The sequence below is a fragment of the Leptolyngbya sp. Heron Island J genome, assembly GCF_000482245.1.
Classification (GTDB): Bacteria; Cyanobacteriota; Cyanobacteriia; order Phormidesmidales; family Phormidesmidaceae; genus Leptothoe.
The window spans coordinates 115,344-230,686 of record NZ_AWNH01000014.1 but is presented as its reverse complement, the minus strand read 5'-3'; the positions used below and the strand labels follow the sequence as shown (position 1 = coordinate 230,686).

Annotated in this window: 96 protein-coding genes and 1 pseudogene; 46 read left to right on the top strand and 51 right to left on the bottom strand. The window is 48.7% G+C overall.

Going from position 1 to position 115,343, the window contains the following annotated elements; all coding sequences use genetic code 11:
• Positions 1–641: 641 nt before the first annotated feature.
• From N836_RS44585 to N836_RS44565, 5 genes are all read right to left on the bottom strand, one after another.
• Positions 642–992, bottom strand: a complete 351-nt coding sequence (locus N836_RS44585) for a phenylpyruvate tautomerase MIF-related protein (protein ID WP_031291732.1) — start codon at positions 990–992, stop codon at positions 642–644.
• Positions 993–1,088: 96 nt separating this feature from the next.
• The gene (locus N836_RS44580; protein ID WP_023071106.1) at positions 1,089–1,571 is read right to left on the bottom strand and encodes a flavin reductase family protein; all 483 of its coding nucleotides are present in this window, start codon (positions 1,569–1,571) and stop codon (positions 1,089–1,091) included.
• 93 nt (positions 1,572–1,664) lie between these two features.
• Complete coding sequence (locus N836_RS44575; protein ID WP_031291730.1) at positions 1,665–3,941, bottom strand: transglycosylase domain-containing protein; 2,277 nt, start codon at positions 3,939–3,941, stop codon at positions 1,665–1,667.
• A gap of 224 nt (positions 3,942–4,165) precedes the next feature.
• The gene (gene lspA, locus N836_RS44570) at positions 4,166–4,666 is read right to left on the bottom strand and encodes a signal peptidase II (protein WP_023071104.1); all 501 of its coding nucleotides are present in this window, start codon (positions 4,664–4,666) and stop codon (positions 4,166–4,168) included.
• A 15-nt stretch (positions 4,667–4,681) separates the two neighbouring features.
• Positions 4,682–5,278, bottom strand: a complete 597-nt coding sequence (locus N836_RS44565) for a biotin transporter BioY (RefSeq protein ID WP_023071103.1) — start codon at positions 5,276–5,278, stop codon at positions 4,682–4,684.
• Positions 5,279–5,419: 141 nt separating this feature from the next.
• On the opposite strand from N836_RS44565, the gene hemB reads away from it, so the two are divergent.
• The 5 genes from hemB (at position 5,420) to N836_RS44540 (ending at position 10,833) form a co-directional block, all read left to right on the top strand.
• On the top strand, positions 5,420–6,406 hold the full coding sequence (gene hemB / locus N836_RS44560) for a porphobilinogen synthase (protein ID WP_023071102.1): 987 nt from the start codon (positions 5,420–5,422) through the stop codon (positions 6,404–6,406).
• Between the two features lie 131 nt (positions 6,407–6,537).
• Positions 6,538–6,870, top strand: coding sequence for a metal-sensing transcriptional repressor (locus tag N836_RS44555; RefSeq protein WP_235071034.1), 333 nt, complete (start codon positions 6,538–6,540; stop codon positions 6,868–6,870).
• A 415-nt stretch (positions 6,871–7,285) separates the two neighbouring features.
• Complete coding sequence (locus N836_RS44550) at positions 7,286–8,002, top strand: biliverdin-producing heme oxygenase (protein ID WP_023071100.1); 717 nt, start codon at positions 7,286–7,288, stop codon at positions 8,000–8,002.
• A gap of 472 nt (positions 8,003–8,474) precedes the next feature.
• Positions 8,475–9,038 carry a hypothetical protein gene (locus tag N836_RS72860; RefSeq protein WP_023071099.1) on the top strand — a complete coding sequence of 188 codons (564 nt, stop codon included), beginning with the start codon at positions 8,475–8,477 and terminating at the stop codon, positions 9,036–9,038.
• A gap of 52 nt (positions 9,039–9,090) precedes the next feature.
• A complete protein-coding gene (locus N836_RS44540; protein ID WP_023071098.1) occupies positions 9,091–10,833 on the top strand; it encodes a peptidoglycan D,D-transpeptidase FtsI family protein in 1,743 nt (580 codons plus the stop codon).
• On the opposite strand, the gene gmk is transcribed toward N836_RS44540, so the two are convergent.
• Both gmk and N836_RS44530 read right to left on the bottom strand, forming a co-directional pair.
• Positions 10,763–11,425 (bottom strand): guanylate kinase, encoded by a 663-nt coding sequence (gene gmk / locus N836_RS44535; RefSeq protein ID WP_023071097.1) that lies wholly within the window; start codon positions 11,423–11,425, stop codon positions 10,763–10,765. The genes N836_RS44540 and gmk overlap by 71 nt on opposite strands.
• Positions 11,426–11,472: 47 nt before the next feature.
• A complete protein-coding gene (locus tag N836_RS44530) occupies positions 11,473–12,207 on the bottom strand; it encodes a phycocyanobilin:ferredoxin oxidoreductase (protein ID WP_023071096.1) in 735 nt (244 codons plus the stop codon).
• A gap of 331 nt (positions 12,208–12,538) precedes the next feature.
• Between N836_RS44530 and N836_RS44525 the strand changes: the two genes are divergently transcribed.
• On the top strand, positions 12,539–14,455 hold the full coding sequence (locus N836_RS44525; protein ID WP_023071095.1) for a tetratricopeptide repeat protein: 1,917 nt from the start codon (positions 12,539–12,541) through the stop codon (positions 14,453–14,455).
• Between the two features lie 101 nt (positions 14,456–14,556).
• Here the strand turns inward: N836_RS44525 and N836_RS44520 are convergent, their stop codons facing one another.
• Entirely contained in the window at positions 14,557–14,940 is a 384-nt protein-coding gene (locus tag N836_RS44520) for a hypothetical protein (protein ID WP_023071094.1), read from the bottom strand.
• 191 nt (positions 14,941–15,131) lie between these two features.
• On the opposite strand from N836_RS44520, the gene N836_RS72855 reads away from it, so the two are divergent.
• The 6 genes from N836_RS72855 (at position 15,132) to N836_RS44495 (ending at position 22,521) form a co-directional block, all read left to right on the top strand.
• Positions 15,132–15,986, top strand: a complete 855-nt coding sequence (locus N836_RS72855) for a LapA family protein (protein WP_023071093.1) — start codon at positions 15,132–15,134, stop codon at positions 15,984–15,986.
• Positions 15,987–16,274: 288 nt separating this feature from the next.
• On the top strand, positions 16,275–17,228 hold the full coding sequence (locus tag N836_RS44515) for a phosphoribulokinase (RefSeq protein ID WP_023071092.1): 954 nt from the start codon (positions 16,275–16,277) through the stop codon (positions 17,226–17,228).
• A gap of 243 nt (positions 17,229–17,471) precedes the next feature.
• Complete coding sequence (locus N836_RS44510; RefSeq protein ID WP_023071091.1) at positions 17,472–18,785, top strand: adenylate/guanylate cyclase domain-containing protein; 1,314 nt, start codon at positions 17,472–17,474, stop codon at positions 18,783–18,785.
• Positions 18,786–18,884: 99 nt separating this feature from the next.
• Positions 18,885–20,570, top strand: a complete 1,686-nt coding sequence (gene ilvD, locus N836_RS44505) for a dihydroxy-acid dehydratase (protein WP_023071090.1) — start codon at positions 18,885–18,887, stop codon at positions 20,568–20,570.
• 443 nt (positions 20,571–21,013) lie between these two features.
• Complete coding sequence (locus N836_RS44500) at positions 21,014–21,289, top strand: DUF7219 family protein (protein ID WP_023071089.1); 276 nt, start codon at positions 21,014–21,016, stop codon at positions 21,287–21,289.
• A gap of 314 nt (positions 21,290–21,603) precedes the next feature.
• Positions 21,604–22,521, top strand: coding sequence for a hypothetical protein (locus N836_RS44495; RefSeq protein ID WP_023071087.1), 918 nt, complete (start codon positions 21,604–21,606; stop codon positions 22,519–22,521).
• Between the two features lie 125 nt (positions 22,522–22,646).
• Here the strand turns inward: N836_RS44495 and N836_RS44490 are convergent, their stop codons facing one another.
• The 19 genes from N836_RS44490 to N836_RS44415 all read right to left on the bottom strand — a co-directional run bounded on the left by N836_RS44490 (position 22,647) and on the right by N836_RS44415 (position 46,093).
• Positions 22,647–25,466, bottom strand: coding sequence for a vWA domain-containing protein (locus tag N836_RS44490; RefSeq protein WP_023071086.1), 2,820 nt, complete (start codon positions 25,464–25,466; stop codon positions 22,647–22,649).
• A 36-nt stretch (positions 25,467–25,502) separates the two neighbouring features.
• Entirely contained in the window at positions 25,503–27,308 is a 1,806-nt protein-coding gene (locus N836_RS44485) for a hypothetical protein (protein ID WP_152532061.1), read from the bottom strand.
• Positions 27,309–27,317: 9 nt separating this feature from the next.
• The gene (locus N836_RS44480) at positions 27,318–27,863 is read right to left on the bottom strand and encodes a hypothetical protein (RefSeq protein ID WP_023071084.1); all 546 of its coding nucleotides are present in this window, start codon (positions 27,861–27,863) and stop codon (positions 27,318–27,320) included.
• A gap of 12 nt (positions 27,864–27,875) precedes the next feature.
• Positions 27,876–31,103, bottom strand: coding sequence for a phage tail protein (locus tag N836_RS44475; RefSeq protein WP_023071083.1), 3,228 nt, complete (start codon positions 31,101–31,103; stop codon positions 27,876–27,878).
• A complete protein-coding gene (locus tag N836_RS44470; RefSeq protein ID WP_152532060.1) occupies positions 31,100–32,659 on the bottom strand; it encodes a putative baseplate assembly protein in 1,560 nt (519 codons plus the stop codon). The genes N836_RS44475 and N836_RS44470 overlap by 4 nt, the downstream gene beginning before the upstream one ends.
• A 32-nt stretch (positions 32,660–32,691) precedes the next feature.
• Positions 32,692–33,060 (bottom strand): GPW/gp25 family protein, encoded by a 369-nt coding sequence (locus tag N836_RS44465; protein WP_031291717.1) that lies wholly within the window; start codon positions 33,058–33,060, stop codon positions 32,692–32,694.
• On the bottom strand, positions 33,057–33,455 hold the full coding sequence (locus N836_RS44460; RefSeq protein ID WP_023071080.1) for a hypothetical protein: 399 nt from the start codon (positions 33,453–33,455) through the stop codon (positions 33,057–33,059). Before N836_RS44460 ends, N836_RS44465 begins: the two co-directional genes overlap by 4 nt.
• Before the next feature lie 102 nt (positions 33,456–33,557).
• Entirely contained in the window at positions 33,558–34,265 is a 708-nt protein-coding gene (locus N836_RS44455) for a hypothetical protein (RefSeq protein ID WP_023071079.1), read from the bottom strand.
• 61 nt (positions 34,266–34,326) lie between these two features.
• Positions 34,327–34,851 carry a phage baseplate assembly protein V gene (locus N836_RS0137140; protein WP_152532059.1) on the bottom strand — a complete coding sequence of 175 codons (525 nt, stop codon included), beginning with the start codon at positions 34,849–34,851 and terminating at the stop codon, positions 34,327–34,329.
• On the bottom strand, positions 34,814–35,929 hold the full coding sequence (locus N836_RS44450) for a phage late control D family protein (protein WP_023071077.1): 1,116 nt from the start codon (positions 35,927–35,929) through the stop codon (positions 34,814–34,816). Before N836_RS44450 ends, N836_RS0137140 begins: the two co-directional genes overlap by 38 nt.
• Before the next feature lies 1 nt (position 35,930).
• Complete coding sequence (locus N836_RS44445) at positions 35,931–36,245, bottom strand: LysM peptidoglycan-binding domain-containing protein (protein WP_023071076.1); 315 nt, start codon at positions 36,243–36,245, stop codon at positions 35,931–35,933.
• The gene (locus N836_RS72850) at positions 36,229–36,804 is read right to left on the bottom strand and encodes a CIS tube protein (RefSeq protein ID WP_023071075.1); all 576 of its coding nucleotides are present in this window, start codon (positions 36,802–36,804) and stop codon (positions 36,229–36,231) included. Before N836_RS72850 ends, N836_RS44445 begins: the two co-directional genes overlap by 17 nt.
• A gap of 63 nt (positions 36,805–36,867) precedes the next feature.
• Complete coding sequence (locus N836_RS44440) at positions 36,868–39,129, bottom strand: hypothetical protein (RefSeq protein ID WP_023071074.1); 2,262 nt, start codon at positions 39,127–39,129, stop codon at positions 36,868–36,870.
• Positions 39,130–39,186: 57 nt separating this feature from the next.
• Positions 39,187–39,417, bottom strand: coding sequence for a hypothetical protein (locus tag N836_RS76925; protein ID WP_071789021.1), 231 nt, complete (start codon positions 39,415–39,417; stop codon positions 39,187–39,189).
• On the bottom strand, positions 39,351–40,130 hold the full coding sequence (locus tag N836_RS44435) for a T4 family baseplate hub assembly chaperone (RefSeq protein ID WP_023071072.1): 780 nt from the start codon (positions 40,128–40,130) through the stop codon (positions 39,351–39,353). The genes N836_RS76925 and N836_RS44435 overlap by 67 nt, the downstream gene beginning before the upstream one ends.
• A 61-nt stretch (positions 40,131–40,191) precedes the next feature.
• Positions 40,192–40,659 carry a phage tail protein gene (locus N836_RS44430; protein ID WP_161634927.1) on the bottom strand — a complete coding sequence of 156 codons (468 nt, stop codon included), beginning with the start codon at positions 40,657–40,659 and terminating at the stop codon, positions 40,192–40,194.
• Positions 40,660–40,752: 93 nt separating this feature from the next.
• Entirely contained in the window at positions 40,753–43,149 is a 2,397-nt protein-coding gene (locus N836_RS44425; RefSeq protein ID WP_023071070.1) for a phage tail sheath C-terminal domain-containing protein, read from the bottom strand.
• Between the two features lie 26 nt (positions 43,150–43,175).
• Positions 43,176–44,759: a phage tail sheath subtilisin-like domain-containing protein gene (locus tag N836_RS44420; protein ID WP_023071069.1), complete on the bottom strand. Its 1,584-nt coding sequence runs from the start codon at positions 44,757–44,759 to the stop codon at positions 43,176–43,178.
• Positions 44,760–44,812: 53 nt separating this feature from the next.
• Positions 44,813–46,093 (bottom strand): hypothetical protein, encoded by a 1,281-nt coding sequence (locus tag N836_RS44415; RefSeq protein ID WP_152532057.1) that lies wholly within the window; start codon positions 46,091–46,093, stop codon positions 44,813–44,815.
• A gap of 340 nt (positions 46,094–46,433) precedes the next feature.
• On the opposite strand from N836_RS44415, the gene N836_RS44410 reads away from it, so the two are divergent.
• The 5 genes from N836_RS44410 to N836_RS44395 all read left to right on the top strand — a co-directional run bounded on the left by N836_RS44410 (position 46,434) and on the right by N836_RS44395 (position 51,233).
• On the top strand, positions 46,434–47,267 hold the full coding sequence (locus tag N836_RS44410; protein WP_023071067.1) for a hypothetical protein: 834 nt from the start codon (positions 46,434–46,436) through the stop codon (positions 47,265–47,267).
• Positions 47,268–47,740: 473 nt separating this feature from the next.
• Positions 47,741–48,238 (top strand): response regulator transcription factor, encoded by a 498-nt coding sequence (locus N836_RS77395; protein WP_023071066.1) that lies wholly within the window; start codon positions 47,741–47,743, stop codon positions 48,236–48,238.
• A gap of 201 nt (positions 48,239–48,439) precedes the next feature.
• Positions 48,440–48,823, top strand: a complete 384-nt coding sequence (locus N836_RS44405; RefSeq protein WP_152532056.1) for a hypothetical protein — start codon at positions 48,440–48,442, stop codon at positions 48,821–48,823.
• Between the two features lie 125 nt (positions 48,824–48,948).
• Complete coding sequence (locus tag N836_RS44400; protein ID WP_023071064.1) at positions 48,949–49,449, top strand: YHS domain-containing (seleno)protein; 501 nt, start codon at positions 48,949–48,951, stop codon at positions 49,447–49,449.
• Positions 49,450–49,610: 161 nt separating this feature from the next.
• On the top strand, positions 49,611–51,233 hold the full coding sequence (locus N836_RS44395) for a hypothetical protein (protein WP_152532055.1): 1,623 nt from the start codon (positions 49,611–49,613) through the stop codon (positions 51,231–51,233).
• Between the two features lie 9 nt (positions 51,234–51,242).
• Here N836_RS44395 and N836_RS44390 read toward each other — a convergent pair whose 3' ends face one another.
• From N836_RS44390 to N836_RS44375, 4 genes are all read right to left on the bottom strand, one after another.
• A complete protein-coding gene (locus N836_RS44390; protein WP_023071062.1) occupies positions 51,243–52,073 on the bottom strand; it encodes a P44/Msp2 family outer membrane protein in 831 nt (276 codons plus the stop codon).
• Between the two features lie 368 nt (positions 52,074–52,441).
• A complete protein-coding gene (locus tag N836_RS44385) occupies positions 52,442–54,646 on the bottom strand; it encodes a transketolase (protein WP_023071061.1) in 2,205 nt (734 codons plus the stop codon).
• Between the two features lie 196 nt (positions 54,647–54,842).
• Complete coding sequence (locus N836_RS44380; RefSeq protein WP_023071060.1) at positions 54,843–56,033, bottom strand: NAD(P)/FAD-dependent oxidoreductase; 1,191 nt, start codon at positions 56,031–56,033, stop codon at positions 54,843–54,845.
• A 213-nt stretch (positions 56,034–56,246) separates the two neighbouring features.
• The gene (locus tag N836_RS44375; RefSeq protein ID WP_023071059.1) at positions 56,247–56,462 is read right to left on the bottom strand and encodes a DUF2811 domain-containing protein; all 216 of its coding nucleotides are present in this window, start codon (positions 56,460–56,462) and stop codon (positions 56,247–56,249) included.
• Between the two features lie 152 nt (positions 56,463–56,614).
• Between N836_RS44375 and N836_RS44370 the strand changes: the two genes are divergently transcribed.
• Positions 56,615–56,983, top strand: a complete 369-nt coding sequence (locus N836_RS44370; protein ID WP_023071058.1) for a hypothetical protein — start codon at positions 56,615–56,617, stop codon at positions 56,981–56,983.
• Between the two features lie 65 nt (positions 56,984–57,048).
• Here the strand turns inward: N836_RS44370 and N836_RS44365 are convergent, their stop codons facing one another.
• The 5 genes and pseudogenes from N836_RS44365 to N836_RS44345 form a co-directional block, all read right to left on the bottom strand.
• Positions 57,049–57,693, bottom strand: coding sequence for an HAS-barrel domain-containing protein (locus N836_RS44365; protein WP_023071057.1), 645 nt, complete (start codon positions 57,691–57,693; stop codon positions 57,049–57,051).
• A gap of 110 nt (positions 57,694–57,803) precedes the next feature.
• A pseudogene (locus tag N836_RS44360) lies at positions 57,804–58,001 on the bottom strand (NAD(P)H dehydrogenase subunit NdhS); the annotation flags it as partial.
• 226 nt (positions 58,002–58,227) lie between these two features.
• The gene (gene rodA, locus N836_RS44355; RefSeq protein WP_023071055.1) at positions 58,228–59,484 is read right to left on the bottom strand and encodes a rod shape-determining protein RodA; all 1,257 of its coding nucleotides are present in this window, start codon (positions 59,482–59,484) and stop codon (positions 58,228–58,230) included.
• Positions 59,485–59,572: 88 nt separating this feature from the next.
• The gene (locus N836_RS44350) at positions 59,573–60,643 is read right to left on the bottom strand and encodes an Mrp/NBP35 family ATP-binding protein (protein ID WP_023071054.1); all 1,071 of its coding nucleotides are present in this window, start codon (positions 60,641–60,643) and stop codon (positions 59,573–59,575) included.
• A 132-nt stretch (positions 60,644–60,775) separates the two neighbouring features.
• Positions 60,776–61,375, bottom strand: a complete 600-nt coding sequence (locus N836_RS44345) for an SRPBCC family protein (RefSeq protein WP_023071053.1) — start codon at positions 61,373–61,375, stop codon at positions 60,776–60,778.
• A 352-nt stretch (positions 61,376–61,727) separates the two neighbouring features.
• Here N836_RS44345 and hemF point away from each other — a divergent pair, with 352 nt between their 5' ends.
• From hemF to psb29, 3 genes are all read left to right on the top strand, one after another.
• Positions 61,728–62,765: an oxygen-dependent coproporphyrinogen oxidase gene (gene hemF, locus N836_RS44340; RefSeq protein WP_023071052.1), complete on the top strand. Its 1,038-nt coding sequence runs from the start codon at positions 61,728–61,730 to the stop codon at positions 62,763–62,765.
• Positions 62,766–63,107: 342 nt separating this feature from the next.
• Complete coding sequence (locus N836_RS44335) at positions 63,108–63,470, top strand: STAS domain-containing protein (RefSeq protein WP_023071051.1); 363 nt, start codon at positions 63,108–63,110, stop codon at positions 63,468–63,470.
• Positions 63,471–63,599: 129 nt separating this feature from the next.
• Positions 63,600–64,364: a photosystem II biogenesis protein Psp29 gene (gene psb29 / locus N836_RS44330; RefSeq protein WP_268744299.1), complete on the top strand. Its 765-nt coding sequence runs from the start codon at positions 63,600–63,602 to the stop codon at positions 64,362–64,364.
• Positions 64,365–64,366: 2 nt separating this feature from the next.
• On the opposite strand, the gene N836_RS44325 is transcribed toward psb29, so the two are convergent.
• The 3 genes from N836_RS44325 to N836_RS0137120 all read right to left on the bottom strand — a co-directional run bounded on the left by N836_RS44325 (position 64,367) and on the right by N836_RS0137120 (position 69,315).
• Complete coding sequence (locus N836_RS44325) at positions 64,367–65,878, bottom strand: hypothetical protein (RefSeq protein WP_023071049.1); 1,512 nt, start codon at positions 65,876–65,878, stop codon at positions 64,367–64,369.
• A 24-nt stretch (positions 65,879–65,902) separates the two neighbouring features.
• Positions 65,903–67,267 carry a hypothetical protein gene (locus tag N836_RS44320; RefSeq protein ID WP_152532054.1) on the bottom strand — a complete coding sequence of 455 codons (1,365 nt, stop codon included), beginning with the start codon at positions 67,265–67,267 and terminating at the stop codon, positions 65,903–65,905.
• A gap of 380 nt (positions 67,268–67,647) precedes the next feature.
• Positions 67,648–69,315 carry an ArnT family glycosyltransferase gene (locus N836_RS0137120; RefSeq protein WP_023071047.1) on the bottom strand — a complete coding sequence of 556 codons (1,668 nt, stop codon included), beginning with the start codon at positions 69,313–69,315 and terminating at the stop codon, positions 67,648–67,650.
• Between the two features lie 56 nt (positions 69,316–69,371).
• Between N836_RS0137120 and N836_RS44315 the strand changes: the two genes are divergently transcribed.
• Positions 69,372–71,003, top strand: a complete 1,632-nt coding sequence (locus N836_RS44315) for an ArnT family glycosyltransferase (protein ID WP_200867383.1) — start codon at positions 69,372–69,374, stop codon at positions 71,001–71,003.
• Positions 71,004–71,158: 155 nt separating this feature from the next.
• Positions 71,159–71,425, top strand: a complete 267-nt coding sequence (locus N836_RS44310) for a DUF7219 family protein (protein ID WP_031291692.1) — start codon at positions 71,159–71,161, stop codon at positions 71,423–71,425.
• 21 nt (positions 71,426–71,446) lie between these two features.
• Here N836_RS44310 and wecB read toward each other — a convergent pair whose 3' ends face one another.
• A complete protein-coding gene (gene wecB / locus N836_RS44305; RefSeq protein ID WP_023071044.1) occupies positions 71,447–72,565 on the bottom strand; it encodes a non-hydrolyzing UDP-N-acetylglucosamine 2-epimerase in 1,119 nt (372 codons plus the stop codon).
• 206 nt (positions 72,566–72,771) lie between these two features.
• Here wecB and N836_RS0137115 point away from each other — a divergent pair, with 206 nt between their 5' ends.
• The 11 genes from N836_RS0137115 to N836_RS44255 all read left to right on the top strand — a co-directional run bounded on the left by N836_RS0137115 (position 72,772) and on the right by N836_RS44255 (position 83,894).
• Positions 72,772–73,233, top strand: coding sequence for a CRR6 family NdhI maturation factor (locus tag N836_RS0137115; protein ID WP_031291690.1), 462 nt, complete (start codon positions 72,772–72,774; stop codon positions 73,231–73,233).
• A gap of 175 nt (positions 73,234–73,408) precedes the next feature.
• Positions 73,409–74,581 carry a gamma-glutamyl ligase gene (locus N836_RS44300; RefSeq protein WP_023071042.1) on the top strand — a complete coding sequence of 391 codons (1,173 nt, stop codon included), beginning with the start codon at positions 73,409–73,411 and terminating at the stop codon, positions 74,579–74,581.
• Between the two features lie 22 nt (positions 74,582–74,603).
• Positions 74,604–75,779 (top strand): hypothetical protein, encoded by a 1,176-nt coding sequence (locus N836_RS44295; RefSeq protein WP_023071041.1) that lies wholly within the window; start codon positions 74,604–74,606, stop codon positions 75,777–75,779.
• 8 nt (positions 75,780–75,787) lie between these two features.
• Positions 75,788–76,231, top strand: coding sequence for a Holliday junction resolvase RuvX (gene ruvX, locus N836_RS44290; protein WP_023071040.1), 444 nt, complete (start codon positions 75,788–75,790; stop codon positions 76,229–76,231).
• Between the two features lie 73 nt (positions 76,232–76,304).
• Positions 76,305–76,886 (top strand): DUF3727 domain-containing protein, encoded by a 582-nt coding sequence (locus N836_RS44285; RefSeq protein WP_023071039.1) that lies wholly within the window; start codon positions 76,305–76,307, stop codon positions 76,884–76,886.
• Between the two features lie 62 nt (positions 76,887–76,948).
• Positions 76,949–78,007 carry an endolytic transglycosylase MltG gene (mltG, locus tag N836_RS44280; RefSeq protein WP_023071038.1) on the top strand — a complete coding sequence of 353 codons (1,059 nt, stop codon included), beginning with the start codon at positions 76,949–76,951 and terminating at the stop codon, positions 78,005–78,007.
• A 56-nt stretch (positions 78,008–78,063) separates the two neighbouring features.
• The gene (locus tag N836_RS44275; RefSeq protein WP_023071037.1) at positions 78,064–78,606 is read left to right on the top strand and encodes a YqeG family HAD IIIA-type phosphatase; all 543 of its coding nucleotides are present in this window, start codon (positions 78,064–78,066) and stop codon (positions 78,604–78,606) included.
• Positions 78,607–78,806: 200 nt separating this feature from the next.
• The gene (gene proB, locus N836_RS44270) at positions 78,807–79,976 is read left to right on the top strand and encodes a glutamate 5-kinase (RefSeq protein WP_031291686.1); all 1,170 of its coding nucleotides are present in this window, start codon (positions 78,807–78,809) and stop codon (positions 79,974–79,976) included.
• Between the two features lie 119 nt (positions 79,977–80,095).
• Positions 80,096–81,103: a UDP-glucose 4-epimerase GalE gene (gene galE / locus N836_RS44265; RefSeq protein WP_023071035.1), complete on the top strand. Its 1,008-nt coding sequence runs from the start codon at positions 80,096–80,098 to the stop codon at positions 81,101–81,103.
• A 291-nt stretch (positions 81,104–81,394) separates the two neighbouring features.
• The gene (locus N836_RS44260) at positions 81,395–82,519 is read left to right on the top strand and encodes a HetZ-related protein 2 (protein WP_023071034.1); all 1,125 of its coding nucleotides are present in this window, start codon (positions 81,395–81,397) and stop codon (positions 82,517–82,519) included.
• Between the two features lie 127 nt (positions 82,520–82,646).
• Positions 82,647–83,894 (top strand): ATPase, T2SS/T4P/T4SS family, encoded by a 1,248-nt coding sequence (locus N836_RS44255; RefSeq protein ID WP_023071033.1) that lies wholly within the window; start codon positions 82,647–82,649, stop codon positions 83,892–83,894.
• Between the two features lie 43 nt (positions 83,895–83,937).
• Here the strand turns inward: N836_RS44255 and N836_RS0137110 are convergent, their stop codons facing one another.
• The gene (locus N836_RS0137110) at positions 83,938–84,432 is read right to left on the bottom strand and encodes a PAM68 family protein (RefSeq protein ID WP_031291683.1); all 495 of its coding nucleotides are present in this window, start codon (positions 84,430–84,432) and stop codon (positions 83,938–83,940) included.
• Between the two features lie 56 nt (positions 84,433–84,488).
• Positions 84,489–84,758: a 30S ribosomal protein S15 gene (gene rpsO / locus N836_RS44250; protein WP_023071030.1), complete on the bottom strand. Its 270-nt coding sequence runs from the start codon at positions 84,756–84,758 to the stop codon at positions 84,489–84,491.
• Positions 84,759–85,201: 443 nt separating this feature from the next.
• On the opposite strand from rpsO, the gene N836_RS44245 reads away from it, so the two are divergent.
• The 9 genes from N836_RS44245 (at position 85,202) to N836_RS44205 (ending at position 97,547) form a co-directional block, all read left to right on the top strand.
• Positions 85,202–87,271 (top strand): glycoside hydrolase family 10 protein, encoded by a 2,070-nt coding sequence (locus tag N836_RS44245; RefSeq protein WP_023071029.1) that lies wholly within the window; start codon positions 85,202–85,204, stop codon positions 87,269–87,271.
• A 159-nt stretch (positions 87,272–87,430) separates the two neighbouring features.
• Positions 87,431–88,741 carry a flippase gene (locus N836_RS44240; RefSeq protein ID WP_023071028.1) on the top strand — a complete coding sequence of 437 codons (1,311 nt, stop codon included), beginning with the start codon at positions 87,431–87,433 and terminating at the stop codon, positions 88,739–88,741.
• Between the two features lie 3 nt (positions 88,742–88,744).
• The gene (locus tag N836_RS44235) at positions 88,745–89,560 is read left to right on the top strand and encodes an FkbM family methyltransferase (protein ID WP_023071027.1); all 816 of its coding nucleotides are present in this window, start codon (positions 88,745–88,747) and stop codon (positions 89,558–89,560) included.
• Between the two features lie 55 nt (positions 89,561–89,615).
• Positions 89,616–90,515 carry a hypothetical protein gene (locus tag N836_RS44230; protein ID WP_023071026.1) on the top strand — a complete coding sequence of 300 codons (900 nt, stop codon included), beginning with the start codon at positions 89,616–89,618 and terminating at the stop codon, positions 90,513–90,515.
• A gap of 139 nt (positions 90,516–90,654) precedes the next feature.
• Positions 90,655–91,392, top strand: a complete 738-nt coding sequence (locus N836_RS44225; protein ID WP_235071033.1) for a class I SAM-dependent methyltransferase — start codon at positions 90,655–90,657, stop codon at positions 91,390–91,392.
• Positions 91,393–91,411: 19 nt separating this feature from the next.
• The gene (locus tag N836_RS44220) at positions 91,412–92,617 is read left to right on the top strand and encodes a glycosyltransferase family 4 protein (RefSeq protein WP_023071024.1); all 1,206 of its coding nucleotides are present in this window, start codon (positions 91,412–91,414) and stop codon (positions 92,615–92,617) included.
• A 46-nt stretch (positions 92,618–92,663) separates the two neighbouring features.
• Positions 92,664–93,440: a WecB/TagA/CpsF family glycosyltransferase gene (locus N836_RS44215; protein ID WP_023071023.1), complete on the top strand. Its 777-nt coding sequence runs from the start codon at positions 92,664–92,666 to the stop codon at positions 93,438–93,440.
• A gap of 38 nt (positions 93,441–93,478) precedes the next feature.
• Positions 93,479–94,939, top strand: coding sequence for a sugar transferase (locus N836_RS44210; RefSeq protein WP_023071022.1), 1,461 nt, complete (start codon positions 93,479–93,481; stop codon positions 94,937–94,939).
• A 34-nt stretch (positions 94,940–94,973) separates the two neighbouring features.
• The gene (locus N836_RS44205; RefSeq protein ID WP_023071021.1) at positions 94,974–97,547 is read left to right on the top strand and encodes an O-antigen ligase family protein; all 2,574 of its coding nucleotides are present in this window, start codon (positions 94,974–94,976) and stop codon (positions 97,545–97,547) included.
• Between the two features lie 25 nt (positions 97,548–97,572).
• Here N836_RS44205 and N836_RS44200 read toward each other — a convergent pair whose 3' ends face one another.
• From N836_RS44200 to N836_RS44165, 8 genes are all read right to left on the bottom strand, one after another.
• Positions 97,573–98,346 carry a hypothetical protein gene (locus N836_RS44200; protein WP_023071020.1) on the bottom strand — a complete coding sequence of 258 codons (774 nt, stop codon included), beginning with the start codon at positions 98,344–98,346 and terminating at the stop codon, positions 97,573–97,575.
• A 103-nt stretch (positions 98,347–98,449) separates the two neighbouring features.
• Entirely contained in the window at positions 98,450–99,097 is a 648-nt protein-coding gene (locus N836_RS44195) for a type IV pilin-like G/H family protein (protein ID WP_023071019.1), read from the bottom strand.
• Between the two features lie 337 nt (positions 99,098–99,434).
• Positions 99,435–100,919, bottom strand: a complete 1,485-nt coding sequence (glcD, locus tag N836_RS44190; protein ID WP_023071018.1) for a glycolate oxidase subunit GlcD — start codon at positions 100,917–100,919, stop codon at positions 99,435–99,437.
• 113 nt (positions 100,920–101,032) lie between these two features.
• Complete coding sequence (locus N836_RS44185; RefSeq protein ID WP_023071017.1) at positions 101,033–106,201, bottom strand: hybrid sensor histidine kinase/response regulator; 5,169 nt, start codon at positions 106,199–106,201, stop codon at positions 101,033–101,035.
• A 61-nt stretch (positions 106,202–106,262) separates the two neighbouring features.
• Entirely contained in the window at positions 106,263–109,169 is a 2,907-nt protein-coding gene (locus N836_RS44180) for a methyl-accepting chemotaxis protein (RefSeq protein WP_023071016.1), read from the bottom strand.
• A gap of 50 nt (positions 109,170–109,219) precedes the next feature.
• The gene (locus N836_RS44175) at positions 109,220–109,750 is read right to left on the bottom strand and encodes a CheW domain-containing protein (RefSeq protein ID WP_023071015.1); all 531 of its coding nucleotides are present in this window, start codon (positions 109,748–109,750) and stop codon (positions 109,220–109,222) included.
• Positions 109,751–109,782: 32 nt separating this feature from the next.
• Positions 109,783–110,148, bottom strand: coding sequence for a response regulator transcription factor (locus N836_RS44170; RefSeq protein WP_023071014.1), 366 nt, complete (start codon positions 110,146–110,148; stop codon positions 109,783–109,785).
• A gap of 307 nt (positions 110,149–110,455) precedes the next feature.
• On the bottom strand, positions 110,456–111,655 hold the full coding sequence (locus tag N836_RS44165; RefSeq protein WP_023071013.1) for a response regulator: 1,200 nt from the start codon (positions 111,653–111,655) through the stop codon (positions 110,456–110,458).
• 528 nt (positions 111,656–112,183) lie between these two features.
• On the opposite strand from N836_RS44165, the gene hmpF reads away from it, so the two are divergent.
• Genes hmpF through N836_RS44150 form a run of 3 tightly spaced genes read left to right on the top strand, consistent with a single transcriptional unit; the run spans position 112,184 to position 114,416 of the window.
• The gene (hmpF, locus tag N836_RS44160; RefSeq protein WP_031291676.1) at positions 112,184–113,935 is read left to right on the top strand and encodes a pilus motility taxis protein HmpF; all 1,752 of its coding nucleotides are present in this window, start codon (positions 112,184–112,186) and stop codon (positions 113,933–113,935) included.
• A gap of 38 nt (positions 113,936–113,973) precedes the next feature.
• Entirely contained in the window at positions 113,974–114,177 is a 204-nt protein-coding gene (locus N836_RS44155; RefSeq protein WP_023071011.1) for a hypothetical protein, read from the top strand.
• 35 nt (positions 114,178–114,212) lie between these two features.
• On the top strand, positions 114,213–114,416 hold the full coding sequence (locus N836_RS44150; RefSeq protein WP_023071010.1) for an RNA-binding S4 domain-containing protein: 204 nt from the start codon (positions 114,213–114,215) through the stop codon (positions 114,414–114,416).
• A gap of 132 nt (positions 114,417–114,548) precedes the next feature.
• Here N836_RS44150 and hpf read toward each other — a convergent pair whose 3' ends face one another.
• Entirely contained in the window at positions 114,549–115,256 is a 708-nt protein-coding gene (hpf, locus tag N836_RS44145) for a ribosome hibernation-promoting factor, HPF/YfiA family (RefSeq protein ID WP_023071009.1), read from the bottom strand.
• Positions 115,257–115,343 lie beyond the last annotated feature (87 nt).

Sequence of the window (115,343 nt, the reverse complement as noted above, 5' to 3'; positions counted from 1 at the left end):
CTAATTGTGCGTCTAGATTTGCAGACGTTAAAAAAATGACTGCTTATTTAAAGCTCTGTTGGATAGTGCTGTTAAGTCAATTAAAGGTCTGTATCCAATAAATAACCCCGACATTGCTGCCGGGGTTAGTTTACACATAGTGGGTTTCATATAAGGTGTGCCTCAAGCACATATTCAATGTAATTAATTTTCGTCTCTGGCACCGTAAATACCCTGCAAATTTGCTTGAAGACTGGTTAAAGTTACTGATCTATTTGCAGTTAAGATGTCTGTACCCCTCTCATTAAAGGGCTTTAGGTGTATTTTTTGAACATGTCTGAAATTTATTTCTTATTAGCTGATTTTTGAAGTCAAATTCAGAAAAAGTGACCTAGATCACCTATCTAAACGATTTCAATTAATGTGATTTTGCCTGATATACGCATTGAGATATCAGTGTAATTCCATACTTTAAACCTAATAAATAACCCCGGCATTTCTGCCGGGGCGGGTTACACATAGGGTGTTTATATAGATTGTGTTGCAAGAACAAATCCAATGTAACCAATTCTTAAGCACATCACCGTAAAACCACCGTAAAATCTCTTAAAGAGAGCCTAAAGTCTGTTGTGCTACGGGTGGGGTGACTGGCAACTGTGAGATTAGCCAAAGGTTCTGCTATTCCAGCCCCACATAGCACCGTCGGAATCAGCAAATTCAATATAGGTGCGGTTGGGAGGAATACCTAACGCTGCTTGTACCTGAGCACAAAATTCCTGGCTCATGGTTTTGGTTTTGCTGCCCATGGTGCCAACGCTTTTGATTTCGATATAGCAGGTGGGCTCAGTACTGCCAGCAAAGGTCATGGGAGTGCTGGGTTGAAAGGCGGTCATGACGTAAGATTCGGGCTTGCCCAGATGTTTGGCCAGGCTAGCCGAAAGTTGCTTGAGCATGTCTTCCACAGCGCCTTTAGAGGGGGCTTCGACCGAGGTTTGAACTTTGATCAGAGGCATAAGTGATTTGGGGTAAATGAGATGTTGGTTGAGGCAGGCTAATAGGCAGGATAGGGGCATGCCCTTGTGGATGCCCTAGGTAGCTATGGGTTTGCACTAACCGCCATAGTTCCAGCCAGTTGTCGATAGCAACAGCGCATCGCCTTCCCGATGAATGCCTGCACCGATAACTTCGCCAACAAAGACAGTATGGTCGCCATGTTCAACGGCGCTGATGACGTTGCACTCGACGTAGCCCAGGGTGTCTTTGATGATGGGACAGCCAGTTTCCGGTCCAGGGTAAAACTCGATGTCTTCAAATTTATTGCCGACGCGACGCAGAGGCTTAAAAAAGTTTTGAGCCAGGTCTTTTTGGCCATCTTCTAAAACGCTAAGGGCAAACACCCCGCTGGCTTTGATCATGGCGTGAGAAGTTGAATCGGCTTTGACGCAGTTGACGACCAGCGGTGGGGCAAAGGATGCCTGCATGACCCAGCTAGCGGTAAAGCCATTGACTTCTTCGCCATCTTTGACACCACAGATATACAGCGCATGGGGAATTTTGCGCAGCATCGTTTTTTTTGCCTGTTCGTCGAGCATGGGTACTCACCCTTTATGTTGCTTACAACGCTTCAGTTTAAACGAATTGAGAGAGGTGAGTGTGTTGCGCGGGCGAGTGATTTTTGGGCTGTTTTACTGAGCGACTTGGTCCATGTAGTTGCCCCAGAGCTGGGCGGCTTGAGAACTGCTGCCGTTGGTGGGGGTGTTATCGTCATTGCCAAGCCAGATGCCGGTGACCAGGTTGGCATTGGGGACAAAGCCGACAAACCAGAGGTCAACGCCGTCGTTGGTGGTGCCGGTTTTGCCAGCCTCACCTAGCCCCAGATAGGCACTGCGACCGGTGCCGCTGTTGATGGTGCCTCGCATAAAGGAGGTAATGGTGCGGGCGGTGCTGGGGGTGATGACATTGATATCGCGACCGGCACTGTTGTCGGTTGTAAAGTCAAAGATGACGCGGCAGGTGCTAGGGTCGCTGTCATCGCTGCAGGCGCTACTGTCCAAGATTCGTTGAATGCCATGGGGTCGATTCCAAACGCCATCATTTGCGATCGCGCCTACCGCTCCCGTCATTTCTAGGGGGGTCACTCCGCTCTGACCGAGCACTAATCCAGGCACCGGGTCTAATGTCGATTCAATACCCATAGTTCGGGCCAGGTTCACAATGTTGTCTAACCCAGCTTCACGGGCAATCCGGAGGGCGACCACATTTTCCGATAGGGCAAAACCGTCATACATATCGAGGGTTCCGCCCCCAGAGCGACATCCCTGATAAAATTGACCACCCCAGTTCATATCGCTACAGCTAAAGCCAGTCCCTGCAGAAATGCCTTGTTCTAGAGCACTGGCATAGGCAAAAATTTTGAACGTGGAACCAGGCTGTCTGACAGCTTGCGAGGCCCGATTAAACTGGCTCTGGCTGTAATCTGTGCCGCCCACCAGGGCCTTGATCTCACCTGTAGAAGATTGCAGGGTAACCAAGGCTCCCTGGGAAAACCCATACCGGTCACCTATATTGACAATGCCGGAGCGCATGGAGGTTTCTGCCTGACTTTGCAGCTCTAAATCCAGGCTGGTTTCCACATAGAAATTGCCTTCTCGGGCTAAGCTGGCTCCTAGAAGCTGATCCAATTCGTCAAAAATATAGCTGTAAAAGTAGGGAGCCCGAATGCTCTGGAGCTGTTCTCGCGCTTTGGGACTAATGTCAATCCGCGATCTTCGAGCGCTACGACCTTCTTCCTGGTTAATCATACCCAGGGCCACCATCCGCTCAATTACGCGGTTGCGATAATCCAGGGCATCGTCGTAGCTCTGCACCGGATTAAAGGCATTGGGGGCCGGTAAAATGCCGACTAAAGTAGCGGCTTCTTGAATGTTGAGGTCTTTAGCAGACTTATCAAAGTAAAACTGGGAAGCGTCTTCAAATCCGTAGAGATTATTGCCCAGATACACTCGATTGAGATACAGCAACATGATGGTGTTCTTGCTGTAAAACGTTTCTAGCTTGAGGGCGACAATCATTTCGCGAATTTTGCGCATGGCGCTGTCGTCGCTGCCCACATATTCCCGATAGATATTACGGGCCATCTGCTGGGTCAAGGTGCTAGCGCCTTCGCGGATGGTGCCACTTCTAATGTTGGTTTTGGCGGCTCGGGCAATACCCCAGGGATCAACGCCCAGGTGCCAGTGATAACGAGAATCTTCTGAGGCAATCACGGCCTGGGGTAAATATTTGGAATATTCCCGCAGTTTTGTTTTCTCGATGTGAGCCTGGTTGGTAATCGGATTTAGCAAGACGCGATCGCCATTTTCATTGCCATACACTGAAACTGGCCCTTGCACTGATTCGGGAATGGGGCGAATGGGGATTTTGGGCCATTCAATGACTACGACCCAAAAGGCAGTGAGGGCAATACTGCCGGTAATGCCATAAAGACCATAGCGGATCGTTTTGAGATACCACGGTGCTGGGTTTTGGAACCGGACAGTAACGGCATCATTGAGTTCTTTCGGTCCCAGGCTCAGGACGTCGCCATCTTGGAGCTTAAAGGTTTTAAGCCGTTTTTTGCCGCAGTAGGTGCCGTTGGTGGATTTTTGATCTTTGAGGACAAAGGGGTTGCCAGGTTGGTTGCGATCGCGAGTCAGCGTTAAATGCGTCTGACTGACCAGCGGACTGCGCACCACAATGTCACAGTTCTTGGAGCTACGCCCCAACACATAGTGATCGCCCACCAGATCATATTCTTGCCGCTGGCTGTCATAGTCCACTACCAGCTTTGGCACTCGGGCACCGGGCTTCAACGCCAATTTATTGAAATCTACCCGAGCCACATTTTGAATCACCTGGGTCATCGTTCCCAAGATGGTTCGTGGGGGTGTCGTCGATGAATTACGGTGAGGTGGCTGAGTCATCCTTAGACGTAGAGTGTTTGAAAATACGGATGTTTGATGTATGGGTTCACTATAACCCCTCAATCATTGACCCCTGATCCAGCTATTACAACTACAGTCAACACAACCAGGATTGCGAATATGAATATGGCTTATTCTAAGTCCCTAAATAGAGTTAGATAGGGTCAATATAATATCCCCCACATTTCTAAAGACGTTTAAGCATAGGTCTCAGCAAATATCCTTTAAGACTTCTTCTTTTGTTCACGTTTTTCTGCCACAAAAATAGCGATCAATAGACAGACAATACCCACGTTGATCCAGATATCCGCCAGATTAAACACCGGAAATCGGGTAATAGGAAATGCTTGAATAAAATCCACCACTTCACCGGCTTTGACCCGATCGACGCCATTCCCCATGGCCCCGGCCAATATAAATCCCCAGCCAGCACGCTCCCAGCGATCTTCAATCCGCATCACCAGACCATAGCCTGCGATCGCGAGGCTGACAATGACCGATAGCCAGGGCAGTATCCAACGACAATTATCGCCGCTGCAAATACTCCACGCAGCCCCTCGATTCAGCACATAGGTAAAATTGAGCACCCCTGGAATAATCGTTACCGGTTCGCCCAAATTAAAGTTTTGGACGACCCAGTGCTTGGTGATTTGATCTAGAAGCAGCCCGATAAAAGCCGCCACCCAGAACAGACGATTGATTTGTTTTCTCCTTAACCTACCCATGCTGTTATGACGGTGCTAATAGAACATGATCTGGCGCATACCGTAGGCCAGCACCGAAACCGCACAGACCAAGACCAGCTGCCCTGGAATGGGCGCAATTGAGAATGTGAAAATAGCCTCTGCCAAAGATGGCGCATTTTCACCAGTCCACTGTAATACATAGGCCAGGGGCAAATACACTAATCCCACTACATGAATAGTAAGCAGGCCGCCTAAACAACTCAGCGCTAATGTTTCTAGCTTCAGCGTTTCCCAAAATGCCAGATAGCCGCAGACCCATGCCGCTGGAATAAATCCAAGTAAATAGCCAAAGCTCGGTTCTCTGACATAGCTCAACCCACCCCCTTGGGTAAAGACTTGAAAATCAAATGCCTGGAATAGAAAAAGCCCCAGACTGAGATAAGCGACCTGTGACAGAGCCGCTGCATTTTGCCCCCCCAAACAGCCGATTAATAAAACAGCTCCGACTTGAAAGCTGACCCCAAGCGAAAGAACGTCTATACCATTAGCCCAATTCCAAGGTCCAGTGGTAATAAAGACCTCTAACCATGTGCCCCCGATGGTCAAAATCAAGCCAATTAATGCCCACAGCAACTCTGCCGTTGCAAACACCTAAATACTCCTCTTGGTGACGGTGGCTTATTTTATCGTTTGCCGCGAACGTTACTTTTTTTAATCTGACTGAAAGTATAGGTCCAGGCAGGTTTTAGACTGTTTACTTAATCCTTTTACAGGCTTTCTTTAAGAACTGACATGTTTCCCACTCATCGCCCCCGCCGGTTGCGCAGCCACCCACAATTGCGTCGTATGGTTCGTGAAAACGTTGTTACCACCAGTGACTTCATCTATCCGCTGTTTGCGGTTCCTGGTGAGGGCGTTGCTAATGAAGTAAAGTCGATGCCCGGTGTTTACCAGCTATCGGTAGACAAGATTGTAGAGGAAGCTAAAGAAGTTTACGATCTCGGTATTCCCTCAATTATTTTGTTTGGGATTCCAGAGGGTAAGGATGACGACGCTACAGGGGCATGGCATGACTGCGGCATTGTGCAAAAGGCAACAGAGGCGGTCAAAAAGGCTGTTCCTGACCTAATTGTGACAGTCGATACCTGTCTCTGTGAATATACTCCCCACGGTCACTGTGGTTACTTGGAAGTAGGGGACCTGACTGGTCGAGTGCTGAATGACCCTACCCTAGATCTACTCAAGAAAACCGCTGTGTCTCAAGCCAATGCCGGAGCAGATATTATTGCACCGTCTGGCATGATGGATGGCTTTGTTGGGGCTATTCGGTCCGGTCTGGATGCAGCCGGGTTTGAGAATATTCCAATTTTGTCCTATGCCGCTAAGTATGCGTCGTCCTACTATGGCCCGTTTCGGGATGTTGCAGAGTCTGCACCCCAGTTTGGTGATCGTCGCACCTATCAAATGGACCCGGCCAATGGTCAGGAAGCTCTCAAGGAAATCGAATTAGACATTACTGAAGGAGCTGACATGCTGATGGTGAAGCCAGCTCTGGCCTACATGGACATCATTTGGCGAGTGAAAGAAGCCAGCAATCTGCCTGTAGCGGCGTATAACGTATCGGGCGAATATTCTATGGTTAAAGCAGCAGCTCTCAATGGCTGGGTGGATGAACAAAAGCTGGTGATGGAGACTATGATGAGTTTTAAGCGATCAGGGGCTGATTTGATTCTGTCCTATCACGCCAAAGACGTGGCTCGATGGTTAAAAGGCCAGTAAAACGGACCTGATTCATAAAACCTGTTTGACGTGACAAAAAAACGTAGAAACGTAACAATATGTAACGAATGCCTCAGTCGAGGTGTTCGTTATTTTTTTTACACTTCATTCAACCTCTACTGATCATAGCCTTGAGCATCTCTTCAGACGCCATTTCCCATTCCCATTCCCATGATGCGAATGGCCATGGCCACACCCACAGTGAAGAATCCTTAAAACGGATTGTCAATCGCTTATCCCGCATCGAGGGCCATGTCCGTGGTATCAAGACCATGGTGCATGAAGGCAGGCCTTGTCCAGATGTCCTTGTACAGGTTGCTGCTGTTCGAGGAGCCCTGGATCGTGTCGCTCGATTGATATTAGATGAGCATCTGAGCGAGTGTATTAGTCGAGCTGTAACCGAAGGCAATATTGAAGCCGAGCTGACCGAGTTAAAAGCTGCCCTTGATCGTTTTTTTGACTAGTGTGACCTCGTGTTTGGTGAGGTACCTCACGACGCAGTAACGAGTTGTCTTGTAGCCAGGCCGCAATCAATTTTTTTAGAATTGCCCGCTAAAAATTTCAAAAAGTTTCGAAATGCTACGAAAAAGATACGTTGCTATATCTGATGAACCAAATGCGGTGATAGCCTTGTGGCTTTCTAAGGAGGATTTTGGTAGGAATTTTCTTTTCTCCCGCGTAAAAAAATGTAATGTAATGGCTCATCGAAACGGTCTACGGTAGCAATTGTGGCGATGTCCCTATTTCTTAAGCGGCCTTGGACCACATGCATTTTAGAGCTGACAAAGACTCTAGAGCATGGCTAATGCCGTTTAACTCTTCGTCGTCCTACGCGTACGGCGGACGATATTAAATTCATTTAACGTCGAGATATTTAGTATGAGCAGCAATTTAGCCGAGAAGCTCAAGAAAGGTACGCAGAAAGCGCACACAATGGCCGAGAACGTAGGCTTTGTTCGTTGTTTTTTACGTGGCGTTGTTGAGAAGAAGTCCTACCGTAAGCTGGTGGCTAACTTCTACTATGTGTACGCTGCTATGGAAGAAGAATTAGAGCGTCACAAGGACCATCCTGTGGTTTCGTCGGTTTACTATCCTGAGTTATATCGTAAGGAAACTCTGGAGACTGACCTAGCCTACTACTACGGCCCAAATTGGAAAGAGCAAATTTCGATTTCTCCAGAGGGTCAAGCTTACGTTGAGCGAATTCGTGAGATTTCTAATGAGTCGCCTGAATTGCTCGTAGGTCATTCTTACACCCGCTATTTGGGTGATTTGTCCGGTGGTCAGATTCTGAAGAACATTGCCCAGCGTGCGATGAATTTAGCGGATGATGAGGGAGTTGCTTTTTATGAGTTCCCCACTATCCCTGATGAGGGTGCGTTTAAGGATAATTATCGCAGCACGATTAATGCAGCACCTGTTGATGAGGCCATGGCCGATCGCATCGTAGAGGAAGCTAACGATGCCTTTGGGATCAACATGCGGCTGTTCCAAGAGCTTGAAGGTAACCTGGTTAAGGCTATTGGTCAGATGCTGTTTAATAGCCTTACCCGTGGGCGTCGGCGTGGCAGTACTGAGCTGGTTGCGGCTGAATAGCGTTTGCCAGGCGACCGGTTGACTCGGTCGCTATCAAAAGCTTTAAAGATGGGCAGCATTCCTTAGGGAGCTGCCTATTTTCTTTTTGGTTAAAGTATGTCTGTTCCAAGGGTTGCTGATTGCTGGTGGCGCGGCGAATCTATTTGAAGCTTGCCCTTTAGAAAAGACTCCTGTAGCATAGTGCTCAATTTCTAAGTAACAATTACGCTATTCCTGATAAGACCGGGTTTCTACTGAAATAGTTAGATTAGCTATTTATAGTTTTACATTGGGTGCCAAAAAATACTTGATAAGTTCACCTTTTCTGCTATTTTCTTGGTGAAGCATGGAATGTTAAGTCTATTTCAGAGTTAGGGCTGTCGGTTTTAATAGTGAAAACTGCAGCTTTTACTCAGATTGGGTTTAATGTTGGTGCGTTTGAGCGGATATAGTTCTAACGCATGGGGCAACGCTAAAAGTAAGGAGTAAACGAGTGGGTTTTGCCGTTAGAGCTGATCAAGGTAAGAGTGATAGCGTTAAAAGCTCTAGGAAGCAAAATCTAGTGTTATTGCGTTCTAAGGGTCAGCAAGATGTGTCTCCTGAGGCACTGTTTGAAGCGCCTGTTCGTTCTGTTCCTTCTAGAGCTAAGACGCTTCAGGCCGTACCCGCTGAGGTAAAGCAGCTACCTAGAACGCCTCGGTTACCGCTGGGTCTGAAGCTTTTGGTGGGTGTGCAGCAGAGTTCTACTGTGCTGACAGGTGGATTGGTGGCGACAGCCTTAATTATCTACAGCTGGACAGTTTACTTGGATAAGGCTGTGGCTCGCTCGTTTAACCGTCTAGATACATTAAAGGCTGCAATTCAACAGGTGACGACTGCAAACGCGACGTTGAAAAATACCATGGCCGAGCAAGCGGAATCACCCACAGCCGGATTTAAGCCCTTTGAGCCTAAGCGTGCTATCTTCTTGTCACCTGCTCCGGCGCGTCCGTCAGTTGAGCCTGGGCTGGAGCCTGATGCTCCAGAGCCTATGCCCCATCATCCTCTGGGGTATTGAAAGGTCACTGCTTTTTTGATGTGAGCGCCTCTGTTTTGCTTGCTTAAAATTTATGGTTACACAGCCATCTAATTCAGAGCGTCGTCGGTTTAGTCGTCGGCCTCGTCATGTGTCTTCGCCTCGGTTTCGTCTGGTGACGGTTTGGGCGTTGATGGTGATGTCTATGGTGGGCTTGAGTGCTCGCATGGCTCGTTTGCAGCTGGTTTTGGGAGATAATCTCAAAGCTCAGGCTCAGCAGCAACGGCAGAATTTGCCCCAGGTGCCCCGGACTTCACGGCGACCGATGATTGATCGCCAGGGGAATGTGTTGGCGGTGGATCGAGTCGTTTACACCATTTATGCCCATCCGATGTTGTTTAGTCGCTCCCGTGAGGAGATGGCTAATACGTTGGGGAATGTTTTGGGTAAATCCCAGGATTCGCTATTACAACGGTTTCAACAGCAGGAAACCGGACTTAAGGTGGCGGTAGATGTGTCAGAGGAGCTGGCAAAACGGATTCGTGATCTGAGGATGGATGGTTTGGATCTGTTGCCAAGCCAGCAACGTTTTTATCCACAGCAGTCATTGATGTCTCAGCTGGTGGGATATGTGAATCTGGAAGGAGTTCCCCAGGCGGGTCTGGAGTATGCGCTGCAGGAACGCTTGCTGTATGAGCTGGATGATGTGCCTCTGCCCTACACGCCGCAGCAGTTGCCTAACCGCGATGGACTCAGGCTGCAGTTAACTGTAGACAGCCGTTTACAGCGAATTGCCCAGCGCAATTTAGAGGCTACTGTTCGTCAACATGGGGCTAAGCAGGGGGCCTTGGTGGTGATGGATAGTCGCGATGGGGCTATTTTGTCTTTGGCCGTTGCGCCCACCTATGATCCCAACCGCTATTACGAAGCAGAGGTTGAGCAGTTTAAGAACTGGGTTGTCAGCGATCTTTATGAGCCGGGATCAACGTTTAAGCCGATTAACGTTGCGATCGCCGTTGAAGAAGGGTTGCTTGCCCCGGACGAATACATTTTTGATGAAGGGCGTCTACAGTACGATCAATGGACCATTCAAAATGTCGACTATAACGAAGTGGGCGGTCGTGGTTCCATAACAGTCACTGATATTCTGCGCTATTCCAGCAATGTGGGCATGGTTCACATTATGGAGCGGCTAAAGCGATCTGAATACTATCAATGGCTTGAACGCTTAGGTTTAGGCGAACCTGTTGGGATTGAACTGCCTGCTGAGGCGACGGCCCAGCTCAAAAGCCGGTCTCAATTTGTCAATAGCGCTGTTGAAGCGGCCACAACATCCTTTGGGCAAGGCTTTTCGCTGAATCCGCTCCAGCTGGTCCAGCTCCATAGCGCTTTGGCCAATGGTGGCAAGCTTGTTACCCCCCACGTGGTGAGGGGACTGGTGGATCAAGAGGGGAATTTGACCTGGCAGCCGGAACGCCCAGAGCCCAAGACGGTTTTTTCTCGGGAAACCACTCAGACTGTGGTGGAAATGATGGAGGATGTGGTGGAGTCTGGATCTGGGCAAACGGCCCGGATCGCCAACTACCGCATGGGAGGTAAGACGGGCACAGCGCAAAAGGCCAATGCCTATGGGGAATATGGCGATGGTCGCTTAGTTAGTTTCGTTGGTATTTTGCCAGTAGAGAATCCTCGCTATGTGGTGCTGGCGGTGATTGATGAACCCTTGGGGGACGATGCCTATGGTTCAACGGTGGCAGCCCCCCTAGTTAAGTCGGTTGTTGAATCTCTTGTGGTGATGGCGGGTGTTCCTCCCTCGTCGTCGGGGTCAGCTGACTGAAGACGGCTTTCTCTAGGTCGGTGAGAGCCCGCTCTAGATCATCGTTAATGATCTGTATGTCAAACTCACTGGCGGCAGCGATTTCAACTTCGGCCCGTGTCAGGCGCTTTGCGATCGCAGCGTCCGAATCCTGTCCTCGCTGACGAATACGGGCTTCCAACTCTTGCAAGCTGGGCGGCAACACAAAAATTTGCGGTGCTTTTGGTAACGTTTGACGTACCTGGCGGGCTCCTTCCAGCTCGATTTCTAAAATCACCACATGACCACGGTCGATCATCGCTTCTAGCGGCTGACGCGGTGTGCCATAGTAATTGCCTGCAAATTCAGCCCATTCCAAAAGCTGCTCCTGGGCCACCATGACATCAAATTCAGCACGAGACACAAAGTAATAATGTTTGCCGTGCTCTTCACCGGGTCGAGGCTGACGAGTAGTCGCTGAAATCGATAGCTGAATGTCTGGATGACGCTTCAGTAACTGACGTAATAATGTACCCTTGCCAACGCCGCTGGGGCCTGTAAAGACGATCAATTGCCCTGAGGCTGATGACGTAGCAACTGTTTGGGAACTGACGGGCAATGAAATTGAAGGCATCGGTAACACAGGAAACTACGGAAATTCTACTGTCCCATTTTTTTAGCCTATTCTTTGGGTAAATCAAATAGCACAGTGGTCATGTAGCGTTCTGCCCAAGCTGAATCAAAGGCTTTTTCTAAAATGCGACGGGTTTTGTCGTTTTGCTGCTGATGGGTGCAATAGTTACGTTGCCCGGCTAAAATTTCAGCTCGCTGGCGAGGGGTAGGGGATGTAGTTGTGGCTTGTTGGCAATGCAAGGTCAGATAGTGGCGTACCTGGTTTAGAAACCGCTCATTTTCCTGGGGGCCAATGGGTCTGATAAAGCAACAGTAGTCTGAAAAAATATGACCCCAGCTAGGTAGCTCCCGTGGATTGCTGTAGCCGTTAGTGCCCATCCCTGCTAAAGCACGGGTGTAGGCGACGGGTAAACCATTAGAACTGGTAGGCGAGAGATCAACAACGGCAGCACTGATTTGCCCGCGACCGCTAACAATGTCGCAACCAAACATCGGCAGTGCATAGTCGGGGTTGGGGAACATGACGCAGTGCAAGATGTCTAGATTTGGACCCACCTGGGCAAGTTCTAGATGCAGCTTCCGAAATTCTGGAGTCTGATAGCAGACATTTTCAATGACTAAGCGCTCACCTTCTAAACGACTTTCTACATAGCCAAGATCGCTAGGGAGATGATAAGGCGAGACGTCAAGGTGATGCTGCCAGGTTTCTTCAATAATATCGGCCAGCTCACAGATGACAGAGTTCTGATGCTGACGGATGGATGACTTTACCGTAATCGACATGTATGAGCGTTCTGTTCACCTTATAAACGGATCGGACTGCACCATTAGCAAAACGGTATCGTCACGGATAATGGACTATATCAAGTTTACAGTAGCGCTTCAGTCTCAGGCAGAATCAACTAGCTATGATCCAATTTGTCACCTTAATTCGCGTGAATTCATTACCTTATTCCTGATGTGAATTGTTTTTTAGGGAAAAGATGGGTACTTGACTGTTGTGCCTATTAGGGCATAGCGCAGGCTATACCAGTATTCCACTGTTGGATGCTAGTTGGCCTCAGCCTCCACTTTTGTTGCCCCGTTCCCTTGTTTCACACACTTTTTTGACGCTATGGTGGCTACACAACTCAAATCTCGCAAAGTTTTGGGGCTCAATCAACGGCAGTACGAAGAACTGAAAACTGTACTCCAGCTCAATCTTAGACGCCAGCTTTTGATTGCGGTCTGTGACAGCGATACGCTACAAGCACAGCTTGTAGCCAGACTGCAGTCAGATTTGGCTACTGCGGATAGTACTTTAGACGATGGTGGTGCAGTTGGTCTGGCTCAACTGAATTTTGACCCCAGGCAGCCTGATTTGATGCTGCAGCTGGTGCAGTGGCTCAAACAAGCACCGACGCCGACGCCACATCTGCAGGTTGTCGGGCTGGATGCGATGACCCATGCGTCGCTCCGATCGCAAAATCATTTGTTACGCTCCCTTGAAAGTATGCAGTCACTGCTGCCTCATCTGGACAGCAGCTTGGTGATCTGGCTATCGTGGCCCTGGTATCGCAAATTGGAGCAGTCTGCGCCTGAGTTTTGGCAGTGGCGTAGCGGTGTCTTTCGGTTTGTGGGTGAGCCTGTGCCGATTGTACCGGAGACGGCGGCTGTGCCTGCGGTCGAGGATGGTCTTTATGGTGATGTCGAAACTGCTCAGAGTCCTGATATTTGGCAAATTTTGAGCGCGGATCTGGCCCAACTTGACCAAACTTCTGACGTTGCGGCGGCGGCTCCATTAAACCCACCGCCACTCCCCAAGTCTGTGACCCTGGATGTGACAGCGTTGGAGAATCCGCTGGAAACCTTGGCCCAGCTAGAAGCGAAAGGGGCTACTCCGGTCGAGATTATGCAGGCTTATCGGGCTTTGGGGAATCACTATCGCGATCGCATTGAAGCAGGGGAAATGACCCCCAATTTGCTAACGACTGCTATTGAAACCTTTGAGATTTATCTACGCTGGCTGCCAACGGACGATAGCCAGCGAGCAGCGGGATTAAATGATCTGGGCACCCTGCATTGGCTCCAGGCTCAGCATCAAAACGAGCGTTCGGCTCTGCTGGAGGGGATGCACCGCAGTGCTGAACTATATAAAGAAGGTCTCCAGTGCACCAACGCCGATGCGGATACTGCCAGCCGTCTCTACGGTAATTTAGGTGCTGTATACAGTGCCTTAGCCAACCATGACGATTCGGTTACCCATCTCAAAGAGGCGGTTACAGCTTATCGTCAGGCCCTGCCGTTTTGTTCAGCGGAAACGACGCCTGAGGAATATGGCACGTTGCAAAATAGTCTGGGCTCGGTGTATTGGAAACTGGCTTACTACGAGCAGCCTAAGCATCATCTTCATCGTGCAATTGCAGCCTATAACGAGGCGCTACGCTGTCATCATCCTGAAACTGCTCCGCTAGAGTATGCAGCAGTACAAAACAATTTGGGTATTGCTTACTGGAGTCTATCCCGTTATGAGCGTCCCATCTTTTTGCTCAAACATGCGATCGCAGCCTACCGTGACGCCTTAAATTATCGCACCCCGACCACTGATCCAGGAGCCTGTGCCAGTACCTATAACAATTTGGGAACGGCCTTTTGGGAATTAGCTAATCACCCAGAGGCTCCAGCCGATCCTGAAGGACGCTATCAGCAAAATGCCATCATTGCCTATGAGGCTGCCCTGAAGGCTTCAGAACTGGCCCCGTCAAGTCTGGAACTAGCGTCGATTCGCCACTGTTTAGGCAGTATTTATGACAGATTGGCGCGATCCGCAGAGCATCGCACCGAAATCGTTGGTAACTTAGACCGGGCGCTGACACACTACATTGCGGCCTTGCAACAATCCCCCAAAGGCACTGCGACCTACACACCGCTATTTAATGCCCTGGTTCGGAATGTCTCTGCTCACTATGAGCTGCTGGGTCTGGAGGGACAGCAAGGAGCGCTGAACCAGGTGCCTGCCGAGCTTTTGCCTGAGGTGATGTTAAAGCTGTAGCGCAGGACGGGGAGTATGAGGGCGGAGGACGATGCCTGAAGTAGCAACGTTTCAGCCCTCTGAATTGTCTTCACCAGTCTGTCACTGGCTAGCCAGGCTTTTTACCCCTTAGTGCTGGCTAGTTCTGGTACATTTTTTTCTAATACGGCCCTCAGTTCTTTACTCAGATCGTTATCACTGCGATGGGCTTCCCAGGAACCGCTGTGTCTAGAATTCTGTCGCCACTGGCCTGTAATGTGGTCGCCGTCCTCTGAGACAGTGCCTGTGTACTGAGTGGTATAGCTGGGATTATTGAAATAGGTTTTGGTAAAGCTAATGTGCCGTCCGGTCACTTGTCCATGGACTTGGGCTTCACCCAAAGGACCATCGTCAACGATGCGGCCACTTAAACTATTACGTGCTTGGACAAAGGTGGCTTCAAAACGGGTAGGGTCTTTTGCCTGCCAGTAAGACCCTAACCAGGGACCGGTTAATTCAGCCATCATTTATGTCCTCGTGTAAAAACACTCTCTTTTGATTTTGATGCAACTATTTGGATTTGGCAGGGAAGATAATGATTAGTATATGACCGCCAAAATTGAAGGATTCTGCAATTTTGGCTGATGTGCGTTGATATTCAGTTTCACTAAGCTTTGGGTAACTGCTGTCCTACTGCTCTTTCGTTAGCTATTGTTCTATGGCACTGTTTCTTATCTTTGCTCTGATAGTTGCGTTTTTTGCGATCGCATTTGCTCTCCAAAACGATCAGCTCGTCACCATCAACTTCTTTATCTGGCAGCTAGAGCAGCAACATCTGGCTACTGTGTTACTGCTATCGTCGGGCTTAGGTGTTCTTTTCGGATTGTTAGTGACCATACCAGCCTTTCTCAAGCGGGAGTGGCGCATTTCCCGAGGTAAGCGACAGGCCCATAGTTTAGAAGATCAGCTATTGGTCAAACAAAAAGAAGTGGATAGTCAAACCCGCAAAGCAACCACCCTGCGCAACAGCTATCAAACTCTGTTGCAATCCCTGGATCTGCTTGACCACACTACTAGCCTCGTTAGCGATGCTGCCATCCCACGCATCATCCGCGCCCTGCTGCAGCAAATGAAAATGCAGCCGCTTAATGAACAATTTCAGGCTGTGGGGCTACTGCTGATTCACCCCCAGCGACAGCAGCCCGACACCAGCGACCTCAAACAAGATCAGGCGCTGTGGTTAGCGATTGCCCATGTACTGCAGCGAAACTTGACCGTTGATGCTTGGCTGTTCAGTAATAACCAGGGTCAATTTACCTGTAGCCTGACGGGTTTAGATGTTAAAGCCGTCACCAAATACGCAGAAACTATCAAAGTAGCCCTGAGCGATCAGCCCCTTACCCTGCAAGACGGCACTAAGACGGCCTTAGATGTCAATATTGGTGGGGTCGTCACCGATCTCGAACATCCCACTGAGCGTGAAGAACTACTGTTGAGTAAAGCTGAAGAGGCCCTGGCGATCGCTAAAAAACGTGGTCGCAATCGTCTGCTAGTGATGTGGGTGACAGACTAATATGACGTCAAATTAAATCCTGAACGCACTGCGCACTGCCCTGTATGTGCCAGAGGTTAAGCAGGAGCCTGTTAAGTAAATTTTTGTTAAATGTTTTTGGCATTGTTGCCCATTATAAGGATCGCTATGGGCGTTATTTCTCAATGGTTATGAGTATTTTTACTCAATAGATCGATTATGGGGCAGAGCGTATTCTTTTACACAGATTCTTGAGCCTCGTACCGTTGGTGCATAAGATAAAACTAACGCCTGAGTTTAAGAAAGTCTAAAGAAGCAGGAGATACGTCCATGGCAGAGCGTCCAATTATCCTTGGTATTGTTGGAGACAGTGCCGCTGGTAAAACTACCCTAACTCGCGGGATTGCCCAGGTGCTTGGTGAGCATGAGGTGACGACCATCTGCACCGATGACTACCATCGTTATGATCGTCAGCAGCGTAAAGAAATGGGAATATCTGCGCTGCATCCTGATTGCAATTATGTTGACATCATTGAGCAGCATCTAGCGCTGCTGCGTCAGGGCCAACCCATCCTCAAGCCGATCTACAACCACACATCTGGTGAGTTTGATCCCCCGGAGTATATTCAGCCTAAAAAGTTTGTCATTGTTGAAGGGTTGCTGGGCTACTCTAGCAAGCTTGCTCGCGATGCCTACGATGTCAAAGTTTATTTGGCTCCTCCTGAAGAGCTGCGCACTAAGTGGAAAATCAAGCGTGATACTCGCAAGCGTGGCTACAACGAAGAGCAGGTGCTATCCGCTCTACGCCAGCGAGAGCCTGATTCTGAAGCCTTTATTCGTCCCCAGCGCAAGTGGTCTGATGTCATCGTTACTTTCTATCCACCCGAAAATCCTGAGGAAAAGGCTAACGACTTGTTGCTTAATGTCAATTTGGTGTTGCGCCCCACAATTCCACACCCTGACTTTACCGAGATTCTTGATGATGACCTGAGTAAGGCTATTCGCCTGGGATTGCAGCGTGACATGGGTAAACCCGTAGATGTGCTGGCTATTGATGGTCATGCCACGCCAGAACAGGTACAAAAGCTTGAACGTATGTTGTGTAGCGAAGTTCCCTATCTAGGTCAGTTCTGCAGCCTGGAAGGCAACCAAGAAGTCGGTAAAATTGTTGGTACCACTGGTGAAACGTTGCAGAGCTATCCGCTGGCACTGACTCAGTTGCTGATCACTTACCATATGCTGAAGGCGATGAATACTGCTGGCAAAATGAAGCTAGCTGCATAGGTTCTGACCAAGCATTTTAACCTTGATGAATACCCGTCAGATTGCAGTCTGGCGGGTATTTGTTTGGGTATTGGCTACAGAATCTTGAGCCCTACTGACCGACAGCGGTGTAGTGATATGAAGAAATGCCATTGTCTCACTAACGAACAAGGTTTTGGCCTCGGTCCGTGTGCCACAATTACCGTGCCTGAATTTGTCAGTCTGTGCTTTATCAACAGCGTTGAGCCCTAAAGCTGTTTTACCATGCTTGGTTTTTTTCGAGTAACGCCCATCCATGAGTTTGCATCCTACGCCCATTGGCGTCACCAATTTATGCAGCGGCGGCTGCGGCTGGGGATCTTATTTGGTCTCTTTTATTTCGTTACATTTTTACCCCTGGATACGCTGACGTACCTGACGGATGGTCATGATCCGTTTGTACTGCTGTGGATTATTACGAATCTGGCACGGATGGCACTCTTGTTACTCTGTCTGTGGTTGATTCGTAAACAGAACTATCGGCCTCGTCAAATTATTGCTGTTTTTTTACTGGCATCGTGGTCCATTAGTCTGTTACACCGATTCCATGAAACCTATACCGGCTTGGCCACCAATACCCCAATTGCAGAACCCGATCTATTTAGCTGGGCGCTCTCTTTTATTACTCAGGCTACTCTGGTTCCAGTCAGTTGGCCGTTGCATCTAATCTCTCAGCTGGGGGTGATTGTCTACTACTTTGGTGTTAATTCGTTGTTGGGCCTCCAGGTGGTGACACCAGGGTTGCCCGCCGCTAGCCTGTTGCTCAATACGTTTTGGATTTGCTGTATCTGTAATTGCTCGGTTTACTTTTATGAAAAGCTATCGCGAGCAAACTTTGCCACTAATCGTCAACTGCTAGAGGCTCAAGAAAAGTCTGAACGGTTACTGCTCAATATTTTGCCGCGTCCCATTGCTGAGCAGCTCAAGCAAGGGCCCGACATTATTGCTGAAAGTTTTGCCGAAGTGACAGTACTGTTTGCCGATATTGTTAACTTTACGCAGCTAACCGAGACCCAGCCAGCTGCCAATATTGTCGACTTACTAAACCAAGTGTTTTCGAGATTTGATCAGCTAGCTGAAAGCCACGGGTTAGAAAAGATCAAAACTATTGGGGATGCCTATATGGTGGCGGCAGGTTTGCCCCAACCTCAGGCTAACCACGCGGCGGCAGTCGCTGCCATGGCAGTGAAAATGCAGGAAACGCTGGCTGAGTTTAATGCTCAGACCAATCAAAATATTTCTCTACGTATCGGGATTCATACGGGACCAGTGGTGGCTGGAGTGATTGGTCTCAAGAAGTTTGCCTATGATCTGTGGGGTGACACGGTGAACACAGCCAGCCGGATGGAATCTCATGGGATTCCTAATGGAATTCAGATCAGTGAAGCGACCTATCAACGGCTGCAAGCGTGTGACGACCGCTATCAGTTCCGGCAGCGAGGGCCAATTGTGATTAAGGGTAAAGGGCGGATGGTGACCTATCTGTTAGAGCCTTGTGCAACGGACGTTGATATCGATCAGGCGGTGACTCAATCGTAAGCATGCTAAAAATGATCATTTTCAGCCACTGTGCCATAATCTGTCTCCACCCCTAATCTGTAACAATTAGGGTTTGTATGGATCGCGAAGGAGTTAATCATGGCCGACAACCGTAAAAGCCGTGTCATTACCCAGGGAGTACAGCGCTCACCCAACCGTGCCATGCTACGGGCCGTGGGTTTTCAGGATGATGATTTTAATAAGCCCATTGTGGGCATAGCGAATGGCTATAGCACGATTACCCCTTGCAATATGGGGATTAATGCCCTGGCACTGCGGGGGGAAGCGGCGCTGCGGGAGTCAGGAGCCATGCCCCAATTGTTTGGCACGATTACTATCAGTGATGGTATTTCTATGGGGACTGAGGGGATGAAGTATTCCCTGGTGTCCCGGGATGTGATTGCTGACTCGATTGAGACTGCCTGCACGGGCCAGAGTATGGATGCTGTGCTGGCTATTGGTGGCTGTGATAAGAATATGCCGGGGGCGATTATTGCGATCGCACGCATTAACATCCCTGCCATATTTGTTTACGGCGGCACCATCAAACCCGGTCATCTTGATGGCGAAGACTTAACTGTTGTCAGTGCCTTTGAAGCCGTTGGTCAATATAGTGCTGGCAAGATCGACGAAGAACGCCTAATAGCTGTTGAGAAAAACGCTTGCCCTGGTGCCGGTTCCTGTGGAGGGATGTTCACAGCCAACACCATGTCATCAGCCATTGAAGCCATGGGTCTGAGCCTACCTTATTCCTCCACCATGGCTGCAGAAGACGCTGAAAAAGCTGACAGTACTGAGAAATCAGCCCATGTACTGGTTGAGGCTATCCGCAAGCAGATTCTGCCGAGCCAGATTTTGACTCGCAAAGCCTTTGAAAACGCAATTTCCGTAATCATGGCGGTGGGTGGCTCGACGAACTCAGTGTTGCACCTATTAGCCATTGCCCACACCATGGGGGTCGAACTCACCATTGACGACTTTGAGGTGATCCGTAATCGGGTGCCCGTGTTCTGCGATCTCAAACCCTCAGGACGTTATGTGGCTACTGACCTACACAAAGCAGGTGGTATCCCACTGGTCATGAAGATGCTGCTAAATCAAGGGTTACTCCACGGCGATGCCCTGACAGTTAGCGGTCAAACCATTGCCGATGTCTTGGCTGATGTTCCGGATCAGCCCAGTCCCGATCAAGATGTCATTCGCCCCTTTGATCAGCCGCTCTATGCCCAAGGCCACCTGGGTATTCTCAAAGGCAATCTCGCCACAGAAGGGGCAGTCGCTAAGCTAACCGGCATCAAAAATCGTAGTATCACCGGGCCTGCCCGTGTCTTCGAGTCTGAAGAAGATTGCCTAGATGCCATTTTGGCAGGCAAAATTCAGGCAGGTAATATTGTAGTGGTGCGGTACGAAGGCCCCAAAGGCGGTCCTGGTATGCGCGAAATGCTAGCACCCACCTCAGCCATTATTGGTGCTGGTCTGGGAGACTCGGTCGGGTTAATCACTGATGGTCGCTTCTCCGGTGGCACCTACGGTATGGTAGTTGGCCATGTTGCGCCTGAGGCAGCAGTAGGAGGCACCATCGGTCTGGTGGAAGAAGGCGACTCGATTACAATTGACGCCGACCAGCTGTTACTGCAGTTGAACGTATCTGATGAAGAACTGGCTCAGCGACGAGCTAAGTGGACTGCCCCTGCACCTCGCTACAAGCGGGGCGTGTTGGCGAAGTATGCCACCTTAGTATCGTCTAGCAGTCAGGGTGCGGTTACTGACAAGGATCTGTTTTAGAACGATTTTTGTAGGGCCAGAAAAACGAGTCAGAATTCCTTCCTTGGTTGGGTTCTGATTCGTTTCAGCTTTCCTCATCTTGAATACTGGTTTTTTCAGTTAATTGCTATCAGCTTTAACATTGCTTCCTGTGCAATAGCTGTACTGGAAGCAAGCTTTTGTTGCAATTTGTCTATACATATATATAATGTCTTGACTAGTAAAGCGTTCTTCTAAAATATGCTGTCACATCTCGTTACGGAAAATGAGGATGAGTTTTTTTACTTTTTCTGATTGTGATAGCTAGCAACTGTGAATAATCAAGTTGTGTGGATTTTCTGCTGACGATCAAGTTGTTGGCTCGCGTTTCAGCTTCAGTTTCTACAAGATGACGACATACGTAGAACAGTCTGCTGTTCGATTCACCTCACAATAGCATATACCTCTCTGATCAAAATCATAAAATGACTGTTCCCGACTCCTACAAACAACCTGAAATCGATAATCTTTTATATCCGCGCAGTCGCTACCATGGGCGCTTCTCTCCACAGAATTTGGCCTTTAATGCTAATCTGCAGGAATTTTCACAGCGCATTGGTTATATCTGTGCCTTGGAAACAGGTGGAAAGCTTACCTCAATGGAAGCTTATTACGAGATTAGACAGCTTTGGAAAGAGCTTAAAAAGAGTAAAAAAGAGCTTGGAATTGGGGCTTCTGGATCTTCATCTAATGAATCTTAGGGAGAAGGCGACTTCTTTGTTATTCATTGCTTTGTTTGTTGAGCATGGAAAACGCTCTTTCTCCATGAGCTAATGCGTTTTCCAAACTGCTCTTAATTTAGCTGCTTTATCTTCATATTGCGCTTTTTTCTCTTGCGCAGCTAGTATCAGCTTCTGTTCTGCTTCTTTCATAGCTTTTTGCAAAACCCTCATCGTCCAAACGATGAGGATATGATAAACTTTGCTGCTTCTATCAGAAATGATCGAGCGATGATTTGTGTTGTCTAGTGAAATACTAGGTTTAGCTGAGGCAGTAGTCCTCAAATAACAACACCATGAATCATCGATTCGCTCTACGTTTGGTAACCAGTCTGACTGTCTGGTTATTATCTCTTTCCTGTGTAGGTATTGTGCTATGGGTGATTGATGAATTTTTAGGATGGGATATTTTGCCCGATGCTCTGACGCTGGTTGTGCGGGCTCTATTAGTAGCAAGTGGCATTATTGCTCTGGTGCTGGTGGTGATGAATGTGGTGTTGAGTTTGGCCTTGATAGCAGAAGCCAATGCCAGTCGTGCTCAGCTACCTGACTATGCTATTTCAAGATGGTTTACGCGACGGATGAGACGGACAATCCTAGCTGGCTGTTTAGCGATCGCACTTCTCTTAGGAGGTCTGCAAATAATCAATCAGGTACGTCTGCAGTCATTCATTCGGGCAGACAGAGTAGAGTTTAACCAAGTCCAGGATGATATGGATGCGGCAGTGGAGCAGGTGGTTGGCTTATTTCCTTCACCGCTGCTAGAGGCTTTAAAGACCAATACGCTCGAACAGCAAGGACAGCTAGGCAACCTTAAAAAGCTGTTACAATCTATTTCCTCTTCGTTTCCCCACAATCCCATAGCGGTCATTTTAATACCCACAAATGAGGCACCTTTCAAATATGCTCGCATCGAAGCTGGGACGATCGTTGCCAATGACGAGGGTCAGCTAGCACTCACACCAAAACTATATACTAGCTTTCCTACCCAGACCGAATCTCAGGTGGTTGAGCAACTGTTTTCAGGTCAACATACAAAGCTACAGGCTGAAGTCAACGGTGACTTTATTCGCACAAATATACCGAGTTCATGGGGAGTATTGAATCATGATGGTCAGCCAGTTGCGATCGTATATTTAGAATCCACACAGCATGGTAACTTTCATCAACCACCGTTTCATCATGATGGACCTGATACGCTGATTACCAACTAATGGGGCTGAAAAGTTAGCCTGTAACGTTGGTCTGTTTTGTTCTTTTCAAAAAAGAAACATCCTAAACAGCTAGCGTGCCGCCGCTTAGGATGTCGTGTTAGTGCGTCCGCTGTTCTATACGCGACTTAATCGCGATTAAATGTGGGCGGCGCATCATCAAATCTAAACGGGCGTTCAGGTACCTCTCTCATGTAGATGCCGTTGGTTCCTAACCAGCGGAAACGAGGCAGAGTCGTGTAGGTCGTACTTACCTGAAGCCTGGATGGACTGTCGATAACGACCACACCATTTAGAAAATTGTTGGGAAGTTTGCCGTTAAAGACTTTCTTCTTAAGAAAATCACAATCAATCGTTAAGGCCTCATTGCGGCCCAATCGGGCATCGCCAATGGAAATGGTTTTGCTACGATTTTTGGTACTAAAGGAAGACGCCAGCACAAGATCTATGGACAGCGAACTTCTAAACCTGTTGGGATTGTGGATAGTGATGTTAGTGTCGTAATAACCGTTGGTTCCCTCTTTTCGACCGCACATCAGTTGAGCTGAATACTCATACTTGTTGGATTGTTTGGCAGGCACATCAACGGGAATTTTGACGCCACCAATAGTAATTAGCTCAAGCCCAGATATGCCCTCTGGAAATCCCACCTCAGTGGTGTAAACACCATTAAGTTTTCGATCTGCAAATGGGGTTAAGATGTCGCCCCTAAAGTTTGGTAAGCTGAACAGCTTTTCTTTGCTTGGCCCAAGCAAATCCTTGTTTTTGTTCATCGGGCTGATGGAGACTGAAAAACATCCGCCAGCATACTTTCTGGAGCAATTAGAAAGTGAAGCTACTCTCAAACTATCTGCTGTGATCTCTGCATCTGGAGCCATTGGTACATAGTAGGTTTGTCCAAATGTACGGGTAAAGGGCCCGTTGATGGCACCCTTGGCATCTACCAAAAAGTCTATGAAATAAACGCCATCGACAAATGTATCTTTGTAAAGTCCAGTGTAAACTCCGGGTGAAGATTCAGTCAGAACAACCTCTTCAACTTTGTTGGCCTGGAGGGCGGCAAGAATTTCTGGGCGATAATTGGGATCTTTTAGCATAGCTTCTACCTTGAGCGCTGTAAGACTAAGCGGTTCAAGATCACTTTGCTGGTCAGCAGGTCTGATGTCTGCTAGGGAAAGCACGTTACCTAAGCCTGCTTCAGCCCTTCTAATGACAGCTTTGACCTTGCCCCCTTGTAACGGTTTACTGGCTTCGCTCAAAGTGGCGGTTAATTCGATGGGCTGGAGAATACCTGGGATCGGCTGTGTCGCTTTAAATTCACTGGCGATAGAGGCGTTATCAGCATTGACAAACAGATCATAAGTAAAACTCTCTGCACTTTGAAAGAAAGGTCGGAAATAGATTTTCCATTTGCCTGCACTATCTACACATTTGCCCTCATCGTTACAAAAGGGTTGACGTAGTGTGGCTGATATGTGATTTTCCCCAGTCTGGACGATGGCAGCATCTGTATTTAGTAGGGGAAATGTTACCCCATCTTTTTCCAGTACTAATTCTGAAAGGCCGTTGAATGTCTCATTCCATTGGATAAGAATAGTAAACGCCTGGACATCTTGACCAGTTATAAACAGCTCGGACGTCCCCTCATCCCTGAATAACTGGCCGTTCGCTTTCTTGACAATTTCAAGTTTATCGCCAACCAGGGTGTTGTTGAGAACCTGCAAAAAGAACTGAGTCAGGGCTGGATTATCTTGACCCAATAGATCGGTGACGCTGTAAGCGAGATCGTCGCAGCGATGCTCCGCAATAAAGGCTAATTGGTCGGTTGGATCAACATTATTTGGATCGCTGCTGCGCATGGCAAAAGGACAAATGCGCACACCAGGTGCAAATTCGCTAGCACCTGCAGCTCCACCCGGATCGTCTGTATTACTGATGCCAATTGTGGGTGGGGATGCATCTTCTAACATCACGATAAATTGAGCTGTATTTTCTTCTCCATCACTAAATACAAGAATGGACTGGTTGTAGTCACCTGCATCTGGGCCGGTGACCAGGTCATCAAAGTATTCCATGCCATCACCGATAGAGGTACTGCCACCGGGGGTTTGGCCGCCTAATTCAGTTCCACTTAAGAAGGTGGCAATATTGTTTGGCCCCAGTAACGTATCTTTGTTGGCTGCATCCATTGATGGGAAGGTATAGCTGACGTTGCCATTGAACAGGGCTGCAGCAAACCGATCGTGACCTGCTAAGGCATAGGGCTCCGCTACGCTGAGAGCAGCTTCTACTGAGTCGTTGAGGACTTTCCAGCGAGATGGTCCACAGGGATCGATCATCGGGTCGTCGTTGACGGGAGTATTCGTGCCACATCCCATGTCAGTTGGATGTGATGACCATCTCATACTGCCAGACTTGTCTAACACCATGAGTAAACGGGCCGGATCTCGAGCTGGATCAGGTATTAGAGCGACTCCAGTATCGGCACTATTAAAATCATTGATGCTAAAGGCAACAGGATTGGCGGAGAGAAGATCGGTACCGCGAAATGTGAAGTTGTCGGAGAGATTGCCCAGGTATTCAATGCGAATTCTGCGATCGCCATCCGAGAGACTGAAATAGCAGCTACCTGGTGCGGCATTCATGGGCGCACCGCCGAGCGTACACGGAACTTCGCTAGCGGTGGCACTGGGCTGAAGAAATATATTGGCGGTTGATAGATCGATGGGATAAGCAAAGCCATTGGGGGGATAGGTAACGATAATTCCGCCTTTGGCTGGCTGAGCTTGGGCGCTATCAAACGGGTCCCAGGTCATGGAGCCGTTATCAAATGTTGGTGTGGAAGTACCGGGGTCCCAATCAATTGGTGTTTGGGCATAGGCCGGGGTTGCCATTAAAAAGAGGGTAGAGAAAATGGCTAAGAACGCCATTAGTAATCGATTTTTCATTGTCTGTGCATTCCTTGTTATAACTACGGCTGTTGGTCAGATAGAGCTGATTAAGCGCAGTCTTTGTAGGGTGGTAGTCAGACCGGGACCAACGATGGTCACAAACGTTGCTTGTAGGTTACCTTCAGAGTCCTGGGTGCTGGTGAGGTTAAGGGGTGCAGCTGATGTCTCTGCTAACACAAGTGGCGGATCGGGTGGGTTGTTGGGTCTCAAGTAGCTGCCCGTGATCGAAACTTCTCCGTTGGTGTAAAGCAGCCAGGTGCCGCCAAAGGGATCGTCTGCGGCGGCGAGTTCTAGCGGTCCAGCGGTAATGCTAACACCTGTGGGTGTGGGTACATTCCAGGTGGTTATGTCGGCCTGCCAGGTGGCGCGGAGAATTGAGGCTGGTAAGCCATTGCTGTCTAGACCATGGATATGGAATTGATTATCTGCGCTGATAACCAGGGCTGGGGCTACTGCGAAATCACTGGAAACATCAATTACACCTGTGGCAACAGCAGGTTCTCCGTTGTAGAGCCGAGACTGAAATGTTGATGTAGAGGAGTTTTGCCAAACCACCATCACCTGATTACTGTTGTTAGCCTGGGTGGAAACACTCCGATTAAATTGACCGGCAATACTGTTGCTGACTGTAAATTCAGGTCCAAATACACCATTACGGAAGACCTGTCCAAAAATATCAGCGCGTGTCCCGGCTTCATCTTCGTCACTCCAGAATATCCAGATAGCGCCGTCAGATGTCCCGGTGGCGGAGAGTCCGGTAGTGACGTTGGTGTTTCTTAAGAGTGCGGCTGGTAGCCAGGTTTGACCATCGATTTGTCGCTGAAACCAAATTTCGTTGGCCGCAACCCCCCGTACCCAAAACAACCATTGGTTACCATTGGCATCAAAACTAGTGGCAGGGTTAGAATGGGGACCCTCGATTGCGAGTAATTCGTCAGGACCGATGATGGCAGGTCTGCCGCCCCGCAGTATGGCGTTAATGACTTCGCGCATGCTAATTGGTAGGGCGGGCTGCCCTCGACCATTAAAACCGTAGCTGCTACCAAAGGCATCGTTGGTTAGCTGGGTGATATCTAGCTGTGAGGGCACTTTAAGACCTAACCGACGACGGTCAGTCAGGCGTTCAGGGGTGATTAGCCCGGTAGAATCCTGACGGATTTCTGCGAGGGCGATATAGCTATGCTCAGGTAAATAGTCTGAATCACCCGAGCTGGGAACATCGCTGCTAGGCCTCACTCGGATAACCCACTCCCGTCGCAGACGAGCACAGCTTTCGGTACCCAGGCTGGGTAATACTAAACTGGGTTCTTCGGCAGGCATGACTAGCCGTTCCCAGACATCGAGATAGACTGTGAGTATAACAATCTCGTCTGGGTTCTCTGGAGGATCTGGAATTGGGGTAATAACCGGGACATTGAGAATTTCTGCTAGTTGGGCTGCCCCTGGCTGGCTGGTATGGAGCTGCTGGTTGGTAAAGCTGGTATCAATATCCGAAACAAACATGCCAGCGGTGATAAACACATCTAACCCATCGACCAGGTAGCGACCTGCGTTAAGGCCTTCGTTCCCGCCCCCGACAGAAATGTTAAAGTTGTTGTCTGCGCCCGTGGCGATGATGCGAAAGCTGTCTTCCAGACCGTCTGGAATGCCGTCACCTACAAACCACTTGAGGAAGGCCCGCAGTTCGAATCTGCGGATATCTTCCATCTCATTCCAGTCGGCGTCTACTAGGGGAACGCCTTGTTGTAAGCGCAAACTGACATATCGGCTGAGGTCATTAAATGTATCTTCTGAGATAATGGCCATCTCTCCTCCTTCGGGGTCAAACTTCAGGCTCAAAGTGTGTGGTTAAAACACTAGCCAAATGGTGCGTTCCAGGGTGCTAGCGGGATCTTTGGGAATGGCAGGATGGGTGACGTAGTTGATTAAGATTTCTTCTCCGGCTAGCTGTCCTACCAGGCCAAACTCTCTTAGGGTAGATGAGGGGTGATTGGCATCGGGCCAGGGAGGAACGTTAGGTCCCAAACTGGCGAATATTTGTAGCCGATTGGTGGGGTTAGCGGTTTCGCTGTCGGTGTCTGGAATCAGATAGTTTAGCTGTAGGGCATCGCTGGGGACAAAGTGGGCATTGGCATCGACGAGCTGGGTTTGTGCGGGCGTTGAAGGCGGTGTGCCTGGGGGCTGGTCCCAGGCTGGATTGCCTGCCCCCAGGCGAATACCTTGAATCCCCAGGGTGGTGTTTTCGCCGAGCATAAAACCGGCCAGCAGACGGCGACAATCGGTAACAATGGCGTTGCTATGCCAACCGCGATCGCAAATCACACGACCCTGGGCATCACGTAGTACATCTCGGTATAGTCCCCGGAGAGTCATTACTTTTTCGGCTTTAGGCATGGGACGGGCTCCTTAGGAATCATCAGGTTCATTGTTGGGGGGAAGATAGGGAGGGAAATGGGTGCGATCGCGTAGTGTGGTCAAATCTGTGGGGTCGGCGGACACCTGATCGATCGAGTTGGAAAGTAAAAGCACCCAGTCGGGTAGATCCAGGTCGGTGGCATCGGTCAGACCGCTGTAGTAATCCACAAAGGGATACTGATCCTGGTAGCGTTCCTCAATGTCTTCACCGGGTGGATAGAGATACTCAATGTCGACGCGAGGGGCCAAAATCACCACCACCCGCACATTGATCGGCAAAAAATTCTCCAGGACTGCTTTGAGCCGTTCAACTTTTTCTCGTGAGAGTGGACTGTCGGGAATGGTGCGACTCAGGTATAGACCAATGGTGCCTCGCGTGTAGAGGTCGTCGTTGGCCAGGAGACCACCATCTGGTTTTTGGGGCGTGTAGGACAATAAATCATCCCACTGACGCTGTCGTTGAATCCGGGCAATGTCGGCGAGTACGATGCTGTTGGCTCCAGCAAACCGTTTAAGGGTGCCGGTGTCCGGTCGACGAAAGCTTTGTGAGGTGTTGGAATTTGGGGTTGTGGAGCCGGTGTTGGGTTGAATGATGCGATGGTTGAGGGCCACCATGGGCCGGTTGGCAATTTGGGAGAGGGAGACGCTGCGATCGCTACGATAGAGTAGCCACAACGCTCCTTCTGGCATTTGCACCGGAGCTGGGGCGCTGTCCAGGGTAGGGCCAGTGGTAATGGCCACAGGCTCGATGGGGGTAGTGTTTGTCGGATCGGCAATCACCGTCGCCGACCATAGATCGCTGCCGCCGTTGCGGTTGGACTGGAAGAAGAGTTGAAAATTATTATCTTCAAGGCGAATTGCTTGGGGGGTGAGATCGCGAACCTGACTGTTAACTGGCGGCGGCACCGTGACTGCTACTTCTGGCCCCCAGCTGGTGGTCCCCGGATCAAACACCCGTCGTCGCAGGGTCCAACTTTCTGGGCCTGAACCCACCTGACGCTGAGACCAAAATAGCCAAATCCGATTGGCGGTATCCAGGATGGCATAGGGCTCACGATTGCCTCCCGCCGTCTCGGCTAATGGCTCAATCGGTGACCAGGCGGTTTCAGGTGGGGCCGCGCTGTTCCATTGGGCGGTGACAATTGACCAGCGCCGTCCAGTATGGGTGGACCAGAACAGCCACACCCGGCCATCGCCAGCCACTACAGCGGCCAGATCGCTGTGACGGCCAGGGTCGCCCGTAGCGGTAACAGGCTGCCAGGTAATGGCATCGCCCCAGGTGCCGGTGGCCACTGAGTTGCGTTGATCAAATCCTAGAGCGGCGGCGGCGCTGGACAGAGACAACACCAGCTCTAATCGCTGATCGCCTCCTGAAGCTGGCGTTTCCAGGACCAGTCGTCCGTTTTCGGCCACGGCACTGACGCTAGTGAGCTGGGTATTCAGCACTGTCCTCACCGCTTCTGCGGTAGCCTGGCTGAGGTCTGCGCCCGAAAACTGTACCCCGACCAAGCGATTCCCATTGACTCGAAATACCAGACTCATGCCCGGTGAAAGAGTGTAGGGCCCCGATTTTTGACTCACCAAACGAGCGGGCTGGGGTGGGGCGGGCTGGCCGAGGATAAATTCTAGCTGGCCGCTGGCCGTATCTGGATACCGCACCCAGGCTACCCACAGACGATCGTCCGGCAGGACGACAGCAGTGGGATGACCGGCAGCTCCCTCGCTTAGATGGGTTAGGGGTTGGGCCTCGCCCCACTGCCCGCTGCGAAAAGACTTGTAGTGAATTTCTCCTTGAGGTGTGGCTGGTCGGTAGGGAGATGATTGGAGGTTAGGTGTGGCTGTTTCTCCAGCGATAGATCCTATAGGATTGCCCTGCAGTTGTTGCAGAGCGGCGGCGGTTGTTGCCTCGGTTAATGGTGTAACTGTCTCATAAAACAGACGTAGATGATTGAGAGAATCGGTGACTGGCGAGAGACGCCCCCGAGGTGCTCCTTCTAACGAGACCAGGGCGGCAACAGACTGACCAATTTGCAAAGCGGAGCTGTCACCCACGGTGTGAGACTGTAGCCGAATTTGTCCATCGACGGCAGTGGCTGTCACCTCGGAGAAGGTGCGGTTGAGGACAGCAACTACTTCAGTTGCCACTGCTGCACCCATATCCACAAAGTCACCGGGTAAAAAAGTCACGCCGTTGGGAACTCGACCATCGGCGGTGATGGTCAATTCCATGCCAGGAGTGAGGACAAAGGGTTCGCTGGCTGTGCTAGTTAGCTGGGCCGCAGTGCTTGCTGTGCCAGTGGTACTGGCGTTGTCTTCAATAAATCCCAGCGCCAGCGCAGCGTTGGTCGGACTGTGCCACTGGTTAGGTTCAGTGCCAGCAACCAGAGCAAAAATGTTGAGCTGAGCGGGCAGATTGGTGCGGATAATCTGTTGTTCAAATTCAGCGACCTGGGTATACCAACCGGTGTAGCGAGTCACCAGGCTGCGCAAGCTGGGGATGGTGCTGACCTGGCGATAAAGATGCGGTGCAAACTGTACTTCATTACGCTGGGAGAACAGCGGCAGAGTTTGATCTAAGTCCCATCCCATCCATTGGGCGAGGGCTGGCAAGAATTCTGGTCGGACAATATCGGGCTGATGTAACTGTGGCAGTCCTTCTGCCAGACTGCGCATCATATCCAGGGGGGAGGCGGTTGCCTGTAAAAATCGCCACAGCTGACCCCGGTTTTTGAGCTGTGGTGGCAGGGTATCGAGGGCCTGGGCTAAGGCAGGATTTGTGGTTTGTAAGGTAACTTGTTGGGCGGCATCCAGGGGCGTATCATAGCGCTGATGGACGGCGGGTAACAGTTTGTATAGCTGTGTGGCTAGATTATAGTTTTGGGTGGAAAAACAGGCTACGCGAGCCTGTAGGTCTGTGTGAATACTGCCGGTACTGTCGAGGGTGAATAGGGTGTAGTAGTAGGTGGTTTGAGGAGATAAATTCTGATCGCTAAAGTGCGAAATAATTGCGCCGTTATATACAATCTGACCATCGGCTAACAGTTCTCCATCGCCCCCAATGTCACTGGCTTCTGTAAATGTGCGTTGGCGACGCACAATTTGGATGCCGACAAGAGATATCCCTGGTTCAAATTCTGCAGCCAAAGGATTTTGCCAGGAGAGATCGATGCGATGACCGGCCAAATGAGGTTTGGCCTGTAGGGCGGTGACAGTCTTCATGCGACCACCTCCCCTTGGATGCGAAGTGCGATCGCAGGTCGATAACTATTATTGCCAGGCGCTGCCAGCGTATTAGGGTTATCACGATAGCCTAAGCGGGGGAGCTCATTGGGCGATAGCTCGATGATGCCATCGCTTTCAATATCCATGCCCATCCCCGTATTGGGCTGACGGCTAAACTGAGTGACGGTGAGTGACGCCACCTGCGGCAGACTCTGAATAATTTCATAGACCTTACTGAGATAAATACGCTGACCAAATTCCAGCGTGTCAAAGGCCAGATAGTCAGCTACTGCCTGCTCCACCGCCTGTTGCACGTCAATTTGGCGATAGTAGGGCTGAGCTCGGATGTCGGCTCGCAGATAGATATCAGCCGGTTGCGGCCCAACCACAGTTAGGGCTGTTGTCACCGGACGACGAGACTCAAAAAACGCCAACACATTTTGCTGCAACAACTCGGTCGGAGTTGCCACCTGACCTGCTGGTGCAATATAGAGCACCACTTGATTCCAATTGGTGGCCACCGCCTTGGCCTTGCCCACCCCAGGCACCATTAATGCCAGATCCGCATAGTCTCGTGGGGTCACCGCGCGTTCCTGGGTGCGATAGAGTCGGGGAGCCAGCCGCCTAGCCCGATCCAGACTCTCACCCACTTGCCCACCGGCAGCAGCGGCCAGATTAGTAACGTTTAACAGACTGATGTTGCCCGGTAGTGTAGACGCTGGCGTAAAGACTGTTCCTGCCGCCACATTTCCCTGGGGACCACCCCCCACTCGGTAGGTTGCCCGAATGAGTACTGGTGAAATCGCCGTGCCGCGCAGGGGAGCCATCCCATTCAGGTTGTCACCAAATCGCAGGGTTGCTCTACCTTGAGCGTCCCACTGCACCACAAAATTTCGATCCGCAGGGCTGCTATCTGCCAGGGAATCAACCGCCTGCCACCGAGTCTCCCCACCGGGTTCACTGACCGTTACCTCGATAGAATCAGCAATCACTGGCCCTGCTTCTAGACTATAACTTTGATTGGGACTGCCATCGGATTCAGCCACCGCTTCATCCAAAATGCTCTGTCCTTGCACAACCGGAATGGGGAGAAAATAGCGCAGATTCTGGACATCGGGTAGCGAAAGCTGGTGGGGGGCAATGGTAATTTCATCAACGGTTTCAAAAACAACCTGTTCCCCTGTCGGTAAGGAGACAAAAAACTGTGTGCGATTTGGAATTAAAATCGACGTTTCATCACTGATAACAGCTGCATCAACTGCAGCACTTAAATTGACAGTAGCCGGTGATGCCGGTCGCAGCTCGTAGCCAATCAGCCGTAACAGCTGGATCAGGGCTTCCGGTTCATCAGCGGTCTCAGGCAACAAGTTATTAGCAATGCGTGTTTGATAGTAGAGGGTAATATCACAGGCATAGGCGAACAACTCTACCAACAGCACCCCCAAGTCGTTTTCGCTCAGGTCGGTCCATTCTGGAAGAGTCTCCTGCGCCAGACCCAGCATGGCCTCGCGGAGTGATTCGTAGTCTAGGTTGGTGTAGTCAATGGGAAGCACGGGTTTGTCTCCCACGCCCCATAGGGGCGATCTCAGATAATCTGTAATTCCAGCTGCCGAATGGTGTCTTGCGGACTGGCTTGATACTCAACCACAATGGTGAGTTCACTGGCGTTAGCGGTCAGGCTTAGAGGGGCCGTTAGCTGTACTTCTGGCATGTACTCGCGCAGGGCCTGTTCAATTTCGTGGCGAATCAGTGTCTGTAGCGTACTGTCGTTGGGGCTTTGCAAACGGTGATGAACGCCGCCGCCATAGCGACGGAGCATCGTCCGTTCACCCAAACGTGTACTGAGTAGATGACGCACATTCTGTTTAAGCTTTTCAAAGTCTCGACTGCGACTCACCCCTCCGTTCACAATGCGAAAAGGAAAGCTAAATCCCATGATTGGTGGTGTGTTCATTGTATTCTTCCGGTTAAGCTGTGGGGTGGCTGGGGTGGTGCTCCTGGGTTGGGTAAGCGCAAAATCGCTTCCCTGAGGGCTCTATCGGCGGGTCGCTCCGGTTCCCAGTTGGCAAATATCTTGACTAGATCTTGTTGCCAATTAGAGCTTGCCGATGCCCATTTTTCTAGTGATTCAAACCATTGCCAGAACTGGTCATCGGTGTCGGCTGCTGATACCACTTCAGCATGGCTGGTGGCGATGCGATAGACTGCTAAGCCAAAAGCCCCCAGATTTTTTTGAGCCCCCGGTTTATCGACCGTATCCCCCAGCTCTGGTCTATCCGAGGCCAGCCGTGCCCGCATCGCCTCTACAAATTCTGTTTTACAAATGATGTGATCGGTTCCTAACCCCATGGTATTTCTCTCGGTTAAAGGTGTTTTGCTGGTGAATAGTGGTTTTGACTAAACATTTTTCTTGATTCCAGGCATTCTCTAGTTAGCCTGTCTCATTCAGTTCTAAACAGGCAGGGCTTCGATTGTTGCTTCAATTGAGCTAACCGTCTCTTTTAGACTGCTAATCATCTCCACTGAGTCGGCTGATGCGGATACATCCAGCGATAGCTCCAGGGGAATGCCAGCAATGTCAGCCACTAGCGTGATCATCTCGATCAGCGGCTGCACGGGGCCAAGGGATGCCATAACATGCTCTAAAGATAATTCTGCATTGGCCTGGGCACAGGAGAGTGAGGCGGTTAGCACCGGGCTCACCGACACCGGATCAAGATCGGCTTGAGCCTGGAGCTCGGCAATGTTGGCCTGAAATTTGACACTGGCTTCTAACTGCAGAATAAAACAGTTGAGAAAACTAATGATTAACCGCAGCATGCCTGCAATTGTGACCGCCATACCAGCTGGTGTCAGCGAGACAAAGATGGGGGCCAGATCCACCAGAGAGACTAACAGATCCCCTGAGTCTAAGAAGGCGCTCTCGGCAGCAGCCTGTAATGCCTTTAGGACAGCCAAAATCTTGAGCACAATGGTCATGCTGGCCAGAGTGGGAGCGAGCTGCTGAATCAGGCTAAAGTTAGCACTACATTGATTGGGCACCCCCGCAGAGAAATCAAGAAATCCATTTAGAGAAACTCCCCCAAACAGCTGGATCTGGGGAATTTCTGGAAGCTCTGGGAGTTCAACACAGGGGACTTCAACGTTTAGCTCAGCCATAATAATTCAAAGAGAGAATGCAAAATAGGAAGATTCTGCCCACATAGAGCAGTGCTTTTGTTTAGATGGGTTGATTGGGTGGCAGCGGTGCCACCAAGCGTCCGTTCAAAATTAAATTGGGGGATTCAATCACGATGGTGCCCGGACAGCGAATCACAATGCGGGCGTTGCTTTCAATTTCAATCCCTTCTTCACCGCCTTTGTCGTTGAACAACAGCAGGTGGCCAGATGCGGTTTTCATCAATCGTTTTTGCGGTGGCGAGATATCGGCTTCTTGGGGCCATTCTCCTGGTACCGACTGCAGACCTGTCCAGATCGGGAGACCGGGGTCACCCCCTTCAAACTCTATCCAGACCTTGGCGTCTACCTCGGGAACAAAGTAAACACCATAGGGGAGTGCTGGCCGGGCAACAACGGCGTCATCGCCTGGAAAGATGGCTGGCACCGATACTTGCAACTGTCCCAGCCGCTGATCGTCCCGGTTGTCCATCACAATTCCTGAGTATTTACCAAAGTATTTTTCCATCATTGGTGACAGTTTCTCCGGGTTAACGAACGCATTGAAAATCTGTTTTATAGCCGCCACGGTCGATCTTGTGGGTGACGTTAGTGACGTACCACTCGCCGTTAAAGCGTTCACTGACGCCCTCCACAATGACGTTGGATTTAGCCCGCAGCCAGATGTTGCCAAAGGTGGTGCCCCTGGCGGTCATGCCTAAACGACGTGCTTCCAGGGCATCATTGGTGGATTCAATTTGGCCCTGGTTAGGGGCGACTTCACCCGCCGTCACTCGTCGGGCCGTAAGCTGGCGCTGTAAGTCTTGTTTGCGCGCAACTCCCTGGGTATAAAGCTGTTGTATTTGGGCGCGATCTCGATCATTGGCCTGGGCCAAACGTACTGGATTTAGCGGCCAGATAAAGATATCGGGTGAGGGTTGTTCGGAGCTTTCGATCCGCTGCCCTCGATCGTCAATATCATTAATCTCCTTCAGCCGATCAATATAACTACTGTCAAAGCTGGGGGTAAAGCTAAACAGATTACTGGTGGGGCCCATGCGATAGCGTAATACCAGAGTGTCGGCTCGCTGCAGCTGGATAATTGCCCGCTCCGGGATGAAATAAAGCACCTCGCGTCCCTGTTCATCCAGTTCGACAAAACATTTGGCGTGGTAGGTTTCGGCCAGATCCTGCAAAAACGCTAAGTCGGTCTGTCCTCCTTGATGGATGGGTCTGCCAGGGATTGGATCGCGGGATAATCGGGCCTCCACCCGTTCAAACCCATAGGGAGCGGCTACGGCTTTAACAATGTCGGTAACGGTGCGATCGCGCCAGCGTTTTCGCTTTTCCGTTAACCCCATTTCAATCGATTTATCTTCTCCCTTCAGGGTCAAGGTGGGAATGCCATCCTGGGGATAGCGCAACTCAACTTTGGTGATTAACGCCCGCAACATCAGCGCATGCTGATGGGCCTCGGCATAGCCAATATCAATCTCGGCCCAGCTCCCCTCAAACAATGCATCCGCATAGAGCAGGCGTGGGTCCTGAATCGTCAGCATGACATGATCGGTCTGGCGATCATCTTCCACCAGGCTAATGCTCGTGATCCAGGGAGTGATATCGACGCCCTCTAAGGTGACTGCGTAGAACGGAGTGCGGGTGCCCATCTTAAAACCTCCGAGCGCGAGTAATACGAGTGGCGGGTCCCGGTGCTGGAATTGTTAGTATCTGCCCCACAGGAATATCGAAGGGATACACCAGGGGATTGGCATCTAGAATGCGCCACCAAAGGCGTTCGTCTCCAAAGTAGCGCAACGCCAGCTGGTCCAGCGTTTCTCCCTGGACCAGCCGATGTTGGGTCAGGGATGTGGTGGGCTCAGCTTGACCCAGCCGCAGAGCAATGGTGGACCGCAGAGTGCCATCCGGACTGACGGTTTGGTTAATTGGTAAATTGGCATGACGAGAATCAGGCTTGACGGGCATTGACTTGTCCTCCAGGAGCGGGGCGATTGTAAGGGGTGAGTTCCACCAGGCTGATGGCGACATCGGCCCGTAGCGGTGCTAGCTGGGTGTTGAAATAGAGTTCGGTGATAGAGACATCGGTGACAATGCAATCAATCACGCGATTGCCTAAACTGAGGCGACAGGGGGGCGGACTGGCAAATTGTTGGGTGTCTGCGTATAGGGGCATAAAACTACCGCCTGCTCGCTGCCACTGTTCCGATTGGGGATATAGAAAGGTGCGATATTTGTTCAGTTCTGGGGTGATCCCCCCATCGGCGTCGCGGCTAATGTTAATGGTTTTATCCATGGGGCCTGGCATGAGTCCATCAATCCGCACGGTAAAGCTCAGGGTGCGATCGCCACCAGACACATACTGACGGGTGGGCATAATCAGCCCCGGCGCGTTGAGTGTGGCATAGCTCACCGACCGCCGATCGCTCAGCTGCGAAGGGTTGTACTGGAATTCGACCAGAAGCTCTGGGGTCAGCCCCACACTGACCAAAAATCCCCGAATTGGATGGCGCTGCTCTCGTCTCATCGAACTTTTGTTGTCTTAAGTCTGCTGGTCATAAAATGCACTGTGATTATGCTCCCTAGAGAATTAAGCCGGGGCGCTGCTGCGAACGCCTGTGCGGAAATTTTCTTCTGTTTGTAAGTTGGCCAGCTTCGCCCGCAGCTGTTGAACAATTTCATCGCTCAGAATATTGGCAGAATCACCATCGAGCCGATCGGCGTTGATGGTAATGTTGATGCCTCCTAGATGCATGGATTGATCAACAGCTCCTGCTGCTGTGGCTGATGGTGAAGCTGTTAGGAGGTTGCCTCCCCTGGCCCCTCGGTTGAAGGCTTGGGTCTCTTCCACATTGAGCACACGTTCTCCTGCATGCAGATACGCTAAGCCTGTGTGTGGCATAATCCCCCCGGTCTGGAAGGATGGAATCAAGTCCGAGATGCCGATATCAAAGTCTGGCAAGCTGGGCAGACTGGGAATCGAACTGATGGCATCGGCCAAATTGCCAGCGGCTTCTGCAGCGGTGTTGAGCAGGCTTTCCATGCTGCCTAACACAGCGGCCATGGCATTGAGTCCAGGGGTAGCCAGATTAAGGGCCAGAGCCAAACCAAACATAAAGGCAGTTAATATGGCCAGACCTGCAGCAATTAAAAGTAGTTCTCCAATCGTAAACCCGGCCAGGGCGGTCATCAGGTTGACCAGACTGTTTAATAACTCTGAAAGCGCTGGTAGTGCATTCAAGACATCAACATTGAAATTGTTGATGGCGAAGCTAAGCAAGAACAAAAAGGTGACAATACCGGCTAGACCAAAGGCAATTTGAATCATCTGATCAACGCTAAAATTAGCAATGGTCTCAGCCAAACTTACCAGTCCATCAAACAGGTCTTTCAGTCCAGGAATAGCATTTAATACATCCGCATTAAATAGTCGTAGCGCCAGTCCTAATAGCCCGAGGAAAACAACAATTCCTAGAAATCCTAACCCAATCTTTTTTAACTGAGCTTCGTCAAATTCTGCGATGGATGTTGCCAATGCGATCAGCCCATCAAATAAATCCTTGAGACCCGGAATGGCTTCGAGAACTTCAGTATTAAACAGTCGTAAGGCTAGCCCTAGCAGCCCGAGAAAAACGACAATTCCCAACAACCCGACAGCAATTTTCTTAAAGCTTTCTTCTTCAATTTCGGCTAGAGCATTGACTAAGGCAATAACTGCCTCAAACAGTTCATTCAGGGCTGGAATCGCGGCTAGAGAGGCTTCGTTAAAGAGCCGTAAGGCTAGGCCCACCAGTAGCAAAAAGACTCCGATCGCCAGCAGTCCCAGGGCCACTTGCTTAAACTTGTCTGCCCCCAATAGGGCAATGGCCGCACCGAGTAAAATCAGTCCGCCATAGAGTTTTAAGAGGCCTTTGGCGATGTCGTCTAGGTTGTCGGGCATCAGGTGGAGAACACCCGCCAATATGGCTAAAAAGACCAGAATAGCAGCTAAGCCAGCAATGATTGGCACCAGGGTACCAGTGGCAAAGGCAATTGCGATCGCAGCTCCCAGCACAATCAGTCCTGCCCCCAGCCACAGCAAAGCATTGACAATGTCCTGCAGATTATCAGGCATCAGTCCCAGGGCCAGGGCCAACAACGCCAGTCCCCCCGCCAGCAGGGCCAGCACCCCTGACATTGCTGTAAGAGCTGGAATCAGCAACCCCAGGGCCGCGGTCAAGGCGGTGGCGGCGGCGGCCAGACCAAACATCTTTAGGGTCAGTTCCAACAGGTCAATGTCGCCTAAGCCCTTTAGCTCCAGGGTAAAAGAAAATGAACCGTCAACGCTTAATCCTGCCTGCAGTTGAATGGCAATGTCTGCCAACAGTTTTAACGTAACTTCCAGCAATGCTTTGAGGGTGACACTGATGCTGAGCAGCACGTTGAGCAACATCGTTAAACAGGTGACGATGCGATCGCAAATGGAAATCAACAGAGCCTCCAATTTGACCCAAAGGAAGTTCTTGATCACCCCACTCATACATCGGTGCAGACTGCGAATCTCTCGTTCAATATCGAACAGCTTGAGAAAGATCAACACCAGGAAGGCAAAACTCCCCGCCCCCATAATTTCTAAGAACCCCAGATTAACCACCTGGACCGACTGCACCCCTAGCTGTAGCCCCTGAATCAGACCCAAGGTGCCAATCACCAGGGTCATCACCCCAAAGCCAATACGAGACAATTCATCTCCACGACGCTGCAGGATGCCATTCATTTGCTCTAGAAAGGGAGTCAGCCCCTGTTGCATCTGCTGACCAATGCTTTCTGCCGCATTTCCAAGGCTAAAACTAATTGGGAGAACCCCGTCCATATCAGTGATTTTCCTACATGGGTTAGCAACGATGATCTACACTGCTATCTGTTCTTGTTATCTGCCTTTTTTGGCCTTTTCGACCGCTTCTTTCTCTCGCTCCAGCTGCTCCATCAACAACCGCAGATACGCCCGGCGGGTTTCCACATCCAGCTCAATCACATCGTTAGGCGACCAGTGCAGATGATAGGCCAGGTAAAATACTTCCTGGTGTAGCTGGGCTAGGCTGCCGATGGCAGAGAGAAAAAACTTTTCATATCCAATGTGGTTTTGATCGGGCTGCCACAATGTTCACAGGTCAATTCTCGCGTTAGATCCACCCCTGGCATCTCCTGACGAAAGGCCCGTTCAATTCGGGCGCGGTCCCCCATGGTCAAATCGCCTAAAATTTTTGTTCCTAAGGCCTCACGGCGATTGGTTGGCATGTCCCCCAGACCCACCATGCAGCGGCTTAACAGGGCATTAGTCCCCCGTGAGGCATTGCTTTTAACAATGTTGGCGGTCTTCTCCTCATCGACCCCTGTAGGTAATCGGAAGCTCATGGTCGTATAGACTTCGCCGTTTTTATCTTCATAGCCGTCTTCCAGTTCCACCATGATTTCTGGAGGACCGCCGTTGTCGGCACGATTAACGGGGAGTTCGTCTAGCTCCTCTAAAATATGATTGGTGCCCCCGCAGGCGGGACAGCGATAATTCGCTTCAATGGTTTCTCCAAAGGTGATTTTGCGCAGCTCTAACAACAAATAGTTGCGGTCAGCGGAGGTTAGATCGGCAATCAGTTGGCGGTTGACACTGGTCACGTCATCTAGCTTTTTGGTGCAGCTGGTCAGCAGTTCTGTGACCAGCTTGCCAGCATTCTGACGTAGTTTTCGATCCGCCAGCATGGCCTCTTCATGGCCGCTCATTTTGCGCAGTGTAGCTGTTCGGTGTACCCGTCCATCCTCATCCATGTAGCCCACGGGTAGCTCAAAGTCAAATTCTCTTGTCGGTCGATTTCCCATTGATAGTCTCCTTTGCAGTTAAATCGAGTGATGCATAGGCTTGTCAACCAGAGCGGGCAGACTATGCGGTAATGCGCTCCAAACCGTTGTGTTCAATTTCAATGATTTGCTTAAACAGGTTGGCGGAGGCGGCTTCTAAATCAGAAAAGCTGGATTTTTTGACCCAGCCTTCAAAGAAAGCAAATCGCATCACCTCTTGTCCGTTTTCCATTTTGACGACGGCTCCGTTGCGGCGCACCGAAGAGCCGCCGCTAGCTCCGTTGAGCTGAAACATTTCATTAAACCAGTCCTGAAAAATCTGATCGTTGGGGCTGCCATCCATATTGCGCTCAATCACCAGGGGATCAAACTTAACGATGCCACTGGTGATTTTACGAACAATGGTGTCGCCGCCATCTGCTTGTTCAATGGTTTCGGTCATGCCTTCATTGAGACCAGTCACTTTGGTGATGGGCACTGAGGGAATGCCTTCAATCTCCAAACGAAACCCATGGGTGCGCCAGGATTCGCTAAAGGTAAGTTCTGCCATTGTTACTCTCCAATAATGTTGCAAAAATTGAGTGACTGCCTGCACCCACATCTAGTCAAGTGTGTCTTTTCTAAAGACAGAGAATAGATGGGGCTAGTTTTCTGTTGCGATCGCACCGCTTTCCTGTTGGCCAACCACCAAAATAATGGTTTCAGCCGGACGCACCGGATAGAAATACACTTCCACCGTTAGATTGCCTTGAGTGACCTGATCCGGCGGATTGTTCTCAGCATCGATTTTTATGGTCACTACCTGCTCCAGCGGATCGGATCCAAACGCGCCCTGACGCCACAAGCCCGTAAGGAATGGGGTGATCACGTTATAGTTAATCCGGTTCCACAGGGTTTGACTATTGGGTTCTTGAAGCACCCAGCGGAGACCATCTTTCAGCGATGTTTTAACAAAGTTAAACAGCCGTCGCGTGCCCACATACAGCCAGCGGGTGTCGGTACTCAAGGTGCGCGATGCATCCAGCACAATACCTCTACGAGGAATCGCGCGAATCCCGTTAACCCCACCGTTCTTCACCAGATCGGTATGGTCCACATCACTCATGTCAAACTCCACTCCCAGCACATTGCTGAGCTGGGCTTCATCCCCTGCGGGGGCTTTCCAAACCCCACGACTTCTGGCAATCCGGGCATAGGTCCCCAAGACATGACCATCGGGGGGGATCTCTAAACGAGGATTTGCCCCCGTGGTGTCAGTTGGGTTAGCCACCTGAATCCAAGGAGCGTAAAGCGCCCCGTAGACTTTGCTAGCACGCAGCTCACTGGCGTAGGTCTTAATCCCCTCCAGGTCATAGCCGCTAGGTGCTGTACCGACAAACATCGCGTCTCCACGTCGTTCACAGTAGGCCAAACTCGCAATGACCACTCCAGCAGACTGGGCCTCAGGGCAGGCCAACAGCTGTATTGAGGCCATATCGAAGGCATAAAGTCCTGTGCGCAAGGCTGGGTCACCTGTGTAGTCAGTATCTACTGGTGCGCCACCATCGCTGCCCGCTGTGGCAGGGGTTGCTCCCAACTCAAATACTCCCTGAGCCGGTGCTGTCTGTCCGACTCCAGAACCACTGTTCTGATTGGTGACGGTGATATAGCGAGAGCCGCTGATACCATTGTTCACCACTGCCTCAATCGCGTAGTCCAGGGTGGGCTGCATACTCAGGGCTTCAAACCGTTCAACCTCTACACCGTTCTGGCTGACAATCACGTCAAACTCTACCGATTGAATCCGGGCAAAGTTGGCGGGTAGACCCAACGCCGGGGACCAGGTAACAAATTTATAGACTTCAGACACCATATTTAAGGCCCGATAGTCTCGTTGCCCGGCAACAGCTGGACTGGTAACGGTATCAAATCCCAACAGAACGGTAGCATCGGGGGGAGACACGGGCGGGGGTGCGATCTCAATACTGGAACCAGCCCCGTAGCTATTGGCAAGCAACACTAGCTGCTGTGTGTGATCGAGGGCCGCTGTGAATCCCTGAGCCTGTCGGTTGATTGCCGCAACAATCTCTGTTGGCATAATGTTGGCAGCATCTAAAAAGTCACTGGCTGTAAAGGTAATCACGTTGGCGGACCCACCATCAACGCTAACCTCTATGCCTGTATCCACCAGGCCACTGGCCGCCGCTGTGTTAGGGGCGATCACATGTCCCCGTGTTTCCAGACGCACCGCCGACCCCGGCAAAAAACCAGCCGTATTTTGTAGAGTCGCCAGGGTAGTGGTGCCCACTAAGGCCCCCTCGCTGGTACTGGGAGCACCGCCAAACCCCAGGGCCGCTGCCGCATCACCAGCCACGGACAGGTGAGAGGTCGATCCAGCCACTGCGCTCGCTAACATCAGCTCCAGCTCGGGGGTAATTCCCACTCGGAGGGCTGTAGTTTGACGACTAATCGCAGCCACAACTTCGGCGGCTGAAGCCGAGGCAATGTTGATAAAATCCGTCTCTGCAAACGTGATGGTAATTGGTGGACTCTCACCGTTGACAATTACCTGCAGACTCTGGCCATCGGCCAGAGCAAACGGTTCCGCTGTAGTACCCCTAATTTGGGCAGGGATAGCTGCTGTACCTCGCGAATTATCAACAATACTTACCGACAGGGCATCTCCCCACCCCCCCGGATCCAGCTGACCGCGCATGCCAGCCTGAACATCAAGGGTGGCTGTGCCTAAGCGATCATTGAGAATTGCATTCGCTGGTCGGTGCCCGCTACCGACAATTCTCACCGCGTAAGCATCAGTGCCACCACTATCAAAAAAGCCGCGAATCGTGTGGGCTCCATAAAGAGGCTGATTGTCAGAACCAGTGGCGTAGCCGCCAAAAAAGTTAGCGTAGTCTGTAAACCCCTTGAGAGCAACCGGAACATTCGGTACACCCCGCTGACTGCGGATTAGAAAACCGGCTACTGATGTTTGGGCAGCGACAATGGTAGGGGCGGCACGACCATCCACTTCAACAACATTAACCCCAAGGTTAAAGGCCATAAGAGTTTCTCCTTGAGTGTTTCTCCTTATAGTTCATTTGCGGATGCACCGCTCGGCTGTTGCCCGACGATCAGGCGAATAGTTTCTACGGGGCGAGCAGCATAAAAGTAGACTTCTATGCGAAAATTTCCCAGGTTGACCTCTGTGGGAGGATTGTTTTCAGCGTCACACTTAATGCTAAAAACAGTATCCGGATCCTCGCTACCGAAGGCTCCCTGACGCCAAAGTCCCAGCAAAAAGGGTCTCACTACGTTTAACTGCACATTGCGCCGCAGGTCAGCAGTGTGGGGTTCCTGACGAACAAAATGTAATCCATCTCTGAGAGAGGTTTTGACAAAGTTAAACAACAATCGGACGTTCACAAACCACCAGCGAGTATCGGTACTCAATGTGCGGGAAGCGGTGAGCGTAATCCCGCTTCCGGCGGTAAAGCGAATGCTGTTGACTAAACCGTCACGCACCAGGCTGGTATGCTGACGATCGGTAAACTCTGCTGCAACAGACAACCCGCCTCGTACTTGTGCTGCGAGGCCAGCCGGTGCTTTCCAGATACCACGCTCTCGTTCTGTGCGAGCATAAATGCCCATAATGTGACCGTCGGCAGGGCTGTATCGAGTTGGGGCTGGGCCATTGCCAACGGGGTCATTGACTTCGATCCAGGGACCATAGAGGGCTCCATAGACTTTGCTACTTTGAAACTGGCTGGAATAGGTTTGGATACGAGAGAGATAATTGCTTTCCAGTTCATTGGGCTGACGGTGGGGCACCGTACCGACAAACATTAGATCGCCACGCTGGGCACAGTAGTCGAGGGCACTTTGGACGACGGTTTCTCGACCTGCATCTGCCCCTAACCCATCCACCAGAGTATGGGCATCAGGGATGGCCAGCAGCTGTACCTGAACCGTGTCAAACCCGTGGAATCCGGTCGTCGAATCTCCAATATAGTCATTAGCGCTGGGGACAGTCTCAGTCGCCAGGGTGCCAGGAGCCAGATTGGAGACAACCGCTGGCTGGCGTTGCAGACCCGTTGCACTGCTATTCAGATTGGTGAGAACAATGTAGTTCGAACCGGTAAATGCATTGTTTAAACGCGTGACTGCGTAGTTGGGCGAGTTGACCTCCATGGTCAGACCAGACCAGTCTTCGACAACGGTAAATGACTCACTAGGGGTGGCCTGATAGCGCACAATCAGTCGGAAGCTGTCGGTCTCGGCCCGGATATCCAACCGTAGGCGATTGCCCCAAATACCTGGGTCTACCTGCCCACGATAGCCAGCGGTCACCTGGAGCGTGGGTGCAGGGGTGATCTGGCGGTCATTGAGCACCCACGAGGTCGCTGTCGTGGTGCTGGCGACAATTCGATTGACATGGGCTTCTCGTCCGCCGTTGCCGAAAAAACCTGCGATCGCATACGCCAAATAGCCATTGGTCCCATGGCGACCAAAACGGTTACGAAATTGTTCTGGGCTACTAATGCGGACAGGTCGATTAGGCACTCCCCGTTCAGTCACCCCCAGGAAAGCTGCAACAGATGTAGGTGCAGCCTCAATGGTGGGAGTTGACCGACCATTTGCTTCAATAACATTGATACCGACATCTAAAACCATAATTTTCGTATCTCATGCTAAAAGAGGAATTGTGTAACAATCGGCTGTCAGCGCTAACCAGTGGAGAGATTTTGAAAGTTCAAAACGATTCCCTCCTGCTCTAAGGGAGCATTAGTCTGGGCTGTATAGATGCCGACCTGCTGTGCCCAGGGCTGTTCCTGACGCTGGGCCGTTTCCAAACGAGTGCCAATACGCACCCGTACCGTGGTCAAAATGCCGAGTTGTCTATCATCGGCCTCCAGGGGAGGCAGCACCCAAACCGGTGCGTTACTGCCATTAATGGGCAGGCCGATATCAATAGAGAGTCGTTGCAACAACCAACGATAGATTGCTAACTGCTGCTGCCGCTGGGGCGCAAGCACCACCAATTGATACTCCACCAAATAGGCCCGTGCTGCCGCTCGTGTGCTACACACCGTCAGGTCGCCTCGCTGCCGAAAACTATCTCGCTGAAGTGCATAGCCTGTCCTTTCTAGATCTTCTTGTACATCCAGCAGTGTCAATACAACCGATGGACTAGGAGGACTGGTGACAACAGAGGATGTTTCAACAATACTGGGTACAGTAATCGAAACCGTTGCAATATCAGCGGCAAGCACTCCTCTAAGCGGACTCTCTGGATCTAGCTCTAACGTCGTACTATCTCCAGCAGAATCGTGGGTGACTCCGATAACCGTATGGATTTCATCTCCTTCGCTGCCACCTTGTACCAAAATGCGATTGTCAACCGCAAAATCAGGCGTAAACGGTAAAACAAGTTGGACATCTCCAGGGCTGGCAGCCTGGCTCAGAGGGATATCGTCACGGATAAGCTGGATTCCCTGGGTATCAATCTGCTGCAATAGTGCTTGCTCCAAATCCAGGAGCATATCTTCACGCACAGTGAGCAGATCATCAATATTGCAAGTGAAGGGTAAATTGGTTAGACATCGCAGCTGAAAACCAGTGACGGCGCTACGCCGATCGTTCTCAACGCCAATGCGCCGCTCTTCCCAGGTATTAGAGCGATTGACCGGAACCAACCAACGATGCTCTTCCTCTGGGGCATCACCCGAGTCTTGATAGGCAAATTCTAGATAGAACGGATGTTGACTGGAGCCATTGGCCTGCCGGGACGAGCGAATCCAAAAACGAATTTCCTCAAATGCTTCTAAATCAATGGGAGCATCCGGTGTAAATGTAATCTGACTACCCAAGGCATCGGAGCTAGCAACCAAACGATTGCTAATACCATCGTCACCAACAAACTGTTGCGTATCAGTGGAAGTGACCAATTGCGCTGGGTTCGATGAAATCCATTCTGAATCCATGCGATGCAATATCAGGCTTGGCATCTGCTCCTTTACCTCAAGTTAATTGCTCAAGCTCTATTTCCCAAGGGCGAGTCCAAAGGATGCTACAACAAGACATGGCAGCAGTCAGCCAGATAATTGGCTCAAACAGCTAAGGCCACTCCCTTGTCTGCAGAATAAGTTGTTATTTCCAAATCATTTGTATATTGCAAACCCAGGTTTCTTCAAGCCCTATTCTTTGCTAGGTCAATATACTTAGCACATTTTAGTTAGTCCAAATATGCTACCCAAGACGAGTAGTTTCATTGTTTTACCATTAACGATATCGTGTATGGGCAATGGTAATAACCTTGATCACATATAATGCTTGGGTCGGTTCAGAATGGCGAAATACGATCTCTCCTGTGTGATTGACCCCATTCTCGCTTTGTCAAAGTATGGGCCTGATATCACTCGCCAATTGTCATCCATTTTAAATTTGTGGGTTTCAAGAGAGCTATGGAATATCCTGAACGATACAGATTTCTATCTCAATAATCTAGCAAAATTAGTTCCTCAAAATGTTAGCCATCCTCTGTTTGGAAGAGGATATACAACCTCTTTGGCAGGCTTGACTCAGTCCCTTAAAATCTGGGAAGAAATACGATCCGCATCCGACCTCAATGGCCTTCAGTTTTTTTGGATTGGGGATAGTCTTAAAAATTCTCTATTTCCAGAAAGGGACTATCTGTTGGTCGAAAAGTGGGAAAGGCTAACCAGCACGCTAGATGTTGAAATAGGCAATAATCATGCTGATAATAATGCGTTGATTTTTGCGTGTCGCGATGCAATATCACTATTAGCAACGATACAAACGTCGTTTATATTGTCCTATCAAGATGAAAATGAGTATTTAAATGGACACCCCCCTAAAATCTGCAAATTTCTGGAAAGCCTGAATATATCTTGTAGAAGTATTGTTTTAGAGGATGCATTCGCCAGTATTGAGACGGATAATTTACGTCAGGTGTTGACCTTGGCAAATTTGGCTCAATATAAATGGTGTGGTATCCATTTTTGCGTCATCTTTATGGTGCTACCGCTTACACGAACACAAATTTCTATGGGTATAGATAATAATTATCCAACTGCCTCACAGAGTGTTAGCATCCGGCCTGCAGTGGATGAAACGCTGGATATTTGGCGAGAGGCATCAGTATTCTGGTTAAAGATTTAATACTGAACATTTAATTATTTTAATCTTTTATTGTCGTTGAAGACAGCTGGAAAATCATGCAGTCATTAGGGTTACACCTCGATACATTGATCTTTTATGGGTTTGCATTGCCTAATCTTTATGCTAACAATTAAGTTGATTATGTGTTCAGCTACTTGCTAGATTCCGTTGATTGGCAGTTTCTTTATGAGGTTTAGTGGCGTAACTAAGCCGAAATCATTGATAAATGGCTAAAAGCTTTAAGTTTTTCAGCCTCAGCCTTTAAAACAGCCAGTTTCTCTAGGAAAAACTATTGTCAATCATCGCTCAAAGCAAGATCTTGTTCTGAGGGGATGAAGCGATCGCAACCCAAGGTAGAGTATTCGCAACGTATTATGTCAAATCTACTGGGTGATCATTGCTACTGGGCATGGTGCGATCTGTATTGCTTTTTTCTAGGCTACTTACTTTTAGAACTTTAACTAAGATTGGCCATGAACAGTGTTACAGCCTCCAAGATAGAAAAGTTGAGTTTGTTCGGTTCAGACTTGCTGACTAATGCCCTAGTCAATTTCAAGTTGTTTGAACTGTCTCTTTATATTGTTTCTTACAATGATCTTAAACAGGTGTTAAACAAAACAGAAGGCTCAAGCATAACAGGGCTTTTATCTGAACCTACTAATAAGGTGGTTGGGAAAATCACTATAGATGGGCAAGATTTTATGGTGGTCCTAGGAAAAGATATCTCTGCCCCTGTGTCCAGTAAAATCACCCATCAAGGAGATATGCTTCATGTTCTAACGGGGCGGGAACTTGAAATTGCTATTTTGGTAGCCTCAGGTTGTTCAAATAAACTAATTGCTAAAAAGCTCGGTATTAGTTCATGGACTGTTTCATCACATCTGCGACGAATCTATTCAAAGCTGAGTATAGAAAATAGGGCGGCGTTGGCTTGTAGATGTGCGGCCTTGGTTACCTCACAAAACTTATAAGTGAGTAGACAAAACTATCCATCAATTTTAAACCATCAGGATATTTGACTCCCTTCCTTGACCATCATCCAATGCCGGAGAAGGCTAGCTTCAAGAAATGGGTTGATAAGTTATTAATCTGTCATCATTTGAACCAGATGAGCGGGTCATAATGGGAATGTAAGGGTGTCAAACATTACAAATAGCAAAGGAGGTATTTTTATGCACGGTGTCGCCCCTTTCGTTTGTTTTGACTGCCAAACTACTTTTAAACGTCCTGGTAAGTTTCCAGGATTTATCAGGGTGTGTCCTCACTGTGGTCATACTGCTTACCAGATGGGTGTTAAATTTCATCCACCTAAAAAAACAAACCAAGCGCTGTGGGATGTCGTTATCTATCTTGCCAAGCACGGTTTCTATTATCAGGAAATACACAATCTGCATGGATATATCTGGGAGAAGGTCAGATATCCAAATACCCTCGCTAAAGCCCAAGAATTCGTAAAGCACTTCTGTGATCAAGCCATTCGTGTCCTTGCTGAGGATCCATCAGATATTGAGCTGCCTTCTCATCCAGGAGTATTGAGGTCTAGAAGCGACGTTTAGGCTAATTTGGCATTTTTATGTACAGCCGTTCATACTGTATCTGCCTCAGTGAACTAGATGGTATTTCTCAGATGCTTTTCAGTTTAGAGGCGTATTACTTTATGTGATCTTTCTTTCTCTGCGCCATGAAACGCTCAATTCTTCTTTCTCTAGCACTGGCGAGTACGGTGCTCTTAGCTAGTTGTGGCACATCTAGCCCATCCTCAACTGCTACCGCACCCGCTGGCACTGAACAGGCTGCAGCACCGACCTATGCAGTATTTGCTGAAGACGGTATAGCAATTCGTGGTGCCGATCCGGTGGCTTACTTTACTGTGGGTGAATACACACCGGGTAGCGATGAATTTACCTATGACTGGGAAGGGACCACCTGGCAGTTTGCCTCAGCAGAAAATCGCGACCTGTTTGCGGCTAACCCTGAGGACTATGCTCCACAGTATGGTGGTTTCTGTGCCTATGCTGTGAGTCAGGGAACCACAGCATCCATAGAACCTACTTCTTGGAAGATTGTTGATGGCAAACTGTACTTGAACTACGATGCCAGGATTCAAGAGCGTTGGTCTAAGGATATTCCTGGCCACATTGCCCAGGCTGACCAAAACTGGCCTGGCGTGTTAGCGAACTAAGGGTGATTCTGGCTCCGTTCTGGTTGTTCTGATGCATTCTGCTGGAAGGTTTCCCCTGGGCGGAGTCGTAGGGGGCAAATTATCTAAGACTTGGTTGAATGGTACACTGGCGCGGCCTGGAATAATGAACTTTCAGGTCATTCTACTTAGTCGAGATGTCCGTGAAGTCTGCGCGCCAAAAGCCATCTTTCCTACATGCCTGGGTATTGCCCGTTGCCACCATCACCTTATTTTTGTGTCTCAAATTTTTATTTATTCGCAATATGGGGTTGGTGAATGAGATCCATCATTTGCCGCTGTCTCGTCATTTTGCTGAGCCTACCTGGCTGGCACAGGATATTTACTACAGTGAGCCACCAGGCTATCGCGTACTTTTTCAGATTTTATTTGGCCATCTGACGACAACAGTAGGGTTTCTGGCCACATCAATCATCGGGCGCATTTTAGGCTATCTGTCTGTAGCGATTGGTCTGTGGGCTCTGGCCCGACGGTTGGGGATAGGTTTGCTCACGCTACTGGTGGCCATTGGTTTGTTTGTGTATGTGCGTAGACCCCAGGGGGTGATGGCTGGCGAGTGGCTGTTGGGGGGAATTGAGCCTAAGGTATTTGCTTACAGTGCTCTGTTTATGGCGCTGTCGGCTATGGTCGCGGCTCGCTATCTATGGATGACTGCATGGCTGGGGCTAGCAGCATCGTTCCATGCTCTGGTGGGGGGCTGGGCGTCGATCGCTGTCCTATTGTGGTTGATGTGGCGACGCTCTGATGTGTTGCTGGATGGTCGTCGCTGGCTGGCTGCGATCGCAATCTATGGTCTTACCGGGGTGTTTGCCCTCTCCGCTGTTTTAACCCAGCTACTGAGTCCTGTCGAAGCAAGCAGTATCTCTCCGGCCTATATTTATTCTTTTTTACGCAATCCGCACCATGTTAATCCTTTGGCCTGGCCTATGGATGAATGGTGGTTGTTATTAGCTTACCTGTTGGTGTTTGGCAGCTGTGCTTTCTATCTGCTGCGGGCGGTACCTCAAGATTCAAAAGCTGCTGAGCTGACCCGTCACCGGACAGACTTTTTCTGTTACGTCCTCTGTACGCTGATCCTATTTGGGGCAGGCATTCTGATTGCTCCGCTGGACCGCAATGGTCAAATTTTGCAATACTACCCCTTCCGGGTGGGGGATTTAATGTTGGCCTTAGGAGCCGCCATTTTTCTAGCGCTAACTCTGGAGAAATTACTGTGGCAGCATCGGCGGGGTGCGATCGCAATCACCCTAATTATTCTGACGGCCTTTGGCGCAGAAGCCGTACGTTTTTATAGCAAAGGCATGGAGTTAAGAATGTTCCCTATTGAAGCCAATGGGGTCAACGCTGAAATGGTGCCATTGGCTGACTGGCTAAAACAAAATGTCCCAGATGGAGAAATTGTCATTTCATCTCCCGTCAAAGCTGCTGCCCTGCCCTGGCTTTCCGATCATCCATCGGTGGCTAAATTCCGGTTTGTTCCTAGTGCATCGTCTGCCGATGTTGAAGACTGGTACGAACGCATAAGTGATCTGGGGGGTGGCATTGATCTGCTGAGCAACGTCAACCGTCGGACTGACTCTCGCCGTCCGATTAGGCATATCCTGAGTGAGGCCTACGATAGCTTAGATACTGCCCAGGTCATCACCTTGATGGATAAGTATCAAAGCAACTATATAGTAACCATTGCCCAGCAGCAGCTAGAGCTGCCTGTTGTCTATGAAAACTCTCGATATCGAGTGTATGCCTTAGATGATAAAGATACCTAGCAATCGTTTTTAGAACTCATATCGGGCACCTAGCTGCAGAGAATGCACTAGGAACGTGTCAGCATCGAAATCAGTGTCAAAAACCTCAAAGTCTTGACCTGGTATGCCATGTAGTCGATAGCCTAAAAAGATATTAGCCTGTCTGCTAATCTGATAGCCAACGCCTGCCTTAACCTGGAAAACAAAGCTGGTGCCAGTGTCATCCAATGCTACTAAGCCAAGACCTGGGATATCGGTTTCAATATCATCTGCGGTTAATGTAGCGATGCCAACACCACCACCGATATAAGGGCTAAACCGGCTGTTAGTTGGGATGTCATAGTAGCCAGTGACCATAAACTGGGTAGATTCGATTTCTCCATCCAGGGAAATTTCATCTAAGTCGTTGACTGTAATACTTTCAACATCGTTATTGGTGTAAGCCACTTCTAGTTCTACGCGAGCATCGTCAAAACGATAGCCAACTGCCCCATTAATCCCAAATCCTGTTTCCGTGTCTAAAGAAATATCAATGGGAATATTCGTCACGACAGCTGGGCCACCAGGAACTAGAGGGGCTGTAGTTACTGCAACAGGACCATCGGAATCAATGTCGATTGGATAATCAAAGATTAAACTTGGTCCCAGGGAAACATACCAGCCATTTTCATCCGCAGCCTCTAAAGCAGCCTGAGCGACAAAAGTGTTCGAACTATCGCCTAAAGACTCTGACTCTAACGTCTCTGAATTATCGTCTAAAGACTGCGATTCTGTTGTCTGTGCTTTGGCAGGAGAGAGGATACCTGTTAGGAGCACCATCAAAGTTGCTGAGGTGTAAACCAGAGCGTTTAACTTATACATATCAGTTCTGACTTGAGAGTAGATGTCTGTCAGTATGATATGCCTTCTATGGAATAAAAAAAGAGCTCGTTACAACAATATGCAAGATCTCTCACAATCTGTGGGGAAACTACAAACTGTCGGTATAGAGCAAAGAAAGAAAGAGTAAAGGTAAGAGGATAAGAGAAAAAAAACGAGATTTGAATTTTTAGGAGCTTACACTGTCTTTTTCAGCCTGTCACTTGCTATAGCTGTGGTTTCAAGGTGTTTGGCAAACAGCTGTCCTCGCCTGAAAGATTGAAGACGCTCAAATTGTGATTCTGAAATAAACCACAATTTGAGACGTCTATGGGATATATAGAGATCTGTAGTCTGACAGAACCGAAGATTTACCCTAACAGCAAAGTCTTGCTTCTCGCTGCAATAGCATCTGCGGTTAAACCGTTGAAGGTAAAGAGTTGACCTGGGCTAGCAGTTGTTTCACCCCGTTTCCAGGCCAGCACATCGCGGGTCAGGCTGCTGCGCAGCATAACCGGCTCTAGCATGGCGCTGGTACCACCGGTAACACCAAGCAATGCATCGCCTGCAAAGAGGTTGGCAAAATCACTATCGCTCAAAAAGCCATCGTCACCATTGCGGCAGGTTTCCCAGGCTACATCGCTAGAACGATAGAGTCGTCGAGGATTGACAACTCCGACAACCTTAGAACCAATGCCAGCTGCCTTCAGAGTTTCAGCTGCTTCTAGAACAGGCAACAGCATCATGTCGCCAATTACTGCAAAGACAACAGTCTTCTCGCCGGGGGTCTCTTGGAGAATAATGGCTCCTTTTTCTAACGCCTCACGAGTTTGAGCTAGTGTAGTCCGGATCGGTAGAGGAGACTTGCTAGCCGTGATGGTGATGCCCTTATTGCTAGTGCCCACGGCCCATTCATAACAAGCTTGGATACTGTTGGCATCAATGGGGAACAACGGGAAGACATTGCCGTTACGCATCATCGCAGCAAAGTAATTCTCGATTTCAGGGCGTTGGTGAGTCCAGCCGTTACGTCCCTGCTCCAACGCACCTGCGGTAAAGAGACAGATAGTAGACGGTGTGTTCCGGCGTAGTTCAGCCATGGCTTGGGTAACGGTTTGCCAAATAGGCAATCCATTAATGGCAAAAGACTCATAAGAGCACCACAGGCTGCGGCCGCCAAACAGCGCCTGGGCAGCAGCCATGCCAGCACAAGCATCTTCGCTCAGCGGTTCATAAACCTGACCGTTAGGTCCCTGGAAATATAGCTCGTCTGTTGTCGGGTGAACAATCTTCAGTGCCTGGTTGATATTGTTGATGCCTGAGGCAGCATTACCATCGGCATTGGTGACAACAAAGTTAGAATCCTGTTGCCCCACATGAGCTACCAGGGCCCCCATTGCGGTGGTGGCCACTTGCTTATCACCGCCAATTGGGAATTCATTGAAGGGGAATTGCCCCAGGTTTGCTAGACGTAGTTCTGATTCAGTAACGGCAGTTTTTACATTGGGGCCACCGTTAGAGCGCTCAAAGTTGGTACGTACCAGGTCCCAGCCAACAGCTGGCAGTGCCCGTGCCTGTAAAGCACTAACAATGTAATCTTTGTCCAGGTTGTCACCGGGGTAGAGATTATGGGATTTGGCACCTCGCTTGTGGACACCAGCTCCTTTGAGCTGTTTGATGATCAAAACGGTTAGCGTGCCAGATAGAGCCTGTTTGGCGGCTTTGTCTGTGGCTTCAAGAATGGCCTGGGTAAAGGCGAGGCGTTGTTTGAGGGAAAATGCGGTGCTGTCTACATAAGGACCCGACTGATCGGCATCGTCATAGTTTTTGGCATCCACCAAAATCACGTCCTTAAAGCCATTCCCTTGCCAGTAGGCGATCATAGCCTCATTTGACTGGGTGGACACCATACTGTGGTGTTCCTGGGAGAAGCCGTTCCACACCAGAATTGGTAAGAAATTGGTGCGTTGGGGATAGGCCGTGTTGAAGTGGGCCATGCTGCTCATGATGTAGGGCTCACCCAGACCACCATCGCCAATGGTGACGGGGAATAGAGTACCGGGGTTAAGTTTGGCACCGGCCATGGCAAAATGTTGTCCCTGTCCCAGGGGACCGGCGGGATTGAGCAGCCCTGGAATTTGACCTGACAGATGACCGAGCAGACCATGGGTTTCGCGAAAGCGATCGCAAAGTTGGCTGACGGTCTCAATCTCCATGGCTTCTAACGAGCGATCCAAAAAGACCGTGCTGTAAAAGCCAGGGGCATGGTGTCCCACTTCCGTAATTAAGTTTTTGTAGCCCAACATCACCAGGGCCGCAATCCCGTCGGCCACACTGGCAAAGCCACCTGGATGACCAGACTGTTTGCTGGCTGTCATTTGTAGCGTCAGGTAACGTAGGGCGTCAGCGGCCAACATAGTTTGGTAAACGGCTTTAGGATCGCTGGGGGATGAGATCGCAGCCTCCCCTTCTCCGATCGCAGCTGAGTCTAGATAGGCCACCATTTCAGCAGGAGCCTCACCAAAATATTGAATACCGTCACAGAATGCCGGAGTGGCGTATGCAGTTACCGTCATGGACTTTCGGACCCCTGAACTAGAGATGGGCAGCAAATAGAAATGGCCAGCAGCCCAGAAGACAACGCTGCCGACGTAAAAATCATAGCGTATTTTCTATAGTAAACTCGGCGATCATAGAGAAAAGCAGTGATTAAATATAGACGTCATTTGATCAGCCCGGAAATCGCTCAGGGTAGGCACTCTCTATCCGGCATTATGCATGGGTGAAGCGTGTCACCAGCATTTTTTCAATCAGAGCATCGGACGGTTGCTGCTGGCCGCTATGTACCCATTGGGCAAACCGCCGGGCTACGGGGAGGAGCATGGCAAAGGGGCTGGTAAAGCCAGAAAAGACGTGGACGCCGTCTATGTCAGGCAGTGGGCCGATTAGCGGTAGGTCATCACGGCTAAAGGTGACTAAACAGTGTCGCCAGTGGCCGGGAAGATTGGCCAGGCAAGGTAATTGAGCTGTAATTCCCTGACGCAGGCTCGCTTCACTTTGGGCAGCGTCAATCAATGAGGTGTCCAGGTCCGTTCGAAACCGACTGATCTGGCCGATATAAGTAGAACCATCTAAAAACTGAATTACTCCAGTGTCTAAAATTGGCGGGGCGATTTTGTGGGGTGGCCCATCCCAAAGGCTATCGGTGGCTGGTGCACTGGCTGTGGCCTCAGCGTCAAAGCGGCTGGCCACAGCTGGCATAATCAGAGTGCGCAGGGATTGTTCCACCTGGGGTAACGCCATAATTTCAGCATGGGTGTGATACAGCGGCACCGACAGCTGCGCAGCGTTTAGCAGTTTTCGACTGTAACCGCCTGCGGCTACGGCCACATTGGCGGCGGCATAAGCTTGAGTTGCGGTCAGAATGCCAGTGATACGGTTTTTGACGCGCACTAAGCCAGTGACTGAGGCAATCATTTGCTGGCCGCCTAGGCGTCGAAAAGCCTGGTTAAAAGCTTCTAAGGTTTTCAGGGGATTAACGTGACCATGCTTGATGGTGAACGCTCCGCCAATGGCATCGAGCTTAAGTTGGGGTTCAAGAGCGTGGGCCTCTTGGGCTGAGATCAAACGCGGTGCGATCGCAAACTGCCCATACTGTTTTTCCAAACGGCTGCCATCGACATCAGGGGCAAATGTCAGCAGCAAATCCAATTCCCGAAACTCCGTTGGCGCTTCCAACTCATCCGACAGCTGACGATGGCGTTTAATTCCCTGTTCACAAAGCTCTTGGGTGATGGCATCGGTCCCCGACCAATAAGCAACCCCCCCATAGCTGCAGCGAGTCGCACTGTCTGCATTACCATCATCCACCAGCAGCACCGATAGCCCTAGTCTGGCTAGCTCATAGCTCAAAGCGGCACCAGCTAGGCCATTGCCAATCACAATCCAATCAAACGTTTCCATCAGCTCCCCCTTTAACCCAGTACGGCTGCACGGCCCATACAATAATGGCCATACCATCGGGCATGATAGTACGGCCATTGATCTAATTGTGAGTGTCTAAAGTCCTTGACTCAGCCCTTGGTAGCATGCCCAGTCAATTCAGCGCTGGGTTGTGCAACTAAACTCTCCAGATAAAAACTGTTGACGCAGCGAGAGAGCCAGAAGCAGCTACACCTAAGCGGCACAGCCAAATAAACTATCCAGGTAAAGACTGTTCACATGGGGTTGATTGACCCCATTTTGCAATAAGAATAAAGAAAGTGCGGCCTGCATCATCCGTTCCTGACTCCACAATTCGTGGGTATTTAAATACTCCTGAACAGATACATGTAAAGTCTCGGGAATCTCTACCATGAGACTGACGGTAACGGGGGCTGTCGCTGAATTCATCGGCTGTAAAGCTCCTTCAAAAAGTACATGTAAACATGACAAATTAAGGCCTGGTTGCCACCCTTGTCCAAGTGTTGCTGAAGTATCTTTTGGTCGCACCCTATATGCAGGACAAGGAAGTAACAGACCGTCTGAGTTAGTGGAGTTTCATTGTGCAGGAGCCTATAGAAAATCGCAATGGCTCTGAATCTTTAGATTTTCCTAACAAGATTTTGACCCCCACGAGACAATCGGGGTTAAGCCAGGGTTTTGTTTACATGTGGTTACTCAACCATGCTGATCCCCATGGGTTGAGAGTTTTCCACAGAATCGCTGAATTGACACAGTTTTGGTTACGGCCTGGGGAGAACTTATCCAAAGATGTGGAAAACCTGAGGAAAGCCCTGGGGAAAACCTGCGATCTTGTGAAGAAATATAATATTTGTAGCGGAGCCGACGTTAGATCCTGGATTAAACGTGCTGTGGTGCCAAAGCATCAGTTCTGTGGATGGCTAGTGCTGCCCTCTGAGAAGCTGGGATAGCTGGTGTTTGTATATTCCCTCTGAGCTTGTTTACCCGATGGAGCGCTCTCACTATAAGTGAGGCACTAGGGATGAATCTGATTCAAAATCATCCTTAGCCGGTCATAATCATCCTTCAAAAGTGTTCCCACTGTCCGCCCAGCCAATACTAACCAATCTCGATCAAATTTTCTGAGCTGATACACCTCACGAATTGCTGCTGCTACCAAGCTTTCACTTGGTACCCCACCTACCTGCAACAACGTTCGCAAAAAATCCAACTCATCGGTGAACCCAATTACTTCATTCGGTTCACACTGATACACCGCCTGATGTACCTGTGGCGGTCGCGGTGGCAAATGCTGATAGCAACGTCCGTCCCGAGCGGATGTCTCAAACCCCACGATCGCAACTCGAAATTCAGTTTTTAACATCGCAAAAATTTGTGGCTGCTGCTGTCGCAAATCCTCTAGCGACATGCCCAACGCCCTTGCCCGATGTACTGAGTCAATCGGGCTAGTGGTGGCATGGTAAACCACCCCATAAATCTGATTGTCGGCTTCCTCATCAAACGACTTGACCCAGCTGCCAAAGGGTGGCATTGCCGGAAAACTTAAATCCTCCGGCTCTAAACATTGGGCCAAAAACTCAGTCGTTGCGGTTTCAATTACCTCAGCAATGTGGGCAGGGTTGCGATCGCGCTCAGCTAGCTGCGGTAGAGGAAGACGCATAGTGACACAGTACAAACGTCCTCAGTACATTAGCACCATGCCCAAAAAATGACATCCCACCGGGAAAAATGCAGGGGCTCCCCTAATGGATGTTCTGGTTATAAATACCCCTATTTCTTCTTGCCGCGCTTAGGCTTAACCACCTCAATTTCAGATATTTTGAAGGTCACCAGCTTATCCCAGTTGCCCCCTTCAAACAGCACAGCTACCTTACCATCCGTAATTCGCTGTACTAGTCCTTGAAACCCATAGTAAGTGTCATTTACATTCGTCACCTTTACCGGAGAGCCAGGCAAAATCATCATGAGCGTTGCTTTGCTAGAGTTTCAATAAATAGTTTAACGGTAGGTTGGGGTGCCACAACGCCAAAACCCTCACTCCGATCTCAATTTCTCATCAACCCAACCGATCGAACCCCATCGCCTACCAACCGATTGTGAGTAAAAAGGTTAGCAATATTGGGTTAATAAGAGCCTTCAAGAGAGGATAGAACTGTTGGTTTGGGGTCACCCAACCGACGTTTCACACTGAGCTTTAAAACTTCAACCGATGCTGAAAGTTCGCCACCGACTCCACAATGCCGATGCCAATAAAATTTGTCAGTAATGACGATCGTCCATAGCTCATCCAAGGCAACGGAATTCCTGTAATCGGAGCTAGACCAATGGTCATGCCAATGTTGACCACCACCTGAAACACAATCATCGACAATACACCAATTGCCAGCAGCGATCCAAAATTATCCTTCGCGTTTTGAGCAATGATAATCAGCCGCAAACAGATAAACCAGAAGGCCAATACAATAGCCAGAGCGCCCATAAATCCCAGCTCTTCACCCAGAGCAGAGAAAATAAAATCCGTATGCTGCTCAGGAATAAAGCTGAGCTGAGTTTGCGTACCATGGAATAAGCCGCGTCCCCAAAGCTGACCTGAGCCAATGGCAATGCGTGACTGAATTAGGTGATAGCCGCCACCCAGGGGGTCCTGCTCAGGATTGAGAAACAGAGTCAGACGCTCGCGTTGATAGTCTTGCAGCAAGTTCCACAATAGCTCACCAATCTTGCCCGCAATGGAGTTGACAACAACGATAATCAGCGTGCTGTACCACCGTAGCGGCAGCGTCATCCAGGCAATCGCCCCAGCCAGCACTACCCAGCCAATCCATACAGGAATCGATAGGGTAAAAATAACCGCAGCGATGATAGGCGAGATCAGTAGCACCAACCAGCCAGGGTTCATGTTGCTCCAATAAAGCATCCCCAGCACAATTGCGCCAAAAACCAGCGAGGTGCCCAGATCAGGTTGCAAAAAAATCAGCACCCAGGGAACGGCAGTAATCGCCAGAGCTTTTAAGAGCCCCCCTAAGGTCGTTGATTCTCGATCTTTTAGAGTGGCTGCCAAAGTGATAATGATGCCGATCTTGGCAAATTCTGAAGGCTGAATATTGAAGCCACCAATGCTGATCCAGCTCTGGGCACCATTGCCTACAGTACCAATCAGCATGACCGCTACCAGGGATAGATTGGTAATTAAATAGATTACCCAGCGCCACTCTAATAGAGCTTCATAGCGACTACGGGCTATCCACATACATAAAGCTATACCCAGGGCACCCATGATGACATGGTTCCAGGCTAGGTCGGTTTCTCCGGTATACAACCTGGTGCTAGCAATCAACAGACTGGAAAACAGGGTGATGCCAAGGGGCATTATCAACAGCAGCCAGTCAATGCCGCGCCAGGGGTGTAGTGAGCGGTGAAACCATTTGCCTAGGAATGCGGTTTGAGCCATACAAGCAAAACGAACTGCGTGGTTGTGAAAAGAATGTGGTCATTGTTTGTAGAATCGTTCTACATTTCTACAAACAATGACCAAGTGCCTATGTTAATGCGGCTACCGAAATCTTAGCCGCTACCTGCTGAGAAATTTTGGTGAGAGCTTCGGCTGAAGCAGAGCCGGGTTGAGATAACACAATGGGTTTACCTGCGTCGCCACCTTCCCGTACTGGCATTTCTAACGGTACACAGCCCAATAAGGGTACTCCTAATGCTTCGGCGGCTTTGGCTCCACCTCCGGAGCCAAAAATGTCATAGGTCTTGTCGGGCATATCCGGTGGAACAAAGTAGCTCATGTTTTCCACGATGCCCAGTACACGAACATTCAGCTGTTCAAACATCTTTAAACCGCGACGAGCATCTGATAGGGCAACGTCTTGGGGAGTGGTGACAATCACTACACCCGCCATGGGCACGGCCTGGGCCATAGTCAGTTGGGCGTCGCCTGTACCTGGAGGCATGTCCACAATCAGATAATCTAGCTCCCCCCACTGCACCTGATATAAAAACTGGCGAATAATGCCATTGAGCATTGGGCCTCGCCACACTACAGGTTGGTCTCGGTCAATCAAAAATCCCATGGAGACCAGCTTGACACCATGGTTAAAGGCGGGCTCTAGTTCCTGCTGACCACCAGTGCCATCTCTAACAACAACGTTGCCATCTTTCAAACCCATCATGATGGGGGCATTGGGGCCATAGATATCGGCATCCAGCAGACCGACTTTAGCTCCAACTTGGGCCAGGGATACAGCCAGATTGACAGCTACGGTGCTTTTGCCGACGCCACCTTTACCGCTGGAAACGGCCAAAATATTTTTGACCTGATCAATACCTTGCTGGTCAGGAAGAGACGACTTTTGCTGAGGAGTTTCAGCAGTGACTTCAACCGCAACTGAGGCCACACCTGGCAGTGTTTTTACAGCTTTCTCACAGTCTTCAACAATAAATTCCTTGAGGGGACAGGCTGGAGTGGTTAGTACAAGAGTAAAGCTCACCTGACCGTCATCGACGGCTACATTGCGGATCATGTTGAGCTCTACCAAGCTTTTCTGCAGCTCAGGATCTTGAACGGGGCGCAGCGCGTCCAGAATTGCCTCAGTTGTCGGCATCATGTTTTTGTAAAACGGGTGGACAAATTCTTAAGCGAATATTTACAGTCCATTCTAAAGTGTCATGTCCGATGCATTGGCAACATCACATGGGATGTCTTTATGGCCTCTATAGGAAACCTCAGCAAACGTCCGTTAGCTAAAAATGTCTCGGTATTGGTTGGGGACAATGGCGGATGTAGTGGCTTGTTCAGCAGCCTGAGCTAGGGCTGCTGCTACTCTGGTGGCATAGGGGCGTAAAAATGACCAGGCGACTGGAGATAACCAGCCTTTGAGTTCTATGGAGTAGGAGATACGGGTACCACACAGGGCGGATTCGAGCCGATAAATGGCCCGTTCTTCTAGCCCTGGCACTGGAAAAACCCGCAAGCTGATGCATTCTCCTGGCAGGACGCTTTCTACAAAAATTTTGATTGGCACTGGCACCCAGTGGGCGAATACTCGATAAATCAGCCCAGGTTTAGCTTGCTGACCGTTGGGGGCGTTGGTGGCGGTAATCAGCGGATGCCAGGATGCTAGACCTGCTAGATCGTTCATTTTCTGCCATAGCACTTCGATCGAGGCGGTGCTACTGACCTGATAGTGTTTCTCCAGTATTGTCCTATTTCCCTGGGTCAGAGCTGATCGCCTGACAGCCTTAGGGGGGCGGCGACGGAAGTGCTGTTTGAGTGACTGAAACCAGAGTCGAAGCATGATGCGCCTGTAGTCTACCTGATTAATCGCTATAGCTTCCATGACAACAAATTAATGCTGGTCAAGCCACCTTCATAACGGTGGATGCGGATGGTCAGGGGCTGATTAACTGGGTTTGACTACTTGAATTTTTTATATTGAAAGGCATTTTAACCTCGGGTTAACATTTCACCTACTTGCTAACCTAAGGACATGGTTGAAAACGAAGACTCCACATAGGTTTGGGCTTTTGTCAAGGATTGTCACACTGTGTGTCAACTTGGTTGAAAACCACCAAAATCATGATTCATTATCATTAGTAGCTGCTTCTTGAAGGTCTGTGTCTTTAGCAGGCTTTTAGAGATAGTTAGTAGCAGCAGTTTGATCAAATTTGTTTTTTTAGCTCTAGATCGCCATGGTCATCGCTTCTACGCAGAACTCTACGCAGAAGGTCTCTAGTCCCGTTGTTCCTCCTAGTGATTCACGCGAGCGTGTGAGCCAAGGATTCAAGGGACTTCAGGATCGTATATGTCAGAAGCTGGCTGAGGTTGACGGCGTCGGTCAATTTGTAGAAGACCAGTGGACGCGCCCCGATGGTGGGGGTGGCCGTTCACGCGTGATGAAGCAGGGCGATGTTTTTGAGCAGGGTGGGGTTAATTTCTCTGAGGTTTGGGGCGATCGACTGCCTCCTTCAATTTTGATGCAGCGTCCCGAAGCTGAAGGCCATGGTTTCTATGCAACAGGCACTTCAATGGTGTTGCATCCTCGTAACCCTTATATACCTACAGTACATCTTAACTATCGCTATTTTGAGGCAGGCCCAGTTTGGTGGTTTGGCGGTGGTATTGATCTAACGCCCTATTATCCGTTTGAAGAGGATGTAGTGCAGTTTCATCGGACGTTAAAAGAAGCGTGCGATCGCAATCATCCTGAGTACTACAACACCTTCAAGCTATGGTGTGACGAATATTTTTACCTAAAGCATCGTCAGGAAACCCGTGGTGTAGGCGGTGTATTCTTTGACTACCAGGACGGTACTGGTGAGCTGTATCGTGGTCCCAAGCCTGATGGTCCGGCAGCACAACACAGTCAGAAAGTAGGGCAGCCACCACAGCGGGGTTGGGAAGATCTATTCAAGTTCGCCATTGATTGTGGCGATGCCTTCTTGCCGTCCTACATTCCCATTGTTGAAAAGCGACGTCATACTGAGTACGGTGAGCATCAGCGTAATTTCCAGCTCTATCGTCGGGGACGCTACGTTGAATTTAATCTTGTCTACGATCGCGGAACGATTTTTGGATTGCAGACTAATGGTCGGACCGAATCAATCCTAATGTCGCTGCCGCCCATGGTGCGTTGGGAGTATAGTTATGCGCCTGAGCCAGGTACTCCTGAGGCTAAGCTTTACGATACTTTTCTAAAACCTCAAGATTGGGTGAACTGGGGCGCGTAAAAAAATAATTTTTTACATTCTAAAGAGTGCGTGGAACTCCATGCACTCTTTAAGCATCAAGGAATATACCGAGAAGACGCATCGGTGCCGTATCACGGTTGATGCGTAAATATCCTGATTTTGTATGTATTTTCGTGCATACTGATCTGCATGTTCTTTTGAACATTGTGTAGCTTTGCAAAATCAGTATTTCTAAGTGTCGATTAAAATCCGCAATTTGTCGTAAGCGTTGGCATTTCAGCGCTTTCTCATGTTCTCAAGGGCATCATGGTATGTACGGGCATTGGTTTGGTGCTCGTCAGATATTTAAAATTAGCTATCAGATATGAAAGGCCGGTCACCATGGAGCAAAGAATAGTCAACCCGCCCGAGAGCAGTCATAGTATTGCTGTTTTCTTACCCCAAGGGCGGCTCGATATCACTACAGCTTGGCAGTTCCGTCTCAAGCTGCAGGAGTGTATTGTCAATACAACTCCCCACATCATTGTCAATCTTGGCGAGGTTAACTTTATTGATAGTTCAGGGTTAACGTCTTTGGTGGCAGGGATGCGGGATGCCGATAAGCTTCAAGGTAGCTTTAAGCTATGCAATGTCCATCCAGAATCAAAGCTCGTCTTTGAAGTGACAATGATGGATTCTGTGTTTGCGATTTACGACAGTGAAGAAGAGGCGATTAAGGCAGCACCGGAGCCAATGATCTTTTAGGCGAAACCTGCCGCTGTTGAAGCAGCGTAGGTGAGTAAACTTCGTTAAGGTGGTATGGGCATCCATCACGATGAATACAATTGAGCCTGAATCTTATGATTCTTGGCAAAAGTTCGTCCGCAGTAGAAAATGATGTCTAGCGTTTTATTAACCCCACCTGTGACTAACCTCCGTACGGTTTCCGATACCAAGCGAGCCTTCTACAATCACCATTCTCGTCCTATCAATTCTCTATACCGGAGAGTGGTTGAGGAGCTAATGGTGGAAATGCATCTGCTTTCGGTAAATGTCGATTTTGTCTATAACCCCCTCTATGCCCTCGGTGTGGTGACCAGTTTTGATCGGTTTATGGTGGGTTATGAGCCTGAGCAAGACAAAGAATCAATCTTCGCGGCTATCTGTAAAGCAGTGGAAGGCGATTCTCAACAATATCGACAAGATGCTGAGGCTTTAAAGGCCGATCTCGCAAACCTATCGCTGAACGATCTCAACACTCAGCTCTCCAATGCTAAAGCTGCAAGCGGTAGCAATTTGCAAAACAAGCTCCACATGGTGGCGAATCAAGCCAGCGCCAAGTACACTCGCCTGATGGCTGTAGGTCTCTACACCTTGTTTGAAACCGTTGATGTAGCGGCTTTGGATGACAAGGATAAGCGTGAGGAAATGCTAAAAACAGCGGCCGAAATGCTGGCATTACCGGCTGAAAAGGTTGACAAAGATCTAGAACTCTATCGGAGTAACCTGGACAAGATGGCCCAGGCTCAGGAAGTGATGAAAGATATCTTGGAAGCCGAGCGCAAAAAACGTGAGCAGCGGGCTCAAGCCAAGGCAGAAGCAGAAACCTCTTCTGACGCTGCGTCTGGTACTGCTGAGTCAGCTGAATCCGAGTCCTAGGACTACCCGGCAGCGCTAACCCAGTAGAGGTAGTACTCTTCATTTTGCCAGGCTTTCTCAAATGACTGGATCGGCTCAATGTCGAGGCCTGTAGTTGTTTCTTCTAATTCTTTGCTGAGCACTAGGAGAATTTTAGGGTGCTCAGCTAGCAGTTGCTTCACCTGCTGAAGGACTATTTGCTGATCAACTTCCTGGCGAACTCCTTTAAAGAATAGTGTGTAGCTACCGATGGCCTGGCGTTCTGGAAAGTAAAAAGGGCGATCGAGGTAGCCGCTGAGGGCAGCCATCTGAGCATCGCGACTAGCTACAATAAATTCGTCTTGTAGATTGGCCTGACGCATATAGGCAGCAGTGGTTCGGCTGGCTGAGTAGGGAATAGTGAAGTCCATGGTGAACAGGAATATACCGCCGATGACATGGGCGATCAAAATGCTGGTAAATGTCCGACTAAACCAGCGCTGGGATTGTTGCTGCCATGTTTCAAGGATAAGTATGTGTTGGGTGATGGCTGTGGTTGGCTGATAGTGACAGGCTAGCCACAATGCTGCAATCAGAATGAGATAAAAGTTCCCAAAATGACGAATGGAGATCGGCATAAATTTGGCGTATGTAAAGCCTAAGAGGATGCCATTACTCAGTAAATAAAATGCTAAGGGATAAGGCTTTTTGACAAGCTTGAGTACAACTAAAAAGCAAGTTCCTAGACTAATGGCTGCACAGATTAAGAGATCCAGGTATCGCTTACCGTTGGGGATGATGACGTAGTACCCCCCAAAGATGCGACCAACGGCTCTGAGCAGATGTCGGATGTTCAGGCCAGTGACATACCCTTCAAGGGCCTGATTAGCGACATCGATGGGGGGGATAATGAAGTAAAGGGCTATGGCATAGCCTGTCACAATTAGGAAGCTGCTCAGCCCTATATCGAGCCAGCGGCGACGTTGGGTCTCGCACAATACCTCCAGTCCCAGGGTTAGAGCGAGAGCGATCGCAATTAAAAATGCATAAACATTGCTATTCGCCAACAGCACCAGTAACCCCGCCAGTGGCCAGTAAGCCTGCCGCCGCATAGGCCACAGGCTGCAAATGGCAAACAGGAGCAACATAGCGATCGCATAGTTACGAGCAATCAGTAGATGCTCATAGAATGGTAGATAGCCAAAGGTAAACAGCCACTTTTGCCATTGGGTAAAAGGGCTGCATTGCCAGATCAGCAATAATGAGCCCATCGCTAGCAGCCAGTGAAATATCTGCATGGCGATGGGCTGACCAAATACGTGATATAGCCCTGCCACCAGCAGGTGCCATAGACCTGGATGGGCACGGTCGTAGTGAATATTTTCCACAAATGCTGCCCAGGATGGACTATCCCGTGCAATTAGCCAGACATTCATCTCATCGCGCCACATGCTGTGATTGAGGGCACCAATAAAGCCCAGAATGGCGACAATCAGAACGGCAGCCCATGGCGATTTATAAATACGAATCAGCCAATGGGGGATGGAAATGGACATGTTTGCAAATACTCTATCTAGACATTACGGCCCGCTTGCCTTTGCAGGTAACTCTACCGGATAAAACAAAAATGCTGGATGTTCAATACCCGGTAGGGGTAATGGGGGACGTACTTGATAGTATTTGAAAATGGCCTGGTTTACGGCTGTTGGCAGATTACGGCTACCGTCGCTATGGTTCAGCTGAATAATGGCAAAGTGTTGCTGTTCAATTAAATTGGTGAGAACAGTCTCTGCCATGGTGCCGGTTTTTATTTTTTGTCCTGTGTTAAACAGGTCGACTTCAAAGGGGTGGCCTGCCCAGTAACAGAGGGCTAGCATTTCACACATGACTGGCCCATCGGTAGTTGCGATCGCATCAATCACAGCCGCTGTACTTACCTTTTCCGTCTCAAAAGCCTTAAGCTCATCCACAAGCCCCACGGAGGGCAAGGCCAAAAGTACCGGCAGTGCTAAAACTACGATCCAACCCAGACGAGGTTTAAGCACCTTGGCCCTGTGCTTGACCCGGTCGAGCCCAGTCCCCAATAGCAAAATCAAACCCATCAACACATCAAACACTGAGTTATAGTCAACCCCTTGCCCGCCAGCAATAGCGGCGGCCACTATTAGCGAGACCAAAAAGTAAACCATGACCAACCAGGCGTACTTTTTGTGAGACTTCCAGTTAGCGCCAACCCCATAAAATATCCACAAGAACGCCGGATGCAGCCAATTTAATAACTTATCTGGAATTTTCTCAAACTGATACTGCCGCGAATGAAACAAGATCTCCCGTAGAAAATCAGATCCGTACATCCCGTAGCATAGCCCTAAGCAACCAGTGCCCACCCCCAGCAATAGCCATAACCAATAGCCTCTAGCACTGATCAGTAGCCAACCAGTGGTAATCAAAGGAATCGTTAGCAGATTGTGTTTAATCAAAAGACTGCCAAAAATGAGACCCAGGGCCAGTGATAACCACATGGATGAGGCTTTCCCCCGAATCGTGCCTTTGCCATAGAGCACCAGGACCCCACACAGCTGAAAAACATGTGCTAACATTTGCGGATCATTCATCGCCACATAGTTGCGATAGTGGGTGCTGACATAGCCTAAAAACAGCAGTGATGAGAGCAAACTTGGAGTCAAGGCACAGTCCAGCGGCCATCGTAAAATCAAAAAAATGCTGGCAGTGACCAATAGCAAACTACCTAGAGCCACCAGGCGGCCAGCAATAATCCCATCGCCCATCACGGCTCCTAACCCGCCGACCAGGTAAAACGATAGGGGGGGATAGTTGTTAGAAAACAGCTGGTCAGCCTTGGGATATAGGTTTTCTGGCCCGAGAGCATGAGCACTATGAAAAGCATTCCATCCTTCGTTGTAGTTTTTAGGGACTATTGCCACTAGCTCAACTATGGGCTGCAATAGCAGACAACCTATAACCAAACTCAAAAAGATTAAGACCCATCTCTCAGACGTCGATAATTTATGCGTGCTCATGAACCGTTGAATTCGTCAAAATGTTTAGCTGTCAGCATTTAATGGTTAGGCGCTCATGCAGTGACAGCGCCTTGGCCAAACCAATAGCCGTGAGTGTTGTCAGGTCAAAAAGGCTTAACGGCATCTCCATGCCCCATGGGTAGAAAACTTGTTGCGAGCTAAATAACCTAACCAACATGGAGTCATGGTTCAAAATAAAGTCTCTCGTCGGGGGAGGATGGCCTACACCTATCTTTCATTCCAAGCAGCTCAAATCCTTATGCTTTGCTAGAGAATCGCTAACGCTATTGAGACTGAATATGCACTAAATGAGTTTGCCTAATCTGACCCAGATCGTCGTAGGTCTGCGTCAATTGGGGCAATTCGCTGTTTTCAATCCAAAGGTATTCATTGGTACCCACCTGCTCCAAGCTCTCTAACTTTTGACCAAGGTTAGGCGTATAGAATCTTAGTAAAGTGCTCCGCTTACTACTAAGACCAGGGCTGAAGTCGATAGCTTCGGTTTGCAAAATAGGTTGAATATCGGCCCGGAGCAATAGGGCTTTCATCTCAGGATTAATATTGCCAAGATCAGCGGTGCCCCAGGCAAGGCTCAGGCTGACCCAGTGCCCTAATAGCAAGAGTCCTAACCAGTTGATTAACTCGTATTGCCGCTGATGCGATTTGAACCATAGGCCGCTTGCCCCGAGCCACCCTATCCCCAAACCCAACGCAGTTGGTGCATATAGTCGGATGTCATCAGTGCTAGGCAAACTATCGGTGGTTAGAGCTAAACAAGCTGCTACCGTCAGCAAGCCTCCCAAAAAAGCCAATAGGCTGTTAATGGCATGCAGCAGCCTTTTAATAGCAACTTTAGCCGCCGCATTTGCCAATTGCTCCATGGCATAGCCTGTGAGTAGCGCTAGAAAGGGATAGGTAGGGATAGCGTAGTGAGGCAGTTTAGTGGAAGCAAAACTTAACAGGCTGATATAGGACAGTGGATAGAGCAGCAACAATGAAATTTGAGGCTGGGCCAGTTGGTGAAACGTCTGTTTTGATCGCCACAGCTTCGCTAGCAGTAAAACAACTGCCCCCAATGCAAAAAATGCCCACAAAAAATCATTGCCCAAAAGATTAATCACGTAAAAAAACGGAGATTTGGCTCGGTCGGTTGTTAAGCTCTGGCGCACTGGAAAATTTAGTAGGGAATTGATGACCGCCATGTCATATCGCTGCCAACCTAGCCACAGCCAGAGGACGATCGGTAATAGTCCAAGCAATCCCCCTAAATACAGCCTCCATTGTTTGAGATGGTGCCGACCTGAAAAGATTAAGTAGGGGAGTAGGCAGGCAATCGGAACGGCGGCTAAGGCGCTACGAATCAGCACTGTAAGTCCTAGACTGATGCCTGCTCCCAAGTAGAGCCAATTGCTGTTGGGATAATTGTGTTGTGTGGCTGCCGTTGCCAGGAGTAATAGCCAAATGGCAAACAAAACTAACCCTGTGAAGATCACATCGGGTGTTGCTAAACGACTATATTGCAGCCACAGAGGGGCTACCCCTAACGAGAGTGACCCAAGCAAGGCCGCAGTGGGACTTAGTAAGCGACGACCGATGGCATAGGTCAGCAGGATGCAGCCGATACTGGCTAACACACTGGGTAACCGTACAGCGACTTCATGGCGACCCAGAAATTTGATAAAAATGGCTAAAATCCAGTACGGGCCAGGTGTTTTGTGGTGCGGTGTGGCCCATGGATGGATCCAATCTCCGGTATCTACAATGACTCTGGCCCGACGAGCATAGAGACCTTCGTCGTGGGCCATCAGGCTCTGGTTTTCAAGGTCAAAAAAGCCAACCAGCAACAGCGGAATCATCCATAGCAGTAGGATAATCGGGTGCCATTGTTTTGCTTGCATAACTGTTTGAACGCTTTGATTTAGCCAGCCAAGGCCCAGTTGCGAGCGGGTCATGGGGGAAGGAATATGATAGAGCGTAGCTATTGTGCCATTGTCTTGATGGAATTGCCGTGGTTGATCAGGTCAGTAAATTCTTGCGCTCAGACAATTCTTTGTCGATGCGTTCTCATGCTTCAGCTGTTCTAGATGGGATCTGGCTGATGCTGGCCGCCTGGTTATTGTATCTATGGCGGTTAGGAATGGTGCCACTGCGTGATTGGGATGAGGGCACAATTGCTGCCGTAGCTCGTGGGATGAGTACTAGCGGTGATTGGATTTATCCGACAATTCATGGCCATCCTTATCTCAATAAACCCCCTCTGGTGGAGTGGTTAATGGCGACCGGATATTTGGGGGGTATCTCAGAGTGGACTTCTCGGCTATTACCTGCTGCGATTAGTGCCCTGGCAGTCCCCCTGCTGTATTGGTTGGGACGAGAGGTTTTTGGGACCAGGCGACCGGCACTCCTATCGGCAGGTGTGTTTTTAACGCTGTTGCCTGTGGTGCGCCATGGGCGCTTAGCCATGCGAGATGGGGTGGCGATCACCTTATTTTTGTTGCTATTGCTGTGTGGTTTGAGGGCGACAAAACGGTCGGAGTATGCCCTGGTGGTGGGTATTTGTCTAGGATTAATTGCTCTGACGAAGGGAATTTTGGTGATTTTGCTGGGGACTATTGCCCTGGTATTTTTTGGGGTGCGGGCAGTGTTTGGTGGGGAAACTCCGGGTAATCCAGGCTCTTCAATGTCTATCCAGCGTGGAGGGGTTTGGGATAGATTGCGTAATCCTTATCTGTGGTTAGGATTGGCCTTAGGTAGTATCCCAGTCGTGCTTTGGTATGGTGCCCAGCTCCTGCGCTATGGCGATGTTTATTGGCAGGGGCACTTTGTGGCTCAATCATTTGAATGGGTGACATCTGCTATTGAAGATCACCAGCAGCCTTTCTGGTATTACTTTGTGGAGCTGTTGAAGTACAGCTGGCCCTGGCTGATGTTTTGGCCTGGTGGTGTCTTGCTGGCTTGGCGACAGCGCCACCAATCTTGGGGACAGCTGGTGCTGGTGGGGACTGTCATTTACCTGGGAGCGATCTCCTTGATGGGAACTAAGCTGCCCTGGTACATTATGCCGCTTTATCCGTTTGTAGCTCTGGCAATTGGTAGCTACCTACACCACCATTGGCAAAGACCTCAACGCTGGCCTGTGGGGCTATTGGCGTTGATTGCCGTGGTCGCTTTTGGAGGCGGGATCTATTTGGGGATTGCTGACCAGCAACCGACGCTGATTGCCATTGGACTTGTCCTGGGGCTGAGTGCTGGTGTGACGACCTGGCAGCTGTGGCGACGTCAGCGGCACTGGGGTTTGACCTTGATAGCGGGATTATATTTAACCTTGTTGTTACTGATGGGGTCTGATTTTTGGCTATGGGAGCTAAATGAAGCATATGCGGTTAAGCCGGTGGCAGCTCTGGTTAATCAACATGTGCCAGCGACAGCTGAGGTGGTGACTACGTTTAGCTATGGGCGACCTAGTCTGAATTTTTATTGCGATCGCAATATTCCCGTCCTCTCTGGTCAACCGCTGCTCGACCGTTGGCAGGAGATCCTTTACGTCTTAGCAGATGTCCACCAGCTAGCAACGTTGCCTCCTTATCGCGAAATCGCTCGGGCTGAGGGCATGGTGCTAATCCAAACAATTGCTCAATAAAATCAGTTTGTCTTACCCAACACGATCACGGGTATTGCTAAGAAAGCACACCGTGGCTAAAGGGCATTGCTATGATCACAGAAATATACTGAAAAAACGAATAGCGACGTTTCAGATTTTACAGAGTAAGCAACCCATACCCAGAGGATTCACCATTGGCTGACGACCCTCGGAAGCAAAGAGAAGACTTCATGATGCCCCGTGCACCCTATCATGGGGAGTTTACGCCTGAACGAATGGTGTTTAATGCCAATTTGCAAGAATTTGCCAACAAAATTTCCTTGATTTGTAATCTGGAAACAGGAGGCAAAATCACCTCTGAAGAGGCCTACAGCCGCATTAAGCAGCTTTGGAAAGAGCTGAAGGCCTCCAAAAAAGTTTTATTGGACGAAACAAACAGCCAGGGCGACAGTTCCCAGTAAGATTGTCCTCATCTGTTGAGGTTAACTGTTGCTGAAATGCTCCTGCACTGCTTTAACAATGCGCTCTGAGGCTTTGCCATCGCCAAATGGATTGATAGCTCGGGCCATGGCGTCATAGGCTGCTGGATCGCTCAACAGCTTAGCAGTCTCTGTAGTAATGGTCGATGGCTCAGTGCCCACCAGCTTAGCGGTGCCAGCTTCCACAGCTTCAGGCCGTTCCGTTGTTTCCCGTAGCACTAGTACTGGCTTACCAAGACCAGGCGCTTCTTCCTGTAAACCACCGGAATCGGTCAGGAGCAAATAGCAGCGCTGCATGGCTCCCACGAGCTGGCCATAGTCAAGGGGCTCAACCAGAAAAGCACGGGGATGGGAATCTAGAGCCGCTGTCAACGGCTCACGCACGGTTGGATTACGATGCAAGGGCAGCAGCAACGCCACATCTGCAAATTTATCCAATATCTGCAAAAATCCTTGAGCAATGTCTTGTAGAGGCTTACCCCAGTTTTCCCGACGATGTACCGTTGAGAGGATTACTCGGTAGCCAGTCCAATCGAGACCTGGAACCTCGCAGGCCGGCATTTTAGACGCTACGGTTTGTAGGGCGTCAATCACCGTATTACCCGTTTTAACTACCGTACCGTATACCCCGGAAGCGGCCAGATTCGCCACTGACTTATCCGTAGGCGGAAAATGCAGTGTTGTAATCTGTGACACCAGTCGTCGGTTGGCTTCTTCAGGAAAAGGATTCAAAATATTGTCGGTGCGAAGGCCAGCTTCCACGTGGCCTACCGGAATCTTTTGATAAAACGCGGCCAGAGCAGCTGCAAATGCCGTGGTTGTATCGCCCTGCACCAGCACCATATGGGGCTGCAGCTCACTAAAGAGCGTTTGTAAACCCTGTAGGCTACGACAGGTAATGTCCGACAGGGTTTGCTGCGGTTGCATGATATTCAAATCTTGATCTGCTTGGATGTCAAACAGTTGCATCACCTGATCGACCATCTCCCGATGTTGACCCGTGAGCACGATCTGGGTCTCAAGCCCTGGAGTTTTCTGAAATTTCTGAATCACTGGAGCTAGCTTGATAGCTTCAGGGCGAGTTCCCAAAGTGATACAGACGCGAATAGGCAAGCGAGTCATAGTGAAATAGAAACTTAAATAGTGTGAGCTATGTTTGGATCTATCTAAACGTTGTCCACGTCCAGACCGGTGGTTTTTCTATCGAAGCAACTCTAGGGGTTAACTTGGATTTGGTTCGAGGGCAGGTTTGGCCCCTAGTAAAGTCTTCCACAGCAAGGCACACTGTTAGTCTGTTTAATCTGCCCCGTGGTTTTATTTGCTCTCCCATGTCTCAATCCATTGTTGTCGATGCTACGCACCTGCAGGCTCTGGACCTGACAGTAGCCCACACTGCCCTGAATCAGGTTGACTGGCAAACGGAACTAAAGCTAGGTTTTTCCATCAATTATCCTCGTGATGAGAACGACCCCCGCGAGCTGTCTGAGATTCCTGAGGTACGACTGTGGTTTATCCGGCTTGATAGTCATTACCCCTGGTTGCCGCTATTTCTCGATATTGAATCGGGTGAACTAGGTCGCTATGCAGCCATGCTAGTTCCCCATCAGTTCAGCCCGCTAGATGGCATTCGTTATAACCCAGAAGCCTTGGAAATTTTTGTTATGGGTAAAGTGTTTACCATTGCCCAGTGGCTTAAGGATAACCAGATCGATGGCATTGAAAAACTGAAGTTGATGGTGTGTACATTGGGCTATGAACTCGACGATGGTTTATTTGAACTGCTGAAATAGTGCTTGCTTGTGGCGAATCATAATCGCTGAGCTAACCAAAAAAATCAACATTAGATTGACTGCCTAACTTTGTCTAGGATTGCCTCAAGTCCAAGAGTGCGATACAAATCTTACGGATATATGGATAAAGCATATCCACTGATCGCCTTTTATATAGACGAGGAGTACCCCTTTAATGGCAGGGATTTTGGGCACGCTGGTGATCCTACTAATATTGCTGGCCCTGATAGTTTGGCTGCTGATTGAACGGCAATTTCAAGGCCGTCCTGGTAACCGGCTAGAGCTGGATGCTGGCAAGTGGGCCATGACCACCCAAGAGCCTCAGCACTACGTGATTGAGGGGGAAGCGGCGCTAGTTAATCTCACCCGTACTTTAGAGATCATGGTGCCGGAAATCTCTGTTGAGACGCAGCTGCTGTCGGGTGCTAGCTTGGATGGCATTACGGTGAAGACCAAGCTCATGTCAGATCATGAGGATGCCACCGCTAGACCCGATAATTATTGGTTTGCCTACATTGTTAAGACGGGTAAGTCCACTGGTTTAAAGATCAAGGTTGATATTCAAGGTCCTGATCTATCAAGGCTCAAAGCGGTTTGGGTCAAAATTCACTATCTTACCTATGGTCCTGAAGGTCGCATTCCCAAAATGGGCAATGTGGTAGTGCCGCTTAAGTATCCTGAGCCGGATGCGCCTCAAAATTGGAAAACCACGCCCAAGGCCGAAGTTTTGCCGATTCCTACCCATTTACTAGGTCCCCTGGATAGTCCAATTGAAACGGTGAAGCGCTATGTGGAGCCTTACGCTAAGCCAGGGGATATTGTCACCATCGGTGAAACGCCGGTGGCCATTATGCAAGGACGCTGGCGGCACCCCAGTGAGATCAAGCCGGGCTGGGTGGCTAAGCGGATCTGTTATTTCTTTATGCCCACATCAAGTTTGGCCACGGCCTGTGGCCTGCAGACTTTGGTGGACTTAGTAGGACCGGTGCGGGTGGTCTATGCCTTTGTGGTGGGTGCGATCGCAAAGAATTTTTTTGGCCGGGCGGGTATGTTCTACGAACTAGCGGGTGAACAAGCTCGCCTGATTGATGACGTTACCGGTACGTTGCCCCCTTACGATCAGTTCATCGTATTGGGTCCGGAAAACCCTCAGAAAATTGTGCAAGACATTTACGAGGCCACGGGGCTAAAAGCGGCCATTGTCGATGTCAATGATTTGAAAGCGGTTAAAATATTAGCAGCTACCTCTGACACTGACGTAGACTTAATAACAAGTGCTCTACTCGATAATCCGGCTGGTAACGCCGATGAACAGACCCCGGTGGTTCTAATTCATCCGAAATCCTAGGGATTTTATATCTTTTGGCCCTATGACATCCGTTAACCCCTCTGAATCCATTGCGATTCGTCCCGTACATTTCCGTGACTCAGAAAAACTGATACCCGATGGCGGTTCAGAGGTGGTTACTTGTGGCTCATTTACCAAGCATCAGCCCTTGCCAGAGACAGGACGAATGTTTGGGCAGGCCTCCTGGCAGCGTTTATCTCGTTTAGTCAATCCGCTACAGCCTAAGGCGATCACGTTTGCTGCAGAGTGTAAGCACACCACCCACGGTGTAATTCAGGTTTCGCCATTTAACTCCACCCGCAGCACCTGGCGGATTGATCAGGTGATGGTTAAGGCCATAGCCGATCAAGCCCTCACCCTCAATTTAGATTTAGCTAGTTTGCTGTTGCGGCACTGTTTTGAAACAATTGTCGAAGCCCATACCTGGATTAGTGAAACCAGTATCCACGACAAGTTTGGTTTGGCACTATATCGCCAAAATGGGTTTCAGCCGCTGGCCTATGTCACCTATTGGTCTATTGATGCTGAGCAAGTTACTAACTTAGCGGACAATGAACCAGATTTGCCCAATCTGCTGCCGGTCAGTAATGCAGATGCTCAGCTAATTTATCATCTGGAAACGGCATCAATGCCGCCCCAGCTCCGTCAGGTGTTCGACCACCAAATTCAGGACTTTCGCACGCGCTCTATTGCCGGTATGCGGTCCCAGGTTCGGCGTTGGCTGGGGCAGTCTGAGTCAGTATCGGCCTATGTGTTTGAACCCCAGCGTAAAGCAGCTATTGGCTACTTTAGCTTGCGCCTTTCTCAGGATGCTGGGCAACCTAATCGGGCTAAGCTAACGGTACATCCGGCCTACACTTGGCTGTATCCCGAGCTGATGGCTCAGATGGCTCAGGTGCTGCAAGGGGCCTCTAATCAGACACTGCAGTTGGCGTCCCTGGACTACCAGCCTGAGCGAGAAAGCTATCTGCGGGAGATCGGAGCCACGGAAGTGGGCCATACGGTGATGATGTCGCGCTCAGTCTGGCATAAGGTGCGGGAATCAAAGGCGGTTTCGATCGAGGGTCTGCAAGATGTGCTTCAAGGGCTACAGCCATCCGGTAAAGCGATTCCCAGCCGTTTCTTTTGGGATGCGGCAAATTCAGGGTTGAGACGGCGTCCGGCGGGGGATGACTCATCGGGGGGAACAGCAAGGTAGCCCGGCTAATGATGGTATCTGTTTTGGGGTTAGACATTGGGAGTAAACGGATTGGTGTAGCTGGATGCGATCGCACTGGTCTGATTGCTACCGGCATTACCACCATCGACAATAAATCCTTTGTTTATGTGACGGAGCAGCTGAGTCAAATCATCCAGCAGCGAGAGGCGACTTTGCTGGTGGTCGGGCTACCCTACACCATGGACGGCGACCTGGGTACCCAGGCCCGACGGGTGCAAAAATTTACCAAGCGTTTGGCCAAGGCCCTGAGCTTGCCAGTTACCTATGTGGATGAGCGTCTCACATCAGTAGAAGCAGAGCAGCAACTTCAGGCAGAACGTCAGCTAACGACTAAACGCAAGGGCAAAAATAAAGGACTGATTGACCGACGAGCGGCTACTATCATTTTGCAGCAGTGGCTAGATCGCTCGCGCGCTGACCGCAGCCCCTAGCTGCTGCTCGAAAAACGAACAGGCGCGTTTTGCCCCAAAACCTCAAAGGCTCTGGCCCGATGTCATATTACGAATGCCAAATTTGAATCCTAATCCTAATCACAACTCTGATCAGTCCCCTGACTTTCAACAAGGGCAACCAATAGTTACCCTGGCCGATAATAGCGGTCATACCCTGGCCTGTTATGTTGAAAAAGCCATCACCCTTAGTGATTCAGGGCAGGAGTATCTACTGCTGCTACCGGTCGCATCCCCCATTGAAATCTTTAGCTGGCAGGGAGACGACGATACCCTGGCAGATATCGAAGATGAGGAAATTGAGCCGCTGTTTCCCAGTGCTCGCGCAGTTTTGGCTGAATTAGACTTGACCTTGCAACGGAGTGCTTATACGCTTACAGCCGTGGGTAACATCCCTGAAGCTGACGATGAAAGTTGTTTCGCATTAGAAGTGGATGACGATGGGGCAACAGATAATTTTCAGATGCTGGCGCAGTTTTATCATCGTGATCAGCGCTATGTTGCCTGTACTCCTCTAGAGCCCTTGCTATTTTTTGCCTATCGGACTGATACCGATACGGTGGCGTTGCTATCACCTGAAGAGTTTCAGCGACTGCAACCCCAAATTGAGGACCAGTTATTTGAGGGGCTAGAGTAGAGACCTACAGTTGAACGCTCCAATTGATTCTGCAACTGACCACTGGTCTGTCTAAACGAATTATGAGTTGTTTAAAACGAGTATTTTACGTTGGCATTTTTCCGGTGGCCTTAGGTGTAGCCGCCTGGCAAGGCTGGTCTTGGTGGAGCTGGGCGACTGGCCCTGTGTTGGCCAGTGATGCTGAACAGTCGATCCAAATTCAAATTCCGGCAGGTACTGCGGCCCAGCAAATTGGCCAAGATTTGGAAGCAGCTGGCCTCATTCGTTCCACAACTGCTTGGAAAGTTTGGACCCGATTGCAGGGGGTTAAAAAACGCGAAGGTGGACTGCAGGCAGGTACCTACTCTCTATCCCCGACCCAGCCTATGGCGGAGATTGCTAATAAAATCTGGGCTGGGGATGTGGTGCAAACCAGTTTCACCATCCCGGAAGGTTGGAATCGTTCTCAAATGGCGACTGCTTTGGAGGCGCAAGGGTTGGTGAGCGCTGATGAGTTTTTGCGTTCCACCGAAGCGATTCCCTATGCTAAATTTCCCTGGCTGCCTCAGGGTTTGCCCCACCTAGAGGGTTTTCTCTATCCAGATACTTATCAGCTGCCCAGCGAACAAATTGATGCTGATGTGATTATCGATATCATGTTGATGCGGTTTGAGCAGGTCGCTCTACCGGTGTATCAGCAAACCTCTAGTCCTTATTCGCTATCGGAGTGGGTGAATTTATCCAGCATTGTGGAAAAAGAAGCCGTTGTCCCCGAAGAACGGGATACGATTGCTGGGGTATTTGCCCGCCGTTTACGCGAAGGTATTAGTCTGGGGTCTGATCCAACCGTGGAGTATGGTCTAGGCATCACTCAAACGCCGGAAAATCCGCTGACTTTAGCCCAGGTGAACACCCCCAACCCTTACAATACCTACCGTAATCTGGGTCTGCCCCCCACCCCCATTGCGAGTCCCGGTATTGCCAGCTTGGAAGCTTCGTTAAATCCACCAGATACGGAATACCTGTACTTTGTGGCTCGCTATGATGGCACCCATGTGTTTAGCCGTTCACTGGCAGAGCATGAGCGAGCACAGGGTGAAATTCGCGATCGCATTGATGCCCAATTGGGTGATGATCTTTAAACGATTGCCTGCAAAAGCAGGTGACCTGTCTTTACCGTATTTACCACCACTTAACCATGACGCCTTGGGGCCGCCTTCTACAACCTGACCTTGCTATACATGGCTCGATTTTAGAATTTACACCTGAGCTAATTGCGCAGCATCACCTCAAGGGACTGATTTTAGATGTGGATGAAACTCTGGTTCCTTTTAAACAAAGTCAACCCCTAGATGAAGTGCGCCAGTGGCTGCAGCAGATCCAATCCCTAGCTACCGTGGTACTGGTCAGCAATAATCTCAGCCATAGCCGCATTAGCCGTATTGCCGAGACCCTGGGAGTCCCGTTTTATACTGGCGCAGGTAAACCATCCCGTCGTAAGCTACGCCAGGCAGTAGCGCTGATGGAGCTACCCCATCATGAAATCGCTATGGTTGGCGATCGCCTATTTACAGACGTTTTGGGGGGCAATCGTTTAGGCCTATTTACGGTTTTAGTTGAACCGATGGCAGACCCCATGGCCACAGGGTCATTAAATTCTCCTAAACAGTGTCTGCGTAATGCTGAAATCTGGCTATCAAAGCGTCTTGGCGTAGTGCTGGCGGCAGGTGAGCGTCGTTAGCTGTTAGCGAAGAATCTAAAGAAAATGTTATGCCCCTTCTGTTACCAGAGTTTTATTGCGACCATTATTTTATTCAATAGGACCGCTTTTTATAAAGGTTCTGGCTAATAAACGCGCGCGAATTGCAGGAATGGGTACAGCTACAGCTGTCCCATTCTTTTTATTGGATTCGAATCATGTCCGTCACTGGATTGCTATCGATGTCATTGTCTCAAGCCCCAACCCCCAGACCCCAGACGATTGTGGTCAAGATTGGTACCTCTAGTCTGACGGTGGCCAACAACCAGCTGGCCCTGTCGGTGCTAGCCCGTTTGGTAGAAACCCTGAGTCAACTGCAACGCCAAGGAAATCGAGTGATCTTGGTGTCCTCTGGAGCTGTCGGCGTAGGATGTGCCCGTTTAGGGTTACGCGAACGACCGAAGACAATTGAACAAAAACAGGCCATAGCAGCGGTTGGGCAAGGCCGTTTGATGCGGGTATACGATGACCTGTTCACAGTGTTGGATCAGCCCATCGCCCAGGTCTTGCTCACCCGCAGCGACTTAATGCAGCGTTCACGTTATGTCAACAGCTATCACACCTTTCAGCAGCTGTTTAACCTCAATGTCATTCCCATTGTGAATGAGAACGATACGGTGGCTGTGGATGAGCTGAAGTTTGGTGATAATGATACGCTTTCGGCCCTGGTTGCTAGCTTGGTGGGGGCCGACTGGTTATTTTTACTCACTGACGTAGATCGGTTATATTCTGCTGATCCACGGGCTAACCCGAATGCTGAGCCGATTACCTGGGTGCAGCACCTCGCAGATCTGGACATTGATGTGGGGGACCGGGGGTCGGCCTGGGGAACAGGAGGCATGATTACTAAATTAGAAGCTGCGCGGATTGCAACAGGTGCCGGTATTCGGATGGCGATCACGAATGGTCAATCACCTAATAACATTCTGCGGATTTTGGCTGGTGAACCGCTTGGGACTCAGTTTGCACCTCAGCCTAATCCGTCGAATGCTCGCAAACGTTGGATTGCTAATGGACTACGCCCGAGTGGACGGCTCTATTTAGATGCAGGGGCGGTACAGGCAATCACTAAAGACGGTAAATCGTTGCTGTCAGCCGGAATTATCAAGGTTGAGGGTGATTTTCAATCACAGGATGCAGTGGTGCTGTGCGATCGCAGCGGTCAAGAAGTTGCCCGTGGTCTGGTTAACTATAATCACCATGAACTTCAGCAAATTCGCGGACGTCGTTCTGGTCAAATTTCTATGATCTTGGGCTATGACGGTGCTGATACTGTTGTCCATCGGGATAACTTAGTGCTAAATCCTGATGCTATAGGGCCTGATATGAAACCTTTGGCAGACATCGGCTAGGCTCGTTAATTCGGGTGTGGTGGTTTAACGTAGAAAATAACGAGGGATGCGATCGCTCGTTACCAGGGCCTAATAGTTACGCTTATTTCTATTTTTATTTACTTTTACTAACTTCTCATATGACTAGTGTAAACACCCCAGCTCCAGCAATTTTAGTTACTGGTGGCGCTGGTTATATTGGTTCCCACGCTGTCCTTGCTTTAGAGCAAGCTGGTTACCAAGTGGTTATTTTAGATAGCCTTGAATACGGCCACCAGGAGCTAGTCAAGCAGCACCTTAATGCCAAGCTGGTGCAAGGAAATACAGCTGATCGTGCCCTACTAGATAAGTTATTTCAGCAATATAAATTTGCGGCTGTGATGCATTTTGCGGCCTATATAGCCGTAGGAGACTCAGTCACTGCGCCAGCCAAGTACTATCACAACAATGTCTACGGCACTCTTAATCTGCTGCAGGCCATGGCAGCTGCAGGTGTTAACCGGTTTGTATTCTCATCGACCTGCGCTATCTATGGCCCGCCTAAGACAGTGCCAATTCCAGAGAACCACCCTAAAAATCCTATTAGTCCCTATGCCAGCAGCAAGCTCATGGTGGAAATGATGCTTCCGGATTTTCAAAAAGCGTATGGTTTACAGTCCGTATGTTTTCGCTACTTTAACGCCGCTGGAGCAGATCCTCAGGGTCGCTTCGGAGAAGACCATAATCCTGAAACCCATCTGATTCCACTGGTGCTGCAAACGGCCCTGGGCAAACGTCAGCATATTTCCATCTACGGTACCGACTATCCTACCCGTGACGGTACCTGTATCCGTGATTATATCCATGTTGCCGACCTGGCTGATGCCCATGTCAGAGGCGTGCAATATCTCCTGGATGGTGGCGAAACAACCTTTATCAATTTAGGCAATGGCAATGGATTCACCGTTAGAGAAGTGATCGAAACCGCCCGCAAGGTGACAGGGCATTCGGTACCTGCCGTAGAATGCGAACGTCGTCCTGGCGATCCACCGAGTTTAATTGGTAGCAGCGATCATGCTCGTCAACGTCTAGGCTGGGTGCCTCAATATGCCGATTTAGAGACCATTATTAAGCATGCCTGGCAGTGGCATCAGCAGCGTCATGGTTAGGCGGGAGGCCAAATTTGATCTAATAGTGAGGTAATTAACCTTTCCGGAATAAATATATACAGACTGTACTGATAGTAAAAGTACGGGGAGTCCATAGCCTAGGTCACGGTGCTAGGCGTTCTCAGAGTGCTTTACCCAATCACGCCCTTAAGGGAAAATGCATGAATAGGGAAAAGTAGTTATATCCGGATAAATCCAGGGATTGAGTGCATTAGAATGAGCAAATCGCATTAGTCGATCCCTTCCCATGGCATTTCACATGGGACATTCTCCAATCAGCAGCAGGCTCGCATGGCAGTGGCAACTTCAATTATAAATGAATGGCAGCGACGGCTTCAGGCTGATTTGCCCGACCAAAGCCACGATACCCACATAGCAATTACCCAGTGGCTTTGCGGCGAGGACACTGAACGCTTTGAGGCGCTTTCTCATAAAGATTTATCCATTGCGACCCAAGCGATGGATTATCGATATCGCATTTTTTACAAAACCTACTGGGGACTGCCACCAGATCGGGCCTACCAGACTCTAATGCGAAAGCTGGGTGGGTTGTTTTTAGTTCGCAGCAAAATTCGTACATGGATTGCCCTGAGTCGCGATCGCCAGCGTCAGGTTAAGGACGTTCTGCAAGAAATTATTCAGGAAATGTTGCAGAGCGATCGCCATTTGCAGCAGCAGATGACCTGGATTGCTAAATGTACGCAGCGATCGCAGCTGCGTAATCTGTTGACGATGGCGACAATTGAAGAATATTGTTTGCGACCGATTCGTAACCAGCCTTTAATTGTCTATCGCTTTGTTAACTATCTGCGACGTTCTCAGCGTGGTGGGATGACTCAAGTTCCTGGAGCCCAGCTGATTCAGCTGATTTCAGAAGAAATTGGGACGGACGACACCGATAGCACCATTAGTCTATTTGATGTTCAAGCGGTTAGTGCTTACGAACAACAACAGGCGTTTGAAGAAACGCAACGAGCACGTCAGCTGGTTAAAAGCAATTTTGTAGACTATTTGCAGGATGCATTGGGAGATACGGCTACACAATGGCTCGATCTGCACTTACAGGGCTATACCCAAGACAACATTGCTAAAAAGCTGAACATGTCGATCAATCAAGTGTATCGACTACGGGAAAAAATTAGCTACCACGCCATCCGTATTTTTACTCTGAAGGAACAACCAGAGCTAGTGTTGAGCTGGTTGAAGACGACCTTAACCGACCACGATCTGGGATTAACCTCTAGCCAGTGGCAAACCTATTGGCAAACCTTGGAGCCTTCTCAACAGCAACTACTAACTGAATTGAAACAGGGTAGCGATATTGATGCGATCGCACAAAAGCTCGGGTGCAGACCTAAACAAGTCATGAGTGAATGGGCTAAGCTTTACCTAGCCGCCCAAAATTTAAGATCCTAGCCAGTTCTGAGGCGCTTTCAGGTTAGCCATGGGCAGCGAGGTTGGGGTGGTTTTACGGAGCAGTTACCTTCACTCACATCATTGTTTCTATATCCCCATCTTCGTTATTCCATTCTAGGTGGCCATCATGTCAACCTTTTCCGAAAACAAGGCGTTGTCACCGCTATCAATCAGTCCCAAACAGACTGAGACTATGGCAAACCTGGAGCAAATGTTCCTACTAATAGAAGGAATCTTGCCCTTTGAAGCCTGTCTTTACTATCAGGTTTTACCCCTTTCGATAGAAGGGAGTAGTCTAAACCTGGGTATGGTCAATCCTGACGATACAAAAGCAGCTGATTATGTCAGACGTCAAGTATCTTACATCAATTGCTCTATCGTATCGCGCTCTATCTCCTCTGACTGGCATCGAGAGATATTATCAAAGTTTTTGAGCCACTCAGCTAAAAGCCGTCAAGCCTCGCAAGTGTCTCAACCTAAGGCAAAATCTCCACGTAGTCCATTCGAAGAACAGCCCACACTGGTCGTAGGATCTCCAACTGAGATCATTGAAAATCCCCGTGATGTCATCATGGCTGAACCTACGACTAAACCTCAGCCACCATCGCCATCGTCAGTCACCACTCAAAAAACTGAAGCAGACGCTACGCCCCAAACATTACCGCCTCCAGAAGAACACACCACTAACGAAGAGGAAACTCAGCCGCCCTTAAACATTCAGTTAGAAGAAGTACCGACAAAGTCAGACACATCATCCCCAACGCCAGAAGAGCAGCCGTCAGAAACAATTTCTGAGCCGCCCTTAAGCCATAACAACCTCAATCCCAAAGAATTCACCCAAACACTGCTAAAGCGCGTTATCACCCAGGAAGGCATTGGCCGCCTTTATTTAGAACGGCAAAGTACGATTTGCCGAATTCTGTGGAGTAAAGATGGTGTTCTACAGTCAGTCGTAGAGGATATTTCTGCGCAGCTTTTTCAGGGTGTAATCAATGAGTTAAAACGGATGATGAGCCTTTCTCTGATTCCCGTTCGTAAACCAAAACAAATTGAAATTGAACGTATACACAATCAAAAACGAATCTTGCTGCGGTTCCGAGTCATGCCAGGGGATCATGGCGAAGAAGCAACACTGCAAGTATTAAGAGGAGCTGCCCTCAGGTTTTATCAGCAACAACAAATGGATAATCTGGGTCGTGATGCTCTTGGCATTGCCCATGATCTGCAGCAGCGCATCGACGAACTACGATCTCAAGCACAGCGTAACCTGGAGCTTCAGGACGATACCAAGCAGAAAACGCTGCCAGCAATTATTAGCATGCTAAAACAAATGGAGCACCAGCTAAACGCCATTATCCAGGAACCTGGGCAGTAGCTGAGGGGCAGCAACATCACAGTTTTCTAGGATGCCTCTTTTCCTAAGATGCATCGTCAGATGCAGATGGCTTCTTACGCAAGCCCTGCACTAAACGCCGAAAGTTTACAGAGAATTCACTAATTCCCAATAGACTTCCTTCCAAGTCTTCTTGCCAGGATGCCGACAAAACACCATAGCTAAGACCCACAGTACCCAGACCAAAGAAGCCTAACGAAACCAAGAGAACTAACACATTGGGAAATTCGACGATGTGTCGGCTCAGCAAAACATAAGCAATTACAAATGAAGACATGCCCAAGGCTGTCGGCACCCCAGCAAATACCGCCATGCGGCGAATCATACGACGGCTAACTACTTCTGGGATGCCTGCATCAGCCTTTTTACTGCCAGGTTTGGGCTTTTTAGGTGATGCCTTAACCTCTGAGCTGGCTTTGCTAGAAGAAGATGCTGAGCTAGATGAATTTGCCTGCTCGCCTTGTCGTTTATTGGACTTAGGCTCAAAAGGCAAAGACTCACGCTGAGATGGGGAAGGCATAAAAACGCGATACTGGACTGCGTGGACTAGGCGACAAATATGGCTACCTAAGTATCTTAGCCACGGATACCTAGCTTCTGAATCAATGCCCGATAGCGAGCAGTATCTTGCTTAACTAAATAAGCTAGTAAGCGCTTGCGGCGACCAATCATACGCAGCAGACCCCGACGCGATGAATGATCTTTCTTATTAATCTGCAGATGCTTACTGAGCCGGTTGATTTTTTCAGTGAGCATGGCTACCTGCACATCCACAGAACCAGTATCTGTTTCATGTACTTGGTAGTCAGAAATAATTGATTGCTTTTGTTCTTGCAGGAGCGCCATAGAGCTTACCGATTACAGTTACAGTCTGTGGAAACGAGCTTAGTTAAATGCGCAAGCTGTGCACAATTTAACGCAGGATTTTGTATTGTACTATAGCCAATGCCAGTCAGGCTTCATAAATATAGAACTTATTCCATCCTGGTGCTTTGCATGCCTGAGCTGCGGGCGGAGTGAGTGTAAAGAGGTGTAGGACGTAGTCAGGTTGCCTGTCCTGCACTAAGAACGTATTTTAATTATTATCATTTTTGTCAGGTTGCTCAAACAGGTATTTCTGAGTCAGGTTGCTCAGGTTTTGAAACGATTAGGCTAATTTCCAAACAATTCAGTCAAGTTGCTTAGTTTTGCTGTTCTCAACAGTGGGAACATTGCCGATAATGGTGTCCTCTTATGGTCTACGGCTTTTGAGCAACAGTTCCAGGTTTGTTTGAGTCCTTAGTCATGCAGTGCCAAGCACTGTTATTGATGTCGTCGCGTCAGTTTTTACCCGTCTGTTACGCTTGCCCATGTTTCATCCTCAGTTTGTCACTGCATTCGCTATTTTGTTAGGAGGCTTGGCTCTAGCGACACCAGGAAGGGCTCAATCGCCACCAGTGGCTGAATCTGCTACGGGGCTAGAGCATTCATCGAATGAACTAGCAGGTGTGCAGCTGGCTGTGGATGTGATCGACCCAGCTCACACTGTTGAACCGCCAGGGTTGGATGTGCGCTCTGGGAATGAGGCAATTAGCCCGTTCCTAGATTTAGCGATGCAGGAAGAACTGAGTAAGTTAATGGGGCGATTTGAGGGCGCATTGCTCCATAGTTATGCCAGCACTCAGCCTGCAGAGTTAGCACTGGCATCGATCAGAGCTCCGGGCAGTCTCAGTGCGAGCCTCAGTGGTGCTGGTTTGGAAACTCCATTAACCCATCCAGCTTTGGAAATGGCCCAGCAAACTCTGAACGATTGGGATGACTTGATTGCTCAGCGAAACTATGGGGCTGCACGCCAACGCTGGATTGAGGCACGCCAGGCTCTTTGGAATGCGTTTCCAGTAAATCAATCGTTGGCCCAGGCTGAGGTGCGAGCCATGTGGCTAGATCGCGGCACCATTGTGCGGGCTGGGTCGGAAGAGAATTTGGCAGCGGTATTTGATCGGCTGGCTGCTGCCGGTATCAATACGATTTTTTTTGAGGCTATTAATGCTGGTTATCCTATTTATCCCAGCCGCATTGCCCCTCAGCAAAATCCTCTGACCCGCCACTGGGACCCTTTGGCGTCAGCTGTACGGTTGGGCAAAGAGCGAGGAATTGAGGTTCATGCCTGGGTTTGGCTCTTTGCTGCGGGTAATCGTCGTCACAATTCGCTCTTAAACCTACCAACTCACTATCCAGGGCCGTTAATCAACGCCAATCCGGGCTGGGCCGCCTATGATCGTCAGGGGCGAATTGTGCCAGTTGGCCAGGATAAACCCTTTTTAGACCCGGCTAATCCAGAGGTGCGTAGTTATCTAATGCGGATGTTGCAGGAGTTAGTTACAAATTACGATGTTGATGGCGTCCAATTTGACTACGTACGGTATCCCTTTCAAGATCCAGGTGTTGATCGTACTTATGGATATGGCACAGCTGCTCGATTACGTTTTCGTGATCTAACTGGTGTTGACCCAGCGGTGTTGTCTCCTCGGGATAACAACTCTCTGACGCCCTATGAACAGCGACGCCAGCGCCAGCTATGGCATCGTTGGACCGAGTTTCGTATGGAGCAAGTAAGTTCATTTGTAGCTGAAGCGTCCCAGATGTTGAGGCAAAAAAGACCTGGGATGACGATCTCAGCAGCTGTGTTTGCAAAATCGACCCATGAACGCATCCACAAGATTCAGCAAGATTGGGAAACGTGGGCTCAGCGGGGCGACGTGGATTGGATAGTGCTGATGAGCTACGCCATGGATACTAACCGGTTTGAGCAGCTGATTCATCCCTGGGTGCTTGAGAGTAACTATGGTTCAACGCTAATTATTCCAGGAATTCGATTGCTGAATCTGCCTGAGATGGCAGCATTAGATCAAATTCAAACGCTGCGAGATTTGCCAGTAAGTGGTTATGCTTTGTTTGCTGCGGATAATTTACAGCAGGGGATTCAAACACTGCTGAGTAATACCCAGGGGGATGCGGATATTGTCTACTCATTGCCACAGCAGCAACCGTTTAATACTGCTGCTGAGCGCTATCAGGCTTTACAGCGAGAGTGGGGATGGCTGTTGAGTCATGATCAGCTGTTGATGCCGGAACAGCAGCTGGTGCAATGGGTAGAGGATGTGAATAAGTTGGGCGATCAGCTGGCAGAACTGGCGGAAAATCCTTCCCATCGTCAATTGCAGGAGGTGCGATCTCAACTAGACCAACTCGATCAATCCATCAGTTCCGATTTAACAGTAAAATCCCAGCAAAACAATTATCGCTTACAAACCTGGCAACACCGTCTGGTCACTATTAAACACCTGTTAGCTTACGGTGAGGCACGCGAGCTACCATAGATATCTGCATAAAATCAAAAGGATTATAGCTCACATCAAAGATCTATAAGTATCGTACTTCTCGACCAGTTTAATGCACATTTAATTATGCATTAAACTGGTCATAATTGTTAGTATTACTCATAAAACTATTGGTATTTTTTACTACAGTTTTCTTAGATGAAATATTGGTTTTCCAAGCTTAAAATAGATTTAAAATATATACAACCAAGAGCAAAGCAAGCTGCTTTAAATACTACTTGGCTTTTGATTGAACGAGTTGCCAAAATTATCAGTGAGTTAATTGTTGTATTTGTACTAGCGCGTTATTTGGGCCCTGATCAGTTCGGAATTCTGAGCTATGCAACTGCCATTATTAGTTTAGTTAGTATATTCACTAAGCTTGGATTAGATGATGTAGCTGTACGCTTTTTAGTTGAAGATGAAGATCAACATGAGCGTATTTTAGCAACCTGCTGTTTAATGAAGCTCATTTCAGGGGTGCTAATATACGTACTCCTAATAATATTTTTCTACCCATCTCAACAAAGCGAAATAACACTGCTGATATGTATCTTAGGATTAGTACTCCCTATACAAGCGATTGATGTACTGGGATTTTCATTCAAAGCTCATCTGAATTCTAGACCTTTAGTAATTAGTAATTCAATAGCTCTCTTTATTGGTTCTGTTATTAAAATATTATGTGTAGTTAATCAGCAACCATTAGAGATAATTGCATGGTGCATGGTGTGTGAGAGCATAATCAGCTTGAGTAATTTGTCTATAGCTTATTATTTGGATAATAATCGAATTATTATTTTTCAGGCTGTCTCTATTAGATACATAAAATATTTGTGGCAAGCTAGCATTCCAATAATGGTTTCAGGCATAGCAGTAACTGCTTACATGCGTGTTGACCAGATAATGATAAAAGAAATGTTGGGGGCTGAATCGCTAGGGCTATATTCAGCCGCATCAAAAATTTCTGAAAGCTGGTATTTTCTGCCAACTATATTGACAAGGTCTTTGTTACCTATTGCCGTAAAGTTGAAACAGGAAAACAATCAAGTAGAGTATCAAAATTTGTTTAAACTCTTATTCAGATCTCTGGGCCTGGTTTCAATTGCTATAGCAATCTTGCTGTTCTTTTTCTCAAAAAGCCTTATCAGTATGTTGTTCGGTAGCGAATACATAGCTGCTGAAAATGCTTTAATTGCTCATTCTATAGGAGGTTTCTTTGTCTGCATGGGGTTAGTCCTAAGTTTGTGGGCAATCGTTGAAGGTAAAACCAATAAGATGATTGTTAATACTATACTAGGTGCCTGCTTAAATATTATACTTAACTGCTTTTTTATTCAAAAATTTGGCATTTTAGGAGCATCTATATCTACTGTGATAGCTCGTGCTTTCGCTGGGATATTTGTTAACTACTTTATTAAAGATTTTCGACCTGTATTCAGAATACAAATTCAAGCATTTGGTGGGTGAATTATGAATAAAGCTGTCATGCTTTATAAATATCTATTCGCTAGGAAGATTTTCTATCCAATTCATTGTTTGATGTTTTCGCTAAGTACTCGAGGATTAGGAATTCTAAATTATGAGAATTCTACTCTCAGTGGAGAGAAGTACTTACTAGAAAAGATTGCTTCTCATAAATGGCATGAGTTTGTTTGTATAGATGTAGGGGCAAACATTGGCAACTACAGCTGTGCCGTTAAAGAAAATATCAAGATGGCAAAGCTATATGCCATTGAGCCCCATCCTAAAGCTTTTGAAAAACTGAAGTTGAATTCAAAAATTTTAGACTATTATGCCTTTAATCTAGCATTTTCTGATTGTGTGAAAATTATTGATATTTTCGATTATGCTTCCTTAGATTCTGAAGATGATAGTTCTGCCCATGCCTCGCTGTATAAAGATGTAATTTTACAGAAGGGCTATAAAAGAATTAATCAACATAAGGCTCAAGCTACAACATTAGATGATTTTTTGATCGATCAAAAAATCAAACATGTCAATCTTTTGAAAATTGATACGGAAGGGCATGAATTTGCTGTTTTGATGGGGTCTAAAGATAGTTTAAGGCTTGAGAAGATTGATATTATTCAGTTTGAGTTTAATTCAATGAATCGGTCTAGTCGAGTGTTTATGAAGGACTTCTTTGAAATTCTATCTAATTATGATTTGTACAGATTGATGCAGGATGGTTTGCTATCAATACAAATTGAAGATGCATTGATTTCAGAATTGTTTGCATATCAAAATATTGTAGCCATTCGAAAAAATATAAATTTAGAGAGCTGATAAATTCATTGAAATGTTTTGGTTTAAGCCGATTTTTTGATGATAGAGGTCTAATATGTTGTCACCTGTTGTTCTGATCGTATTTAATCGACCTGACCTTACTAGACAGGTGCTCAGTGCTCTAGAAAAAGTCAAGCCATCTGATCTTTATATAATTGCGGACGGTCCCAGAGAGAATGTTTTAAGTGATATTGATAGCTGCGCTCAGGTCAAATCACTAATTAACGATATTTCTTGGGAATGTAAAATCTACACAAACTATGCCACTCACAACTTAGGCTGTCGTCAACGGGTAGCTAGTGGGCTTGACTGGGTGTTTTCGCAAGTTGAGTCTGCCATCATTTTAGAAGACGATTGTGTGCCAGAGCCTTCGTTTTTTCGATTTTGTACTGAGCTTCTAAATTGTTATTCAATAGATGAAAGGGTGATGGCTATTTCGGGTGATAACTTTCAGTTTGGTCGACGACGCACCAAAGATAGTTATTATTTTTCTCGATATCCTCATTGTTGGGGATGGGCCACATGGAAACGTGCATGGCAACACTATGACGCTGATATGTCTTACTGGCCGACAGTTCGAGATAATCACTGGCTACAGGACATTTTGGGGAACCGATTAGCGGCAAATTACTGGCAGCAGAAGTTTCAGCAAACCTATGAAAGGAAAATTAATGCTTGGGGGTTTATTTGGACGCTGTCTTGTTGGATGCAAAATGGCTTATGTATTTTGCCAAATGTCAATTTGGTATCCAATATTGGATTTGGCTTAACCGGTACACATCATACCCATAAGTATTCGCCCTTTGCTGAGATGATGACTGAACCTATGCTGTTCCCGCTTAAACATCCTTCCCTCATGATCCGTGATGCTCAAGCTGATGCCTTAACCCAACGTCATCAGTTTGGCCGGTTAGCTCGTGGTCGTCGTAAAATTCGTAGTTGGTTACAGGTGTAAGACATAATTTCTCAATTCAACAAGACATTTCGGAGTCTTTATGCATACGCTAAACTGTGCCATTTGTTATTCCAACGCCCATCAGTTACTGCACTCACTAAACGATGGTGAACTAGTGACTTGTCAGAACTGTGGAGTTGTGGCTTTTACTCCAAGACCTACCCCTGAAGAGCTAGAGGCCTTTTATAACAATGGTTATCACGACAGGTTTAGTGAAAGTGCTATGGCCAATATGCACTTCGCCCAGAACCGCTATCAATTTTTAGAGAACATGTTGCATCGCTATGCTCCGAAGTTGGCGGTACAAACAGGACGTAAGTTGCTGGATGTCGGCTGTGGTACAGGGGATTTCCTTCAGGTTGCGCAACAGGCAGGTTGGCATGTTACTGGAACAGAATTAGCCAAAGATGCTGTTGATCGGGCTAGTCAGAAGGTTGGCAACCATATTCTTCAAGGAGATATGACGGAAATTTATGTGCCTGACGGTTCCTATCATCTTGTTACTAGCTACCATGTGATCGAACATTTATTAGACCCAATAGCTCAGTTAAAGCGCTGTTATGATCTTTTGATCCCCGGTGGTTTGCTATTTGTGGAAACCCCCAATATTCAAAGCCTGGGTGCAAGATTAAAGGGAAAAAATTGGTCTCATATTATCCCGCCAGAGCATATTCTTTATTTCTCACCTGTTTCTTTGAGACATGCACTACACAGAGCTGGATTTGATCAAATTGTCGTAGGTACTAGTGCTCCTCAGATTGTTGAAAGTATTGTTCATTGGCCTTGGGCCCTGAAAAAGTTGGCTGGTTTTATCTATCAAATAGCTCCACGCGTTGGTTTAGGCGCTGCGGTTCAAGCATTAGCCTTCAAGCAATAAGTGCAGAATAGATATCACCATGACCGCAAACTCTCCTAACCCACTAAGGCTGTTATACACGCTAACCACCTATCCTCCTAGCGTTGGTGGTGCGCAAATTCATCAACATCATTTAGCTCAATCACTGAGCAATTGTCACGTTCAGGTGGTAACTCATTGGCAGCGTAACCGTACTGATTGGTTGTTAGGCACTACACTCAACGCTCCAACAGCATCACAAAATTATGAGATAGATGGTATTCCCGTACATTGTCTTGATACAGGCTGGGGAGAAAAACTTAAAATGTTGCCATATGTGCTAATGTACCACGTTTGGATGAAGCAGGCGGTTGAGAAACTCTCAGCCATACGATTGCCACAGCTAGACCCCTTTGTTTCTAATGTTGACTTGGTTCATAATGTCCGTATTGGCCGAGAAGTTTTGAGTTATGCCTCCTTGGAGCTAGCTCGTAAACATGATCTACCCTTTGTCTTAACTCCTGTGCATCATCCTCGTTGGGTAGGTTGGCGCTATCGTCTGTATTTGGATATTTATCGTCAGGCCGATGGTGTTTTTACCCTGACTGATGCGGAGAAGAGAATTTTGATCGAACTAGGGGTAGCTGCAGATAAGATTTACACGATTGGCCATGGCCCAATAGTTCATGAAAAAAGCTATCCCCAAAACTTTCGAGAGATTTATAAAGTGCAGGGACCTATGGTCCTGTTTTTAGGACAGCATTATGCCTACAAAGGCTACCGACAATTACTTGCTGCTTGTGAAAAGGTTTGGCAGAGCTGTTCAAATGCAGAGTTTGTTTTTATTGGTCCTGTCGTCAAATCTTCGGAGAAGGCATTTGAAGAATATGCTGATCCTCGTATCCACCGATTGGGTATGGTTGATTTAGCAACAAAAACTGATGCATTAGCAGCTTGTGATCTATTATGTGTTCCTTCATCTCAAGAGAGTTTCGGCGGAGTTTATACTGAGGCTTGGTCATTTAGCAAGCCCGTGATTGGTTGTAATATTCCAGCAGTGGCTGATGTAATTGCAGATGGTGTCGATGGCTTTTTGGTAGAACAGACTGCTGAAGCCATTGCGGCGCGGCTGCTAGACTTGTTGGAAAATCCTGATGTTGCTCAAAGAATGGGACAGACAGGTTATCAAAAAGTACAGCAAAAATTTAGTTGGCCAGCTATCGCTAAAAAAGTAGATGAAGCATATCGAAAGGTCTTAGCTGAATGAGTGCAAATTAGAGATCAGGTTTGTGTATCGAGTGATTAGGTTTTGAATGTTTAGACGAATTTTGGGGATACGAATTGATGGAACCAGTTATCAGGATGTCTGCGATCGCATTTCCCTCTGGGCCCATACCAAACAATCCTCCTACATTGTTGCGGCCAACGTTCATGTGGTGATGACCGCTTATTGGAATCGAGCCTATCGTCGAGTACTCAACCATGCGGCCCTAGTAACTCCTGATGGGATGCCCTTGGTGTGGGGGCTGCGACAGTTGGGGATTGCTCGTCAGGGGCGGGTATATGGCCCTGATTTGATGCTAGCCTGGTGCGATCGCGCCGCCCATGAACAGCTACCCATCTATCTTTATGGCGGCACTGATGTGATGTTGCAGCATCTGGTGCAGAATCTGCAGCAACAGTGTCCAGATTTAATAATTGCCGGTATCCATGCACCCCCGTTTAGGCCGATGACTCCAGCTGAAGACGCGGCTGATATTGAGCGGATACATCAATCTGGAGCCGCTGTGGTGTTTGTCGGGTTAGGCTGCCCTAAGCAAGAGGAATGGATGGCGCGTCAGCATGGCAAACTCAATGCTGTGATGATTGGTGTTGGAGCTGCCTTTAGTTTTCACAGCGGTGAAGTTTCCCAAGCACCCCGGTGGATGATGGCCTGGGGATTGGAGTGGGTCTATCGTCTATGGCAGGAACCGCGTCGTCTATGGCGGCGATATATGGTGAATAACACAGCATTTCTCATATTATTTGGACTGCAGTTAATGAATCGAGCGATGCGGTCTATCCTAAGGCCAGGGCATTCTTCTAGCTGACGTTTGCTCCCAGGGCGCTAAGTTTTCCAAACTCGTTGATGAAAGAGCCGTTTTCCCTAAAATCAAGTCGAAGACAGAATTTTTTGTTTGGTATCAGCACAGATATTCGAGCTGCTTATCGGCTAAACCCTCTGCGACGTTGGGGTAGCATCAGGGTCTTCATTTTGCTGATTGGTGATGCGTTGGCCCTGGGATTAGCATGGCAGCTAGCGCGATTTCTAAATCAGTTTTATTCGCCAATTCCTGAGCGATTAGTGTGGTGGACTTGGCTGGGGCTACCCAGTTTGTTTTGGCTGTTTGCTGGAATGACGCTGCTGCTATTTACTCATTTTGGTCTTTATGGCGCGACCGTCAGAGCACGAGACTATCTGCGAGCGGCGCAGCTGGTGAGCTGTGTTTATTTTGTATCGCTGGTACTAGCCTATTTTTATGATCCAAAATTGGATGCCCCGCGATCGCTATTTTTTAGTGCCTGGGTCAGCAGCGTGGTGTTAGTGCTGGTCACCCGTCTTCTGAGCAATGGATTACTCACCTATTGGCAAGGAACCCGGCTGCCGTCACGGGTATTTCTAATTACTCATCCGGACCGCATGCATCGACTGTCAAAAACTTTAGAACGACGGTCTCACTATCAGGTAGTGGGGGCTGCTATGGTCTCAACAGCTAATGCAGAGGCAACGTTTCAGCGTATTTTAGCGGCTCAGCCTGATGAGGTGCTGGCTGAAGATGTCCCCGACGTGGAGCTAGCATCGGGACTTTATTGGCGATTGCGCGGGGCCAAAATTCCTCTACGGTTGCTGCCATCAAGTCGAGAAATGCTTTACCGACGTGGAATTCCGGAGATTGTGGCTGGTTTGCCCACGTTAATGATTGAAACCTCTGTTTTTCAGAGTGTGGACTATCGCCTCAAACGCTGGCTGGATTATGGTTTAGCGGCTTTAGCTGTGGTGGTGCTGAGTCCGATATTTGTGGGAGTTGCGATCTCAATTCACTTTACCTCGCCCGGACCTATCTTTTTTCGACAAGATCGCATGGGGCTCAGAGGCAAAGTATTTAAGGTCTGGAAATTTCGCACCATGGCAATAGATGCCCCCCAACGTCAGGCCCAGCTAGAGCAGCAAAACCAAACAGCGGATGGCATTATGTTTAAACTCCAGCACGATCCGCGTGTGACGCCTGTGGGTAAGTTTCTGCGGCGCACAAGTTTAGATGAACTGCCCCAGTTGTTCAACGTATTGCTTGGCCAGATGAGCCTGGTGGGACCGCGTCCTCTACCGCTACGAGACGTGGCTCAGTTTGAAGCCTGGCATCATATTCGCCATCAGGTACTTCCTGGAATTACCGGACTATGGCAGATCTCAGGTCGAGCTGACATTGAAACTTTTGATGATGCCGCCCGGTTAGATTTGCACTACATCGACAACTGGTCCCTCAACCTTGATTTAGAGATCATGGTAACCACCCTGCGAATAGTCGTGACTGGGCTAGGTGCCTATTAGATTCTCACTTTGAAGCTGCTTAAACTATCTATGCATGTCTACTTCACCAGAGTCACTTACATCGTCAGGTTTTCTATCGCGAACAGCAGATGGCAATCTAATTGGTCTGTTGACCATTGGCTTCTACAGTTTGTTTACGTTGTTACCCAGCAGCCATTCTCTGATGGTGTCTTGGCCCTGGGTGGCGGTATGGCAGGTAACCTTGTTGTTGCCCATTATTTGGTTGCTATGGCAAATGTGGTTTAAACCCCTGGGTCAGTTTAAATTAGGCTCAGGATTAGACTGGCCCATAGCTTTGTTAATTTTAGGTTTACTACTATCTACGCTGTTCTCGGAGTTCCCCAACCAGGCTCGCTGGTACTCATGGGCAGCGTTAGGCGGTATTGCGGCCCTCTATGCTTTGTCTGGGTGGTTAAGAACATCGAAACAGGTGGTTCAACTACTCAAATTTCAAGCTGTTCTTGGCATTGCGTTTATTTTAGTTAGTCTGGGTCTTTGGTTATTTCAGACCTACTTTCCGGAACTGGAAAGGCTGTCTGCTTTAGAACCCTACGGTGTTTCCCAACAGTTTGATTTTGGTGTCACTAGTCTGCGTAATTGGTATCCTCTGGGCCATCAAAACTATGTAGCAGGATACTTGGTTTTGATTTTGCCGCTACTATTGGGGTTGGCTATACATGATCGCGGCTGGCAGCGTTGGTTGTGGGGCGGTGGCTGTTGTTTGGGGCTGGTGGATCTGTATACGGCCAGTTCTCGGGGCGGGTTGCTGGCTTTGGTAATGACGGTTGCGATCGCGCTCATCATTATCCTATTTCGTAGTCAGTTACCCCGTCGACTAGTGCTTCCTGCTGGGGGACTTTTACTATGTCTCTTATTAGCAGCTACGTTAGGCAACAGCCGTGTTCGACAACCGCTATTAGCTCTGTTGCAAGGTAGAACCAGCAATAGTGAACTGGGATATCGGGCCATTACCAATGTTATTGGTTGGCATATAGGTCTAGAGCATATATTTACTGGTGCTGGTGCTGGCAGCGTACTACAGCTTTTTCAAAAATACCGCCCCTACTGGGCTGGTCGTGAAGCGGAGTTACATTTTCAACTTCACAGCACTCCAGCGCAGCTGTGGGCAGAATTAGGTTTATGGGGCATCGCCGCTTTAGTCAGCCTGGTTGGGTTGTTAGTTTGGCTAACTTGGCGTTGGACTCAGCAGCCAGTAACTTCATTTGTATCACCGAGCTTGGTCTGGAGTCTGGTAGCTGGGCTATTTGCCTATGGTCTGATGGGGCTAACCGATTATCAGCTGGATACCCCAGCCATTAGCGGATTGCTGGTGGTCTATCTCGTTGTCCTTGCGACTGTTTTTGCGCCTAACAATCTCTCGATATCTACAGCTACCCCCGAGCAACTAAGATTTTCCAGAATCTGTATGGGGTTGGGATTAGGATGTGTTGTAGTTGTCAACCTCTGGTTAATTCCTATCCATCGTGCCTGGGCTATATCAAAACAAGGCTTTGACCAGCTCAATCAGGGTAACTTTGATCGCTTTGAGCAAGCCCTGACTCAATCCCACCAGCTCGCTCCTTGGGAGCCTTACTATCCCTCTATGTTGGCCTGGGCCTTAGGAGACTTTAGTTTTCAAACGAATGGAGCATCCCGTGAAGCCCTGAGCAATGAATCGATTCGCTGGTTTGAAATAGCCAATGACATTGCCCCTTATCAAGAATTTGGTCGCTCTAATGTGGGCTGGTTATTGAGTCAGCAGAATCCTAGTGAAGCAGTTGCAGCTTTTGCAAAATCTGCTGAATTGGTACCAGTCAAGCGTGGAGTTTTTCTAGGGTTAGGAGTTGCCCTATTGCGTAATGAACAGTCTGTCTTGGCCACCGATGCATTGGTTTTGGAACTGCTGCGTTTTCCATTGCAGCTTACCAGTCCTATTTGGAACTTAGGAGAATTAGCTGAAGCTAAGGAGACTGTTTTTAGTGAACTAGAAAAACAATATGCTGAGCTACTTACGTTTCCGGAGATTGGAGTTAGGCTCAGAACATATCTGCAGCAGCAACAGGGCGCATTGCAATGGTGGCAAGGAGACTACACAGCGGCAGCACAAAGTTGGACTGACTTTCCTACAGGGCAGGCTTTATTGCAATTGAGCCAGGAAGAAAGTCTAACTGTAGAAGCATTGCCTGATGAGATTATGGGTAGACAGACTATCTTGGCCTGGTTGTCACCTGAACAGCGGCGTACTTTGTTGGAGCAGACCTTAATCAAACCGCGTAATGACTTGCCACAATTCAATGTAGCGCTACCCACACCAGAACAAGTTGATCAGTTTGTAAACACGATGAATGAAGCCACTACTTTTGATGACTGGCTCAAAAATAGTGGTTTGATAGAGCAGCCACGTAGTCGGCGGGTTGGATTTGGTGCCCTTTATCGCCATATTGACGGTCCTTTTCCAGTAGACTATGCGCCACGCATGGTGAATCAACCTGTTGCCAATACCCTTGAAGATTTATTCGCTGCACCAAGCTTTTTTCCAGAGCTTGAAAGCAGCCTACAGCCCAAACGACAGACCCTTCTCTCTCAACTTAAACTCAGCAGCGCATAATGCTTGTAGTTGCCCAGTAGGCAGCCTACTCCTCATCTCTTTTGTAGCGTACTGTAACCTGACCATTGTCATTAACAAGGATGGTGCCACCTAAGGCTTCGATATTAGCAGCTGCTCTTTGTCGAATAGCCTCATCTGTGGCTCTCAGCAAAACATCTGACCACGCGCCGATCTGTGCGGGTCTACTGCTAGGGTCTGTCTCTAAGAACTCTATTGTTTTACGGGAGAGAGCCGCGACAAAATCACCCTCTTCATCAGGAGAACGTTCAGCCCAATCAGCTGCCATCTCATGGGACTTCTTAGCAGCTTGTGTATCTCCGAGAAATAGCAATTCATCCGTTGCCTTATGTCGCCAAATAAAATAAGAGCGAGGCGGCAGGGCAGGGCCCATATGTTCCAGTCCCTTCTCCAACAGTCGTATCGACTCTTCCGGCGCACCAAGATACATAGAAAGAGTATTGACTAAGAAAATATAAGACTCTTCAAATAATGGATCATTGTCAACAATACTTTCAAAATAATGAGTGCTCAGACCGTAACCTGTTTTCTTACGAAGACTAGAGTCACCAAAATACTGTAAAAATCTTAAAAATTGCCAGCCAGCATAGAGATTCTCATATCCAAATTTTGGTAAAGAATTTGAGAGAACTAGCTGCTGTTCAAAAAGATTCTCATTCCATTTGTTGATCAGTGTAGTATCGTCGCTATTGTTATCTAGATCTTTGTAGAAGAAGAGCTGTATCGTAGTAATACCGACAACCGACAACAATAAGAAGACTACAGATCTAGTTGGAGACATTTGTAGCTAGCCGTTAAATATCTGAGCGCCTACTGCAATAGATACTACTGAGACATTCAGGAGATTTTGATCCTGAATGTCTCCTTTAAAGAATCAATAATCTCTACTGTTCTGTAGCTGCAGGACCGCAGTCAGTATCCGTTACTAATCCATCGGGATCAACTGTAAAGGTCGGCTGATCTTGAGGAAGCTGGCCTGCCTGATCTTCTTCACAGAGGAGAGTAGTTGAAGTAACCTCTTGCGTGCCTGTCTCAGTTAAAAGATAAGTAGCACCAGCATATCCCCTAAGCTGGATTTCTCTACCTGCCACTGGAGCAGCATAAGTTAATGCACCGGATTGATATTGAACATCATCAGGATCACCCCCTAAACCATCATTAAAAGCAATGGTACCATCGGCAGCAAGCCCCAGGATCTGTCCAACATTTGCAGCAGCGGCATCTGGATCGTCGCCAAACTCATAGTTGTCTGACTCCACTCGGATACCAACTCCTAAACCACCAATGTATCTGGAAAAATTAGCTTCATCAAGGACATAGGCCTGCTGACCACGGTTAATAGCACCGATGTTAGTGACGGCTTCAGTTTGGCGAGCACGGTTGGCTTGGTTCAGGAAGGAAGGTAGAGCAATAGCAGCCAGGATACCGATGATGATGATTACTACCAGCAGCTCGATGAGGGTAAAGCCTTCGTCAGCTTTCTTCTTGCTGGCTAGGTGCTGCAGTAGCTTGGCACGTAGAGTCGTTTTCATTATGTAAGGTGTCTCCTTGAGGTTTGGGATGTAGCGTCTAGCTCACAGCTTTAAAGCTACCCATGGAATTCAGATCTCTTATCACTTTGGTTGAAAACCTGAAAAGCTCTGAAATAACTTGATTCGCGCTACTTCTATAACCTACCCGTCTATGGGGACAGACCTATCAGCTAATGTACAGAATTGGTACCAGTAGCACTGGTTATGTCTACGTAAAAATACTGACATACTTGGTTGCTGAGTGCTTAATTTGATTAGCGGGTAGGAATGTTTGCATGGGGAGTGAATCGCACTATTTCCCCTTGTGCTTTCGATTGACTTAAATTGGTTTAAAGTCTTAAAACCGCTCTACGGTGTCAAACTGTTTGATCGGGGTTACTGCCGCTTCCCCGCAGGTTTTAGGTGTGGGAAATAATTTGGTCGGGTTAGCCAGTCCTTGAGTATTAATAGCTTGACGGACCCATTGCATCGTGTCTAAGTCGGCTGGGGTAAACATTTGGGGCATATAACAGCGTTTATCAGCCCCGATGCCATGTTCGCCGGAGATACTGCCGCCAGCGTCGACACATAGCTTGAGGATTTCACCTCCGAGGGTTTCTACGGTTTCGAGCTGACCGGGGACGGCGTTGTTGTACAAAATTAAGGGGTGCAAATTGCCATCGCCAGCGTGGAAAACATTGGCAATGCGATAGCCGTATTTTTTCCCTAATGCTTCAATTTCGTTGAGTACATGGGGGAGCTGAGCCCTTGGAATAACGCCATCCTGAACGTAGTAGTCAGGGCTGAGTTTGCCCATGGCGGCAAAGGCGGCTTTACGTCCTTTCCATAGGCGTAAGCGCTTTTCGGGTGTGGTGGCAATAGTGACCTGCCTGGCTCCATTTTGCCGCATGATTTCTTGCACTTTCTGAGCACTGGCCTCAACATCTGCCGGGGAGCCATCAACCTCGACCAGCAAAATGGCCGTTGCATCGCGAGGATAGCAGTCTAAGGCAACCACTTCTTCGACAGCATTGATGCTAAAGTTATCCATCATTTCCATTCCGGCTGGAATGATGCCTGCACTGATAATGTCGGAAACGCTTTTACCGGCGGCTTCAACATTGTTAAAGTCGGCCAGCAGGGTTTGGGCGCTTTCCGGTGATTTTAGAATTCGTAGGGTAATCTCGGTAGCGATTCCCAGGGTGCCTTCGGAGCCGACAAAAACTCCGGTGAGGTCATAACCTGGAAGTTCAGGCATGCCGCCAACCTCGACGATATCGCCATTGGGCAAAACTAGCTTGAGACCGAGAACGTGGTTAGTGGTGACGCCATATTTAAGACAGTGGACACCGCCGGAATTTTCAGCGATGTTGCCGCCGATGGAGCAGACGGACTGGCTTGATGGGTCAGGAGCATAGTAAAAACCGGCACCGCTGACAGCTTGTGTAACCCAGTTGTTGATGACACCGGGTTGTACTACCACACGCTGATTGTCATAGTCGATGTCGAGAATTTGCCGCATACAGGCGGTGACGATCAGCACGCTGTCTTCAATGGGGAGGGCCCCGCCGGATAGACCTGTACCTGCACCACGGGTGACGAAAGGGACTTGATTGCGATCGCAAATCTTTACTGCGGCAGCTACTTCTTCAGTAGTTCTAGGGAGAACAACTACAGCAGGCCGCTGCCGATAGCTAGTAAGCCCATCGCACTCATAAACCAGGAGTTCCTCTTTGCGACAAACTACCTGATTATCACCCAGCTCCTTGACAAACTCTTGAACAATTGGCTGCCAGTTCCGCTGTTTAGTTGCTGGATGATTTAGTGCTACCCCAAAAGTCATGTCTTATCGCCAATCACGTTAGGTATACCTGATCCTAACGCAGCCAGTCATTCAACACTGCTCGTTTTAAGAAATTGACTTACCTGGATTTGAAGCGATGAGCATCCCCTGTCCTATACCAATCTTTCTCCATGAAGCATCTTATTGGCTGCATCGAGCAAGGCTTCTTCCAAGTAGGGTTTAGTAAAGTAACCACTAGCGCCTAGATCGACCGCCATTTGTCGATGTCTATCAGCTCCCCTTGAGGTCAACATCGCAATGGGGATTTGCTGTAATCCACTGTCTTTTTGTAGCCGTGATAATAGCTCTAAGCCATCCATGCGCGGCATCTCAATATCACAGAAGACCAAATCGCAAGGCAGGCCAGACCGTAATTTTTCCCAGGCTTCTTGACCATCTCGAGCCTGTTCAACCCGGTAGCCCACTTTGTTAAAACTCATCGATAACAGCTCACGGACCGTGATCGAATCATCCACGATTAACACAGTAGGTTCAGATTTCACCTTAGCTGGTTCCTCAGGAGGAGCTTCCTCAGCCTGAGCCCACAGTGCAGCATTCGGTTCACGACGTACCCGACCCATCGCCAGATCAATCAGCTCCAGTACGTCGGCAATAGGCATCACCCGTCCATCCCCTAAGACGGTTGCTCCAGCAATACCCGTAGGTTTAGGCACGGGGCCTTCTAGCTGTTTGATCACAATCTCCTGTTCACCCATCACCTGATCAACTTCTAAAGCGATAAAGCTATTGGCGCTGCGTAACACAACGATGGAAATCATATTCTCATCCTGGTTACCGCCATAAACGCGCCCTCGACCCAGAGTGCGATTAAAGGACAGTAGATCAGATAAGTTTTGGAACGGCAATAGGGTGTCGCGCCAGAGGATGCAATCCTGGCCTTCATTGTTTTTCTGAATACGTTCCCGCGATACGTCGAACATATCTTCGACACCGTCCATCGGGAAAGCAATTCGCGCTTGATTACTAATGCAGCTGAGTGCCTTAGAAATACTCAAGGTCAGGGGTAGACGAATGGTGAAGTTAGTGCCGCGCCCCAGTTCAGAATCGATGGTGATATTACCGCGAATATCCGCCAAGGATGTCCTTACCACATCCATGCCAAACCCTCGTCCAGCAAAGTCATCAGCCTGATCTCGTGTACTAAATCCAGGATGAAATAGTAGGTCGTAGACATCTAACACTGTCATTGTCTGAGCTTCGGCCTGGGAAATTAGCCTTTTTTGCAGAGCCTTTTGTTTAACAATATTGGGATCAATACCAGCTCCATCATCACCAACGGAGATAACTGTTTGGTTGCCTTGATAAAACGCACGTACAGTAATTAACCCTTCCGGTGTTTTGCCAGCTCTACGTCTTTCCTCAGGGGTTTCAATGCCGTGGGTGATGGCATTGTTCACTAGGTGAGTCATAGGATCGTAGAGCTGCTCTAAGATCATTTTGTCAATTAGAATATCGCGGCCTTCTACGATGAGCCGTGCTTCCTTACCACACTTGAGGGAAATATCTCGAACTGCTCGGGGCAACCGTGATGCCGCTTGGGTAAATGGCACCATACGTGCCTTGTTCAACCCTTCTTGGAGCTGATTGGTAACTTGTCTAAATTGTCGGGTAACTTGGTCAGATGATTCAACAGTATAAGCAATATCAGACGCTGACTCGCGGACACGCACAATCAGTTCAATCATTTCCTGAGAAAGCGTGTGGAACCCGGTGAATCTATCCATTTCCAAGGCGTCGAAGGATTCACCAGTGGCGTGATCCTCGTTTCCTTCTGTCGTAGTTCCTGCCGCTGCCATGTGATAGGACTGGCGGCTAGAAATTAACGAGCTTTCCAGCAGAGAACGTTCATAGAGATCACGCATGCGTTGGCCCACATCATTTAGCTGCTGCACTTGGAACAGTAGATTCTCTAAAAATTGGCGCAGACGTTCTTGATCTTGCTCCAGGGTGTTACGATTAACGACTAACTCTCCTACCAGATTGCTGAGATTATCTAGATGACTGACCGATACGCGCATGGTTTGATCGGCCAGCATGCGACGCGCAGATAAGCGATTAGATATGGGTCGATAGGCCTTAGCGCTGCTAGCCGCTGTTGTTGCTAAGGTTTTATCAGTATCTTGCAGTAACGCTTCTAAATCACCAAATTCATCATCCAGGTCTGATGAAGCTGAAGCTGCAGCCATGGAGCTAGCTGCTGCTGTATCTGGAGTTTCTATGAGAGCTTCTAGCTCACCAAATTCATCACTGGTGTCGACTACTGGAGGTGTGGTGACTTCAGTAGTTTCTGAAAGTAATTCATCCAGCGATTCTGAGGCTTGACTCTCCGCGGGGGGCTCAGGATCACTGAACAACTCACTAACAGGGGGAGTAGATGCTTCGGTACCGTCCGTTATGTTGTCGTCAGTAACAAATCCTGTAACGATACCATCGTCTTCTAGATCAAACAGATCAAAGTCAACAGCACTGGCTGGCGGCTCACTCAGGATATCTGGCGTTGTGCTGGTGTCGTTTTGGTTGGGCTCGCTGTCTAAGTTTCCATTCAAACTGGGGTCCGACAAACTGATATCCAGCTCAGCTAAGCTGTCTAGCTCCATAGGCTCAATATCTAAGGACAGTTCGGGCTCAGCGGAGGGCTCACTATCGCCAAACAAACTCTCTAAATCATTATCAGCATCAACATTAGCGAGGGCATCATCGCCCAATAGCTGGTCTAATGCTAAATCTTCTTCAGCAGGTGGGGATATTTCAGCGGTAGCAGCAGTCTCCGATTGGGCTTCTGAGGCGGATGCTATATCCTCCAGGCTAAGGTCCTCTACGGATGCCCATACATCTTCCAAGTCTAAATCATCGGAATTTGTAGCGGGCTCTTCTGTCAATGCAGCGATATCGTTATCTAAATCATGGGTATTTAGATCAGTAGTGCCCTCTGTCTGGCTGGATTCAGCCCAAATGTCCCCGGATAGATCCTCTGGGAGGCTTGGTGATGTTGTTGCTGCAGTTGCTTTTCTGTCTGTTGTCCAGAGATCGTCGCTTAGTGAATCCAGTTCTTCTGCGTCCGAAGACTTTGCAGGTGAGTCATCTATAGAGAAGAACGCATCAAACTCTGAGTTTTGTGATTCTGTACCAGCGGCGGCAGCCTCGTCTGTCTCCATAAAGAAGCTATCGGTAGAGTCTGAGGGGAGGCTACTCTCCTCTGGATCGTCTGCGAGCATATCGTCTAGCTCAGAAGTAATGGTGGCGGCAGGGCTCTCAAAATCTAAATCAAGCTCTGTGGCTATTAGCTCATCGCTGTTAGCATTTTCTGAGGATGTCTGGTCGTCAAGGTTATTCAGGTCCAAGTCATCAGATAAAGCTAATAGCTCGTCTGTTCCTTCTGCTTCAGATGTGTTCAGACCACTCAAGAGAGCATCAACCTCAGACGTGTTGTCAGTTGTTGATACATCATTATCACTATCAGTGTTTTCTGAGGATGTCAGTTCGTTGAGATTATCCAGCTCATGCGACAGGGACAACAGGTCGTCTGCTCCCTTTGTGTCAGAGGTGTCTAAGCCACTAAAAAGATCATCAACCTCAGCGTTTTCATCAGATATGCTGTCAGTGGCTGCAACGTCATCGAATAAATCGTCTACTGAAGCATCAAGGGTTTCAGTGGCTGCAACGTCATCGAATAAATCGTCTACTGAAGTATCAAGGGTTTCAGAGGATGAAGCATCAATACTGTCTAGGGTGTCTGTTTGCTCTATTAGATTGTCTAACTCGCTGTCGAGATCGGATGCAGCTGATGTGTTGAGATCACTGAATAAATCATCAACGTCAGCCACATTATCAGCAGCGTCCATACCATCAAACAATCCGTCAATAGAGGTGTCAGAACTATCAGACTGGCTAGTTTCCATAGCATTTGGCGCAGTCGTTTGACCGTTCAGATTACCGAGTTCAGTGTCAAGGCTGTCAAGGCTATCGGTAGTTTCCGTGGTGTCTGTATCGCCAAAGAGATCGGCTAGTTCGTTGCCTGATTCAAAATCATTAGTGCTGCTTTCTAGGTCTGATGCGCCATCGTTGAGTAAATCTTCAAAGTCAGGAGCAATGTCGATATCGATGGATTCTTCGGGGGGAGTGCCTTCGTTAAGGGGAATCTCTTCTTCTTGCCAGTCGCTGTCGAGGGTGTCCCCGCCAGCTTCAAAGAGATCGGCCAAACTAGTGAGTTCAGCGGCTCCAACTTCTGGACCAGAGGGCGATATGGCGGCATCATTGAGGAGTTCATCTAGAGATATGCCCTCGCTGCTATTGGCTGATGGATCGGTGCTGTCAGTGTTATGGCTGGGTTCAAGGGTGGCCAGGGTTTCAAGATCGTCGAGAGCAGAAGAACTGCTTGATTCATCGCTGGCAAACAGACTATCTAGATCATCAGTGGTATCAGTTGGATCTCCCTGGGCTGCTAGTGATTGCAATGTTTCGGAAATGGAGATCGCAGGTTCCTGCCCAGCTAAAACCAAGTCTTGTGCTTTTTTGATTTCCTTAATGAGTACCGGGGCTAAGGTACGATAATCATTGTTGAGATCACACACTGCCCAGCGAGCATGTTTGACCAAATTCATCCAGGTTGGCAAATTAAATTGCTCACCAAATCGTTCCAGTAATCGGCAACAGCCCTCTAAGGCAGTGCGGCTAGCGTCGGTATCTGTTTGCTTAAAACGAACCAGCATTTCCCGTAAAGCTGCTGACACATCACTGCTAAACACAAGCTTCAACGCACTTTCTTCAACCAATCGAGGCGAGGAAGCAACTGCTGGTGCAGGAGCCATCGTAGTTTCACTAGGGCCATTGGCATCTGCTTCTGCAACGAGCTGATCTAAATGTTCCTGCAGTTGCTGGAATACTGGCTCTACTGCAGCCATAATGCCCTGCTCTTTGTCGTCAGTCAGGCCAAACGGACCTTGCAGTTGTTCAAGCAGTTCTTGCAGGGCATCAAACACCTGCAGAAACATCGATTCTAGGGAAAGATCAACCTGGATCGGAGCTTCTTTGAGTAGCTTAAAATAATCTTCTAGCCGGTGGGAAGTGCGCTGCATGCTTTCAATGCCCAACATCGCAGCCCCACCTTTGACAGAGTGAGCAGCTCGAAACACCTCATTGGCCATTTCAGGATTTCTAATGGTTGCCTGAAGATTGAGCAAACCTTGCTCAATGGTATTGAGATGATCCTTGGCTTCTTCAATGAAGTAGCCCAATATACGCTGTTGTTGCTCAGGCACCATCACCCTCGTCTCCCTAGATGAAATCGAAAATTAGGCCAGTCCTGCTGTACGCGACAACAGACTACTTTTTCTCACTCTCTACCTTAAAGCGCTCTACTGATGTCAATAGATCGCGAGCCACACCCACTAGATTTTGCAGAGAAGCTGACACCCGCTGAGACTCTTGGGACGTCTCTTGGGCCGTTAACTCAACCGACTGCATCACCTGAGCAACGGCTCGTGATGTTTCGGTTTGTTCAACCGTATCAGCGGTAATGGAACGAACCAGTACATCAATACGATTAGATACTTGAATAATATCCTCTAGAGAGCGTTTTGCCTGTTCTGCTAATCGTGTCCCCTCAATGACCTGCTGTGTGCCTTCTTCCATAGCCGTCATCACACCGCTGGTCTCACCTTGAATCTGTAAAACGATTTGCTCAATTTCTTTTGATGCCTTAGCAGCGCGGTCAGCTAGCTGTCGAACTTCATCGGCCACAATGGCAAAGCCACGGCCTGCTTCTCCAGCACGGGCAGCCTCAATACTAGCGTTTAAGGCGAGCAGGTTGGTTCGAGACGCAATCTGAGAAATTAGGGCGACAATTTTGGAAATTTCTTGGGAGGATTCAGCTAAACGCTTAACCTTACGAGTGGTTTCAGCCACTGTCTCACGAATCTCTAGGATGCCAGCCACCGTGCGTTCTACTGCCTCACCCCCGCGTAAAGCGGTGGCCGATGCGGAGCGAGCAACTTCTTCAGCTTCCCGTGCACTGTCGGCTACTCGCTGAATCGATTCGGTCATCACCTGTACAGAATTGAGGGTGACTGCTAACTCCTCAGCCTGCCGCAGGGCATCTGCTGATAGGCTGCGGGCAAACATTTCATTGTCAGAGGAACTCTTAGTAACCTGGAGAGCGGCGTCACTTACCTGTTGTACAATCTCTCGCAAATTTTGAATTGTTAAGTTAAATGAATCGGCGACCGCGCCTAATACGTCAGCGGTTACTTCTGCCTGTACGGTTAAATCACCACGAGCAGCGCCTTCTACATCGTCCAACAGTCGGATTACCTGCCGCTGTAAGTCTTCTTTGGCTTGCTCTTGTTCCTGGGCTTTACGCTGGGCTTCGCTCGTAGTGGTTAGAATCACCCGAGCCATTTGATTAAATCCTGTGGCTAACTGTCCTAAGTCATCGCTCGAGTAGGCGGTGGCTCGGGCATTTAAATCACCTTGAGAGACCAGATCAAACTGCTGTTGTAAATTTTCGATGGATCGCTTGGCCTGGCGATCAATTAAAGTGCCTAATCCCAATACTGTTAAAAAGCTAGCAATGCCAGCTGCACTGCCCATAACGGCAGGACGTATCCGAGCAATTAAAGTGCGATCGCTTTGAGAAATATCATCGGATAGCCCACCTAAAGTAGCCGAACTCACCCCAGCAACCGCAACCACAGAGACCAAACCAGCTAATCCAGCCATAATCAAGCGTTTGGTGGCCAGAGGAGCATTGTTTAACCAAGCTAAGGCCCCCTCATCTTGCACCTCAGGGACAACGGCAGGCGATTCATCACCCTGGGTAAAGGACGGCAGCTGATCAGCGGTTTCGATGCTAAAGATATCATCATCCCCAATAATGGCCTGATCATCATCTTCTACCAAGCTAAATCCAGAGCCACCATGGGTCATTGGAGCATCAGAAAACATGCCCTCAGAAGTTGCTACTGGCTCTGTAAACTCAGTAGAACCCCCTTCGGAAAGATCAAATTCTGGCAAACTGCCTAAATCATCAAACTCATCAAACTCGTCAAGGAAATCAATATCACCTCCCTGCTGGCTTTCCAAACCCTCCATCGTGTCAACGCCTGGAAAAGTCTGCTCACCGATTTCATCGTCAACCAGCTCGTCGTTGACAATCTCGATGCCTGGGAGTGTTGAGGCTTCATCAAAATCTTGGAAGTCTCCTGAAGGCAAACTCTGAGTCTGCTCATCTGCTTCAGGCTCCATCATAAAGAGGGTCTTATCTTCAGGATCCTCTAGTAAGTCTGATCCAGCATCTAGGCTCAAATCAGCTGCTGGGGTGTCAATTCCTGGCAGACTGTCTGCCTCCAGAAAATCGTCCACATCTGGAAAGTCAGCAAAATCATCTGGAGAAGATGGGGCAGATGGAAAAGCTTCTTCAAAGTCGTCTTGATCAAATTGAGATAAATCCTGCTGCACACCGGCAGTATCCCGAACAGTATTGTCAAGGGTAATATCCTCTTCCTCTTCCTCGGAGGACTCGATCAACCCCTCCAAACTACTGTCCGCAAAAGGATCTAGCAGCTCAGCATTCCCCAGGTCGCCACCCACTGATAAGTCACTGATGGAAAATGGATCGTCAGTATCATCTAAGTCATCTAGACCTAGCTCTTGATCGCTAGATGTACTTTCATAATCTGCAGCGGCACTAAAGGGATCAGCTAGAGCCTCGGTAGCCAGATCATAGCTATCGCCACTGGCCAGTATTTCGGGCTCGCCTGCGCTTAAGTCAGTAGGAGGATCTGCTGGTGATTCATTTTGAAGGCTAGCACCATCGGCATCTTCAAACGATAAATCTAGCCCAGCACTTAAATCATCACCTTCTTCTCCCATATCACCGTAGAGTTCTATGGAGTCGAATAAACCATCTGCAGTAATTTCCTCCATGCCATTCTCCTCTGCCTGCACCTGGCCAACATCCATTTGCTCTGCGTAGGTGAGGCCATTATTGGCATAGTTTATGAATTCAGGGTCGGAAGTTAAGTCAAGGACAGATTTGTACTGAGTACGTGCTACATCGTATGCACTGAGCCCGTAGCAATAGATGTGACCCTTAAGCAGGAGCACATTTGGGTCGCTCGGGTAGTTTTCCGCCAGTTGCTCAATAATGTCAGCAGCCTGCTCATAGCTGCCCTGCATGTATGCACGCTCCGCAGCTTGATACGTTTGAGCGTAATCTATACCCGATGCCATCTGTATTCTCCTGCCAGTCTAAACATCTCCATCTTGTCAAACCAGTGAACCTAAGCTACCCAACGCGCTGAACGCAGTATTGCTACGTGATCTAGAAGACGTAATGAACGTTCTGTATCCGCATTTAGTATCCACTCACCCTTAAGAAAAGGTGCCATCGTATCAGAGTAGTCACGGGATATTTTCATGCGCTCTGCATCTAGCCAATCTGTACCAACTATCTGATTAACGGCTAAGCCTAACATAGTCCCTTGATGTTCGACAGCAATTACTGGAATTTCTGCCCTGTCAGTGTTCATTGGCTGAGGATATCCCAGAAATTGCCCCAGATCAGCCACCCAAATAACTCGCCCTTGTTCATTTAGTGTGCCAAGTAGCAGAGGCGACACATTAGGAACCGGCGTAATCCGATCGGGAGGATTTTCAATAATTCGTCGAATACCAATAGCAGGTAGGGCAAATTCATCATCGGACCCCACATAAAAGCGCAGATGAAGTTCACCATCGGGCGTTTCAATTTTCTGTAGCTCAGGGTCTTGATCTTGCCCTATTCCGGTTTGAAAGTCTGGATTACCTACCATCGGCTCCTATAACCTCAAAAATCATCGGCATCTCAATCGCGTAGCAGCTGTTTGACTGTACCTACAAGCTCAGTTGGCTGAAATGGCTTGGCGATGTAAGCATCAGCCCCTTGTTTCATCCCCCAATAACGATCAAATTCTTCGCCTTTAGACGAACACAGTACAACAGGCAGATTTTGAGTGGCTGGATCAGACTTAATTCGTCTACAGACTTCGTACCCATTCATCCGCGGCATAACAATGTCTAAAACGACTAAATCGGGCAAATCTCCTTGGATATGAGCTAATGCTTCAACGCCGTCGCTAGCGACGGTTACTTTCAGACCATTACCCTTTAATAAGTCAATAATCATTTCTCGTTGGGCAACACTGTCTTCTACCACTAAAACCGTACTCATAACCTGAATTTCGCCGTTTAAGACCGGTTCATATCTTGATTCAACCCATTATGCCCCTCTAGGGGAAATAGCTAGTTGACCAGTATGCCCAGTTAATTTTGACCTTTGAGGCTAAGCAGCGACCAATTGACCCTTAAGTGCATGTTGATAATGCACACCCTACCGCTTGTGCCTAATAAAATACCCGTCTACATCTAATTTATTAAACTTTCATCAAAATTCTTTTGTGTGTATGGCTCTCAATGGCTCCCTAACTTACATGAATAATTGCAAAGAAAATTCATAGTTACTGTGATTTCTATGGCCTCTATGGATGACTCCAGGTTTCAGGGTTGAGGGTAGCTGATATTTCTTGTTCAAGCAGTGTTTCAGGTGCGAGTCGTTTGGGGTTGCCCTGACCCACATATTTTTCTACCAGCGCCAGTAGTTCGGGTTCTCCAAAGGGTTTGGTGAGATAGTCCGTGGCTCCGGCCATATCTGCTTTTACTCGTTCAACAAAGCTGTCCTTGCCGGTCAGCATAACGATGGGCACTGACTGAAACCATGGAGCTTGTCTCAGCATTGCACATAGCTGATGCCCCTCTAGCTCAGGCATAGTTACATCACACAGAATTAAATCTGGTTTAAGGCTAAACAGTAAACTCAGAGCTTTGACCGGATTGGCGATAGAGGTGACTTCATATCCATAGGTATCCAGCATCATTTCAATTGCTTGTCTTACGGACAAGGTGTCATCAATGCATACGATGCGGGGAACCGCATTAACGATAGGAGAGCCTTGAGTGGACGGGGAACCAGATGCCGATGGGTGATGCACCAGCTGAATCTGGCTTTTTTGTAAATATGGGTATAGCCCATTGGCAATGCTAAAGATACTGCGGTTGAGGCGGCGTGAAATTTGGATGATAGGGATTTTGCCGTTGGCCATCGCCAAAAGCGGAGGAAGATTTGATGCTGTTTCTGGGCGATATGTATCGGTCAGGATGGGGCAATCATAAAACGAGCTGAAGTGAGGTTGTAGCTGTAGCCATCCTTGTAGTTGCCGAATCACTCGTTTGACTAGTGGACCGATGCTAAATTCGGTTAATTGAGGACTTAGAGAGGCATGGAACTGAAATGCAAAACGTCCTTGGTGCAAGCTGATAACTTCAAAGAGTGTTTCTTCGATCAGACGATGAAGGACGGAGTGTGCCTGTTGGGTGGTGAGATGATTGTTCTCCAATAACCACCAAAGTGCACCGTATTCTGGTGGTCGTAAGGGAGCCAGATGGGATAAGTTAACGTCTGCCCAATTGATCGAGAGCTGGAGAGGATGCAAAATGTCGCGTAGCCGATTGAGCTGCTCGTTAGTGCGTCCCGCATAGAGGATACCTCCGTTGGCAAAGAACACCAGCCACGAGTTGGTTGGCCCCTCGAAAGATTCGATATAGAGTTCTCCGGTTTGCTGACCAATATCAATCAGTTGAAAAATACTGCGAATATCCAGCTCGCTTAACTGGCCTTGCATAGATTTGTCCTAAGGAATTGGCACTTGGTAACTAGGTTGGCTACATTGATATACGGCATTAGCTACAATTATTAGCACTTAACTGCAGCTACACTGTTTTTACATGGGTGACTATGTGGTCTGTATTGGTTTAGCTGTTGTTTATAAGTTGACATTTTTTATGTAAATATTCTGTGTTTGGGTTTGTGTATCACCCAGCTATGCACGTAGGAATGGACATATTGGCGATAATTTCATTACTCTATTTGGGTATTCGCTATGGGGCGTATGCTTTGAAAGGTGATTACTGAATTAGAGTTTTCCCCTTGAGACAGATACACTGGGTGCACCGCTTGAATAGGTAAATTGCTTGATTTCTCAAACATAGCCTCTCTTAAAATAAATGCTGTGTAGTTATTGATTTTGCGTCAATATTTTGATAAATACAGTGCCTTAGGCCTCTATATTACTGACTAAGCAAGACGTGGATATTGTGTAGGTAAGTAGCTGTTTCCGGTAGCTATTTGTATAGACGAAGGGGATGCCAGCGTGCGTTATTTGGCCGAAGTTCAGAGAAAAAGTGGTTTTATGGGTGGCAACCGGGCTGAGTTTAAACTCTTGGCCTGCGAACGCTCAGAGCAAAATTGGAGTGCTGTTTCTGGAGATGAGTTGGTGCCGGCCCCGGACGATGCGGGCTATGGCTCAGGCGCTCTGATTCTAATTGAACTTTCTAACGGTCGTCAGGTTCAGCGCCATTACGAGGCGGGGCGTCAGTTGGTCAGTATTCTGCAAAACTTTTCTAGCCTCAATAAAAAATTTAAGACCCAGGAAGATGAAATTGAGCAATGGAAAGAATCCCTAACGTATCAAAGTCAAGCTCTCAATCAGCGCGAGTTGGAACTGGATACGCGTGAGGATGAGGTGAAGCAGGCGGCAGCAGATTTAGCTCAGTTAGAGGCTGAAAAAGAGGAGTTGGAGGCGTCTCGTACTGAGCTAGATGAGCGCCGACAGGACTACGAACGCAGAAACTCTGAATTAGAAGGTGCTTGGGCTCAATTAAATGGGGAAAAGCAAAAGCTTGAAGAGCATCGTGAGTCTGTATCAGCACAAACTGGGTTAGATTCGACCCAGACTCAAAAACTCCGTGAGGCGGTTGAGCGCCTGATGGCAAGCGTAGTGCCTATGGAAGACCTCCGTCAGCATCTGGGCAGTACTCGGGAGTCTTTGAGTGAACATCAAGGGGTTTTACAGGGGCTACAGCAAAGCGGAACTCAACAGCAGGAGCAGCTACAAGCCAAAGTTCATGATGTTAATAGATTCAAGCAGTCTGTTCAGCAGCTTTATGAGTCGTCTGATGCGGATCAAAAGGCCCTACGTGATTTGTGTGTAGAGCTGCGGCAGGCCAAAGTTGAGTTGGCTCAAAAAAAACAGCAAAATCAGCTGGTGTCAGAGCAGATTAATCAGCAGAGTGGGGTATATCAGAGGGTTTATGAGCTGCTTAACACGGGTGATCAGGTTCGCTTGGGCAAAAAAATTGATCTGACAAAGCTTGAAGAGATGTCCGTTGAGGACCTTGAGACTTTGGTTGCTGGTATGGAGACTGATTTGGAAAAGATGTCTCGCTTTGTGAGTGACCAAGAAGAAGAATTAACGTATCAGCAGCAGGCTATTGATGAGCTTAATCAAAAGGCAGAGGCTGCCAGTGAATACGATCGAATGCAGATTGAAGCTGATATCAGCGATGAGCAAGATCGCTACGATATGCTCAATAAAACTCTCGTAGGGCAGCGGCGAAATTTGCTTGAACGGGAAGAGGTGTTGAGTCAGCATCGAGCTGTACTGTTGAGACGCCAGGGGCAGGCAACAGTGGATAGTCCGATAGAAAATGCGGCGGACTTGGAGCCGGTATTAGACCATATTGATCGGGTTCGTCAAGAGTTGGCGGCTCAGGCAGCGGAACTGGAGCAGCTGATTATTGATTTGGAAAGCCGCTGCAACATGTTGGAGCAGCAGGTGGATGCTAAGCAGGATGAGCTTGCTAAACAGCTTTCTAACTTGGAGCAGGAAAGAGATACTTTGGAGCAAGCGGTGAAAGCGTGGGCTGGTTTGGAGCGCGAGATCGCGACTCGAAATGATTACCTAGAGCCTGCTAGTGAAAAAATGAATGGTATTCAGCAAACGTTGGATGACGTGTTTGGTACCATAGAGCGATTTCAAGAAGTTAATGATTACCAACTGCAGGCCATTGCTGAGATGCAGCAAACGATTCAGAGTCTATCAAGCGAACCAGCGGCGGCCTAGTCGCGTTTCCCTCTACTATCTTTACTAGTTTGAATTTTATGATTTGGGTAAATGAGCATATAGATCCTTCTGGGATTATTTACTCGGCGATTGCTTGTTGCGATCGCACAGCTGCTGAAGAATGTCACGCCACATTTCAAGCCGCCCTCACTGACGAACAAAAAGAAGCTGGCTGGGTAGCCCAACTGCGCACCGTTGATTCCTGGGAAGAGGTTCCCATCAGTGCCCTCAAGCTCTCCTAGGGTAGGTGCTACCTGTCATTTACCATAGGAGAAATATGCAAGACGATTTTATCAAGCTAAGCCAGTTCCTCAAGCTAAATGATTTAGTCCAGTCTGGTGGAGAAGCAAAGCACTTGATTCAGACTGGCCACGTACTCGTGAATGACGAGATTGAGTTACGTCGCGGTCGTAAGCTATATGCAGGCGATCGAGTTACTTTTTCGGGTAAGACTTATCAAGTTAAACAACCGTCGACATAATGGGGCTATTTCGTCCTTTTTCTTAGACATACAGTAAAGCCCTTGAGCATAGGATTAGAACCAATGCCTAACGTTTGCTCAAGGGCCTTGTATAAGATGTTTTTCTGCTATTAGTAGCAAGTTCGCACCGAGCTACTTGCGGATAGGTGCAGACTGTAGAGGTCGTTTCTCTACGTAATGGGGATGGCCATGATCATTACGCATTGAACCGTTGTGACTATGTTTGGAACCGTTATGACCATTTTTATGATTATTGGTCGCGGGGCGCGGTTGAATTAACCCATAGCCACCATGATTTCTTTCATACATCACGTTAATTTGGCCGGTCTCGGTGTTGTGAAATACGTAGAAATCGTGATCAATCAACTGTAAGTTTTCCAAGGCCTCCTGCACTGACATAGGTGTCATCGCAAAATATTTAGTCCTGACCACGTCTTCTGGTAGCTGAGGCTGGCGCTGTTCTATAAGTTCAGTTACCTCTAGATCGGCACTTTGAGCATTAGTGTCAACCTCCATAGAGCGTACTGATACATGCTCAGAACTACGACGCTTTTCCTTATATTTACGCAGCTGTCGACAGATTTTGTCGGCTACCAAATCAATGCTGGCATAAAGGCTATCGCTACTTTCTTCGGCTCGTACCACCGCTCGATTGACATGAACTGTAACTTCAGCACACTGCCGAGTAGGCATCTTGATACCACCTGCTACAGACAAGCACACATCAACCTTGGTGATCATTCGTTGAAAGTGGCTAACTGACTTCTCAATTTTCTGTGAAACATGCTGGCGAATAGCCTCTGTGATTTCAATATTTTTTCCTTGGATAACAAGCTTCATAAAGCTGCCTCCACTGATAGAAGATAAGCGATTAATTTCAACCCTAGCACTTTAATTCTGGGAGATTTTTTCTGTTTAGAAACATTC

Bases quoted from the DNA above. Each gene is read 5' to 3' on its own strand.
- hpf (WP_023071009.1), bottom strand. From the start codon at position 115,256: ATGAAGCTTGTTATCCAAGGAAAAAATATTGAAATCACAGAGGCTATT.
- N836_RS44420 (WP_023071069.1), bottom strand. From the start codon at position 44,759: ATGGTTTTAGATGTCGGTATCAATGTTATTGAAGCAAATGGTCGGTCA.
- N836_RS44585 (WP_031291732.1), bottom strand. From the start codon at position 992: ATGCCTCTGATCAAAGTTCAAACCTCGGTCGAAGCCCCCTCTAAAGGC.
- N836_RS44450 (WP_023071077.1), bottom strand. From the start codon at position 35,929: ATGGGCACCCGCACTCCGTTCTACGCAGTCACCTTAGAGGGCGTCGAT.
- N836_RS44260 (WP_023071034.1), top strand. From the start codon at position 81,395: ATGGCAGTGGCAACTTCAATTATAAATGAATGGCAGCGACGGCTTCAG.
- N836_RS44300 (WP_023071042.1), top strand. From the start codon at position 73,409: ATGGCAGGGATTTTGGGCACGCTGGTGATCCTACTAATATTGCTGGCC.
- N836_RS44345 (WP_023071053.1), bottom strand. From the start codon at position 61,375: ATGGAAGCTATAGCGATTAATCAGGTAGACTACAGGCGCATCATGCTT.
- N836_RS44165 (WP_023071013.1), bottom strand. From the start codon at position 111,655: ATGCAAGGCCAGTTAAGCGAGCTGGATATTCGCAGTATTTTTCAACTG.
- N836_RS44365 (WP_023071057.1), bottom strand. From the start codon at position 57,693: ATGCGTCTTCCTCTACCGCAGCTAGCTGAGCGCGATCGCAACCCTGCC.
- N836_RS44210 (WP_023071022.1), top strand. From the start codon at position 93,479: ATGAAAGAGCCGTTTTCCCTAAAATCAAGTCGAAGACAGAATTTTTTG.
- N836_RS44335 (WP_023071051.1), top strand. From the start codon at position 63,108: ATGGAGCAAAGAATAGTCAACCCGCCCGAGAGCAGTCATAGTATTGCT.
- N836_RS44375 (WP_023071059.1), bottom strand. From the start codon at position 56,462: ATGAATTCAGCGACAGCCCCCGTTACCGTCAGTCTCATGGTAGAGATT.
- N836_RS44455 (WP_023071079.1), bottom strand. From the start codon at position 34,265: ATGGCTGAGCTAAACGTTGAAGTCCCCTGTGTTGAACTCCCAGAGCTT.
- rpsO (WP_023071030.1), bottom strand. From the start codon at position 84,758: ATGGCGCTCCTGCAAGAACAAAAGCAATCAATTATTTCTGACTACCAA.
- N836_RS0137115 (WP_031291690.1), top strand. From the start codon at position 72,772: ATGTCTCAATCCATTGTTGTCGATGCTACGCACCTGCAGGCTCTGGAC.
- wecB (WP_023071044.1), bottom strand. From the start codon at position 72,565: ATGACTCGCTTGCCTATTCGCGTCTGTATCACTTTGGGAACTCGCCCT.
- N836_RS44175 (WP_023071015.1), bottom strand. From the start codon at position 109,750: ATGGTAGGTAATCCAGACTTTCAAACCGGAATAGGGCAAGATCAAGAC.
- N836_RS44295 (WP_023071041.1), top strand. From the start codon at position 74,604: ATGACATCCGTTAACCCCTCTGAATCCATTGCGATTCGTCCCGTACAT.
- N836_RS44215 (WP_023071023.1), top strand. From the start codon at position 92,664: ATGTTTAGACGAATTTTGGGGATACGAATTGATGGAACCAGTTATCAG.
- N836_RS44580 (WP_023071106.1), bottom strand. From the start codon at position 1,571: ATGCTCGACGAACAGGCAAAAAAAACGATGCTGCGCAAAATTCCCCAT.
- N836_RS44500 (WP_023071089.1), top strand. From the start codon at position 21,014: ATGACTGTTCCCGACTCCTACAAACAACCTGAAATCGATAATCTTTTA.
- N836_RS44390 (WP_023071062.1), bottom strand. From the start codon at position 52,073: ATGTATAAGTTAAACGCTCTGGTTTACACCTCAGCAACTTTGATGGTG.
- N836_RS44510 (WP_023071091.1), top strand. From the start codon at position 17,472: ATGCTTGGTTTTTTTCGAGTAACGCCCATCCATGAGTTTGCATCCTAC.
- N836_RS44410 (WP_023071067.1), top strand. From the start codon at position 46,434: ATGGCGAAATACGATCTCTCCTGTGTGATTGACCCCATTCTCGCTTTG.
- N836_RS44525 (WP_023071095.1), top strand. From the start codon at position 12,539: ATGGTGGCTACACAACTCAAATCTCGCAAAGTTTTGGGGCTCAATCAA.
- N836_RS44435 (WP_023071072.1), bottom strand. From the start codon at position 40,130: ATGGGAAATCGACCGACAAGAGAATTTGACTTTGAGCTACCCGTGGGC.
- gmk (WP_023071097.1), bottom strand. From the start codon at position 11,425: ATGCCTTCAATTTCATTGCCCGTCAGTTCCCAAACAGTTGCTACGTCA.
- N836_RS44205 (WP_023071021.1), top strand. From the start codon at position 94,974: ATGTCTACTTCACCAGAGTCACTTACATCGTCAGGTTTTCTATCGCGA.
- proB (WP_031291686.1), top strand. From the start codon at position 78,807: ATGTCATTGTCTCAAGCCCCAACCCCCAGACCCCAGACGATTGTGGTC.
- N836_RS44575 (WP_031291730.1), bottom strand. From the start codon at position 3,941: ATGACTCAGCCACCTCACCGTAATTCATCGACGACACCCCCACGAACC.
- N836_RS72850 (WP_023071075.1), bottom strand. From the start codon at position 36,804: ATGAGACGAGAGCAGCGCCATCCAATTCGGGGATTTTTGGTCAGTGTG.
- N836_RS44325 (WP_023071049.1), bottom strand. From the start codon at position 65,878: ATGTCCATTTCCATCCCCCATTGGCTGATTCGTATTTATAAATCGCCA.
- N836_RS44515 (WP_023071092.1), top strand. From the start codon at position 16,275: ATGGCAGAGCGTCCAATTATCCTTGGTATTGTTGGAGACAGTGCCGCT.
- N836_RS44385 (WP_023071061.1), bottom strand. From the start codon at position 54,646: ATGACGGTAACTGCATACGCCACTCCGGCATTCTGTGACGGTATTCAA.
- N836_RS0137120 (WP_023071047.1), bottom strand. From the start codon at position 69,315: ATGACCCGCTCGCAACTGGGCCTTGGCTGGCTAAATCAAAGCGTTCAA.
- N836_RS44460 (WP_023071080.1), bottom strand. From the start codon at position 33,455: ATGGGGTTAGGAACCGATCACATCATTTGTAAAACAGAATTTGTAGAG.
- N836_RS44415 (WP_152532057.1), bottom strand. From the start codon at position 46,093: ATGCCAAGCCTGATATTGCATCGCATGGATTCAGAATGGATTTCATCG.
- hemB (WP_023071102.1), top strand. From the start codon at position 5,420: ATGTTTCCCACTCATCGCCCCCGCCGGTTGCGCAGCCACCCACAATTG.
- mltG (WP_023071038.1), top strand. From the start codon at position 76,949: ATGAGTTGTTTAAAACGAGTATTTTACGTTGGCATTTTTCCGGTGGCC.
- N836_RS44220 (WP_023071024.1), top strand. From the start codon at position 91,412: ATGACCGCAAACTCTCCTAACCCACTAAGGCTGTTATACACGCTAACC.
- N836_RS44150 (WP_023071010.1), top strand. From the start codon at position 114,213: ATGCAAGACGATTTTATCAAGCTAAGCCAGTTCCTCAAGCTAAATGAT.
- N836_RS44230 (WP_023071026.1), top strand. From the start codon at position 89,616: ATGTTGTCACCTGTTGTTCTGATCGTATTTAATCGACCTGACCTTACT.
- N836_RS44195 (WP_023071019.1), bottom strand. From the start codon at position 99,097: ATGAAAACGACTCTACGTGCCAAGCTACTGCAGCACCTAGCCAGCAAG.
- N836_RS44495 (WP_023071087.1), top strand. From the start codon at position 21,604: ATGAATCATCGATTCGCTCTACGTTTGGTAACCAGTCTGACTGTCTGG.
- N836_RS44530 (WP_023071096.1), bottom strand. From the start codon at position 12,207: ATGTCGATTACGGTAAAGTCATCCATCCGTCAGCATCAGAACTCTGTC.
- N836_RS44255 (WP_023071033.1), top strand. From the start codon at position 82,647: ATGTCAACCTTTTCCGAAAACAAGGCGTTGTCACCGCTATCAATCAGT.
- N836_RS44540 (WP_023071098.1), top strand. From the start codon at position 9,091: ATGGTTACACAGCCATCTAATTCAGAGCGTCGTCGGTTTAGTCGTCGG.
- N836_RS44180 (WP_023071016.1), bottom strand. From the start codon at position 109,169: ATGGCATCGGGTATAGATTACGCTCAAACGTATCAAGCTGCGGAGCGT.
- N836_RS44490 (WP_023071086.1), bottom strand. From the start codon at position 25,466: ATGAAAAATCGATTACTAATGGCGTTCTTAGCCATTTTCTCTACCCTC.
- N836_RS44520 (WP_023071094.1), bottom strand. From the start codon at position 14,940: ATGATGGCTGAATTAACCGGTCCCTGGTTAGGGTCTTACTGGCAGGCA.
- psb29 (WP_268744299.1), top strand. From the start codon at position 63,600: ATGATGTCTAGCGTTTTATTAACCCCACCTGTGACTAACCTCCGTACG.
- N836_RS44400 (WP_023071064.1), top strand. From the start codon at position 48,949: ATGAAACGCTCAATTCTTCTTTCTCTAGCACTGGCGAGTACGGTGCTC.
- N836_RS44350 (WP_023071054.1), bottom strand. From the start codon at position 60,643: ATGATGCCGACAACTGAGGCAATTCTGGACGCGCTGCGCCCCGTTCAA.
- N836_RS44425 (WP_023071070.1), bottom strand. From the start codon at position 43,149: ATGGCCTTTAACCTTGGGGTTAATGTTGTTGAAGTGGATGGTCGTGCC.
- N836_RS44430 (WP_161634927.1), bottom strand. From the start codon at position 40,659: ATGGCAGAACTTACCTTTAGCGAATCCTGGCGCACCCATGGGTTTCGT.
- lspA (WP_023071104.1), bottom strand. From the start codon at position 4,666: ATGGGTAGGTTAAGGAGAAAACAAATCAATCGTCTGTTCTGGGTGGCG.
- N836_RS44200 (WP_023071020.1), bottom strand. From the start codon at position 98,346: ATGTCTCCAACTAGATCTGTAGTCTTCTTATTGTTGTCGGTTGTCGGT.
- N836_RS44380 (WP_023071060.1), bottom strand. From the start codon at position 56,033: ATGGAAACGTTTGATTGGATTGTGATTGGCAATGGCCTAGCTGGTGCC.
- N836_RS44185 (WP_023071017.1), bottom strand. From the start codon at position 106,201: ATGGTGCCTGAGCAACAACAGCGTATATTGGGCTACTTCATTGAAGAA.
- rodA (WP_023071055.1), bottom strand. From the start codon at position 59,484: ATGGCTCAAACCGCATTCCTAGGCAAATGGTTTCACCGCTCACTACAC.
- N836_RS44480 (WP_023071084.1), bottom strand. From the start codon at position 27,863: ATGCCTAAAGCCGAAAAAGTAATGACTCTCCGGGGACTATACCGAGAT.
- N836_RS44440 (WP_023071074.1), bottom strand. From the start codon at position 39,129: ATGGACGGGGTTCTCCCAATTAGTTTTAGCCTTGGAAATGCGGCAGAA.
- ruvX (WP_023071040.1), top strand. From the start codon at position 75,788: ATGATGGTATCTGTTTTGGGGTTAGACATTGGGAGTAAACGGATTGGT.
- N836_RS44235 (WP_023071027.1), top strand. From the start codon at position 88,745: ATGAATAAAGCTGTCATGCTTTATAAATATCTATTCGCTAGGAAGATT.
- N836_RS44285 (WP_023071039.1), top strand. From the start codon at position 76,305: ATGCCAAATTTGAATCCTAATCCTAATCACAACTCTGATCAGTCCCCT.
- N836_RS72855 (WP_023071093.1), top strand. From the start codon at position 15,132: ATGGCACTGTTTCTTATCTTTGCTCTGATAGTTGCGTTTTTTGCGATC.
- N836_RS44275 (WP_023071037.1), top strand. From the start codon at position 78,064: ATGACGCCTTGGGGCCGCCTTCTACAACCTGACCTTGCTATACATGGC.
- N836_RS44550 (WP_023071100.1), top strand. From the start codon at position 7,286: ATGAGCAGCAATTTAGCCGAGAAGCTCAAGAAAGGTACGCAGAAAGCG.
- N836_RS44475 (WP_023071083.1), bottom strand. From the start codon at position 31,103: ATGAAGACTGTCACCGCCCTACAGGCCAAACCTCATTTGGCCGGTCAT.
- glcD (WP_023071018.1), bottom strand. From the start codon at position 100,919: ATGACTTTTGGGGTAGCACTAAATCATCCAGCAACTAAACAGCGGAAC.
- hemF (WP_023071052.1), top strand. From the start codon at position 61,728: ATGGTCATCGCTTCTACGCAGAACTCTACGCAGAAGGTCTCTAGTCCC.
- N836_RS0137110 (WP_031291683.1), bottom strand. From the start codon at position 84,432: ATGCCTTCCCCATCTCAGCGTGAGTCTTTGCCTTTTGAGCCTAAGTCC.
- N836_RS44170 (WP_023071014.1), bottom strand. From the start codon at position 110,148: ATGAGTACGGTTTTAGTGGTAGAAGACAGTGTTGCCCAACGAGAAATG.
- N836_RS44445 (WP_023071076.1), bottom strand. From the start codon at position 36,245: ATGCCCGTCAAGCCTGATTCTCGTCATGCCAATTTACCAATTAACCAA.
- galE (WP_023071035.1), top strand. From the start codon at position 80,096: ATGACTAGTGTAAACACCCCAGCTCCAGCAATTTTAGTTACTGGTGGC.
- N836_RS44405 (WP_152532056.1), top strand. From the start codon at position 48,440: ATGCACGGTGTCGCCCCTTTCGTTTGTTTTGACTGCCAAACTACTTTT.
- ilvD (WP_023071090.1), top strand. From the start codon at position 18,885: ATGGCCGACAACCGTAAAAGCCGTGTCATTACCCAGGGAGTACAGCGC.
- N836_RS44155 (WP_023071011.1), top strand. From the start codon at position 113,974: ATGATTTGGGTAAATGAGCATATAGATCCTTCTGGGATTATTTACTCG.
- N836_RS77395 (WP_023071066.1), top strand. From the start codon at position 47,741: ATGAACAGTGTTACAGCCTCCAAGATAGAAAAGTTGAGTTTGTTCGGT.
- N836_RS44465 (WP_031291717.1), bottom strand. From the start codon at position 33,060: ATGAACACACCACCAATCATGGGATTTAGCTTTCCTTTTCGCATTGTG.
- N836_RS44240 (WP_023071028.1), top strand. From the start codon at position 87,431: ATGAAATATTGGTTTTCCAAGCTTAAAATAGATTTAAAATATATACAA.